Origin of the sequence: Pseudodesulfovibrio sp. lm2024 (assembly GCF_051175575.1) — a bacterium.
Classification (GTDB): domain Bacteria; phylum Desulfobacterota; class Desulfovibrionia; order Desulfovibrionales; family Desulfovibrionaceae; genus Pseudodesulfovibrio; species Pseudodesulfovibrio caledoniensis.
In genome coordinates, this window is the sequence record NZ_CP195092.1 from 3,169,492 (window position 1) to 3,283,611 (window position 114,120).

A 114,120-nucleotide genomic window follows, 5' to 3' on the forward strand; every position below is an offset into this window, starting at 1 on the left:
ACGGTTACGGCAGATGAAACTCTCTTTGCCTTCTCCACGGCACCCTCAACGTCGTCGGCAAGGGCCAAGGCAACGCCGAGACGCCGGACTCCGGCGCATTCGCCCTTCCCGAAGATCAAGACCTTGGTATCAGCCTCACGAAGCGCCGCATCAACGCCGCCAAAGGCGGGCTTGTCCGATGTGCCATTGGATAGAATCACACTCGAAGCGGCGGCCCCGTATTGGCGAATACCCGGAATCGGCAAGCCCAAAACGGCTCTCACATGCAGGGCGAATTCGCTCAGGTCCTGAGAGATGACGGTCACCAATCCTGTATCGTGAGGGCGGGGGGAAACTTCACTGAAGATAACGTCATCATCTTTGACAAAGAGTTCAACCCCGAAAAGGCCGCGCCCGCCCAAGGCATCGGAGATCTTGCGCGCATACTCCTGAGCTTTCGCAAGGGTCGCCTCACTCATGGGTTGCGGCTGCCAGGATTCGCGGTAATCCCCATTTTCCTGCCGGTGCCCAATCGGCTCGCAGAACGTCGTTCCATCAACGTGGCGCACGGTCAACAGGGTAATCTCATAGTCAAAAGGGACAAATTTTTCGATAATGACACGCCCTTCACCTGTACGGCCGCCAGACTGGGAATAATCCCAAGCCTTTTGGATATCAGCCTCACTCTTCACGGTGGACTGCCCTTTCCCGGAGGAACTCATGACGGGCTTGATCACACAGGGAATACCGAGTTCAGCCACTGCCGCCCGGTATTCTTCCTCCGTGTCGGCGAAGCGGTAGGGCGAAGTGGTCAGGCCAACCTCCTCGGCGGCCAGCCGCCGGATGCCTTCGCGATCCATCGTCAGCTTCGTCGCATTGGCGGTAGGGACGACATTGAATCCCTCTTTTTCAAGCTCGACCAAAGCAGACGTGGCGATAGCCTCGATCTCAGGCACGATATAGTCCGGCTTCTCGTCTGTGATAACCCGGCGAAGCGCGTCGCCATCCAACATGGACATGGTATAAGAGCGGTGCGCCACCTGCATGGCGGGGGTATCTTCATAGCGATCAACCACAACAACCTCAATGCCGAGACGCTGCGCTTCAATCACAACTTCCTTGCCAAGCTCGCCACCGCCAAGAAGCATCATCTTCTTTGCCGATGCGGTTTTTGCCGTCCCCAATATCGTCATATTGCATCCCTTTGAATTGATTAAGACCAAGCTCTACACAGGGGCCCTCTATGCCAAATTTCCCCCCAAATTGAAAGAATTTCCCTTTCCGATTTCAGGCTGAACACGACTCCCGTCGGGCCATGCGAGAAGAGATACAAGGACTATTCACCCAACAAAAGAAGAGGGCATCCAGATCACTGGACACCCTCTTGAAATTCATTGGTGGAGATGGAGGGGATTGAACCCATGACCTCTTGAAGGCCATCCTCGTTGGCGTTCTATTCTCAGCAAAGCATGTGGGCGAAAGACCATTGCATCGATGTCCATGCCCTCCGCCTGGCCGGCAGCCGAGTTCGATGAAGCGGACAGGTACGGAGGCCCGATCAGTTTGACGCAATTTTGAGGGCAATGAAGAGGGAACAATATCCCACTATCCGCATACCCCCAAGGCCTGGGCGGGGGTACACAGTGAAAATTCCCGAAATTCATTGATCAAATGCGCCTGGTCATAATACCCGCCGTCCTGCGCGAGGTTGGCATATGACAGCTCATCGTGCTTGCGCAGCAACCCGAAGCACCGTTGAAAACGCACAATACGGGAATAGAATTTCGGCGAGATGCCCACGGTTCGTGAGAACAGATTGCTGATATGGCGGACCGAGAAACCAGCCTCCTCGGCCAAGTCCGCGACCCTGATGTCGCCATGGGCCCTGTTGATCTTGTCGATCAGAGATAAGACCAGGGCGGAAACACCGGACCGCTCCCGGGATCGTTTTTCGTGGTATTTTTCAAACAACCGTATGCGCTCCCCAAACGATTCAGCCGTGCAGATGCACTCCACCAACTCCTCCGCGTTTCGATACACATCGCCAAGAGGAATGCGCTGGTCCGTGAATTGATTGAGGGGACACTGCAACAGCTCGTCCGCTGTCCCGGGGAAGAACCGAGCCCCGAAATACTGAAGCCCCGGCTCGAATTTCACCTGGGTCCCCTTCTTGACGGAACCGCACACCTGCGCCGCGGGCCGACTGCCTGAACACTGGATGACAATGTCCACGGTTCCGTCCGGGACGGCGACAATGCTCTTGTCGGTATCAGGAGCGACCACAAAGCTGTAGTACTGGGCCAAGCCCCTGTCACAAAGAGCCAATCGAGAAACGTACGCCTCCGTCGACAGTTCGAAAAAAGGCTGTTCCGGCATGTAGGCTTTCTCTACATTCACATTCCACCTCCTGGCTGAGCAACTTCTGCAACAACAACGCCAGGACCAAGCCCCCTGAATAGCCTTTCTCTCCCGCCACCGGGCAACCCCCCGAAAACACGTCAGTTAATTCAGCCTGGATTATGCGGGTCCTCGTCAAACGTTCACCACTTTTTTCTACACAAACGTTAAATACTGGCGTTAAAGTAGTCGATGATTGTAATACTTTGTATGGTTTTGTAAAAATTTTAATTTTCAGTACATCGGCACTGCCGAATCAACATCTTGAAATAACATAATAAAATACAAAACCACCCTTCGCCGCCCCACCTGCTGTGACAAAGCTGTTCCGTTTTTTCCAATATGGCCGTGCGGTTCTGCTCAACAGGAGTTGACCGCACAGTTCAGCTTGCAAGGAGACAGCATCATGCAACGTATCAATTATTCGTCCGGAGCACCGTTGGAAGACATCGCCGGATATTCCCGAATGGTGAAAGTCGGAGACCACGTCTACATCGGCGGCACCACCGCGGTGCTGCCGGACGGGACTGTGGCCGGCGAAACGGCCCGGGAACAGGCCGCATACATATTCACCAAATTCATCGATCTGCTGGCGCAGGCCGGGGCCAAGGCTTCGGATGTGATCAAGGTAAAGGCTTACGTGACGGACATGGCCCTGGCCCAGGAGGTGGGCGCTGCCTACAGCGAACGTTTCAAAACAATAAGGCCGCTCTTCACCATGGTTGAAACCCCCAAACTGAACCGCCCGACCCAGCTTGTCGAGATAGAGCTCGAAGCACACATCGGATGCGAACTCGTTTAACACTCTTATCCATTCGGGAGACAAGACAATGACGAATCCGAAGATAGATTTTCTGTACCTGAACGAAGACGACATGATCGAGGCGGGCGTGACCGACATGGCCGGCTGCGTGGACGCGATGGAAGAGATGTTCCGCCTGCTCAAGATGGGCGATTTTCGCATGGGCGGAGCGGGCAACAACTCCCATGGCGTCATGATGGTCTTCCCCGAAGAGTCTCCTTTTCCGAACATGCCGCTGGACGGCCCCGACCGGCGATTCATGGCCATGCCCGCATACCTGGGCGGCCAGTTCGATATGGTCGGCATGAAATGGTATGGATCGAACACCGCCAACAGGGAAAAGGAACTGCCGCGCTCCATTCTGATGCTGACGCTGAACGACAAGGACACGGGTGCGCCGCTGGCCTACATGTCGGCCAATATCCTCAGCGCCTATCGCACCGGCGCGATCCCCGGTGTGGGCGTGCGCTATCTCGCCCGCGAGGAAAGCCGGGTCGTGGGCATCGTCGGCCCCGGCGTCATGAGCAAAACGGCTTTCGCCGCCTTCATGGCGGTCCGTCCCGGTATCGAGTGCGTCAAGGTCAAAGGACGCGGCGAGAAATCCATCCGCAGTTTCATTGACTACGTCAAAGACAACTACCCGTCCGTAACGACGATCGAAGTCGTCGACAGCATTGCGGAAGCCGTCCGCGATGCCGACATCGTCTGCGTGGGCACCTCCTCCCCCACGGGCGACGTCAGCAAGTACCCCTACATCAAGGAAGAATGGATCAAGCCCGGCGCGGTCATCTGCTGCCCGGCGGCAGGACGTTTCGACGACGATTTCATCCTCAATCGCGCCCGCAACGTCGCGGATTACGTCGGGCTCTATGAGGCCTGGGCCGAAGAGATGCCGTATCCGGCCTATCACACCGTCCCCATCCCGGCCGTGCATTGCATGGACCTCATCGCGGATGGACGGATGAACAAGCAACAGCTCCAGGATCTGGGCGACATCATTACGGGGAAACTGCCGGCGCGCGAAAGCGATGACGAAACCATCATCTATTCGGTCGGAGGCATGCCCATCGAGGATGTGGCCTGGGGAACCACTGTTTACCGCAACGCATTGAAAAAGGGCATAGGCACGACGCTCAACCTCTGGGAAAAGCCCTATCTGGCCTGATGCCGCTCCGGGAAAGGCATGGAGGGCGGACTCATTGAAAGAGCCCTCTGCGCCGAAGGAATCCGCCCCCTACCCGGCGTAGCGAATAAACCGCGTGGCCCGATTAAGCCCGAGGCTCGAATCGTCATAACAAACTGGTAAGACTTATAATCTTGGAGTGCAGCATGAAAACGGAATTACGGAAGACACTCGGCTTTTTCTCCTGCTTTTCCGTAGCGGTGGGACTGGTGGTCGCTTCCAGCACCCTGGTATCGCTCGGCCAGGGCATGGGATTGGCCGGCGGCGGCTTTGTCTTCGCCATGGCCACCGCCTGGATCCTGCAACTCTTCTCGGCCCAGAGCTATTCAGAGCTTTCCTGCATGATGCCCCATGCGGGAGGGCTCCGTTCCTACACCAAAGTCGCGATGGGGGCCCTGCCCGCCATGGCGGCGGTCATCCTGGCGTACGTCATTCCCAACATGGTCGCCGCGCCCGCGGAGTTGGCCGTGGCCGGCGCGGTCATCACCGAAACCTTTGCCCCGGGAATCCCCCCCATCGTATGGGGCGGCCTGCTTCTGATCGTACTGACCGTGACAAACGTCGTCGGTGTGGACATCTTCGCCAGGCTGCAAATCGTGTTCACACTGACCATGATGATATCCATGGCGTTGCTCGGAATCATCGGCCTTACCGGCATAGGCACCCTCCCGCCACCGGTGCTGCCGGAGCAGCCCTTCAACCCCATGGGCATGAGCGTCTTTGGCCTGACCGCCCTGGCCATCTGGCTGTATATCGGCATCGAGTTCGTCACCCCCATGGCGCAGGAAACCAAAAATCCGCAAAAGAACATTCCCAAAGCCATGTTCTACGGTCTGCTGGCCATCTTCTGCGTCAACCTCGTCTACGGATATGCCTCGCTCAAGTACGTGCCCGCTGAACAGCTCGCCAACTCCAACCACCCCCACATCGACATGGCGCTGGCCATGCTCGGCAGACCCGGCATGATCTGGATCGCCATAGTATCCATCTTCGCCAGCGCGAGCACGATCAATACGGTCATCGGCGTGGTCCCGCGCATGCTCTACGGCATGGCCGTCAGCCGCGAACTGCCCAAGGTGTTTCGCTCCATTCACCCGCGCTTCCATACCCCGTGGATCGGCATCCTGTTCATGGCCGGAGCCATGGGGCTCTTCTTCTTCGGCGGCATCCACAAGGCCCCGAACCTGATCATATACATCCTGGCGGCCTGCTGTTCCTGGCTCTTCGCCTACATCATCGCCCACATCGACGTCATCCTCCTCCGCCGCCGCTACCCGAACTTCAAACGCCCCTACAAAACCCCGTTCCATCCGATGCCGCAGATTCTCGGCTCTCTGGGCATGGGCTACGCCGTCATCAACATCGCGCCTCCGGAAATGGAAAGCACCATATTCCGCCTGGTCGCGATCATGGTCACCGGCACCCTCCTCTACGTCGTCTTCTGGCTCCGTTTCGTCGTCAAGGAACCCATGTTCCGCCCGATGGACATCCAGGCGGCCCAGGAGGAATGGGGCCTGGTGGAAAAAGAGCTCTATAAGAACGGCATACCGGCCACCTTTGTCATCAATCCCGGCTGCGGCCCGAACTGCGGCGCGGCCAACACCAAGCCGGCTGTCGTCTCAACCAACGAATAGTCACGAACAAAAGGAGACATCATGTACCTCATACAGTCCATCATCCGTCCCGAGAAAATAGGTGAAGTCACTGATGCGCTTGCCGAAATCGGCGTGTACGGCATGACGAAATTCCCGGTCATCGGCCGGGGAAAACAGAGCGGTCTGAAAGTCGGCAACACCATGTACAAGGAACTGCCCAAGGAAATGATACAGACCTTTGTCGATGACGAGCAGAAAGACGCCGCCGTGAACACCATCATGAAGGCGGCGCGGACAGGGGATGGCAACCACGGTGACGGCAGGGTGTTCGTCCTTCCGGTCGTCGAGGCCTATACCATCCGTTCAGGCGACCAGAACATCTAGACTGCCAAGCGGAGGCCACCATGTTCCGATCGAGAAGAAAACGGGTCAATGCCGCCAACGAGGCAATCCTCCACACCTCGCGCCTTTTTGCCGGGCTGTGGGGCGATGCGGAGCTGACGGAAGACGGCGATGTGCGTTTCTCCAACCTTCCCAATACGCTGCAAGGCCTGATGGCGGTCCAGACGTGGCAGCGCCAGTTGTTGGGCGGGACGATGTCCGTCAACCTCCGCCTGGAACGGGAAGTGGAGTCAACGCAACACTGCGTACTGCATTTCAGCAACGGGAGATTCCGTTGCAAGGGAAGAAGCGACAAGGCCCAATCCTTGTTGGACCGGTTGCACGCCGACACCTTGCTCATGACGGAGCTTCGGCAGTTGGACCTGGGAGGGCTGACCATTTCGATCTCCGGCGGGAAGGCGACCGTCGCGCTCACCCCCTATGGCGGCGGGCTGGCCTTTCTCGCCCTGCCCCCCCTCCAGTACCATGTCGCCTATCCTCCGGATCAGGTGGGCATGACAGCCCGGGCTCTTGAACGGTTGGAGCGGATCATCAACAGCGAAAGCGAAACCCTCGGCGTCGCCCACTAGGCGGCCATGTGCGCGGACACGGTGTTCGGGCTGGCAGGATCCTCCGCCGGGCGACATCCTCGTCATCAACTGCTTAATTCCAAGAGAATAGCTGTAACCTACTATGAAAATTCAACAGTCCGTCATCCGTCAGGCAGCCAGGTCAACGGGCATCAACGAAAAGGACCTGAACCTCTTGCTCGCTGAGGGCGAGGAACGGATATACCCGCCAAACGAATGGGTATTCCATGAATCCAGTCCGCGCCGATGGGCGGGGATCATCCTTGAGGGCGAGCTCGAGCTGATGCGCGGCCTCCACGGCGCTTGCCGGAAGGTCGGCACGATAGTGTCCGGATCCATGGTCAGCGAAGGCGCGTTCCTCGAGAACAATTCGCATTCGAACGGTGCGTTCACACGAACCGGAGTCAGAATCTGGCAAATCGCCGAGGAGAACATCCAATCACTCAAGGAAAACAACCCGGAGTTGTTTTACCGCGCGGTTGCCCAGATCGCGGTGGGAATCAACCGCCGCATGCGCATGCTTGCCGACTGCGTCCATGAGAGAAAGGACAGTCAGAGCCTGTTGATCAGCGGGTTGCGTCAGGAGAAGGACTCTCTCGGGACAAGGGATATCTTCAACCACGTCTACTATGGCGTCCAGACCCAGCGGGCCATGGAGAACTTCGCCATTTCCGGGATTCACCTGAACAACTTCGACCATATGATCGACGCCCTGGCCATGGTGAAAAAAGCGGCATCCCTGACGAACCATGCGTTGGGCGTCCTCGACGACGCCAGGATGAACGCCATCTGCCAGGCCTGCGATGAAATCCTGAATGGCCAGCTGCACGAACATTTCACCGTCGACATGTTCCAGGGGGGCGCGGGGACCTCGACCAACATGAACGCCAATGAGGTCATTGCGAACCGTGGTCTGGAGATCATGGGGCACAACAAGGGAGAGTACCAATACCTGCACCCCAATGATCATGTGAACTGCTCTCAATCGACCAACGATGTGTATCCGACGGCCATCAAGCTGGCGGTCCTGCTTTCCAACTGCGACCTCATTCGTTCCCTGCGGATTCTGCGCAACGCGCTGGCGAGCAAGGGGGAGAGCTTCAAGGATGTGCTCAAGATGGGACGTACGGAAAATCAGGATGCCGTTCCCATGACCCTTGGCCAGGAATTCAGCGCCTACGCGGTGATGATAGACAGCTCAATCGACGCCCTGGAACAAACCGCCGAAGCATTTCTCGACATCAACCTGGGAGCGACGGCCATCGGCACCGGCATCAACAGCCCTCCCGGGTATGCCGACCTGGTGGCCAGAAAGCTCGCGGCGATAAGCGGTTTTCCGGTCCGCAGAGCCAAGAACCTGGTGGAAGCGACGCAGAATGCGGGAATCTTCGTACGGATGTCGGCCAGCCTGAAGCTGGTGGCCGTACAGATCTCCAAAATATGCAATGATCTCCGTTCGCTCTCTTCCGGTCCGCGATGCGGCCTGAACGAGATCAATCTGCCGCCGATGCAGCCCGGCTCCTCGATCATGCCCGGCAAGGTCAATCCGGTACTCCCCGAAGTGATGAACCAGATATGCTACCAGGTCATGGGATATGACACGGTGGTTTCCATGGCCGCCGAATCCAGCGAGCTGGAACTCTGCATGGCTGAACCGATCATCGCATACGACCTGCTCCACGGCATGATGATCCTGAAAAACGGCTGCATATCCCTGGTGGAACGCTGCATAAGCGGTATCGAGGCCAACAGGGATGTCTGCAGGAGCTATGTCCAAAGCAGCATCGGCCTGGTGACCGCATTGGTGCCGGTCATCGGGTATGAGCAGTCTGCGGCAATCGCCAAGGAAGCCCTTGGAAGCGGCGCCAGCGTGTATGACATCGTACTGGCCAAGGGGACGCTTACCAAGGAACAGCTGGACGAAATCCTGCTTCCCGAAAACATGACCGATCCGCGAAAAATCTAACCAGCTGCCGGGAAACGGGATGTAAACTGTTGGATTTCAGATCGACACGCCACACCCCACCGAGACAAGCCACACAAGGTACGCACTGACCATCAGGAGTTCCAGATGCTTAAAAGATTACATGAAAACAGGCCCGGAGTAGAACGGGTGAACATCATTTTCGAGGGGGAACGATTGGAGGTTCCTGCGACGGAAACCGTTATAGCCGCTGTCATGGCGGCCGGAGCGGGCTTCAACCGGACCTCGCCGATCAGCGGCGCGCATCGAGCGGCATACTGCCACATGGGCGTCTGCTATGAATGTCTCATGGAGATCAACGGCGTTCCCAATCAACAGGCCTGCAAAATCCAAGTGCAGGAGGGCATGGTCGTCAACCGGCAGCGCGGCGCAAAGGATTTGACCAATGAATAAGCTCTACGATCTGATTATTGTCGGTGCCGGGCCCGGCGGGCTTGCGGCGGCGGTCACTGCCGACCAATTGGGCCTTTCGGCGCTGCTGGTGGATGAACAGCCGGAACCGGGCGGGCAGATATACCGTTCAATCGAGAGAAGCCTTCCGGAAAACGCGCATGTTCTCGGTGAGGACTACTTTGCCGGCAGCCGACTTGTGAAGGATTTTCGTGCATCCGGCGTCACCTATCTGCCGAACGCAACCGTCTGGAACATAGAGAACGGTTTCAGTGTTGATATATTGTCCGCTAATACATTGCGGCGGGTGCGCGGGAGCCGGATCCTGTTCAGCGTCGGGGCCGTGGAGCGGCCGGTGCCGATCCCGAACTGGACGCTCCCCGGCGTGATGGGCGCCGCAGCGGCGGACATCCTGTTCAAGTCCTCGGACATGACGCCGCAAGGACCGGTCGTGCTTGCGGGTAGCGGCCCGTTGCTGCTGCTGGCCGCCTGCCACCTCGTGGACAACGGAGTCGACGTTGCCGCAATGGTCGAGACGGCCGGTATGGGGGATTACTTGAAGGCAGTCCCCTTCCTGCCCGGGGCGTTGCGCCGAAGCGATTATCTGCTCAAAGGCCTGCGGATGAGACTGAAGTTGAAACGCGCCCGTGTTCCCCTGTACCTAGGCTGCCGCGATCTGGCTGTAATCGGCAACGGGCAGGCCGAAGGGTTGCGCTTTACCTGCCGCGGCAGGAAGCGGGAAGTCGCCGCGGCAACGGTCCTGCTGCACGAAGGGGTCGTCCCGAACCTGCGCCTCACCCAACTGCTCAACTGTGAACACGAATGGTACGCCCCACAGCGTTACTGGCGGCCGCTGCTCGACCAATGGGGACGAACGAGCGTTCCGGGAGTTTCTGTGGCGGGTGATTCCGGCGGCATCGACGGAGGCAAGGCGGCGGCAATCGCCGGGCATCTCGCCGCCATCAATACCGCCTGCGATCTGGAGGTGATCACCGACTCGGAGCGCAACCGGTTGGCGCAACCCCACCTCAAGGATATGCGGCGGGAAAGGCTGATTCGCCCCTTTCTCGACCATGTCTTTCCGCCAAGCCGCCAGGCGCTGGTTCCCCCTGACGATTCGACTGTCGTCTGCCGCTGCGAGGAGTTGACCGCGGGCCGGATACGCGAATCGGTAGCCCAGGGAGCGCGTCACCCCGCTCAGATCAAGGGACAGACGCGAGCCGGAATGGGCCCCTGCCAGGGACGGATGTGCGCATCGACAATCGCCGAAATCATCGCGGATAGTGGTTCACTGGATATCGCGACCATAGGCCTGTCCCGGGTCAGATCTCCTCTGCAGCCGTTGACCATTGAACAGCTAGCGAATCTGGAATTCGAGGAAGCGAGCTGAAACCCGGCCGCTCCAACCATTCGTAACTGGAAGTAAAGCCACTACAAATCAGAGAAGACTGCTATGCGGTGACCGAGTGCGAGCCACCTGCCTATCTGCAGAAACCGAGGGAACATGAAGACTAGCGCGGATGTAATCATCATAGGTGGTGGGATCATAGGTTGTTCGACCGCATACTATCTGGCGAAAAAGGGCAAAACGGTCATTGTCCTCGAAAAGGGAAAGGGGATCGGATATGGCGGATCAGGCCGCAATGGCGGGGGGGTGCGCCAGTCCGGCAGGGACAAGAGAGAATTGCCACTGGCCATGTACGGAGTGCGGAACCTTTGGCCGCATCTTTCCGAAGAGCTTGGGACGGATGTCGAGTACTACCGGCAGGGCAACCTCCGGCTGGGCAAAACCGATGAGCATCTTGAAATTTTGCGCGGACTTACCGACGTTGCCGAGTCCTTGGGCCTCGATGTGAGAATGGTGACCGGGGAGGAAGTCAGGGAAATCTGCCCGTATCTTTCCGATGAAGTGATAGGGGCCAGCTGGTGCCCGAGCGACGGGCACGCGAACCCCCTGCTGACGACGACGGCATTCTACGCCAAGGCACGCCAGCTTGGAGTGACCTTTCTTTTTGAACAAAGCGTGCTTTCCATAAAAACGGTCGCGGGCCGGGCGAGAAAGGTCGTGACCACCCGCAGGGGATACGAGGCGGACAAAATCATCCTGGCCGCAGGCTACGAAAGCCGCGCCATCTCCAACACCGTGGGCGTGGACGTACCCATGACGAGGATCGCGCTGGACACCCTGGTCACCGACGCGCAGCCCCCCATGTTCTACCAGATGCTCGGAACCGCCATGGCCGACTTTTACGGTCATCAAACGACCCATGGCTCCTTTGTCTTTGGCGGAGGATCCCCCCTGGATGCCGACCGCATCAAGGGGCTTGCGAGCCATCCCCCGGCCACGGCCACCGCAGCGACCTGCAAGGGCATCTTGAGCTACATCCCTGCCTTGAAACACGCAAGGGTGGTCAGGACCTGGGTCGGTTTGGTTGATGTGTGCGAGGACAAGGTCCCGGTTCTCGACCATGTCGAAGAGGTCCCCGGATTGATTCTGGCATGCGGCTTCTCCGGCCATGGGTTCGGGATCGCTCCCTCCGTGGGCACTGTCTTGTCCGAAATGGCCTGCGATGAAACGCCCTCCATCGATATCAGCGAACTGAACCATGCACGTTTCGCCGACAAGAAATAGGCACGCTTGCGGCCGGGAATTCCATGAAAGCAGTTTCCTCATAGCTGATTTTACTTATTGTAAAAAAACGGCCTGCTCCCCTTTCATGTTCCAACCTTATGCCAATACACGCACTTCCCGCCGAAGGGGGCGACCTCGCAGCCTAGCACCCAAGAGAAGGGATTCCCCCTGGCTTTGGTTACGCTTGATCCATCTCCATCGGCTTCAAGCCGTCCAACATCATGAAAATCATAAACGCCCTCATGAGACTTGAGGCCAAATCCATCCGCCCTGAATTAACTTGTATATTTTGGGTCTAACCCACGAAAAAGGCCTAGAAGAAAAACCTTCTAAGCCTTTATAATCATTGGTGGAGCTGGAGGGAATCGAACCCACGACCTCTTGAATGCCATTTTTGAGGGCGTTCAACGGGAATTGCACCACAACACACTAAAAAAGAGGGATTTATTCGCCGCCAAGCCTCTTCAAGCTCCCTGTCGCATGATGTGCGGAAGGCGCGGAATGTCGGTGTTTTCGCATGGTGTCTTGGAATAAGCGGACATATAGCGGACACTGGCTAATAATGTTGTCGCTACAATCCCAAAAGCCAAGGCCCTTTAGTAGTCACGTAGCCCCACGGCAGGTCTGTTCCAGTCAGGCCTTTTTCCCAATATGAACGAATATCGTCCCAGGTCCGTCTGACCCACGCATCGGTCTCCGCAGCGTCCTGTCCAACTTCATCATCCGCCAGAGCCCGTAAAGCAAACTTCAACTCAGCAAACGTATTGGCAAAATCTCCCGGGCGACAGTCTTCAGGGACTGGGGTTAGATGGATCTCCCCAGAAATGTCTCCCCACGTCAGGTGCAATCTGATCGTGCTATCACCTGATGCTGGTGATGCCCCCGTTTTAGGTCCGGGCTTGTGTGGGTTCCCGGCGCCTTTCCAGCCCATCCATTCCGGGCAATTGCCCGGAATGGATGGCGAACTCAATGGGCGTCAGGTTGCCCAGGGACGAGTGAGGACGACTCTCATTATAGTCTAGTCGCCACGCCTCGACCTTACGCTGGGCATCCTCCAGAGACAAGAACCAGTTCACATTGAGGCATTCGTCTCTGAAACGACCGTTGAATGATTCGATATATCCGTTGTCCGTAGGCTTTCCCGGCCTGGAAAAGTCCAGTTCAACATGGTGTTCATAGGCCCATTTGTCCAAGGCCTTTGACGTGAATTCCGGTCCATTATCGCACTTGATACGAGCTGGCAGCGAGCGATCACAGGCTATCTTTTCCAGTACCTCGGTCACTTGCTCACCGGTAATACTTTGGCCGGCTTCGATGGCCAGACTTTCCCGCGTATAGTTGTCGACTACGGTCATCAGCTTGAGCCTACGATCGAAAAGAGCATCGCTCATGAAGTCCATAGACCACACTTCGTCGGGCCGTGTTGCGCTTTCTGCCTTTTCACGATGCATAGCACTTACGATGCGTTTAGGCCGCTTGCTGCGGAGCAACAGTCCTTCCTCCTTGTAGAGGCGGTATACGCGCTTGTGGTTGATTTCCCAGCCCTCTCGACAAAGCAAAACGTGGATGCGCCGATAACCATATCGAACTCGGGTTGCGGCAATTTCACAAATTCTCATGCGGAGCTCGGCCTGATCGTCGCTTTTTCGCCGGTAAGTATACAGCGACCGGGATATGAGTGCGATGCGGCATGCACGACGGATGCTCACGTCGTAATCGACCCGGAGGTCGTCCACCAACTCCCGACGACGACCAGGCCTCAGAGCTTTTTTGACAGCACGTCCTGCAGCATGACTTTGTCGAGACTCAGATCTGCCACCATCTGCTTGAGCTTGCGGTTTTCTTCTTCGAGCATCTTCAGACGGCGAAGTTCACTGGTGCCGCGACCGCCGTATTTCTTTTTCCAACGATAGAAGGTCTGCTCGCTGATCCCCATTTTACGGATCACCTCCTTCACGGGAGTCCCATGCTCGGCCTGGCGCAAGGCAAAGGCAATTTGTTCTTCAGTGTACCTTGATTTCTTCACGACGAAATCCTCCTACTTTCTGATAGTCGATTTCGCCGAAGAACTCACATTGTCGGTGGACCTATTTCACGGGTGTAGGTCACCCTGACCACTCTCCGGTCAGGGCTTTTCTTTTATCCGGGCAATGCATGGACAAAGGCAAGATATGTAACGACACCCAACACTTTTGTCGGAAATACTTACAAGACATGAGCACGTCATCATGCGTCAAGATTCTATAGCTTATTGTTTTTATGGACGACTATAGATAGGGAACGATTGTTGCTCAGATCTCCCCGTCACCAAAACAGGAGGAGTTATGAAGCCTGCGTTCCGTGTTCTTTTCGCGTTCATTCTGACGCTGGCGCTCTGTGCCCCGGCAATGGCCGAAGTTATTACTTTTTACGGAGACGACCAAGGGGCCACGCTGACCCCGGCCGGAGCCGAAGCCCAATTCCAGTCTAACCTATCCAGTGTCTTCATCGAGGATTTCTCTTCGGGCACCACCATCGATTTCGGCAACGGCATTACCGCCACCGCGAACACCGGCTCTGTAGCAAATGAGAGGTGGCACCTTTACAACAGACCTTTGACTCTGACGTTCAGCCAAGCCATCAACGCCTTTGGAACTTACATCATCGACGTGGATCAGGGATCCGATCTTTCCTTTTTCTACAACGATTCCGAGTTGGACATCCCGCATCAGGTGGTGGCAGGAGGCCTCAATAATGACGTTCATTTCTGGGGCATTATCGATACGGAAGCATTGTTCACCCAAATAACCTTCACCGGTATCACCTGGTATATTGACTGGGACAACATGCAGATCGGCACTCCCGACGTGCAGCATTCCAGCCCGGTCGCAACCCCCGAGCCGTCCACTTTCCTGCTGCTGGCGGCGGGCCTTGGCGGCATCGCCTTCCTGCGTCGCAAGCGCGCCTAGCATCAGCTTTCTAGCAAATGAAAAGGCCCGTAGGATTGTCCTCCGGGCCTTTCTTATGCGGCTTCATGTCAAGGACTCCCGCTTTTCTTTGTTTCATCATTTCATAGGGCGCACTCGTCCGTCACCCAACGGTGTAATTATCAAGTATTCCTTTTCTTATTCGTGCTCTGCGGCACCAAGTCCAGAAGTAGGTCCACTTTGTCGGCCCACTGAGCAGTGTTTATAAGGTGGATAGTTTATCGGAAGGCTAAGCCGAGGCCCCCCATATCCACCCGATTTCATTTGTATATTTTTTGTATATTCCACGAAAAAAGGCTTAGAAGGAAAACCTTCTAAGCCTTTAAATTCATTGGTGGAGCTGGAGGGAATCGAACCCACGACCTCTTGAATGCCATTCAATGGCACACTATGTAGTTGTTTGGAATACTTATCGTTTTGAGCGGGGAATATACATCGGGAGTATATCTGCGGGTAAAAGGTATATCTTTTGTATATTCTTGGGAGGTATAGAAATGGTATATCCGACCTCCCAGTCGCCCTACTCTACAGGGCCATTTTGTTCTCGGACCGGAGACAATCGGATATCCAGACCTTGACCAAAGCCTGTCTGGAAACACCGAGCCTCCGGGCCTTCTCGTCCATCTCCTTAACCATCCATACCGGGAAATCAACGTTCACTCGCTTGATTTCACGGTCAAAGGTTTCGGATTCGGCACTTCTGTCGAAGTTGTCCTTGGACTTCATAACCCACCTCACTAGTTTTCATAGAACGGACGGACATAGACCAACCATGTCCTCACCGGAATTCCTATGACGGTACCCTCTGGGTTGGACGATGGCCAGGACTTTGTCCGTAGACACTGATATTCTTGATGAAATGGTATACTTTTTATATCAAAAGTACACCAATATTGAATCCACCCTTTCAGACATCCGAGGTTGCCGAAATCCAGTCATCAATGATATAGGCAACAATAATTATGAGGACACCTACATCTGTAATTTGACCACCACACAATCCATCGATAACTGATAATTATATGGCTTTGTACGAGCGACAAAATTACTTATTTTCCCTGATGCACCACGTTCTGTGGAGTTTTCTAGTACCGTTGGCGTACGGGGGTGTCGCGAGTACCATCATCTGGTTTACCGAGTCAGCAAAGGTGTTTTCTCGATTTGTAGAAGCGTATTTCGTCTCATTCAACTGTGTCATATCAGCAGGTCTGATTCTGGGAGCTGTGTCTTTTGTCTACTTCACACAAGGGCACGTGGTTGAATTGATTGAGAAATCTTTTTTTGACAAAGATTTACGGCGAGACTCAGGTTATCAAGAGAGCAAGCGAAGGTTTCTAAGTGTCCAAAGGTCTATATCCTTTTCAGCACAGTTCATACTTGTGGCATTTCTGATTTTTTATACATGCCAATTCCCGTTTGAGGGATTTGCGCAATACGCGATGATTGGCATTGGATGTGCTCAATATGGAATGGGCGTTTATGTCGGGAGAAAACTCTTTTATTTTTCCAAGATGCTCAACGATGTCGAAAAGTTGCACACAAAAGAAGATGTATTTACAGACGGCAATCTCGGGCTCATCTCTTCCTATGTAAACATTCTATCAACTTTGACAGTTGTTTTTGTCTACGTTCATGTGAAGAGCTTTTATGGAGCTCCATTCGAATTCAATACTATTCTTGGGGCTTCCGCCAAACATTTCCTACTACTTCCTGGGATTATCGCCATACCGGTGCTGATAATATTCAACTTTTATCCCCGAAGCGTACTTCGTACTCTTTATTCGCGTTCGATTAACGTAAGGCTAGAGGAACTCACGAAAAGTCTTGAGGGCCGTGAATTAAGTCAATTCGAACAATTGAGCTATGTCGCTGAACGAGAAAAGATGTCGAGGGATGAGTTGAAATACCGATTGCAACTTTCATTGAGTGACATTCCGATTGGTATCACTATCGTCGCTCTTATTATTTCTCTCATCAAGGATGGGTTAGGCTAAAAAAGCCAAGCCGAACAGCATTTGGATTTTCATGAGCATAATACTCGGATGTTGCCATTTAGGTTTCTGCCAGAGCAGCATGAAAAACGTGCTCATAGCTATCAAAGCCATCAAGATCCCTGTTTTCATGGCACTTGAAATAGCGAGTGGCACTAGGACGACAAAAGAAATGATCTGAAGTCCAAATCCAATGCCCCTGATGCGTTTTGTCCCAAAAGCAATTGCCAGATTGTCACAATCGCCCTCGGCATCATGCACATCCATCAACAGTTCTCTTCCCATCATGAACAAAGCCAGAGAAAGGGCTACAAGGTAATAACCATATCCTAGGCCACTTGAGTTTATAGCGATGAGGATTGGGAGCATGGTAACAACGACAACATAAAAATTCTTCAATCTCGGGAAATGGTTAACGACTAGATTGTAGTTTGTCATACCCAGACAAAAGGCCACATAGTAAAAGACTGATGCTCCTGAGATATACAGCCGGATGAGAACGAGAGAAATTGCCAGAAGAGCAAAATAGAAGATGACGGCAGACGTGACGCGAATTTCCCTTCGTGGCAAAGGGCGTTCGGGATGATTGATGACGTCTTTTTCGATGTCATTGATGTCGTTGACGACAAAGCCACACATGGCAATAGGAAATACTGGGAGGGCCTGTGTAACCCCCAATAGAATATCTTGAGAATGGTAAGCCACAGGCGCCATGATTGCCAAAAAGGTGAGCAAACATGAATCAATTCGTGACAGTTTCAAGAATGTCACAGCGGAATTGAACGCCTTTGGGCGGCGGATTAAGCCCATATAATTATCAGTTATCGACGACTCTCACCTTGCTCTACCCACAGCGCGAGTGCTATAGACTGCCTTATTTTATAGACTCTACCTCCACGCTTAACCCATCGATAATTGGAAATTATGTACCATATAGATATTGCCCAAATTGTAGCCAATATTATCACAGAAGAATTGCCGGTAGACGGACAGGCAAACCTTTGCCTGTTTATGGGGGCGGGAGCGTCGCTGACTTCAGGTGCTGATTCATTCCAACAACTCAAGGAAAGAATTCTGAACAGCTATGCTTTCAGCGTGGAGGATGGTGCGGACTCAATTAACTCACTTAAAGAGTCTGATAACATTGAAGCATTCTTTCAACTCCTATTCAGCCAGGTGAAGAACGCGCGGACCAGAAGCATCCTACTGAAAGAGGCATTTCCGCATAGCGCCATTCCTACGGATGGTTATATTTGTACGGCTCTCTTATGCTCGGCAGGGGCAATCAAAAATATTATTACTACCAACTTCGACCAATATCTGGAGTATGCAGCGAAAGTCGTCGGTGTGCATGACCGTTTGCACGTTATATACGCGCATTCAAAAAGTGACCTGTCGGAGTTACATGAGATTTCTAGGAAAAAGGTGTTAACCTTTAAAATCCATGGGGACGTAGACGCGGGCATCCACTACTTGACTGAATCGGAATTGAATGAGGGGGCCTACCCTGATCACATATCAGACATTGCAAAGTACCTGATTCAGGGGAACCGAATGTTGTTTTGCGGGTATTCTGGTTTTGAACAACGATTAGCTGAATTCTTTCACAAACACATTAATTGCGATCCAATCTCTAGAAACTTGGACATATACTGGATCAATCCCAGTGCAATTCACCCAGAAGCTCCATTATCCAGAGCCATTGAGAACCGTTTGGTACAAGGGGCTGGGGGCCATGACATGGGCTTCGACAATTTTATGAAGCGCCTTGTACGCAATTTGGACCCCGATCTATTTGAAGGGAAGACCAGATTGTACAGGCCGTTTAGTCTATATGGTCCCGAAATTTGGGACAGGACGTATGAAGTCTTGGAGAGCCAGGATTATCTTACTCTGGATGGGCCTCTATATGTCAAACGACCCGAATTAGTTCAAAGGGTATGTGATACCCTTATTGCGACCGATAATATGGCGATGCTGGTTGGGCCGTCAGGTTATGGAAAAAGCTCTTTAATGCCAGAGTTAGTCGAGACACTCAAGCTGTCAAATGGTTTTAACAACACTGTTGCCCTCACCTTAGGTGAAGAGTTGAAGCCGAACCGCTCCTTAGAGGATATACTAGCTGATATCCTTGGCCTTGATCACATAACCATCCCATCTTTGACATTGATTCAATCTGATCTCGTCAACAGGCAAGCGCAGCTCATAGTGGTTGTTGATGGACTTGATCAAAGTCGGGCATCAATTGACGAAATAAAATTGCTATACAGGGATATTGCAAGATTTCACCGTTCTCTACTGCGGGAAGGAGTGACGCGCATCCGTTTTGTTTTAAGCTGCAGAACGGAAGTATGGCACCGAATCAGCAGTCGAAGTGCCAGGGTTAAAGCCGACATCTCACATGTGACACAAACTCTGGTAACAGCCTTTGACAACAGAGAAACCAAACAGGCATTCACGACCTACACTCACCACTTCAACGTTAAGGGGGAATTCGATGGTTTGTCTCCCAAGACCCGTGCTTTGCTGAGCGAACCAATCCTTTTGCAACTTATCTGTAAGGCGTATGAAAACTCCAAGCTCCCCATCAGCCTGCGGTTACATGATATTTTTGAAGACTTTGTAAAATCGCGCCTCGAAAGCCATAACGATTATGATGTGCTCCCGTTTCTTGAACGATTGGCCGTCAAATGGCTTGATCCACGGCTGGCTAGGGATGGATGTAGTTTTGGGGATCTCCCACGGATGACAAGTATGGGGAGCTTACTTGACATAGCTGTCCGTACAGGAATCATCAGAGTCTCCGAAACAGAAACAAGTGAGTACTATTCATTTTTCCATGAAAGGATATTGGAATTATTTATCGCGAGACACCTAATGCAAGTCCTCGAAGACCCAATGGGGGTAATACGATTCGACCATGATCAACTACTTGATTTCATGGAGCAACACAATGAGAGCAAGCATGCAGCGAATGTCATCAAGTTGTTTTTAACCGACCCGAGAACCCGCCGGGGGTTCACGCATTGCCTAAAAGAGGCAACAAATGCCACCAGCTTATTGCTTAAGGAATGTATTCTGACAATAGCTCAATCTGACCCCGAAGATTACGCGGATAGATTTCTTGAGTGGTATTACACGACAACTAGTGGTCGTTTAAAACGAGCTCTCATTCAGGCGGCTGCGACAACGCTTGGTGCCGCTTCCAAACTCTGGGATATTATCAACGTCGGGGGAGCGACATCTTCCCTGATGGTCCCGGCCATTCACTTCCTTGTCGACTCTTATCGAAAGAGCATCGAATCTTGCTCAGAGCATCCCAGCACCCAGGTGGCCCAGATGGGGGCTCGTTTTCAAGGTGGAAACAGCCATGCAAAAATTTTTCTCAACCTGCTTCTTGTAGCCCGAGTACGAATAGAGATTCTGCCAACCAACGTGCAAGATGAATTTTACAAATCTATTTGGCAATCTTTAGGTGAAGGAGTGCGGGCTGCGAACATGCCCAATGAAGCAGAAATTGAAGAGGCGATGAATCTCTTTGGCCCAAAGTATCTTTTCAATGCAACAGCAAGAGATTTCACGCTCTTTTTTTCAAGAACTCAGAAAGAAAAAGATCGTTTTGAGCATATACTCAAACTAATGCTCAACCCTGAATTAGCGTCTGATAAATCTCTTCGAAAAGACGTGCTCACGTGTATTCGGGATGGCGCGGACAAAATAGAGCGAATTTTACTTCAGCCTGTTTTCATCCAGGTTGCCCGCCAGGATTTCCCCCTCTACAAAAAAACAATAATGGCGATGCTTCATGAAAGTAGAGATGCCCGCGAAGCGGATTTTTGTAGTGGGAACGTAGCCTACCAGTTGGCAGCAAATGATTTTTTTGACCACTCCTTGTCATATACAGTGAATGAGTATTCGCTCAAGGAACGGCCAGATTTTTTTCTGCGTGAAAAGGCCTATGACACACTTTTTAACCCAATTGGAACATATGGCTTTACCTACCCTCTTCGGAACCCTAACGAGCCGATTGATTTGTATGCCACCTACATCGCCCGATACTGTGAAAACGAAGAAGTGGCCCCTTTGCTCAGGATGTTGCATGCAATCAGACAGACACTAACTTTGACTCCAACCGAAGGACTCCAGACCTTGAGGCCAATTCTGACCTGCAAGCATCCAGATGTCAGAGACAGGCTAGTGAGAGTGCTCGCAGAAGGGTATGCAATCAACCCGACATTAATTTCAAATTACGTTTATCGAAACGAGAACCTATTTACGACTTCGGAAATAGTGGAAATCCTGTGCGACAGGGATCACGATATCCACATGCACCCCATTACGATTCTTGAGTGGGGACGGGTCTATCGCTTTCTGTTGTCACAGAATGATGCCACCCAAAATTGGCACAACTTGCTTTTCAACATTAATAGGGCCACCTCGCTTCAGGAGATTTACAAACTTTTTTCGATGGCGGTTTCTGGAAGCCATACCAGATAGCCCTGAAGATAGAGATAGTCCAAGCCAAGTCTTAAAAAGCAATCAATGGCGTGCTCTGGAGTTTCCACAATCGGCTCTCCTGGGCCATTGAAGGAAGTATTACAAATTACCGGGCACCCAGTCAGCGAATCAAACTGTTCGATCGTCTTGAATAATAGAGGATTAAATGATTCATAGAGGACTTGGACTCGTGCCGAGCCATCGACGTGTGTGACGGCTGGAATTGGCGGTGAGGCATCCATTTTCACACGAGCCGTGTTGATCATGTAGTAGCTATCTGGAGAACCCTCGAAATATCGAGCGTACTCATGCTCAAGGATAATGGGGGCTATGGGCCGGAAAGGCTCGCGTCCTTTGATGTCACGGTTAAGACGCTCCCGTATTCTGGGGAGTGTCGGATTTGCAAGAATACTCCTGTTGCCCAAAGCACGTGGACCGAATTCAGAACCGTCAGTATAAAAGCCTATTATTTCTCCCCTTGCCAGCAGTTGCGCTAAAGTATGGCTGGGTGACGACTGGAGGGCAAACTCAATGCGAGGATAAGCATCATTCAATGCGGCGAGAATATCCTGATTCGTGTAGTGTTTCCCTGGACAGACTATAGTTGTCGATGGGGTGGAATTTTTGGGAGCAAGGAGCTCTCCTTCGTTCAGTTCCCACGCTTTCCACGACACAGCGCCATAGGCTTGACCTGCGTCATTCACAAAAGGCAGCAAGTGCAAGGAAGCACCATGGGCAGCCAACCTATCTTTGAGGATGCCGTTGGCAACTGCATTAAGTGCACACCCTCCAGCGAGGCCCAGATGTGTGCTGCCAGTAGTCTCCATCAGTAACTCCGCGCAGTGAATGAGAACATCTTCAAATACAACTTGCACACTGGCTGCGAGATCTGCTCTGACCGTGAAGCCATCATTCCTTCTAGAAAGGGCCTCGACCAATTCCCCAATCAGCTCATCTGCTGGCTGCTGGATTTCCATTACCTTGTCGAATGACTTTGTCAGTCGTATGTGTTGCTTTATTGTATCGGAATAGACGGGCTTCCCATACCCGGCCAACCCCATGGTTTTCCCTTCCTGCCTCTTTCCAAAACCGATGATGTGGCTGACCATGTTGTACAAATATCCGAGTGAATTGCTTACACTTCGAGAAAAGGCATCTGTTTCACGTAGACTCTCCCCCAGCGTCCTGCCGAGAAGAGTAATTCCTCCGGGGCTGGCATTAAAAAACGAAATAGTCTCGCGGGAGTCGGGCATCCCTACCTCGGTAGCTCTGCGAGTGTAAGCTCCTCCTCCATCAATAACCAGAACAGCCATTTCATCCGGCCACGAGTAGTGATAGATGGAAGCCGCATGAAGCAGGTGATGATTGACCACTTCAATATCAGGATATGCGCTTATGGTTCGGTGAGGAAGGATATCACCTGCGACAATGTAATCAATCTGCTCCAGTCTCATGCCTGCCGCATTAAGACAGTACTCTACCGAAGGTCTGCAAGGGATTTCAAACCACCAACCAAGCCCATGTTTGCGACGAGTAATTCTTTCGTCTTCAATGCCAACAACAATTTTACCGTTAATGGACAAAACGGCTGAATAATCGTGAGAAGAACCACCAAGTCCAAGTATTACTGACATATTGATAATTTCCAATTATCGATGGGTCTCCTCCAGCTTCAATCCCCTCCTCGGATGCTTTTTCCCCAATGCCTCCCTCTGTGCCGACAGGCTCACATGCGTATAAATCTCCGTCACCGCCAACGAACTGTGGCCGAGCAACGTCTGGATGTTGCGGATGTCCACTCCGTTCTCCAGCAAGAGCGTAGCTATGGTGTGCCGGAACATATGCGGGGTGGCGTCTTCCGGTATGCTGGCCAGCTTCTGGTATTTCTTGATGAGCTGGCGCACGGATTGGTCGGACAACGGATGCTTGTCTCTGTTGCGGAAGAACGCCGACTCGGGCTCTAGGAACTCCGTGTAGAGCCTCTGGTAGCTTTTCAAGGCCTGCACGGTCGCCTTGTCGCATAGGGGGATGACCCGTTCTCGTTTGCCCTTTCCCATTACGAGAATGTGGCGGTGGTTAAGATCAACGTCCGCCGCCCTCAACTGGCAAAGCTCCGAGACCCTGACGCCTGTCGAGAACAGGGTTTCCAGCACGGCTATATCCCTTGTGGCCTCCTGATAGGCCCTGGAGGCAACCGGAGCCTCGTACCTAAAGGCATATGCACACTGGAGGAGCTTGGTCACGGACGAAACGGACAGGGTTCGGGGGAGGCTCTTGGCCCGTTCAAGGCGGAGGCGAAGCTTCCTAAACGGTGAAGCCTCAATGTACTCCTCCTGCTCTAGGAACGTGAAAAAGGATTTCAGGGTGGCGAGCTTCCGCTTTATGCTCCGGGGCTTGTATTGCTCATCGAGCCAGCCCAGGTATTCCCGGATGAGGTTCTTATCGATGGCGGCGACCACAAGGTCATTTGACTGTTTTTGTCGGAATTGCCTCAAGTCGAGTTGGTAGGCAGTCATGGTCAGCTTGGAAAGGCCTCTTTCAAGGCGGCAGTGACGAAGGAATACGTCAGCAGCATCGGACAATTTCATTGAAACCCTCTCTTCTGTTGTGGATAGAACAGGAGGGTTTTGTCCGAAAAAGCCTACGATGTCACACAGCTAGGATAAGGTGAACAGATATAGAACGCGGGACGCACCTAAGTGATCAGGCGCGGCTTGCGCTGAATGGCGTTGCGCTTCTCCCCTTCGATTTCGTGGTAGTAGGTGCCCATGATCATTCGGAGGGATGTGTGGCCCAGGAGGTTCGCCATGGCCTTGGCGTCGGCACCGTTGGTGAGGGCTTCGGACGCGAACAGGTGCCTGATGGTGTACATGCACACGGACGCATCCAGGCCAGCGCGTTTCTTGGCGCTGTTGAAGGCCGTTTTCACGCTCTTGACGCGCTTTCCCTTGTACTCGATCAGGTAGTCCGTCTGGGCCTCGTCGCGCTTGGATTTCAGGCGCTCCTTGAACTCGTCCGTGATGGGGATGATCCTGTCGCTCGACCTCGTTTTGGTGCCGCGCACGCGGATCGTGTTGCGGGCCCAGTCGATGTCCTTCCACTTCAGGCCGAACAGCTCGCTCGGGCCGGGACGCGCGCCCAGCTCCCACATGATGTCGAGGGTCCACTTCAGGTGCGGCGGAGAGACCTCGTAGAGCTTGCGGAAGTCCTCTAGCCTGAAGTGATCCAGGTTCCTCGGTTGTTCCGGCTGCTTCATCTCGGCCCACCACGTTTTCATGGGATTCTTGTCGATGTACTCCATCCTCACACCGAAGTTGAAGATGATGTTCAAGTAGTCCATATAGCGGTTTTGGGTCGCCACGGAGTTGTCGGCGTACAGCGCGTGGACCGCGAGGAAGTCCTTGGCCTTCAGTTGGGAGATCGGCTTGCCGTCGAGGATCGGGTGCCAGTCGTTGTTGACCTTGGCGGCGATGAAACGGAGGTAGTCGAGGGAACGGCCCTTGGCCTTCTCCTGCGCCACATACTCCTTGGCAAGGTCGGTGAGGGTCATCTCGTCACGATGGACGGCCCTCTTCTCCACCTTGCTCTTTTTGACGTCGAGATCGCGGAGCTTGGCGGCCTTCTTGCCCTCCTCACCTTTGCCGAAATATTCCTTAACGGGGCTTTTCCTGCCCGCAACCCTGTATTGACAATACCAGACGCCCGTCTTCTTCATCTGCCCGACACTCATACCGTCACCGGGGAGTAGTCCGATCTCTTGCGCGGCTTCACAGCCACGAACTCCGTGGGCGACTCCATGAACTCATCGAGGACGGACTTCTTGTACATGTTCCTGCGCGGGCCGTACTTGGGCAAGTCGTAGTCGCTGATGAGCTTGGAGAAACTCCTCGCGTTCGAGTAGCCGCAGTAGTAGGCGGCGTTCTTGAGATTGAGGTATTCCGGTTCAACCATGGGGCGCTTCGCTGGACTTTCGTGGTGCTCGCTACCGGGCCTTCCGGCAGCCGTGTTCGGGGTTGCATTGGGTCATTTCGGGTTTGCTCCTGTTGAAAATATCCTTATTTTCCATGACGATATTTATATTGCTCGATTCCATCTGTACACCGAAGGGTTGGTCAGTTCCTTCGATGAACATGGGAAGCGGTCAACGTTCCCGAGTGTCAGGCGTTGCCGGGTAACAGAAAACGACACCGGGGCAGCCTGGGGTTGAGGTTCAGGCGTGAATGCGGCTAATGCCCGCACATCATGCTGGAGACAGCCATAAATCCGTTCGCGACCGGATTCGGCCCATCGAAGAGAACACGGAACTCAAGCGGCGGTTCTTCGTTCAGAATTCGGCGGAATTTGTCGTTCAGAACGGGAATCCACTGCTCATTCTTGAAGACGGCGGCCTTGTTCAGGAGGGACAGCACTTCGACGCATCCCGAGTCCATGTACAGGTAGGAGGAGGGTTTGGTCTTCAAACTCATCTTCATCTTGGAACGGCTGTCGAGGTCGAACTGCCAACCGCGCTCGCCGTCCATAAGCCACTTCTCGAAAAAGGCGGCTCTGAGGTCCGCGTGCAGTTCCTGGAGTTGTTCGGTCCAGTCCGTGCTCGGGGTGATGGAGGGTTCATGAGGAAGAGACAACAACGTGTCCGTGGTCACGATCGCCCTGTCCATCTGGAACAAGGCGTGCCCGACATAGAGGGGGCCGCCGGGGGGGTAGTCGAAGTGCCTATCGGCAAAGAAGCCTTCCTCGTCGATACCGTCCAGGATGTAGCCATGGTAATGGGTGCCTCTGATAGACTGCGTTTTGGTGCAGGCCATTCCGGTAAACTTGCCGCTGCCGCATGGAGCGGTGGCAATGTCCTTGTCGGCCAACATGAGATGGCTGACCTTACAATTCTGATTTCCAAATTTAACTTTCATGTTTTTTCCTTGTGTTTGAAGTTTCGAGGCCGCATTCGGTTTCGACCTCACCCAATGGGGTTGCCGATTCTCGGACAAACCGCCGTTACATTCCATAAAGTCCACGGTTCCGTTTCAGCTTCTTCTCAAAGCTTGGGAGCCAGGCATAGGTGTGAGGGATGCCGTACTTGTCGAACAGGCCCCGCAACCTCGGCCAGTGCTGATCCAGGTATTCGAAGTAGGGCAGGCGGTGAGCCGTGTCCTTCTCCAGGGCATCGAGCTTCTCAAGGTCAAAATGGAGGTAGCCGGTCTTGTTGAACGTGGACCACGTCACCTGGAGGTCGTACAGGGTATTCCAGTGAATGCACCGCCACTCCTCGAGCCAGGCCTTGCTGTACGCACCGGCCATGTCGTATTCCGTCCCAGTGGCTGCGAGCCGCAAGGTCATGGTCTTGCAGTCGTCTGTGCTCAACAGGAGGGCCTCGTCATTGACGCAGAAGAAGGTCCCTTCAAACCCGCCGCCATCGATGCTCGTCAAAATGCTTCCGGCGAAGAAGCCGCCGTTCCCGCCGGGAACGCGGACGTATCCGACCCCGCCGAAGTAGTCGAAATCGGACGGGTCCTTGGTGATGTTGGCGTCCACCAGCATCACGTGCTGGATGTCATCGAAATTGTCAAAATCAGTTACATTGAACATGCTAAATTCCTTGTTTTTTTGCCTGCCCGAAGGCAGAGAGTTGTTGTTTGATGCCGGGTAACGGAACGACACCGGCAGGTACTGTTTTACCGCGTCACGGCTTTATTGGAGGCGGGCTTCGGCAAGGTCCACATCGATAGCCGCGTCCAGTCGCTTGGCAACGTTGGGCAGCCATTCAGTCCAAAACGGGATTCCTGCATCCCAAAGCGCCTCGGAGAAGTCGAACCAACTGTCGTCATTCAGGAAGAGCTTGTGGCCGACACCTTCCGTTTCCTCCCAATCCATGAGGGGCAGCATGTTGAGGTTGAAAGCTCCCAAAACCCCTTCCCGATGTGGAACCAACCAGTCCGTATAAATGGACTTTGCAAGAATCTTGTGCAGGACTTTCTGACCAACCGAAAAGTGCAGGTTATAGTCAATCCCCGCATCATCTTGCAGCCACTTTTGATGCCCTTCAAAACTCGGATCAGCGGATTCCATCATACCGTGGCAGTGGCCATAAAGAAGCGGTTCTCCAGGTTTCAGGTAAAAAACCATTTCCGGATGGAATCCCTCGCCAAGATTGGCGATCATGTATCCGTGGTAAGTCAACACTTCCTCTTCAAGAAGCGGCTCAAATGCCACGACTGCAAAGTTCGACGGATTCCAAGGTTCATTAACGACCTGAAGATCAGCGATTACAAAGTTACCGACATTGTACATAAGTACTCCTTTTTTTTAGTTGTCTAGCGAGCCTTCCGACGATCGGTTGGCTACATTTAATTTTCTTAACGCAGGGCCTTACTCGGAAACCCGGTCCGGGAATCGAGCGATAAGGCTCGCCTCGCAGGGCCAGTATTCGTCGGTGGCGATCACCAGTTCGACACTGCCTTCGAGTTCCGGCAGGCCCAGCTCGCCTTGTACGGTGATCATGCAGCCTGTTCGGGTGGCATCCTTGCGCCTCAACTTGCGGGCAAACGGGGCTCCCGCCTCACATTTCGAGAAGCCGAAAGCTTCCTGGTCCTGGTCGTAAGCGAGCCAGATGTAGTCGCCGCATTCCCAGCCCTGCTCTCGCATGGTTCGCCTGGAGAACAGGAATCGATATTGGCACGATCCGTTTCCGAGCTGCTTGCAGCGGTATTTCAGGCCGTAATTTCCAGGTACTTTTTTGTGTGCAACGGGGTAAAACCCTTCCAGATTAAGCATCGAATGCTCCTTTTAGTATGAGGACCGGCACACCGGGCACCGGCCCCCGGTTCATGGTTACTGTCCGAGTACGGACTGTTCTTCGGTTGACGGCACGGATGCCTGGGCCGTTTCAGCCGGACAGGGGAATACGTCCTCGGGCAGCTTTGCCATGACCCATCCGCTACCGAGCACTTCCATCCTTTCCGGGGCGACCGTGAGTTCAACACCAAATGTTCCCTCCGTTATGGGATAACCGCGATCCTCACGGCATTTGCGGGTGAAGCGGCAGTTGGCCGACTCGACGTTGATATTCTGCAGGGTCCAGCCTTGCAGGTCCTTGCCGTCCTCAAACGCCTTGAAGCCGAAGCAGCCGGTCTCATCGTCGAAGCCGTAGGTCAGCTTCTGGCCGGACTCCCAGCCTTGTGCGTCCATCAGCTTTTTAGCGAAATGGAACGTGTACTCGCGCATTCCGCTATTAGGGAGCTGACGCCCCTTATACTTGATGCTGTATGAACTCTTTGAATTATCCATACCTTCATGGGTGAACATAGAATGTCCTCCTGCGTTAAATTGTTTCTCTTGCAGGACGCTCTGCTTGAGCATCCAACGCTCCGCTACATGCGAAACGGATTCAGCAGCCAATAAATTTTCAAAATCACCTTGACGAATTTTTATCTCAGTGGTAATCAAAGTGACACTGATACCAAAATCGATTTTCCGCCCGGCCTCCTTCGACCATGTTAAATAGAATAGAGACCTGAACTGCAAAACTAAACAAACGTGCAGCAAGTTTTTTTGTACCTCAACAGCTTGTAAAAACTCACTTTTCCGACTCACACCCATCTCTGGCTCAATTTTTTTTTGCCCTTATTCAGCTCCCAAAACCATTTCTCAGCCCACTTTTGACCTCTCAGGCCAGCCAACCAAACCGATGAAATAACAATTGGCTCAGCCCCGAAAATGGAGCTGAGCCAATCTGAGAGGCCCGGACGACCGTCGAGGCCTAGATTTCGTGCATCATGATGCTCGTGACCTCTTCAGGCTGGACACCGATGTAGCGCATGGTCACGGACGGATTGGAATGGTTGTACCGTTTGCAGAGGATCTCGAAGCCCACGCCGAAATGGACGCGCTGGATGTAGCCGAACGTCTTTCTCAGCGTCCGGCCTCCGTAGTTGCCGGGGAGATTGATGGCGGCTGCCCAGGATTTCACCAGCCGGTTGACGGTGCTCAAGGTCAAAGGCTTGCCGCCCTTGCGTGAGCCGAACAGGTAGGCTTCGGGCGAATGAAGGCCGGATTGAAGGTGCAGGTTCAGGGCCTTGCCTATTTCCTTATTAAGAAGAAGGAAATTCCGCTTGCCGGTTTTGGACTCCCTGATCTCCAACATGCCGCCCACCTTGAGGCCCTCCACCTGACCGACCTTGAGCCGCAGCAAGTCTCCGACGCGGAGACCGCTGTTGATGCCCATGACGAAAAGCAGGTGATCCCTCGGCCTGGAGACGAGCAGCCGCTTGATTGCCCGGATGTCCTCAATCCGCTTGATGGGATCGACGACCATTGATCGGGGCATCCTACTCCCCTCCCCGCTCGGCTGATTGCTTCTCTCGGAGCGTGCCGCCACCGGCGAACGCCAGCTCCGCTTTGAGGTATCTCCCGATCAATCCGGTTCCGTCGAAAACGACCAGCACCATCCCGTCCGAAAAATCGATCACCGTCCCCGAATTTCCGGGGTCACCCCTCTCCTCCGTCCTGACGAACACCTTGTCGTTTATCTCCATCCCCTGCTCCCTGAATGAAAAGTTTTGTTATTTCAGATATATAAACTTGCCATTCACTCGTAAACGGTTTCTTTCAGTCAATCCAAGTGGTTATCGTGATTACCAAAGCCGGAAGCACGTCAACTCCTGGCTATGAGTTGACATTGGGCCGGGGCGGGGACCGTGGGCCTCGACCGGGGTAAGGCTCCTGGGAGGGGTTGGGCCTTTATAGGAAGTAATGGTTGTCGGAGGTAAGCTGAGCAGCGGCCCGCTGCTCAGCGACAGGGCTCGGATGAAGGTGGACGGGGGAAAGAAGGCGACTCCGGAAGGAGGCGGCTTCTTTTCCCTTTTTTATATATTTCTTAGAAATATATTAAAAATTTAAAGGGCGTTAAAAAAAGAAGTAGGAGGATGACGGATGGAATGTTGATTGTAATTTTTGATCTACAAGTGTTTGGTATTTTTTGATCCAAGTTGGAAAAATCATTTTTGTGGCAATTTTTCCTGTTCATTTTGTTTCAGAATCGATTCCGATGGTGTATGATCGGTAATTATTATTTTGCTTGGTTGCAAAATTATAAATATGGCTAAGGATATTTTGTTCAACACCTTTAACAACGGAGATTTTATGTATCGCGAGAAGATGAATTACAAGTCGATTGGAATCGAGGCTGATCTTCACATAGGGATGAAACTGGAAGCATTAACGGAACGGAGTAACGCTGAGAGAACTGTACAACAAGGTGATAGCGGAGTTCCTAGAGGAGCGAGGCTGCATCGGCCTCAACGTCCACACGGACATCAAGCACAAGGAGAACTAGTTTATGGAATTCAACTCTGAACAGGATAAGCTCGCGGCCATGATCCTGGGCCGCTGTGAACAGGACGCTGACCATGCGGCCATCGTCTTTGACAACTTCAAGCCTGCCCACTTCCCCTATGAAGCCGAAATCGTCTTCAGGGCATACTTGAAATACTACCGTGAAACCGGGGACCTTCCCAACCGTGAAGTCATGTCCCTGACCGAGATCAAGGCCGACGACGTTCAGGACATCGAGAACTTCCTCGACCTCGTTGACGAGTTCCAGAACAGCGAGCTTCCGGCATCGTATGTAAAGGAAAAGACGGCATTGTATCACCGACGCATGGAGTTCGAGCAGACTCTCATGGATGTGGCCGATGTCGTGGACGCGGGCGAAACCTTTGACGCCGCCACGCTGGAGGAAGCGGAAGGCATTCTGAAAAAGAGCGTCGAGAACTACAAACCGCTCGTGTGCACGAAACCCAAATCCGTAGCCGATGAAATGAGCGAATTTGTGGAGTTCATCCAGAAGCCCGATGAGCGCAAGGTCGTCCCCACCGGCTTTCCGAGACTGGATGAATACCTCAACGACGGCCTGGTCGAGAAGACCCTCACAGTCCTGCTCGCCACCACCCACCGGAGGCAAGACAGCGACCATGCAGAACATGGCGTACCGCCAAGCCCTCAAAGGGTACAACGTCCTCTTCGTCACCCTTGAGGACAGCAAGGAAGCGTGCATGTTCAAGCAGCTCGCGCTCATGAGCGATATCATCCTGTTGAATCTCCAGTCGGTTCACAGGGAAAGAAAGCAGGAGCAGCTTGAAAGCGGCATGCCCAAGTTGAAAAAGCAGCTTGCGAACATGGGCCAGTTGTGGATCGTGGACCGAAGCGAACGAGAGTTCCGCGTCAGCGATTTGCGAGCGATCATCCTTGAGGTCGGCGCTGAGAATATCGACGTCGTTTACGTGGACTACATAGGCAAGATCATGCCGCCGATCGGCATGAGAACGACCACCATGTATGAAGGCCCCAAGGAAGTGGCGGCCAGCCTGAGAAGGCTCGCCATGGAAACCGCGATCCCCACCGTCACCGCAGCCCAGATCAACCGAGGCGGCATGAACAAAAAGCTCGACGAGCTGGGCATGGATTCCGTCAGCGAATCGATCGCCATCATGCACTCGACGGACGTGGCGATCATCCTTGCCAACTACGAAGACCAGGAGCGCACGTACCTGAACGAGCGCCGATACAAGATCGTGAAGAATCGCATCGCCGGAAAGCATGGCCTGGGCGGCAGTTTCTACTGGGACCTCGGCACATTGAAGATATTCGACGAGTCCGAACTCGATAAATGGCTCAAATACGCCAGGATCACCGGCGACAACCGAGACGTCCTCCAGCCCGACAATGCCGAGGACCAAGGTACGACAAAAGGAACGACGGTCGAAGGCACCGTCACGATTGAAACCATTAACAAGGAGTTGCAGTAATGCTGACTGAAAAAGATCGAGAAGAACAAAGAAAGATGTACCGGACTGCCCACCCCGGCGGCACCGGGCGGCAAAGGTCCGAATAAGCCAAAGGCCCAAGCGCTGAAAGATTCCGAGCCGAAGAGAAAGAAGAACCCCAAGTATACCTACACGGTCTTCTACAACCGCATCTACGATGCCTTCATGGCGCAAAAGCCCAACGGCTCCGAATGGGCCGTGTTCATGTACACCTATAGGGAAACCGTGGGATACCAGGGGCGCACCATCGACTTCAAGTCGGTCAATGTCGCGCACATGACCGGCCATGATCCAAGAACCGTTGATAAAGCCTACAAGGCTCTCCATGACGCCAACATCATCGAGAGCACACGGACGAAAAACCGGCGTCCGAGTCAACTTCAGCACGAGTAAATGGGGCCAGTTAAGATAACAGCCTCCAACCCGAAAGCCAGAGCCCGAAGGAAGCACAATCCTTCGGGCTTTTTCATGCCCTACTCCAGCCCCTTCAGCTTGGCAGCCAGCACCACATACGAGTTGAATTCTTTCTGTCGATGCTCCCCAACAAAAGGCACACCAGGGCCATTACGTGGTTCAATCGCTGAACATCAGTTTCGGCCTGGCCGATATCCCTGGACGATCTTTCGAGCCTTGACCAGCACAGCCTGGGAGGACGTTTCGCCCTTGTCGGCCAACAAGTCCGAAATCTCCACTCCGTCCACTTCGGGCAGTTCGTTTTCACCATCCAGATATTTCAGCACAATCTCATCGGGCATGATCTCTCCTCGCTCCAAGGTTGAAAGTACTCCTTGGCAGCCGATCTATTTATACGGACGGGGATGCACGGGAGAGCACGAGGGCCACATGAGCCACTTTTCATCAACCGAGAGAACAAGAACAAGCAACTGACGAGACCGCACGAGAGATCATGCGGCCTCGACCTTGATTTCATTTCGGGGGATTAACGAAGGCAGGAATATACAACCCGAAAAAGCTGTATACTTTTAATAACGAAGGACAGTTAGCGGCTATCTCAGCACATCCGACACGAGCCGATGGACAAGACGGATCTCGTCATCGTCGGCTTCATCCAGCATCCCGCCTATATCCTTAATCAAATAGGCCCGGTCTTCCATATGGGCATTGTCGAGAAGGCTACCGATAGGGACCTCAAGGGCCTCGGCTATCTTTTCGAGTTTTTCGATTGAAACATTACACTCAGCCCGTTCAACCTCGCCCAGATACTTGCCGCTTGAGCCAAAACGCTCGGCAACACTGTCCTGAGACAAGTTTCGAGCAATCCGTAGCTCACGAATTCGATTTCCCAACCTGACTTTAAGTTCCGACATGCCTACCTCCAATACATAAGTATAGGTGGCAAACAAGCGAACTAAACCCTCTATACGTGTTTACTTTCTCGAATTTACCACTTATAAAGGGTCAACGCAGCCATTTAGCCACCTGGAGGTTGTGAGGAGCAAAACCTCGACCTCAGACTGAAAAAGGAGAAAGCATGTCCGCCACCAAGGAAGAGTTCGTCAAGATCATGGAACAACGCATTGAAGCCGATCCCAACCAACTCGATATTCCCAATGCCCGGTTGGTAAAATTCGTCAACGACTTCGTTGATACCGAAGGCAGTAAATATCTGGACTACGGCCTCATCAATTGGGGCATCGGCATCCTCTTCTGGGGAATCCCGCTTGCCTTCCGGCAGATTACTCCCAAAGCCATTGTCCATGAACTCGACCACGGCAAGGCCATCGACCTCGACAAGCTCTATGCGGCCAATTCCGAGTGGATCAACATGGACATCAACCGAGAGATGCCCCTCCTCTTCCACAAGATCGGCGCGATGAGTCCAAGCTGCGTCCTGCTCACCAACACGACTCTCTACTACAACATGCCGAGGTCGAAGAAATCCGGTGACGCCAAGCAGCAGACCATGGGCAAGATCGACATTGCGGACATCACCCAGTTTGATACCAAGCCACATTCCATCATGGATATGATTACCCTGATCGTGAACAACAACGAGATCGGTGCATTCAACTGCAAGAAAGCGCACGGCAAGTCGGCCAACAATCTCCGCAAGCTGTTCCAATCCATCATCATGAAGAAAAACAGCCTCCTCGGATAGGTCGCCATGAGAATGACAGCAATCCTCCTTGTCTGCCTGTGCCTACTTGGATGCGCGGGCGGGCAGGAGGACGCCCCACGGCTGGCATACTTCAATGATGTAAGGTGGAGTTGGCCGCCGGAAACAACGGTTTTCGAACTGGACAAACGAGGGTACTGCACGGCCTATCCTGACCACACTCACGGAACTCGTTTGCAGGTCGTCAATGCCTTTGTTGATCAATTCAAGTCGGATGGTTGCGGCAAAGTCCAAGGACTGACTTGGAATCCCCTCCCCTTTTTCTCCTATGAAGAATGGGCAAACGACCAACTCATGTCGAAGTACCAGGAACTATACTGGCAGATCATCGAGAGATACCGACCGGCCAACACGGACAAGGCCATTCGAAGCTATGAGGCCATCCGGCAACTCTGGAGCGATTTCGTTTCGAGTTCCAGCACCCTCCAAAAGTGCAATCGGAACATCATTGTCTTCGACAAGGTGTACGCCGTCCCCAAGGCCGAAAGTCCGATCCTGAAGCGGGAGTTCTTCTACTCGCCGTTTTACGAGAAGACATACGACAAGGACGATACCCTTGTTGCCCACTGTGCCACCATCGACATTCATCTGTGGCCCAAAGTCCGCGCCGAAATTCAAGCCCAATACGGTGAAAGGAAATCAAACACGGGGATAGACGGTGAAAACTATCTGATCGCTTCAGCGGGATCGGAAGTCCAGCTATGGAACATTAATCTGAAACGGTTGGAACGGTATCTCGAACAACTCCAATCGAAGCTCAAATAGACAACAAATTTATATGGTTCGATCAAGCTGCTCAACGTGAACGAGACATCATTCGAAAACGAAAACCCACAGGAAAAGGAATCGACATGAGAACGAAAAGCTTCATACCGGTATTTCTGGGCATCCTCTTGATGGCCGTTATTTTCTACGGCTGCTCAAGCAAAACCCCCGCCTTCGATCCTAGCACTATCTGCTCCCAACAGGCAGCGCCCCTCGAACCCAAAGCGGCGCACATGATGAATGCGGGAGAACACAGGCTGTACGCCGAGCTTGACTGCAACATCGGCCAACTGAAAGGAGGCAGGGAATTCCTGCTGACCATCCAGGAGGAGGTCGAAGCCCGCACCGAAGTACCCACCGAGGACATGACCGAATTCTACGACCTCAACAAACTGATCGTGGAAGCGAACGGCAAGTTCGACGGCGTGCTGGCCCAGGTCAATCCCGAATGGATGCGGGCCATGAAGGCCAATTACAAGAACTAAGACCAAACGTTGGAAGCTTGGGAATTGAGAACTCCCCAAGCAACCTCTCCAAAGCCCATCCCCTGTGGATGGGCTTTTCTCGTTCAGAAAACAGTGTACTTTCGCCGACCCGCTGTATATTGACAGAATTGAGCAGCTTATCATCTGAAATCATTGAATAACAAGGAGCATAAATATGGATTGCATGGAACAGGCAATGAAGATGGTCGAGGCACAGGCCGGTGTTCGTGAAATGACCGCCGAAGGCATGATCTCGATGGTCAAGGAAGTGAACATGGGTCTCGCCGGAATTGCCACCGGCGAGATCGGAGACAAGGCGCAGGAACCGACGGTCGATCCCAGGAAGGCCATCAGGAAGAAAACAATCACCTGCGTCGAATGCGGCAAGACCTTCAAGACCATCACCAAGCGGCATCTGGAAAGCCACGGCCTGACGCCCGCCGAATACAAGGCGAAGTGGGGATACCCCAAGGGCCAGCCGCTCTCCTGCCGGGATACGGCCAAGGCACGTTCCGAGCGCATGAAGAACATGGAGCTATGGAAGAAGACCAAACCCAAGAAGGCCCCGGCCAAGAACCCTGAAACCAAGTAGATCATTTCACCATGATCGTAGAGGCCCGTCCGCAAGGATGGGCCTTTCATCTTTCAGCGAGAGTTCAGGGCTACACCTTCATAGAGGCCCCGCGAGGCCACGCAACTACGAGACTGATAAACCATATGGATTTTCAACAAGAATCTCCGACAAGCCACACGAGAGGTCGAAACGATGACATCCGGCTACAAGGACGAGAGACATGGCAGGATTCCCCGCTTATACGAGACAGAGAACATCCCGAGAGAAGAGAAGCTTATCTACCACCACTTCTTCATAGGCGACTCCCACTGGTACGCAGCCGAGTTCGACGGAGAGGACATCTTCTTTGGCTATGCCGTCCTCAACGGAGACACGCAGAATGCCGAGTGGGGTTACTTCTCTTTACAGGAGCTGAAAAGCGTGAAGATCGGGCCTCTACGGGTGGAAGTTGATTGTTCGTGGGAGGTGAAACGGTTTGGGGGAATTGAAGTCCGCTGAAGTCAACAAACGGTTGTCAACCGCGCCATTGCAGAGTAGGATTAAATCACACCCAACCAACGGAGGTGCTTATGCGCTCAACTAAACAAATGAGTATCACGCTTCCTAACGACATGGCGAAGATGGTCAAGGCGAAGGTCTCGACCGGCGAGTACGCGACTGAAAGTGAAGTGATCCGTGATGGCTTGCGCGCGCTACTCGCCCGTGACCGCGCCATTGACAGCTGGCTACAAAACCAGGTCGCCCCCGTATATGACGCCATGCGGGAGAATACCTCGCGCGGCGTGAGCATTGAACAAGTTCATAACAGACTGGCCGCCGAGCACAAAGAGACCCTAAAGCGGTAATGCCATACTCCCTCATCTTTGCACCGGAAGCAGAAGAACAGCTTCTCGGCTTGTACCACCATTTGGCCGATCTTGCTTCTCCTGAGATCGCACTGGAGTACACGAACGCCGTCATCGTCCACTGCGAGGAAATGAAGACTTTTCCGCACAGAGGTAACAAACGAGATGACATCCGGGCGGGCTTGCGGATAACACACTACAAAAAAAAGACGATAATAGCGTTCGCGGTCTTTGATGAGATTATTTCAATTCTTGGTATCTACCACGGTGGACAGAATTACGAGGCCATCTTGACGGAGTCAAATGACGACACACAGTAAGCATTTGTCAGCCTCTTCTCACCACAGGAGATGCAAAGCATGACAATTAAAATTGCTAGCGTCTCCCAACGGTCATAAAGCTCAAGGGATTGTACGGAAAGTTGTAACGCCACTAATGGGTTGCAAAACGCCGAACACCCCCGCTTCTGATAGATTCAGGAGAGAAATGATATGCAAAAAAAGACGAAAGACTTTTCGCAAGACATCGACAACGCCATGAAGCGTGCCGCGTTGCGAGCCAGAGAGATCGCCGTGCAGACCAACACCCCTATTGTCATCGAAGTGGATGGCAAGGTCAAAGCCGTACGAGTTACCCCCAGCGATGTCGAGCAATACAGGGAACTGATCAAAGACGCTTTATAGTTATCTTACACTGGGCTGGCTCTACGCCCAATATGGGAGCCCCCCCAAATACGACAAAGGGCAGTCATCAAAATAGCCATATGCGGGGAGACGAACAGGCGTGAATGATTATATACCACCGGCAGTTGCTTCGCTGTGCGAAAAAATAGCACCTTTCAACATCATTTCTTCCAAGCTCACTAAATTTGCTGAAGTAGGTCAGTCTGTTCAACCACTAATTGCCGAGAGTAACTCCCTTCAACCATTCGCGGGGTCGTTGGTTGAAGTAGGTCGGGCACTCGCACCTCTTGGACAGATTGCAGCATCTCTGGCGATAGGCAAAACAGTACATCCTATCGGAGAATCTTTACAAACCTCAGGGGCAATACGTCTTGCAGGGCAAATGCAAATTGCCGGGAGTGCTATCGCGGCCCATACTTTTTTTGATGGCCTGACCGTCGGCAGGGTCGCATCACTTAGCAAGGCCATCAGACAGGTTGACTGGAGTAAATTTGTTGCAGCCTCTATCGAAGATGAAAAGGCTGACGGCCTTAGCGAGGAGTCACAGGCGGCTGTCCGTTTTCTAGAGGACGGAGTAAACGCCGTATTAGACAAAACCGAACAATCCCCACAAAATATTCTTGAAGGCCTCTCCTCCCTCTACAGGAAAGCGGTCGATTCATCTCTTGGCAAAGCCGCCAAATGGATCGTGTGCTCTTTACTACGAGTGATGATTGAAGGGATAGTCTTCAGTCTGATCTGTTCCGCTAGTGGATTTACCCCTCAGTCAATTATACCCAACCATCGAGATAAACTGAACGCTACCAAGCAGTATGTGCGTAAAGAAGTTGGCGCTTTTCCGCAGCTTCGAATCGTGTCAGTTCAGTCCAGACTAAATGTTAGATATAAGCCCAATAGGAAGTCCCTAGTGGTCGGGGAACTCTATCCCTACTCAATTATTGTAATTATCGATAAATCGAATAAATGGACGAAGGTACACTTCAACGGCTACAATACTGGAGAGGACATCGAGGGATGGGTTTTTAACAAATATCTCAGCAAGATATTTTGACAATTTAAAAATAGCTCATCCTCAACTAATATCATCCATTTCAAAATACGCGAGGTCATATGAAAAAACACTCCCTTCTGCTACTTTTTGCTGCCATCTTTCTAGTTTGTTCCCTTGGAGAAAGCACGGCCAAAACCGTCAAAGGTACAGGAGTTGACGTCACGGGCGTTTCCTTTACTGACAAGGGCAGTCTTACCTTTACCCTCAAAAACCAGTTGAGTGTCGAAGTGTCAAACGTACAGGCAGTGCTGATCTCTTCTGATAACTCCGGAGAAGAAAATGCTGGTTTACTCCAGTCACAGCAGGGGCATAAAATTGCCCCAAAAGAGAGCCTCCAAATTACCTTAGCCGATGCCGACATATTGAAAGAGCTGCTCGACAAAAAGCAGGGTTCATATAAAATCATAGGTTGTGGCACATCAAACAAACCGCCGTCTACAGGTAAAGCTCAGACCTACACTAGAGCCTTTCCCCTCCCATTATCCTGGGGCTACTCTACCCCGTCCAACAAAAGAACAGAGACACTCTCAGCCGTCTATATCTATTTAGACCTGCTCCAGTAGCTGACTATCGAAGAAGCCCCGTCTACAAACGGGGCTCTTCTTTTCAATCAGAGTCGTCCAAAACTACTTAGTTGCCCCACCTAGGCCTTGGGGATTACCCACCCATTCTCTTCATTTCCTTATACGAACTGTTGAAATTTTGCTCTTTCGGCCTATACAGCGACACTTTATTTAAGCGACAAGAGGTGGTATCTATCAATAGGTATTAACTATTATGGAGAATAGGCATGAGAAAGGCCTCCGGTTGGCATCGGTTGTTTTTGTGTTTGGCTATTGCGTGGCTGATAGCCATTTCCTTTTTCGCTGTACCTAAATTCAAAAAATTCAGAGGGTGGGGAGTCGCCGCTGGCTGTTACGAACTCGCAGAGGGCCAAATGCTAGACAGAGTGCAAGAAAACTTCCCAAGATTTAACCGTAAAGCCTACGCCAAGCATGCTGCATATCCGAAGGGGGAATATGTCAACAACCCCTATTTTGGAAGCATGCCCGCCACCCCATTTGAGATTTGGCCACAAATCATACATGATTATAGCTCGATAGACTTTAAAGACATACTTAGCGAAATGACATTATGCGCTGAAAAAAAAGTGTCTCAAGCAAAGTCTGCGTCTCTCAAACGAAATCTCAGTGTAGTGCTGCATTATTATGGCGTACTAGGAGTGCTCCCGTTGTTCGGATTATACTTGATAGGACGATTCGTCGCCCCTTGGGTCATAGATGGGTTTAAAAACGAATCGTAACTTCGTTTATCCTGAGGTATGAGCAAACAACCAGTCTCCTGAGGAGTGGCACCATGAAAATAATCCTGATTGGTGGAGTTCATGAATTTTTCTCATGCAGAGACGAATTGGTTTCAGTTCTGACAGAGCTCTCTGAGCGTATGGGATCACCAGAGTTTGTAGCCGTTGAATACGGCGAAGCTTTCTACAACGAACACATCGCTCCACAGCGCTCGGCTGATGCCTTAAAAAAACGACCAGGAAGTTACCAAGCCGCCATCGAATCTGTTCTTTCAAGAAAAGAGATGGAGATCGGGGCTGAATATATCGCCTATGATTGTGTTACCCACAAAAATTTCTTTCCAGATGTGCCAACCGTTTGGCTAGATAATAATAGGTCGGTCGAGGATTGGCACATACAGGTAGCAAACAGCATGCTCTACAACAGGCTTTCCACAATCGCCGCATTCAAAAAGGCTCTCCCCAGCCATACAAAACTCAGTTGCTCGGCACTTATGGCTGCTCTAAAAAAGACCGAACCTGGAACCGAGAAATCATTGCCTCACAACCCCAAACGGGAGTTGTTGTGGCTTAAGGAACTCGAACCGTATTTGGTTGAAGATGCACAGAAGTATGGAATTGCCATTGTTGGCGCCGACCATACCAAGGATGAAGAAGGCTTTCTCCACAATCTCCTAAAAAAGTATGGACACAAGGTCGAGGTTAAGCTGACATGCTAGCCATCATTCTTTAACCAGACTTCTCCATCCACAGGAGCCATTGATGGCAGCGGACGGCATAACGACAGGAATTGCGATCACCCTGGGAGGTGCCCTTTTTCAGGAGGCAATGAGCAGGGGGCTCGACACCATACTGAAATCCAAAGAAAGAAAAGCCGCTGAAAAACAAGTCCAAACATCGATTGAATTCGCCTTAAAACAATTCTCCATGACTCACCCCGAGTTGGCAGCGTCTCTATTCGATTCCACATTTATTGAAACTGCAAAGCCTGAACTCCTGATCCTATTCAAAACCCGTAGCGAGCGCCCCAGGGCTAATGAGTTGGCTCGGCTGTACCGCGAACAATTCTCTTCTGACGTAACCCCAGAAGGGCTTGAAGAAGCCTGTGAAGATTTCATCCGGCACATAGAGAATGCCATCGAGAATGAGCCGCTATTTCAACAACTCATGGACAGCCGAGAAATCAGTCAGGGCAAGGAGAAGCTTGAAACCATTCAAGAAGAATTGCGGCGAGGCTTTCAATCCATCACACACACTCTTTCCCCTGCCACCAGCGAGATAAGGGCCTCTGCTTCAGAACTAGATAAAAACGAGATTCTTGAAAAGTTCGGACGAAGAGCTGCCGACCTACTGACATGGCCCCAGACACTCCCATCTGGTGACTGGATAGAACGCCCCGAACTTGACGAACTTTTTGAATTCGCAACCAATCCCATACGTAAGACAAAAGGTGAAAACATCGCTGTACTCTTAGGGGCTCCAGGCTGTGGTAAATCAGCTCTACTGGCAAGACTGGGCAATCAGCTACAAGCACAAGAGACACCACTCCTAGCATTAAAGGCGGACTGTCTTCCAGACAGAATCGACACAGCCACATCGCTTGAACAATATCTAGATATTCCCGAGCCAATTGAGACGTGTCTCAATAGCTTAACCGCCAAGGGAAATGCAGTCGTACTGATTGACCAACTAGATGCCCTCAGCAGCCTCCTCATCAGCAACCCAGGACGTTTAAACGCACTGATCGACTTAATATGGACCATCAAAAACAACCCCAAAGTCCGCATTATTTTATCGTGTCGGACGTTTGAATATCAATACGATGCACGTTTTTCCCAACTGGAGGCAAATGAAGTACGACTCGCAGGACTTTCATGGTCTGACGTTGATGACATATTAAAAAAACACGACATTTCATCAGCAAACTGGACAAAAGACTTCCGAGACATCCTACTTACCCCACAGCATCTCAACGTCTTCCTGGAGTACTCTGCAAAGCAAGCCGATAAAATAGTTTATGCGAGCTATCGTGGGATGTTGCAAGACATATGGGAGCGCCATGTAGCCGCCAAGGGGACAGGGAAAGCCGCCTGTGCCATTGCGGAAATGATGGCTCAGAGAGAAGAACTGTGGGTACCAATTGTCCTTTTCGAAGATACATATTTGCAAGAGATAAAAGCACTCGAACAAAGCGGCATTATCGTCCGCCAAGGCATAGAAAAAATCGGCTTCCGCCACCAAACGGTTTTCGACTTTGCTCGCGCCAAAAGCCACATCAAGCAGGCGGATTCTCTTTCAAGCTACATACTGGAACGGCAAAACTCATTGTTTATCAGGTCCACCTTATGGAGCGCCTTGGACTACCTCCGTGAGCTTGACCGCACTGCGTACTCAAACGAACTGACTAAAATTTGGTCTAGATCAGACCTACGCAAACATCTCAGGTACCGCATCATAGAATTTATGGGAAGGTTCGACATCCCTCTGGCTTGCGAGATACAAATCATACTCCCAAGGCTTAAAGACGAGGAGGACCGTCCAAAGATTCTCAGCTCGATCGCCTCTAGCACTGGCTGGTTCAAGGCAATCGAAGCGGATGACCTCCCTCGAATCATGGCGCTGGACATGTCTGAAGCGTGGGCCGCAATCCCAGTCATTGCAAATGGCCTTAAGCATTCCCCCGAAAGATGCATTTCGCTCATCAAAAAACACTGGCTTAACGCCTCTGACTACAAGGGGAATATCTACTGGATATTAACCTCTAATTACTCCCCGATAGAAGCCATCGACGACTTGTTGTTTTCGCTGGCGGACGATCTTGAACTTGAAACCATGAGCATCGAGAGAACAATAGGAATATTCGTCCAACACAATCCCCCAAAAGCTGCTCTTTTCCTGTCAAAACATCTCGACAAAAGCCTTGAACGAGCCAAAGCCACTGTAAGAGAGAACCAAAAGGACGCAGTGTATGACGATGAAAATGAAATGGTTAATTACATCCGAAGAAACGCAGACAACCATCGTCCGTTTACTGAACTGATCAGCAATCAAGATTGGCATGATCTGGAAAAAACTGTGGTCACAGCTCCTAAGGAACTGATCCCTCCGCTTTTCTCGTGGTTCGCAAAAGTATTAAGTTTTGTTGCGCACGAAAGGCCATTTTATGCCAATTGCTATACTGAAGACCATTGTCTAGATTCGTACGATAGGGAAAGTCCCTCTTCTTTCATGGTTGCACTTCGCAAGGGCGTAGAAGAGCTAACGACTGCCGAACCAGATGCATTTATAGCCCTAGCAGATGAATGGCTAGGCAATGAATTGATGGGCGTCCATAGGATTTTAATAAGAGGGCTGGTGGCCCTAGCTCCCCATCGACCAGACTACTGTCTCAACTACCTGCGGGGAGACAAACGTAGGTTGGCAATAGGCGACATATCCACTCGGCTCTGGCATAGCACCAAGTTGATTGAGGCCCTTGTACCACACCTTTCATCTCAACAGGCATGCCAGCTCGAAGAATCTATAATCAACTGGTCCTTCAACCGCAGAATGCCCGACGACGGCCCCAAAGAGCTGCGCATGCGGATGCAATGGGATCAGGAAAAGCGCTTAACGCTCTTAAACGCATTCCCGACAGACAAACTTACAAGTATTGGGCAAAAACTCCTCCGAGAGGGGAAACATGCTGGTCTACACTATGTGGAACACCCACAAAGCACAAATATGTGCTGGATTGGCCCAACCATGTCCGCTGACAAAATGGAGAAAGCCAAGGACTCTCACATCCTCAACTTGTTTGCCGTGCTGCACGATGGAGTTGAAGATCACCCCAAAAACTGGAAACTGGGCGGGAGCAGACAAACATCAAGGGCATTTGAAGAGTTTGCAAAGAATAACCCCCATAGGGCTCTCCGCATAATGAAACAGTTCACCCCTGGGGCACAAGACAACCCGGCGGGAGCTGGCTTCAAGGGGGTGGCAGAATCAGGAAAGTTCTCGCGAGCAGAAATTGAGAGCATTTTTTTAGAACTCGCAGAACGCGGTTTCTCATCAGAGAGCTTCAAAGCCAACTGCGCTATAGTATTCAGCAACATAGCCTATAAAAAGAAAGGGCTTTCGAAAGCAGTCTGCGATATCCTCAAAAGCTGGATATCAGATTGGGAGCCCCACCCAGTAGAACCAGACGACGTTGAGAAAGAAAGCTCCATCTTGTGGGGCTTTGGGGGAAGTCGCATCCTTCCGAGCGGGAATTACACAATACTAGATGCTTTAACCGGGGGTTATTTGTGCACTGAGCCTCCGCTCGTCGATGAATGGGTTGCCACCCTGACCAATCACTTGGAGATCCAAGAGAACCCCGCTGTCTGGCGGATGGTCATCTGCCAACAGCTTCAATGGCTCAAAATGGATGACAAAGAACGAGCGAACACTTTTGTCAGCCGACTGTTCTCCAAGTACCCAGAATTCCTCCATACGGAAGATTCTGTTTATTTCTTTGCATATGCGCATCGCTGGTTAGACGAAGTGGCCTTTCATTCATATCTTGAGAATCTCCAAGACGGCCATTGGTCCCGTGGAGCACAGGCCGTTGGTGAACTGATCACATTGAGGGCCGCGCTATACCCTGAGGATGAATGGTGTAAAAATCAACTAGACGAAATCATGTGCCCAGAAAAGGACCTAGAAGGCATTGAGAACCTTCGAATCGGTTGTGCTTGGTCTGCATCAGGGCTGTGGGGTGACACTGGCAATTACGACTCTTACGCAGAAGACATCCAAAGACGACTTGCGGCCTGCCCCTGTACCGAAAGGATCGCAAAGGCGCTGCTAGATATGTTTCGAGCAAAAGGACCTATGAGGTATACCACCTCGCTCCAGCGGATGTTAGAAACATTCCAAAAACAACCGGAAATAATGAGAGCGGCTTGCAGATCATTCATCAGTGACCGACTGATTGATATCGTCATTTCTGCACCCAACTTAGTTGCCGATGTTTCCGAACACATCATCGCTGCGGCATCTGAAAAAGAAAGGCGGAGTCGCGCTTTTCACCTTGACCATCTTGTCCAGATATCTCTGGCCCTGCATCGCATGCCTGAATATCAAGACCGAGCTCTCACTATGTTCGAAAACTTAATTTCATTGCAAGCGCATAGCGCAGTTGAAGCTCTTAGGGATTTAACCAGATATCCTGTTAACTAGCTCCGAGTGACAGCCATCGCAAATCAAGAAAACACCGTCGTCGCCCCCTAGCCCCATGAATTTGTACTGGCCTGATATCGCTCAAGGGCTTTTGAATACATTCGATGTAGGGTATGGCAATCCTTCCACCAACCCGATATTATTTGCATATTCTTTTTACATTCCACGAAAAGGCTTACACGGACAGCCTTCTAAGCCTACGCTATCATTATGGAGACAACTACATCTCCAACCTGACAGAAACCCATCTCACGACTTCTCGGCCCCATCTATCAACCGCAACATGTCCCTCTGAGCAAACACACAGCCATCAATGTCTTTGCCGCTATAGGGAGTTTCGTTGAGTAAACCCGTAATCCATTGAATCTCACTACGAGTCCTCGGTAAATGACCAAGACGATTTTTCAACATGTACTCCATGTTGAACTTCATGTCGTTCATCGTTCCAAGCACACTTCGGCTATGGGTCTTGCCATAAGAGAAAGGGCCGAGTAGCATCTTGGCTTGAGCTATTTGCGCTGATGTTGCTTCAATGCCCAGAAGAGCTATCTCGAAGTGCTCGATGAACACCTTGTCGAAGTTCATGAAGTTCTTCTTGACCAATCCGGGCATGAACACGGCAAACCGGGTTTCATCATTGACCAGAAGAACGGATTTTCTACGAAAGAATCTGAAGATATTGCTATGCCAGCCTTGTAGCCCACGTTGACTGGTAGGCTCTAGGATTTGTGCGGGCTTGATTTCAGCTAAAAGCTTCTGAGTACATCCATGTAGGGCATTGCTGATCTCATCTCGTTGAAGGGTGAGGGAGTCCTCAACCAGATAGCCACAATCGGACTCAGGATCAACTCAGATTGATCTTCTAGGATGATGTGGTGGGTTATTCATTAAATGGGTATGGTGTCCCCCAAATTCTGTGGTGTCCCCCTAATTCTGGACAATATTCAAAAAGTTCGAAGAAGCCACGTCTTCCGGAGCATAAGTGAGAAACAAGTCACTTTGTCGGACCGGTCAACTCCGACTTTTAGGTGGCCAACGGCTCTAGCACTCTAGCTAAACTTCAAAAGCTCCTTTCACAAAATTTAGAGAGTGAACAAGTGGTTCCACAGTATCACACGACAAGTCACGGAACTCCCATTTCTCGTTTGAATAATGCTTGAAGCAGCTCCAAAAGGATTGATATTGTTCATCATCAATGAAATCAATAGAATCGTGTTTCACAAGAGGAATAATAAATACGACTATTATTGACGTGAAGTAGAAATTACCAACAACGTATGGCAAATCACAGTTCAAGCTTTTTCTAATATTGAGGCTCATTGATGGAGTAAGAGAAAAGTGACGGGGGGAATTTGTAACTGCGACCTTGGGAAGATTCTTTAATGATTGGTTTCCATTAATCCAGCCAACAGTGTCACTAAATACCTCTGGATCATAATCATCCATAACGCTTAGAGCGAACTTACACAACGCCCTATACACATCCTGTCTAGCGATCCTTTGTCCGGTATCAAGCTGAATAGGAGCGATGCTTCCATCAGCATTCATAATCTTCTGGGTCGTTGCTAAAACGACCTTATTACTACCTTCAATCTTCCCGAATACACCAGTCTCGGTTTTTATTTTGGTGGATCCTTTTTTACCTTTCACCCCAAAAAGAACTCTATGAACACCAAAATATAACGCCGCACTATTTTCTATAGTCCGTCCAAACCGGCCATTACATTCATCACACTCTTCGTTTAATACTGTGTTTTTGTTGCCAAAAGCTTCGGAAATCGCGTGTGCTTTTTGCTTAAAAGTCACTTCCGGAAAACTTCTGCCACAGAAACGACATACCCTCTTCGACTTATCTTTCTCTCCAAAAGTTCTTACCCCGTTGATTACATCAGTATGGTAGTTTTCAAAAACGCATTGAAATGTTTCTTCAATTTTTTCAACAACTCCATTATCCTCTACTCCATTTATTTTTTCCAATTCATGCTGTACAATTATTCTCTGATGTGCGGAGAGCTCTACGTCAGGAGGCAGCATAAAAAAGTATTCATCCTCATTAATCTTTTTGAATTTTGCCCACAATCGATTCACTGGTGGGACCTGTGTCTTATACTTGTCTACAAAGAATTTTAATCTATTTGCGATCTGCGCAGAGTATTGAATGGCAATAGGTTTCGAAAATAATAAAAAATTATTTTCTACACTAATACCAAAGACAAACATGAATTCAGAGAAAATAGCATACAGACCAACATCACTTTCTGATTCAACCACCATTGTCTCAGAGAAACTCATTGTATAGAAGCGCACTGCAAACATAACTAAACCATCCACCTAGAACTAACGCCGATACAGCTTTGTTGACCAAGCAAATGTCATAAAAATTGCCACGAGAAGAAGCGCTCCAACAGAGCCTACGATCCAGCCATTGGCATAGAACGGTGTTTCTGCTGCGAACTCTACCTGAGCGAAAATATCATTTGTCCTGACTGCTTCTTCAATCCCAAGCTCTCGAATATCTCGAAGGTAGTTGCAAATTCCTGCCCATAAGAAAAAAGCAGAATAGACGAGTGAGGTCGGCAGAAACATCCGGCCAAGTTTACACATCAGGAAGGGAGCAACCACGGCCCAAACAACTGAAAAAGCCAAGGCAACTATCGGAATCGTTTCGATTGTGATTGCAATGGCAATAACGGTGGCCAGACCCCATAGCATAGACTGGAATCGACTCGGACGATTATCAGGGATATTATAATAGCACTGCATACCCTTCGCTTAAAGCAACCAATCGACCTGGTCAAGATCACTTATTGCGCCGATGTCAGAGGTGCTATATTGATTTGGTTAACAACCTATTATTTTAAGCACAGGTGCCTAGCATGAGCACCCAGGACGCAAACTACATATCTCCTTCAGACTTCATGAGAGCCCGTCAACCAGAACTTTTCTCTGACACCATATCATCCGAAGAAGAATATCTCGATAAAGGGCAACTCGAATACCACCTCAGCACGCTCACCCAACGTCAGGAGGAGTTTCAGTTTGAACACTTCTGTCGAAGACTGGCTGAAAGAGAACTCTGTCCAAACTTAGTCCCTCAAACTGGACCTATGGGCTGAGGCGACTCAAAAGTCGACACTGAAACCCATCTTGTATCAGAAATATGGTTCTTCGACGTTTCGTGTGGAATTCATGAAGTGATCACGAATTGAATTGGGGCGGCGATCAGGTAGACCATGGTGATGAAGTTGGTCACGTTCCGGTAGCCTCGGGCTCTGGCTCGGGCCGCCTGAATTAGGGGGACAGCAGACCTAATTCTCCCATCCCAAAATCCAAATTTCATCCACCCGATTTCATTTGTATATTCTTTTGTATATCCCACGAAAAAAGGCTTAGAAGGAAAACCTTCTAAGCCTTTAAATTCATTGGTGGAGCTGGAGGGAATCGAACCCACTACCTCTTGGATGCCATTCAAGGCGCGACTTCTGTATATCCTAAAATCATTGAATAATTCTCCTGATGGATAACATTTTTTGGCGAAAAGCGGCGATTTTGTGCTGCGGGAGGTTATCCAACACTTCACACTGCAAATCGCATATCGACAACCTTATCTACCTCTTGTCATTTCCCGGGTGAGTGATAGATTGCTTCAAAATTTGGAGCAGATATGAACGTCTTTTATGCAACCTCACCTCAGGTAATCAATAATCTTAATCTTTCCCAAATTGCAGTTGTATTCGTACCAGACACATACCAGTCAAAATATTCAAGTAGCTGGGACGACTTCGGCTACAAAACAACCTGTCAGGTTTTTGTCGTTGATGGAGAGGATTCCTCTAGCCTTGGTTATGCAAAAATGCTGCTAAAGGATGTAGATCACACACATAATAAAATGCGAGAGATTATTGGTGAGCGTAAATACGTTGCTCTTGAAAAAATCGGGATTGACTACTTAACCTTGGGCGAAGACCGCGAGTTCTATTTAAAACTCAGCAAGATGATATCCCCTCCCAAAATTGACGACTATTTCATAGCTGCTAGAGATGCCGGATATGTCAAGCTCTATGGTGAAAGCGACTTGTTTGAATCAAAAGGGTTCGAGGACTCTCTTTTGCGCGAAATGGGAGCCAGAAAAGCGTTAGAATACGCCCGAAAAGTACATGGATATGCCGCATGCAATGATGTTGAATTCGATATCCGTTACAATCTTGATTCTTACGATGTAGAGCACATCATCACCTTTGACTTCACTGAAGGATTTTACCCTGCAAACATTAACTTGCTGATTGGAGCAAACGGAACAGGGAAAACGCAGGGCTTATTCACTCTAATGCAGGACATGCTTGATGTCGGCGAGAGCAGGAGGAGAAGAAAGGAATCAGCAGATAGTTCTTTGAAGCCATTTTTTAGCAATATAGTTTGTTTTTCTTATTCGCCATTTGAAGATATTAGCACAGCTGCGGGGAAAAAAGATGTTAGAAATTCATCCATCTTCAAACCATTTGGGTTCTACAGAAATGGAGAATTCAACAAAGATAGTCCTTTAATTTCTGCTGTAGAATCCCTTTTTGAAATAATCAAGAAAGATCATGATGATGATGAATTTAATCTTCGGCCCAGTCGGATAAGCTCATTGTTAGACATTATGCGTATCGGAATACCTGATTTTGATGACATTGGAGTTGTGGTCCCGACGAAGAAAGGAAGGGAGCGAGTTATCCCTTCAGAAGGTAGCTATGACAAACTTTTGAGATTCGAAAGCAGGGTCAAACAAGAAGCCGGTGTCATCTACCTTAAAGATGGAGAGCGGCTCAAGTTAAGCTCGGGGCAATCTATGTTTTCAACCTTAGTGGTCGGTGCACTGAGTCATATAAAAGAGGAGACATTGTTAGTCTTTGATGAGCCAGAGCTATATCTTCACCCTAGCTTAGAAATAGTTTTACTTCGGATGCTAAGGACGTTACTTGAAAAATACGATTCATATGCAGTCATTTCAACCCACTCATTGGTATTGGCACGCGAAGTGCCGCAAAGGTGTACTTCAGTCTTAAAAAGACGAGACGGCATGCCTGTAATTAGCAGGCCTCCGTTTGAAACTTTTGGGGCTAGCATGGATCGAATAAATTCATATGTATTTGATGATGCAAAAGGTCATAAAACATATCACGATTTCTTAGATCAAACGTATGCAAGATTTGGCGATTTCGAAACGACAATCAACTCTATAAAATCCGAGCTAAATGAAGAAAGTATCCTCTACCTGATGGGGAAAGAATAGTCATGGTTTGCAAGGTTAATTCATTAAACCATGACGATGTCGCGTTGGTGGAAGAGCATATTAGCGACAGAGAAGGCGGACACAATTTCCTTCTGTTCAACTGTTTTAGAGATGAATGGACTCAAGCTGTTCAAAATTATGTTGAACATAAAGGGAACCCTGAGCATGTGCAACCAGTTGGCATTGGGAAAGGACGATTAAAGACTGCTCTACACAATCTATGGGACCATCCTAAGGGGATGTCAAAAATCATTAAAAATGAACTTCAATCTCACAAATTAAGCTACTGCCCATTTTGCGGAGAAATGGGGCACCCAGAAACACATGACCATTATCTACCTAAAGCCATTTTTGCAGAGTTCTCCATTGCACATCTGAACCTAGTTCCAATGTGTGACGCTTGTCAGAAGAAAAAAGGGACCGATTACCTTATTGATGGGCGAAAGGGATTCTTACACCCATACTTTGATGCAGATGAAGTCACTGTCAATCTTTCGATTGATAGCGATTTCGAGCCGGTTCCGATATTCGATTTCGAACTTGATTGCCCGGATGAACTACGAGGGATTTTAGAAACGCATATTGATCACCTAGACATTAAAAAGCGCTTTTTTAAGCATTTATCTGTTTTTTATACAGGAATCGTCGATGGGATAACAACTGGATGCGCTCACGCCGACGACATTCGACAGAGTATCCAACTACTCCTGACTATGAATAAGGCTACCTACGAAGCTCTAAACCGAAACCATTGGGATGCTGTCATTTACAGGTCACTACTAAACTCTGATGAATGGCTAGATCATATGGTTGAAAAATGTATAGCAGCTCGTTTGTAATAGTTTATCGACACTCATGGATAAGAGCCTTGGAACGTAGATGTTTCCAAACACAACAGCCGTAACTTAACTATTCAGTAAGAGATAGGCACCCGGATGCGCTCCTCACAAACTCGCATTGCAATCAATAGTAACAGAGCGTATCATGCTGATAAACTTTTAAAATCAGTGGGTCATGTCGAAATAACCCATTCAAGAAGCTAGCATATGACTGACCCTACCGCTCCAGCGACAGGTGGCACCCCATTAGGTGAGAAGTGGGTCCACTTTGTTGGACCACCGGGAAGCGTTTGTTTGGTGGACATATCCGGATACTCAGCCGAGTCTCTCAAGTACCCAACCGATTTTATTTGTATATTCTTTTGTATATCCCACGAAAAAAGGCTTAGAAGGAAAACCTTCTAAGCCTTTAATATTCTTGGTGGAGCTGGAGGGAATTGAACCCACGACCTCTTGAATGCCATTCAAGCGCTCTCCCAACTGAGCTACAGCCCCACGTCGTTGGGTGGAGGGTAATTATCCAAGGGGCGTTCGGATGTCAACCGAAAAAATGGGCGGGTGGCCTTGTTGATTGATTCGGGGGCGGTCTTGCAGTAAGAAATGAGGACGGTTGGAATCATTAGGAGAATCAATGGGCCAGGTCCTCAAGAAAATTCTGATAAAGCTGTTGTGGGTGGGCGTGGTCTTTCTGGGGATCACGGTCATCAGCTTCTGGGTCATCCATCTGGCCCCGGGGTCGCCCACGGACCTGCAGACCACGCTCAATCCCGAGGCCGGGGTGGAGGCGCGCCTTCAGCTCGAAAAGCTCTACGGCCTGGACCAGCCCCTGCACGTGCAGTACGTGAGCTGGCTGAAGAGGCTGGTGCGCCTTGATTTCGGCCAGTCCATGTCCGGCGACCATCGGCCGGTCTGGGACAAGATCCGGGAGCGGCTGCCACTGACCTTCGGCATGAACGTGGCCTCCATGCTCCTGACCCTGCTCATCGCCGTGCCCATCGGCGTGGCCGCCGCATGGTGGCGCGGCGGGGCCTTCGACAAGATATCCACGGTCATCGTGTTCATCGGATTCGCCATGCCCGGTTTCTGGCTGGCCCTGCTGCTCATGCTCTGGCTGGGCATAGCCTGGCCCATCCTGCCCATCTCGGGCCTGACCTCCATGGGCTTCGAGTCCATGTCCGGGCCCGAGCAGTGGTGGGACGTGACCAAGCACCTGATCCTGCCCATATTCATCTACACCTCGGGCTCCTGGGCGGGCATGTCGCGGTTCATGCGCTCGAGCATGCTCGAAGTCCTGCGCCAGGACTACATCATGACCGCGCGGGCCAAGGGATTGTCCAGCCGGGTGGTCCTGTTCAAGCACGCCCTGCGCAACGCGCTCATGCCGGTCATCACCATCCTCGGCCTGTCGGTCCCGGCGCTCATCGGCGGATCGGTGATCATCGAGTCCATCTTCGCCCTGCCCGGCCTGGGCCAGCTCTTCTACCAGGCGGTCATGGCCCGCGACTACCCGCTGATCATGGGTTCGCTGGTGCTCGGCGCGGTGCTGACCCTGGCGGGCAACCTGCTGGCCGACGTGGGCTACGGCCTGGCCGATCCGCGCATCCGCGTGGGCCAGGGGAGGAGCCGATGAAGCGCCGTCCGCTCAAACGCGTCTCCCCGTGGGCGCGGCACGCCCTGCTCGTGCTCGGCGCGCTCATCGTCGGGGTCATGTCCTTCGGGGCCGTGTTCGCCCCGCTCATCGCCCCGTACGATCCGAATTTCATCAACGTGGACGCCCTGCTCCTGCCACCGAGCGCGGCCCACCTCATGGGCACGGACGCGCTGGGGCGCGACGTGTTCTCACGCGTCCTCTTCGGCGGGCGCGTGTCCCTGTGGGTCGGGTTCGTGGCCGTGGGCATCGCCACCTCCATCGGCGTGGTCCTGGGGCTCGTGTCCGGCTACTTCGGCCGCATCGTGGACGAGATCATCATGCGCGGGGTGGACATCATGCTCTGCTTCCCGTCGTTCTTTCTGATCCTGGCGGTCATCGCCTTCCTGGAACCGAGCCTGACCAACATCATGATCGTCATCGGCCTGACCGGCTGGATGGGCGTGGCCCGCCTGGTGCGCGCCGAGACCCTGTCCATCCGCGAGCGGGACTATGTTCTGTCGGCCCGGGCCACCGGGGCCGGGGCAAGGCGGATCATCTTCCGGCACATCATGCCCAACGCCATGGGCCCGGTGCTGGTGTCCGCCACGCTCGGCGTGGCCGGGGCCATCCTGACCGAGTCCTCGCTCTCCTTCCTGGGCCTGGGCGTGCAGCCGCCCGACGCCTCCTGGGGCAACATCCTGATGGAGGGCAAAGAGGTCCTGGGCATCGCCTGGTGGCTGTCCGTGTTCCCCGGGCTGGCCATCCTGCTGACCGTGCTCGGCTACAACCTGCTCGGCGAATCCCTGCGCGACCTGCTCGACCCGAGGCTCAAACAATGATCCGCATCCGCCCGGCCACGGCCGAAGACGAAGCGTGCGTCGCGGAGATCATCCGCGCCTCCATGCTCGCCAGCTACGCGCACTTCCTGCCCGCGCACCAGTTTCAGAAGATCCTCGACCTGGACCGCCCCGCCCAGGTGGCCCGCGACAACGCGCCGCGCTTCAGCCTGGCCGAGGTCGACGGCGTACCCGCGGGCGCCATGCTCCTCAACGAAGACTACGTGGACCACCTGTGGGTCCGCCCGGAGTTCATGGGGCAGGGAGTGGGCTCGGCCCTGCTCGACCACGCCGTGGACCGCGCCCGCGCGGCCGGTTTCGCCAAGCTGACCCTGGACTGCTTCCAACTGAACGAAAAGGCCCTGGCCTTCTACCGGGCCAGGGGGTTCTTCGTGGAGCGGGCCTACGTGGCCACCAACTATATGGTGGGCGAGGACGTCTGCCTCTTGGCCCGTATCCTTTAGACGGCTCCGCCTCCCGCCCTCGGCCCGGCCGTGAGCCGGTTCATGACCGAGGCCAGCCGGCCCAGGTCCACGGGCTTGGGCAGATAGTCGTCGGCCCCGGCCTCCATGAACGTCGCCCGGTCCCCGGACATGGCAAAGGCGGTCAGGACCACGATGGGAATGTCCGCGTTCCGCGCCCCGGCCTCCCCGGCCCGGATGGCCCGGATGGCCGCGAGCCCATCCATGACCGGCATCTGGATGTCCATGAGCACCAGCCCGAAATCCCCATGATCGAGGGCGCGCAGGGCCTCGGCCCCGTCCGCCACCCCCTCGGCCTGATAACCGATCTTCTCCAGGTACGCCTTGATGGCCATGCGGTTGACCGGCTCGTCCTCGGCCAGGAGCACGGCGCACCCGGCCTCGGGGCGGCAGACCGGCACAGGCCGGGCTAGGGCCTCTTCCGCGTCGCGGCCCATCAGCCCGAAGGGCAGGCAGAAATGGAAGGCCGTGCCCAGGCCGGGTCGGCTGGCCGCGTCCACGCTTCCGCCCATGAGGTCCACCAGACGGCGGACGATGGACAGCCCCAGGCCCGCGCCCTGAAACCGCCTGCCGTAGCCGATGTCCGCCTGCATGAACGGCTCGAACAGTTCGTCCATGTCCGCCTCGTCCATGCCGATGCCCGTATCGGACACGGCAAAGAGCACCCGGCAGCCGTCCGGGCCTCCGCCCGGCAGCGGGTACGCCTCCACTTCAACGCTCCCGGCGTCCGTAAACTTGACCGCGTTACCCACCAGGTTGTTGACCACCTGCTGGAAGCGCACCGCGTCGCCAACCAGCAAGTCGGGCACGGCCGGGTCCACGTGGATGTCCAGGGTGATGCCCTTGTCCTGGCAGGAAGGAGCGAAGAGCTGGCTGACGAAGCCCAAAATCTCCCGCAGGTGGAACGGCCCCTCGCTCAGGGACAGCTTGCCGGACTCGATGCGGGTCAGGTCCAGGATGTCACCGAGCAGGTCGGTCAGCCTGGATACGGACTGTACGGCCAGGTCCACGTATTCGGCCTGCTCCTCGTCCAGGTTCGTGGCCTGGAGCAGCCGGTGCATGCCCACGATGCCGTTGAGCGGCGTGCGCAGCTCATGGCTCATGTTGGCCAGGAAAAACGTCTTGGCCACGCTGGCCGCTTCGGCCTTCTCCTTCTGCCGGGCCAGCTCGGCCTTCTGGCGCAAGAGGTCTGTCCGGGCCAGGTTGAGTTTCTCGACCATGTGGTTGTACGCCTCGCCCAGCTCCAGCAGCTCCGGAGGCAACGCTTCCACGCCCACCGAGGAATCCGGCCGCCCCAGCCCCAGGTTGTCGAAGGCGTTCCTGAACTGCTCCTTGGCCGTGTCCAGGAGGTCGTCCCGGCACAGGACCGTGATGCACAGCCAGTCCATGCAGTGCAGGTCCACCCAGCAGACGTGGAAGTCGTCGTCCTCGGCACCCACGGTCCGGCACCCCTGGCGCAGCTTGAGCATCTCCCCGAGGTCGAGTCCGGCAAAGGCGGGGTGCAGCTCGTTGAAAGGCATCACCGACTTCTCGCCCTTGGCCATGTCGTCCGCCACCCCCCCCCGGTTGGCGGCGATGACCATGCCGTCGGCCCCCACCACGCAGGTCAGCTGCGAGGGGTAGGCCGGAGCCAGGACCGAGGCCCGGACCAGACTGCCCACGCGCAGGTCGATGGACCACAGGCCGATGAACTCGTCGTTCTCGTAAACGGGGATGGAGGCGGCGATGATCAGCCCCTGCCCGGCGTAGTCGACGTGCGGCGGCGACCAGCGGGCCAGCCGCTCGGGATTGGCCTCGGGGCATACCGAGGCGCAGGTGTGGTACTCGGACCACTGGAAATCCGGTGTGATGGCCGTGATCTGGTCGATGTAGGGATACTGCAGGGCCGTGTTGGTCGCGTCCTGGTAATAGACCCACACCGTGCCGGGCAGCCGCTCCTGCAGGGTGCGCAGCAGATCGCCCATGTTCCGGTGGCAGAAGAGCCGGTAGCGCGCGTCCGGGTCGTCGATCCTGTCCGGCGGCCAGGAATAGCTCATCACGCCCGCGGGCAGCCGCCCTTCGCGGAAGGCCGCAAGGTCGGGCAGGCTCAGGAAGAACCCGTCCTCGCCCACGGCGAATCCCTCGCGCTCGAGCCAGGCGTCGATCAGGGCCTTGTCGCGCGGCGTGATCTTGAACAGCTCCAGGGTGTGGCACGCAAGGTAGTGCAGGGCGTCCTTGACCCTGTCCAACTCGCAGGCGATGACCCGGGCCACGATCTCCAGCCGCGTCCGTATGCGTTGCAGTTCGAGCATGAACGATCCTCCGCGCAGCATACGCCCGCCCGAAGGGGGCACGACTCCACGCTCCCACCAAACTACGCCCGGAGCGTCTCCTGGAACATTATTATTGTTCCCCGCCGCTAAACCGCCCCTTTCCCCCGCAGGCGCGGTGAGGTATACGGGATCGACGCCCACCGCCCGCTCCACGGGCCGGGCCACACGAGGCAACGCCATGACCCGACACCCCTTCGCCCGCCGCGCACTGCTGCCGACCATGCTGCTGGCCACGCTGCTGGCCGCCTGCCTGGCCCCTCGAGCCCTGGCCGGACCCAACCTGCCGCAGACCATCGTGCTCTCGCCCGAGGTGCTCTATGAATCGCGCCGCAAGGTCATGGCCCGCGAAGGGGGCGTGCGCCCGGCCATGGCCGAGTTGAAGAAGGAGGCGGACGCGGCCATGAAGGTCCCGGTGGAGCCGGTCACGGCCAAGCCGCCCGCCGGTTCCGGCCTGCCCGCCCGCGAATACAGCTCCCTGGCCCCCTACTGGTGGCCGGACCCCGCATCGCGCACCAAGCTGCCCTACGTGCGGCGCGACGGCGAGCGCAACCCCGAGGCCGACTTGGACCGCTACGACCGGGGGCGGCTGACGCGCATGGCCAAGGCGGTGCGCACCCTGGCCCTGGCCTGGTATTTCACCGGCAACGAGCTGTACGCGGCCCGCGCCTCGGCCCACCTGCGGGCCTGGTTCTGCGATCCGGCCACGCGCATGGTCCCGAGCCTGGAGCACGCCCAGATGCGCCCCGGACATGATCAGGGCAACCGCACCGGGATCATCGAGACCGCCGCCCTCATTCCGGTCTGCGACGCGGTCCGTCTCCTGGAGCCGTCCCAGGCCTGGACCCGGGCCGACGACCGGAGAACGCGGGAGTGGTTTGGCCAGTATCTGGGCTGGCTGCTGCGCAGCGACAAGGGCCGCGCCGAGGCCGGAGCCCTGAACAACCACGGCACCTGGTTCGACGCCCAGGTGGCGGTCTTCGCCCTGTTTCACGGCGACCGCGAACTGGCCCGCGAGGTGGCCGGGCTGACCGGCAACCGGCGCATCGCCACCCAGATCCTGCCCGACGGGTCCATGCCCCGCGAACTCGAACGTACCCGGCCGCGCCACTACGTCTTCTTCAACCTGGAGGCGTTCATGGTGCTCGCCTCGGTGGGCGAGCGATGCGGCCTGGACCTGTGGCACTGGGCCTCGGCCACGGGCCAGTCCATCCGCCGGGCCCTGGACCGCGCCGGGCCGCACCTGAACCCGGCCGATCCCCTGCCCGGCACGTCGGCAGCCTCCTTCGACCCCCATGCCTATGTTCCCCTTTTCCGCCGGGCGGCTCTGGTGTATAACGACACACGTTATCTTGATTATCTGGACGCGCTGGACGAAAAGGTCCTCGCCCGCGAAACGTCCTTCATCGCGTACTGACCGTAACGATCGATCCCCGGCCCCGGAGGCACCACCACATGCTCGAACTGCTGCGCATCCGTAACCTGGCCCTCATCGAGGACGCCGAACTGGAGTTCTCGCCCGGTCTGAACGCCCTGACCGGCGAAACCGGCGCGGGCAAGTCCTTCATCATGCGGGCCGTGGACTTCCTCATGGGCGAGCGCATGGACAAGAAGCTCGTCCGGCCCGGCGCGGAAAAGGCCACGGTGGAGGCGCTCTTCGTCCTGCCCGAGGGCGAGGCCGTGATCCGGCGCGAGCTGTCCGCCGAGACCGGACGCAGCCGGGTGTTCGTCAACGACACCCTGTCCTCCCAGCCGACCATCCGCGACATGGCCGCCCGGCTGGTCATCCACACCTCGCAGCACGGGCAGCAGAAGCTGCTCTCCCCGGCCTTCCAGTCCGAAATCCTCGACTCCTTCCTGCCGGACCAGTCCCTGACCGCCGCGCGCAACGACCAGCTCGCCGCCCTGAACGACGTGCTCGACCGCAAGCGCCGCCTGTCCGAAAAATTCGAGGACCTGCAAAAACAGCGGGAATTCCTGGAATACCAGCGCAAGGAAATCGAGACCGTGGACCCGCAGCCGGACGAGGAAAACGAACTCGAGGAGCGCAAGAAGATCCTCAAGGACCGCGAGCGCGCGGGCGAATGCCTGCAGAACGCCCTGGACATCCTGCACGGCGAAGTCGGCCTGCTAGACGCCATGACCCTCCTGACCCGCGAGATGGAGATCGTCGCCCGGCTCTTCCCCGGCTTTGGCGAGGATCGCGAGGCCATCGAGGAGTTGCGCATGCGCCTGCACGACATGGACTCCCGGCTGCGGCGCGGCCCGTCGGATTTCGACGACGACGATCCCATGTCCCTGGACGACATCGAGGCGCGCCTGTTCGAGCTGGCCAAGCTCAAGCGAAAACTGCGCCGGGGCCTGGACGAAATCGTTGACATGAAGGCCGAAATCGACGAAAGCCTCTCCTTCCTCGACGCCTGCGCTCTGGACATGAAGAACCTCGCCCGCGAGGAGGACCAGGCCGCCGCCGCCCTCAAAGAGACCCTGACCAAGCTCAACAAGGCCCGCAAAAAGGCCGCCGGAGAGCTGGCCATCCGCATCGTGGACGAGCTGTCCGACCTCGGCTTCTCCGAGCACGTCAAGGTCCACTTCGAGTTCGACGCCCGCGAGCTCTACCCCGGCTGCGACGACATGCGCGGCAGGCTCATGTGGGTGCCCAACCCGGGCCAGCCCGCCCAGCCCCTGGACAAAATCGCCTCGGGCGGCGAGCTCTCCCGGTTCCTGCTCGCCCTAGTGACCATGCGCGGCCACGGCAACGCGGACGGCGAGGTGAACGACGCCCGGCCCTCGCTCATCTTCGACGAGGTGGACGCGGGCATCGGCGGGCTGACGCTCAACTCCGTGGGCAAGAAGCTGCGCGCCCTGGCCGACCGCCAGCAGATGCTGCTCATCACCCACTGGCCGCAACTCGCCCGCATGGCCGACCGCCACTTCCTGATCAAGAAGGAGGTCGTGGACAACGCCACCTACACCCGGTGCGAGCGGCTGGACGACGACGAGATCAAATGCGAACTGGCACGCATGGCCGGAGGCGGCGAACAGGGCGCGGCCCTGGCCGAGAAATTATGTAAGTAGGGGGGGATGATGCCTCCGGGCCTCAGCCGTTGGCGAGTCTTCGAGCCTTACGGATGAGGACAGCAGCGATCGGCTGAGGGAAGGGGAGGAAAACCCCTTTGAAAAGGGTTGTTTCCTCCCCTTCCCCCAGCCCCCTATCCCCTCCTTTTCCTAAACTTTTTGGATGCGCTTCGCGCGGGGTGGGCTGTGACCAACCTGTTTATTTCGCTCTACATAAAGTGGTTCTTCCTTTTGACGCCGTTTTTCGTGCTGTCCGTGTTCCTGTCCATGACCGAGGAAATGGAGAAGCCGGAGCAGCATCGGCTGGCCATTCGCACGACCATGGCCGTGCTGGTCATTTCGCTGGTGCTCTATTTCGCGGGCAATCCGATCTTTTCCACGCTGGGGATCACCCTGGACGGGTTCCGGGTAGGGTCCGGGGCGTTGCTGTTCCTGTCCGCCGTGTCCCTGGTCTCGGGCAAGAAACAGCGGCCCGAGCCGGACGATGATTCCGACGTGGCCGTGGTCCCGCTGGCCATGCCCATCACCGTGGGCCCGGCGACCATCGGTACCCTGCTCATCCTCGGCGCGGAGCTGCCCTCCACCGAGCAGAAGCTGACCGGCGCGGGCGCCCTGGTCTGCGCCTGCCTGTCCGTGGGCTTCATCCTCTTTTCCGCGTCCAGCCTGAAACGGGTCATCGGCCGCATGGGCCTCAACGTGCTGACCAAGATCACCGGCCTGGTCCTGTCGGCCATGGCCGCCCAGATCGCCTTTACCGGCGTGCGCAACTTCCTGTCCTGAGCCAGCGCCGGGGAGGCCGGTTCCTCATTTACCGGCCCCGCCCGATGCGGCCGCATGGACCTCAGCCCGGAATCGGGGTATGCTTACCCACCATGCGTATCCTCCTGCCGTTCATACTCGCCCTGCTCCTGGGGTCACCGGCCCTGGCCGGGGAAACTCTGGTTTTGGGCTACGGCGGCGGTTCCCTGTCCATGGAGTCGCTCCAGGTGCTCAAAGAGGCGTATAGCCGCATCGGCGTGAAGATCGAGGCCAGGCGGCTGCCCGCGGCCCGCTCCCTGGAGATGGCCGAGAACGGCGAAGTGGACGGTGAGGTCAACCGCATCAAGGCCATCGACGAGCAGTACCCCCACCTGGTGCGCATCGACGTGCCGGTCAACCTGCTGGAAGGGGTCGTCCTGACCTGCGACACTCCTCTGGAACACGTCACCCTGGAGGCCATCGGCAAGCTCCACCTGGGCATCAAGATCGGCAACCGCTACGCCGAGATGCTCACCGAAGGCATGGCCGACGTGACCAGGCTGCCCCACGAAAAAAAGCTGATGAACCTCCTCCTGGAAGGAAGGCTGGACGCCCTGCTGGTGGACCGCGCCTGGGCCGAGGCCGAAAAGGCCAAGCCGGGCATGGAGTGCCTGCGTGTCAACGAGCCGCCCCTGATTGTCGTGCCGCTCTACCACTACCTGAACCGCCGCCACGCCGATCTCGCCCCCCTGATCACCGGCGAACTCCGGGCCATGCGCGAATCCGGCGAGATAGACCGCATCCTGCACACGGCCAGACGCCGCTGACACCGTCCTTTACACCGGGGACGAACTGCCCTAAAAATCGGTTGCTATGACAACCGAATCCCCCCTGACCTTCGAACACGGCTACGACATCCGCTCCTACGAACCGCGTCCGGACGGTCGCGTGTCCGTGACCGCCATCTGCAACCAGCTGCAGGACATCGCCTCGCGCCACGCGGACACCCTCGGCTTCGGCCACCGCGACCTGGAGCAGAGCGGCCACTTCTGGATCCTGGCCCGGCTGCACCTCATGGTCGACCGGCTGCCCGGCTTCGGCGGGCGGACCGACATCCTGACCTGGCCCTCGGGCAACGAGCGGCTGGTGGCCCTGCGCGACTTCCTGGTCCTGGACCAGGACGGCCCCATGGGCCGGGCGACCACCTCCTGGGTGACCATGAACACCAGGACCCACCGCCCGGACCCGCCCCAGACCGTGCTCCACGAGCGTTTCATCCCGGACCGCGAACACGCCCTGACCTTCCCGACCAAGGCCGTGACCCGGCTCAAACAGGGCGAGTTCCAGACCCGGCTCACGGCCCGGCGCTCGGACATGGACATCAACGGCCACGTGAACAACGTGAAATACCTGGAATACTGCTTCGAGGCCGTGCCCGTCGAGTGGATCGCGGACAACCGCTGCCACGGGGTGGACATCCAGTTCCGCAGCGAGGCCTTCCCCGGCGACAAATTGGTCTCGGAGTGCGCCAAGGGCGAACCGGACCAGGGAATGGACACCTTCCTGCACGGCCTGACCCGTGTCTCGGACAACAAGGAGATCGTGCGCATGCGCTCCTGGTGGAGGCGGCCGTGAGCAAGGACATCACCCTGACTTTTGATATCGAGGGCATCGACTGGGCGGAGGCGGCGTCCATCTTCGAGCGCGCCCCGCTGGGCACTCGCGAGCCGGACGTTCTGCGCCGGACCTTCGAGAACAGCGACCTGACCTGCTTCGCCTGGGAAGGACGGACCATGGTGGGCATCGCCCGCGCCCTGAGCGACCATACGGTGCACTCGGTCATCTACGACCTGTGCATGCTCCCCGAATGCCAGGGCAAGGGATTGGGCACGCGGATGATGGAGGCCATGCTGGAACGGTTGGGCACGCCCAGCGTGGTCCTGTGGTCCGTGCCGGGCAAGGAGCCGTTCTACGCGCGTTTCGGGTTCAAGCCCATGCGCACGGCCATGGCCCGGTTCGGGGACCCGGAGCGGGCCGCGGCGGGCGGCTACATCATTCTGTGACGCGCTCGTCCATGACCTTGGCCAGCAGCGAGGTCAGGGCCGGATCGTAGCGCTTGCCGTCGCCGATGAGCAGACGCACGGCGTCCGCCGTGTCACGGGCCGAGTGGTAGGGGCGGTCGCCGACGATGGCCGAAAACGAATCGGCCACGGCGCAGAGCTTGCCCATGGTCGAGATATCCTTGTCGAACCGGCGCGCCGGATAGCCTGAGCCGTCCAGCCGCTCGTGGTGCTGGTCCATGCATTCCAGAATCACCGGATCCTGCACATTGAGCCGCCGGACCATGTTCCGCCCGGCCTCGATGTGCCGCTCGATGGACTCCCGGTCGCGGCGGACCAGGAACTGCTCCTTGTCACGGATGAACTTCGGAACCATGACCATGCCCAGATCGTGGAGCAGCAGCCCGAGGATCAGGCTGATGAGCACGGTCTTCTCCATCTTGCCCCCGGTCATGCGCAGGTACAGGGCCAACCCGATGAGCATGGTGTTCACCGAGTGCACGGCCAGGTCGTAGTCCCGCTCCAGAGTGTGGGTCAGGAAGGCCACACGGCTCGGGTCGATCCAGACGTACTCGGCCAGGATGGAGACGTCCTTGCGCAGCGCCTCGAAGGTGTCCTCGCGCGGCTGGTTCAGAAAATCCTCCATGCGGTTGCGTAGGGCGATGAAAAAGATCTCGGCCACTTCCTGGGGCAGAAACCCCTCCTCCACCAGCAGCAGACCGAGCTTTTTGCTCAGATGCTCGGCGTAGACGCGGTAGTCCTCGCGCAACAGGAAGAGCCGCCCCTCCTCGGCGAACCGGGCCACCTCGGCCTGGCCGTCGCGCGACAGCCGTTCCCCGCCGCGCAGGTAGCGGCCGGTACGGCCCACCTCCGGGTCGAAGACGTACAGGTCCACAGGGGGCCGGAACTTGGGAAAACTGGCCAGGATGTTGGGGCTGATCTGCAGGTAGGTCTCGGAGAGGGAGCCGGGATCGGTGTTTGGAACCATGCGTTCACCTTGTTTTGGTCTGTCGTCACGGGTTCCATACCCTGAATTCATCCTGTTTTGAAGTGCGCGGGCGGTTCGCGCAGCCGAAAAAAGGCGGGCCCCGGTATCGGGACCCGCCGTCATGCTTCGATTTGGCTCGTTGCGGGAGGCTACTTGCTCTTGCCCTTGCCGCCCCCGTTGGAATTGCCGGAGTTGCCCTTGCCGTTGCCCTTGCCGCCCCCGTTGGAATTGCCGGAGTTGCCACGGCCGGACGAATCCTTGCCCTTGGAGGAGTCGGAATTCTTGGCGCCGCTCTTGGCCTTGTCCGAGGCACGGCTCAAACCCACGGCCTTGGAGCCCTTGCCGCCGCTCACGCCCGGCGTCTTGGACACGCCGGTCTTGACGTTGCGGCCGGTGGCCTTGCCCGCCTGGGCGGATACGGAGGCCATGGCCTTGCCCACGCCCCGGCTCTTGGTCTCGGCGCGGGTCCGGTGCTGGTTCCTGTGCCCGATGCCCAGGGTGCTCGGGTGCACGCCCAGCTCCTGGGCGATGACGCCCCAGCCCATATCCGCGGCGCGCATGGAGGCGATGGTGTCCACGGACACGGAGGCGGCGTCGGCCACGGCCTGCTCCGCATCGGCCTGGGCCGCTTCCAGGCTGGCCTGGGCGGCGTCGAGCTGGGCCTGGGCCGCGGCCTCGGCTTCCGCGTCCTGAGCGGCCTGGGCGTCGGCAACGGCCTGTTCCGCGTCGGCTACGGCCTGTTCGGCGTCGGCCACGGCCTGCTCGGCGTCGGCCACGGCCTCGGCGGAGGCGGCAGCGGCGGCAGCGGCCAGGGCGTCGGCCTTGGCGGCCTGGGCCGGGTTGGAGAAGGCGGGCGCGTCCGCATCCTCTTCGCCGGTAGCTTCGGTGTCCCCGGTATCACCGGTGTCGCCGGTCACTTCACCGGTATCGCCGGTTGGGGTGTCCGTCTGGGCCATGACGCGGGGAGCCGCGACCACCATGGCCAGGACCAGGATGGCAAACAAAAGACTCAATTTATTCAGCACGGTAAACATATCATCATTCTCCATTTGATTACCGAACGTCGGTAATGAAGCTCACCGACTGGTCCAGGGCGAATCGCTTGTCGCCCACCTGGACGTCTTCGGCTGTTCCAAACCAGCTCAGAGGCAGCCTGCTCCGACTCACGTCCGGGTTGCTGTTGAGCATGTAGTCGCGGACGGCGTTCGCTCGGGCCTTGGCCAGGGGAGCGCTCCCCTTGACGTAGGCGACGATGTTCACCGCCAGCTCCTTGTTGACCTGCATCATCGCGCCAAGCACTTCCAATGAGGCCCTGCCGTCGGCATCCAGGACGCTGGTTCCGGGTTTGAACGTCAGGCTCTTCAGCGTGACGTTGCGTTTCCCGATTATGTGATTGCGGTAGGTGAAGTCCCCATGCAGATTGAGTTGCTCCGTGGCCGTCATGGCCATGCTCCCGTCGGGATAGTACTCAAGGAACCGCTTCCATGCCGCGATCTCATCGCTCGTTCTGTCAAGTCCCCTCAAGGCCCGCGCCCTGTTGTACAGCGCTTCCGGGTTGTACGGGTCCAGCTTGAGGACCGCGTCGTACTGCTTGAGAGCCAGCGCCCACTCTCCCCGGTCCGTGTAGCCGTGTCCCAGGTAGAGGTGGGCGGAAATATGGTTCGGGTCCAGGCTGAGGGCCTTCTCGTAGGCCGCCTTTTCCCGGTCGAAATCCATCATGGCCCAGTAGGCCACCCCGGTCCAGAATACGTAGTCCGCGTTTTCCGGGGACAGCCGCACGGCCTTCTGCAGATAGGGAAGGCCCTGCTTGGGCTTGTTCAGGGCCAGATAGTACCGGCCCACATAATACGCCGAAGAGGCGTCGTCGGGATTCTCCTTGAGCTGCTCGCTCATGACCTTGATCCCTTCCTCGTACTGTTCCTGCTCCAGGTAGTACGGTCCCATCACCGTGGCGCATCCGGCGGCGAACAGGACGGACGCGAGCAACAGCATTACAATGAACTTCTTCACGCAAAGGCTCCCATGGGTTTCCGGGCCTCTCGACCCCTCAGTGAAATATACCGGGAATACGAGCCCAGGGTCACATAAAACAAAAGAAATGTTAATTAGAGATGGTCCGGCCGGTGAGACTGCGGCTGGTGAAGCCGAGGCGGATGGAAAGGTCGCCCAGGGACCCGTGATCGGCCAGCACGGCGGCCGCGCCTTCGGCTATTTCGCGGTCCTTGAGCCCCCGCTGCCGGGCGATGAGAGCCAGGCGGATGAAGTAGCGCCACTCCGGGGTCAGGGAGCCCGCGTCGAACCCGGCCTTGAGCACGGTCCGGGTCAGCGCGTAATCGAACCGGGCCTGGCCCAGCAGGGAGACCATCTCCGCGCCGGTCAGAAAGGACTCGGCGGGCTGGCCGGAAAATTCGGTGACGTAGGCCTCGACGTCCTCGCGCGGGGTTCCCTTGGCCACGCCCTCGCCCAGGGCGACCAGCACGTTCGGGTCGACTCCATCGCGCGGTCCGGGCAACAATTCGGCCACGAACAGGTAGTCGCCGATGCGGGTCTGCAGGGCGCGGACGATGAGCGGCGGCCGGACGCGCTTGGACAGCCCTTCCTCGAGCTTGTCCTCCAGCGGGGCCAGGGGGAGTTTGAGGTCGCAGGCCTCGATGAGGGGGGTGAGCAGGGACGCCCCGTCCGCCTCGGACAGATCGCCCGAAGCCACGGCGGAGCGGACGCGGTCAACGGTTTCGGGAAAGACGCCGCACTCGATCGCGCGGTCAACCTGTGAGGAGAGTCCGGCATCCCCGGCCCCTGCCGGGTGCGCCAGGAGGGACAGGCACAGCGCCAGCAGGAGCGTCAGGGCATGGAGGCTATAGCGTCTGTTCATGTTCCCCATTCACAAAAACTATCGAATTCCGGTTGCCGAACCCGTCGTCGCTGGTCATAGGCGCGTTGGGATCGGGCACGAGCTGCTTTCCGTTCACCAGGAACAGATACTCGTGGTCGCCCGGGGGGAGCTGGGCCTCGAGTACCCAGGCCTGCGCGTCCGGACTGTACCACATGACCGAGCGGTCCGCCCGCCAATTGTTGAAGGACCCGATGACCGAGACCTTGCGGGCGTTCATGTTGGTATCGTGCAGGATGAAGCGCACGGTGGCAAGCCTTGGAGCGCCGTCATCCAGGGGCCGGTTGTTGGTCACCACGACCAGGGCCAGCAGGGCCACGGCCACGGCCATGGCCGGGATGGCGGTCAGGGGCCGGACGGTCAGGACCCTGGGGCGCACCAGCCAGAGGTACAGCCGGGTCAACAGAGGCGGGCGCTTGGGCGTGAGCCGGGACATGATCCTGTTGGTCAGGTCCGCGGGCGGCTCGGCCTCGGGGCCGGTCTGCACGGCGTGGATGATGATATCTTCCATTCGCGTTTTATTTTGATCTTCCGTCATGGGTTGTCCCCCCGTCGAATTGCTGCCGGACCATGTCCAGCCCTCTGCTCAGGCGCATCTTGGCGGCGCTCACGCTGATCCCCAGGGTCTGCGCGACTTCCTGTATGGTGAAGTCGTGGCGGTAGCGAAGAATGAGCGCCTCGCGGTATTTTGCATCCAGGGCCATGACGGCCTCGAAGGCCTTGGCCCCGTCGAGCCGGTCATTCATGACCCTGGGCTCGTCCCGCCTGTCCTGTTCGCGGACCATGACCGCTGCGTCCTCGACGAACACGTGCCGGTCCCGGCCCTCCTTGCGGAGCCAATCCCGAGCCACGTTCAGGGCCAGCGTATACAGCCATGGGAAAAACCGCCTGCGCTGGTTGAAGGTCTCGAGTTTCTCGTAGGCGCGGACAAAGGCGTCCTGGGCGAGGTCGGCCGAGATGTCCTCGTCGCCGGTCATGCGCAGCATGAGATTGTACACGGGCCGCTGGTACTCGCGTACCAGGGTGCCGTACAGCTGGACGTCGCCCAGCAGTATATTCCGTACAATTTCCGCTTCGCGTTTATCTTTCATTACCCTTCCGGCGGGCCCGGAATGGGACCGCAACTCATCTGCACCCTACTATACGCGCCCAGGCCGATCCGGGTCACAGGCTCTTGCCCGGAGTTTCTTACTAGGCTATCAACATACACGCATAAACAAGGAGAAAACAACCATGGATCCCCGCGACAATCCTGTGCTCCAGGCCATCCGCGACCGCCGCTCCATCCGCAAGTTCACCGCCGACCCCGTCGACAGGCAGAGCCTGACCGCCATTCTCGAAGCCGGGCAATGGGCCCCCAGCGGCATGAACAACCAGCCCTGGCGGTTCCTGGTCGTGACCCGCGACGACCCGCGCATGGAGAAACTGGCCGCCTGCACCAAATATGCGACCATCGTCCGCTCCTCTGCGGCCTGCATCTGCGTGTTCCTGGACAAGCGGACCATGTACAGCGAGATGAAGGACCACCAAGGGGCCGGGGCGTGCATCCAGAACATGCTCCTGGCCATCCACACGCGGGGCCTGGGCGCGGTCTGGCTGGGCCAGATCGTCAACGACCAGACGGCCGCCCTGTCCGCCCTGGGGCTGTCCGAGGCCGAGCTGGAGCTCCAGGCCGTCCTGGCCCTGGGCCACCCGGACCAGAAAGGCGGCTCCCAACGAAAACCCCTGTCCGAACTCATGCTGGAGGACTTTTGATGGATATAGCGACCTTTCCGCTGGGCGCGCTGCAGACCAACTGCTTCGTCCTGAGCAACGGCGCGGAGGCCGTGGCCGTGGACCCGGGCGGCGACCCGGCGCCCGTGCTCGAACACCTCAAGGCCGGGGGGCTGACCCTGACCGCCATCCTGAACACGCACCTGCACTTCGACCACACCGGAGGCAACCAGGCTCTTTCCAGGGCCACGGGCGCGCCGATTCTGGCCAACGACGCGGACGGCTACCTCCTGGACACCTGGCTGGGCAAGGGCGGCGACATGGGGCTGCCGCCCATCGACATATATGAATGGAAGAACATCGGGCCGGGCGAGACCGTCTTTGCCGGTGCGCCGTGTTCGGTGTTCCACACCCCGGGCCATTCGCCGGGCAGCCTGACCTTCTATTTCCCGGACGCCGGGGCCGCCTTCGTGGGCGACCTGATCTTCTACCGCTCCATCGGGCGTACGGACTTTCCCGGCGGCGACCTCGACGTGCTCAAGCGCTCGGTCCGGGAGCACATCTTCACCCTGCCGCCCGAGACCCGGCTGCTGTCCGGCCACGGCCCGGAGACCTCGGTCGCGGACGAGCGGAACCACAACCCGTTCGTCGGAGGATTCTGACCATGAGCGAGCCCGTTCGCATCGACATCCGCGACAAGTGTTGAGGGGTGGGACTGGAGGTAGGTTGGTACCTCCGTTTCGCCCGGACGGACCGCGTCGAGGCCCTGGTCTCCCTGAAGGGAGCGGCCCAGGTGCGCCACCAGGAGCACATCTTCCCGGACTGGGCCTTTGCGATCGAGGAGTTTGAGGACCACGCCCGGGCGGTCATGAAACGCAAGCAACCCGTGTACGACAAGGAGCCCTGAATGGACCACGCCGCCGTCTTCGCCTGTTCCCACCGCCGTGGCGGCAATTCCGACCACGCCGCCGAGCTGCTGGCCAGGGGGGTGCGCGAGGCGGGCGGCCGGGCCGAGGTGCTCCATGTCCGCGACTTCAAGATCATGCCCTGCCTGGCCTGCGGCTACTGCGATTCCCCGGAGCGGACCGGGCGGGAGCGCTGCGTGCTCGGGACCACGGACCAGGCCTGGGACCTGTTCGCCCACTGTCTGTCCGCCCGGACCATCCTGTTCGCCTCGCCCATCTACTTCTACCACCTGCCCTCGCGGCTGAAGACCTGGATCGACCGGGGCCAGCAGTTCTGGCGGGCGCGACTCGACAACGAGCCGTGGATCGCGGCCCTGCCGGAGCGCACGGCCCACGCGGTGCTGCTGGCGGGCCAGCCCTCGGGCGAGAAGCTCTTTGACGGGTCGCGGCTGACGCTCAAATACTTTACGCAGAATTTCAAGATGGATATGTCCGATCCCCTGGTCTTCCGGGGGGTGGACACGCGCAACGACCTGCGGTCCAAGGCCGAGTTCGAGGCGCGCATCATGGCGCTGGGGGCCACGGCCTGGAAGACCGGGCCGGAACGGGCGGGCTGAGCACGTGTACCGGCCGGTCCTGAACCTTGCCCGACGGCTGGGGTTGCGCGCCGGACGGTGCGCCGTCTGCTCCGCGATCCTGCCGGACGGCGGCTCCCTGTGCCCGGCCTGCGCCCTGGACCTACCCCTGCGCACCGGCGGCCTGTGCCCGGCCTGCGGGGAGATGTCCGGCCGCAAGGAGGACCCGCCCACCCTGTGCCCCGAGTGCCGGGCCGATCCGCCGCCATGGGACGAGCTCTTCTTTTACGGGCCGTACGCCGGGATTCTGCGCAGACTGATCCTCGGCTACAAGTTCCACAACCGATTCGAGCGCAACCGGCTGCTGGCCGAGCTGGCCGTGACCGCCTTCACCGCCCGGCGCGGGCGCGTGCCGGACGCGGTGGTCCCGGTGCCCCTGCACGAGCGTCGGCTGGTCTGGCGAGGCTTCAACCAGAGCCTGGAAATGGCCCGGGGCCTAGCCCGGCGGACGGACCGCCCCCTGCTGGTCCACGGGCTGCGGCGCACGCGCAACACCCCGCCCCAGAGCCGGTTCGGGCTCAAGGAACGGCGGGCCAACATCAAGGGGGCCTTTGCGGCGGACCCGGCCCTGGTCAGGGGCAGGCGGCTGCTGTTGGTGGACGACGTGTACACCACGGGCTCGACCCTGCGCGAATGCGCCCTGACCCTGGAGCGGGCCGGCTGCGCCGGGGTGGACGTCCTGGTCCTGGCCCGGACCGTGCTGGGGTAGCCGGACCGGCAGACACCTGGGCTAGAACTTATACTTCAGGCGCCATACGAATTCCACGGAATCAAACGGCTTTCCCGCCTTGAACTTGTTGTAGTAGTAAACCTTTTTAGTGACCTTGGTGGTCCTGACCTGAAGAGGAACGGTGGCGACCACCTCATTGTCGCTGACCAGGCAGAGCTTCATCCGGGCATCCCTGATCCGGCCCACTCCCTGGAAGAGCGCGTTTCCCTGGATGACGTAGGCGTCGGCGGTCTTGTGCTCCAGGCGATACCTGAACCGCACCGACGTGCCGTCTCTGGATCGCTCATCCCGGGTGCGAATGTCCGGCCCGGTCAACTCGCGGATCGGCACTCTCCTTGCCCTGCACCCGGCCAACAAAGAACGCCCTGCCAGGAGCAAGGCGCTTCGCAATTTACCCATATATACAACCCTATGCTTTTCTTATACCAAACCGGCGGCAGTCTATACGCGTCGGCTCAGCGAGACAAGTCAAAAAGCCAACCATTTGATTTTAAATGATTATGACGTTATGAATGATGAGAACTACGGAACCCGCCTCGCCCCGGGACAGGCTTGCGGTCCCTCTTATAAAGAATGTGTTGTCCGGCTTCGAAAGAAAACGGCAAAAAAAAGCGAAAAAACCGGGATCGGGGCTTGACTTCCACAGGGGGTTGCGGCTAGGTTGCCTCCTCTTACGAATTGGAGGTTCTAACTATGTTCGCTATCATCGAGACCGGCGGGAAACAGTACCGCGTTGAAGAAGGTCTTGAACTCAATGTAGATTTGCTGAAGGCTGATGCCGGCGATTCGCTGAGCATCGATTCCGTTCTCCTGGTCGACAACGACGGCGACACCAAAATCGGTGCTCCCTACGTTGTCGGCGCCAAGGTCGAGTGCGAAGTCATGGGCCATCTCCGCGGCGACAAGATCGTGGTCTTCCACAAGCTGTCCAAGAAGGACGCTCGCAAGACCCAGGGTCACCGTCAGGATTACACCAAACTTAAAGTCAATTCCATCACGGCCTAGCGCCTGGAAGGGAGGATAACATGGCTCATAAGAAAGCTGGTGGTAGCTCCAGAAACGGTCGCGACAGCGCCGGTCAGCGGCGTGGCGTGAAGCGCTTCGGTGGTCAGGAAGTTCTTGCCGGCAATATCCTTGTTCGGCAGCTCGGTACCAAATTTCACCCCGGCGACGGCGTCGGCATGGGCAAGGACTACACCCTGTTCGCCCTGGTCGACGGCGTGGTCAAATTCGAGAAGTTCACCCGCAAGAAGGTCGTCAAGACCCGTGTGAGTGTGACGCCCGCCGAGGCCTAGTTCTCGATTACGCAAGCATAGTTGCCGGGCAGGGAGACTTCATGCTCCCTGCCCGTTTTTTGCGTTGGAGAGGCGACGGCCGAATCGGAAAAAGGTTGAGGGAACGATATGAAATTCGTGGATGAAGCGACCATCAAGGTGGCGTCCGGCAAGGGCGGCAACGGCTGCGCCAGCCTGCGGCGCGAGGCCAACGTCCCCAAGGGCGGCCCGGACGGCGGCGACGGCGGCAAGGGCGGCGACGTGATCTTTCGCGGCTCCGGCCGGTTGATTTCGCTCTACGACTTCCGCCTCAAGCGCCACTACACGGCCAAAAACGGCCAGGGCGGCATGGGCCGCGACCGCTACGGCAAGGCCGCAGACGATCTGATTGTCGACCTGCCCGTGGGCACGCTCATCTACGAGATCATCGAGGAAGAGGACGGGACCGTCCGCGAGGAGTTCATCGCCGACCTGGTGAAGGACGGCACCGAGATCGTCATCTGCAAGGGCGGCGACGGCGGACGCGGCAACCTGCACTTCAAGTCCTCGGTCAACCGCACCCCGCGCTACGCCGAACCCGGTTTTCCGGGCGAGGAGAAGCAGCTCCGCCTCGAGCTCAAGATCCTGGCAGACGTGGGGCTGCTCGGCCTGCCGTCGGCGGGCAAGTCCACCTTCATCTCCAAGGTCTCGGCCGCCCGGCCCAAGATCGCGGCCTACCCGTTCACCACGCTGGTGCCCAACCTCGGGGTCATCGAGAACGATGACTTCAAGCGTATGGTCATCGCCGACATACCCGGCCTGATAGAAGGGGCGAGCGAAGGGCGCGGCCTGGGCATCACCTTCCTCAAGCACGTGGAACGGACCCGTTTCCTGGTCCACATCCTGGCCGCCGAGGACGTCAACCGCGACGACCCGACCGACGGCTACGCCATGCTCAACCAGGAGCTGCGCGAATACAACGCCGAGATCGCCGAGAAGCCGCAGATCCAGGTCATCAACAAAATCGACACCCTGTCCGAGGACGAGCTGGCCGACATGAAGGCCAAGGTCGCGGCTTCCGGGGAAACGGTCTACTTCATCTCCGCCCTGACCGGCGAGGGCGTGGACGAGCTGCTGGACGCCATGTGGCGGCAGCTCGCCCAGCTCGACAGGGAGTAGCCCCCTACCCACGCTCGGCGAAGACCGCCTTGGCCGCGAAGATCGCGTTCAGGGCCGCCGGGAATCCCGCGTATACCGCCACCTGCATGAAGGTCTCGACGATCTCCTCATGCGTCCAGCCCACGTTCAATGCGCCGTGGATGTGCACCTTGAGCTGCGGCTCGCACGCCCCCTTGGCGGCCAAGGCCGAGATGGTGATCAGTTCCCGGTCCTTGAGGGACAGACCCGGCCGGGAGTAGATGTCCCCGAAGCCGAATTCGAGCATGAGCCGCCCGAAATCCGGGGCGATGTCCGCCAACGCCTCCACCACCCTGTCTCCCTGCTCCCCGTCCACGCGGGCGAGCATCTCCAGACCTCGTTCATATCGTTCGTTGTCCATGACAACCTCCTTTTTTTCCACCATGGCCTTGAGGCTGTGACACGTCCAATATCGCTTTTCACGCGCTGTGATATGCTGTAAATATCACTCATGACCGACCGACAGATGCGCTATTTCCTGGCTGTGGCCGAGACCCTGCACTTCCGCCGGGCGGCGGAGCGGCTGCACATGACCCAGCCGCCGCTATCAATGCAGATCGCGGCCTTCGAGGAGGAACTGGGCGTGGCCCTGTTCGCCCGCGACCGGCGGTCCGTGGCCCTGACCGAGGCGGGCGAGAGTCTGCTTGCGGACGTGCGCCGCATCCTGACGGACATGGACGCAGCGCAACGGCGCGCGGTCGATACCGGGCTGGGGCGCGTGGGCCGGTTGCGGGTGGGGTTCATCGGCCCGGCCATCGACGGCCCGCTGGGGCCGGACCTGAAGGCGTTTAGCGAGGGACATCCGGGCATCACCCTGGAATTGTCGGAGAAATCCACGCCCGAACTGGTGGAGCTGGTCCGGGACAAGAGGCTGGACGCGGCCGTGGTCCGGCTGTCCGGGCCGGGACCGGACGGGTTGGAGCACCACGTCTACCACCGCGAGACCTATGTCCTGGCCGTGCCCGCCGGGCACCGACTGGCAGAGAGGACGGCCGTTGAGCCGGAGATGCTCGACGACGAGCCCCTGATCATGTTCCCGCGCTCCCTGAACCCGGTGCTCCACGACCAGTGGACCGCCCTGCTCTCCGGGCCCGGGGCGCGGCTGCGCGTGGCCCAGGAGGTCCTGACCAAACACGCCACCGTGGCCCTGGTGGCGGCTGGCCTGGGCGTTTCGCCCGTGCCCCGCTCCACGGCGGACACCGGACGCAGGGACGTGGCCTTCGTGCCCTTCGCCGCAGCGACGCCCGAGCTGACTTTCCACCTCGTCACCCGGCCCGCCCCCCACGGCCCGGCCCTGACGATCTTCCTCAAGCACCTTTTGGGATTATCCAGCGCCGAAGACGCCTAACCGGGGCGCAGGGGTGCGAATCCCTGCCCGCCGAAGGCGAAATCACCTGATAAACGCCGCGAAGCGGCATCCTCATCTATATTCTGGAATACACTCCGGCCTAATCAAACCCCTTGAACCGGAACGGGCTTTCCTTGGCGCCCAGATTCCCCTGCCCACGCACATCGCGGTACATCTCGTAGACGCCCTCCATGACCAGGTCGAGTTCCGCGCCAAAGCCGCGCAAGGCGGCGTTCGGGTCCGGGTCCGCCACATTGATGCCGCCCTCGTAGACCACATTGACGCCCTCTTCGACATCGTCGCTGTTGACGCCGTTGTCGTCGTTCTGCTTCTGGCGGTCGTAACCGGCCAGGGTCATGAGCGTGTCCGGGCCGTCCTCGTCGGGCTGGAGGAACTCGCGGGTTTCCTGGGATTCCCGGGACACGACCTCGCCGTCTTCAAAAATCTCGGTGGTGTGCGAGGAGCGTTGCAGAATTGCCGGATGGTCGCCGTCTGTCAGCCCGGCAACAGTGCGGAAGTTCAGCCCGTCGTCAACCTTGCGGTGCGGCGCGTTCCGGGCATGATGACTGTCCTGCTTGCGCATGACCATATCGCCGTCCTCGTAGAGTTCGGTGGTCCAGTCCACGTCAAAGGGTTGTCCGAGGCGGCCGTATTCGGCCATGGCCCCGGCCGCGCCGTATTGGCCCTTGGCCGCGGCCCGGCCCAATCCTTCCATGAAAAATTCGGGCGAGGACGAGCTTTCCTGCAACTTGGAGCCCAGCAGTTCGTCCGACTCCTTGGCCTCGGGGGAGCTATACTCCTCGGCGGCGAGTCCCAGGAGATCGAGAATGCCGGGCCGATCCATGAGGCCATACCCGTCAAACTCCTCCAGGTTGAAGGAGCCGTTGCCGTGCTTGACCAGTTCGCCGTCCTTGTACCAGCTGACGTCCACGGTCTGGTACTGCTTGCCGTCCTCTGAGCCGGTCCCGTCCTCCTGGGAGTCGGTAACCGTGGCCTCGCGCAGGAGGTTGCCATCCCGGTCGAACTCCTCGCTGACCACGGACAGCCGGGTATCGTGGAAAAGCTCGCGCGTGGACTGGGCGCCCATGCCATTCACTTCCTCGTCGCTGCGATTGGTTTCCTGGGCGTATTCGCCCGACTGATCTATAATGAGATTCTTGGCAAGCTGCTTGTTGTCGTAAAACTCCTGGATGTCCGCGTGGTAGCTCAGACTGTGGTTCTCATGGGTCAGCTTGAGAAGCAAGGAGTCCGAATCGCCGTCCATCGCATCGGTCATACGCGAAAAATCCTTGCCGGACATGGCGGCGGCGTCCTTGCCGAGATTGCGGGTGCGCAGGAACATCTCGTCGCCCAAGGTGCGCTCGATCTGCCCGTCCTTGTACCAGGTGACCGAGCGGTTCATGACCGCGCCGGACCAGCCGTTCTTGTCCTCCAGCCGGTACATCTCGGCATGGATGGTCTGCGAGACCTTGCCCTGCTCATCGAAGTAGGTGGTGTCGAGCACGGCCCGGCCGTTGACCATGGTCCCGTCCACGGACTTGACCAGCTTGTCTCCGTTGTACTCGCGCACGGTCAGCGTCTCGCCGTCGACGTCGACGACCTCGACGTGGCCGTTCTTGAGGGTGCGCTCGAGATGCTTCTGGCCGAAGAGGGGCCGCCAGGCAGAGTCCGCCGCCTGGGCGGGATCCTGCCCGTCCTTGTTCACCTCTTTTTCAATCTGCTCGGCGGTGAACTTCGACACGGCCTCCTCGCTGATGGAGACCCTGTCTCCTCGCACGGACGGACCCGCCTGCCCGGTGGAATCGTCGCGTGACCGGTTGACGGAATAAGCCAATGAAGTGGAGGCGCTGCTGATGGGATCGACCATGTTGGCTCCTTGTTCCGTGCCGGGCGGGAATCGGCCCGGCTCACCAGCACATATCGACATGTCTTCACACATCTTTATATCAACTTTATATTTTCATTATATTTTTATTTTGAATAATACCAGCGCTCGGGTGGCGGCTCCCTCCGGGCAAGTCCCTGGTTGCAGGCCGGAACCAGTTGGAGTACCGTGCGCCCCATGACGAAATCGCGCATCACCAGAGACACCCTGCTCGACAATGTCCGGCGGGTGGTGGTCAAGGTCGGCTCGGCCGTGCTGGCCACCCGCGACGGCCTGAACGGCGAGGCCATCAACCGGCTGGCCGACCAGTTGGCCGAGCTGTCGGACCGGGGACTGGACGTGGTCCTGGTCTCCTCGGGCGCCGTGGCCGCGGGCAGGCAGCGCATCTTTGAGCGGACCCGCAAAAAGCACCGCAACGGCAAGGACATGGTCTCCAGGCAGGCGGCGTCGGCCGTGGGCCAGGGACGGCTCATGCACGACTACGACGAGGCCTTCGCCCGGCACGGCAAGGTCACGGCCCAGGTCCTGCTGACCCGCAGCGGGCTCAAACTCCGCGACCGCTTCCTGAACGCCCGCAACACCCTGGAACGGCTGCTGGAATGGGGCGTCATCCCGATCATCAACGAGAACGACACCGTGTCCACACGGGAGCTGGAATTCGGGGACAACGACACCCTGGCGGCCATGTGCCTGGGGCTGATCGGCGCGGACCTGTTCGTCAATCTGACCTCGGCCGACGGAGTGTTCGACAAGAACCCGGACGGCAACCCGGATGCCCGGCCCATCCCGCTCATCGAGGACATCGCCGCCCTGGACCTGGAGGGCATGTGCGACGGCAAGACCAACGTGGGCACCGGCGGCATGTACTCCAAGCTGCGCGCGGCCCGGCGGGCGGCCCAGCTGGGCGTGCCCACCCTGATCGCCTCGGGCAAGGGCGCGTTCGACATCCCCTCGGCACTGCAGGGCGGCGATACGGGCACGCTCATCCTGCCCGACGACCGCGTGGTCTCGAGCAAAAAATTCTGGCTGGCCTACCACGACGACCCGTCCGGGACCATTCTGGTGGACGGCGGCGCGGCCAACGCCCTGCTCACCAAAGGGACGTCGCTTTTACCCATCGGCATCACCGGGGTGGAGGGGTGTTTCGAGCGCGGGGCGCTCATCTTCATCAAGACCGCGGACGGGGACGAGCTCGGCGTGGGGCAGACCAATTACTCCGCCGACGAGTTGACCCGCATCAAGGGCAAGCGCACGGACGAGCTGGCGGCCATCGTCGGCCCCACGGTCTCGGATGAGGCCGTCCACCGCGACAACATGCTCCTGGACGCGGCCATCTGATGCGCAGGCTCTACCAGGATCGCAATCTCCAGTACGTTTTCGGCGTGACGCTCATGGCCGTGCTCGGCGTGTCGTCCATCATCCCGGCCCTGCCGGACATCATGAAGGGGCTGCACCTGGGCCCGGTGCAGATCGGGCTGGTCATCTCGGCCTTCACCCTGCCGGGCGTGCTCTTCTCGCCCCTGGTCGGGATCATGGCCGACCGCATGGGCCGCAAGGTGGTCCTGGTGCCGTCGCTGTTCGTGTTCAGCGGTTTCGGCTTCGCCTGCTTCTTCGCCCGGACCATGGACCAGCTTCTGATCCTGCGTTTTTTCCAGGGCGTGGGCGCGGCCCCGCTGGGCGTGCTCTACTCGACCATGATCGGCGACCTGTACCACGGTGCGGAACGCGGCCAGGCCATGGGCTACAACGCCTCGGTCCTGGCCATGGGCACGGCGGGCTACCCGGCCGTGGGCGGCGTCCTGGCCCTGCTGGGCTGGAACTATCCCTTTCTGCTCCCCCTGCTGGCCGTCCCCCTGGGACTGGCCATCCTCCTTTTCATGGACACCCCGGAGCCCAAGAAATCCGGCAGCCTCAAGGAGTATTTCGCGGAAGCTCTCCGACGAATGAAAACACGCGAGGCCATGGCCCTGTTCGCCACCACCCTGCTCACCTTCATTATTCTATACGGCCCGCTGATCACCTATCTGCCGCTGCTGCTCAGCCACCGGTTCTCGGCCTCGCCCGCGACCATCGGGCTGGTCTTCCTGGCCGCCTCGGGCTTTACCGGGCTGGTCTCGTTCCAACTCGGCAGGCTGACCCAACGCTTCGGGCAGCGCACCCTGCTCACGGCGGCGGCCGTGTTCTACGGGCTGTGCATGATCTTCACCCCGCAAGCCCCGACCCTGCTGATGACCATCCCGCCGGTCATCTGCTTCGGCCTGGCCCAGGGGCTGAACATCCCCACGGTCATGACCATGCTGACGACCATCGCCCCCATGGAGCAGCGCGGCGCGTTCATGGCCGCCAACGGACTGCTCCTGCGCCTGGCCCAGACCGTGGCCCCGATGATCATGGGCGGGCTCTACGCCCTGGGCGGCATGGACGCCGTGTTCTGGGGAGGTTTCGTCTGCGCCGGAGCCATCCTGATCCTGGCGCGCTTTTTCATCGTCAACATTAGCCCCGCGCCCTAATAGCCCACCCCGCGCAGACCGATAAGACAGTATGACCGATATCCGTTCCCGCCTGCAACACAGGCTCAATCCTCTGCATGTCTATTGCAGACTCCGCTCCCTGGGCATGGCCCATCGGACCGCCGTCATGGTCTCCAGCTGCTGGGAACGCGCCCTGTACCGGCACATCCTCTCCTGATCCGGCGCCCCGTCCCCGGGGCCGCCCACGCTACGATTCCCGATACCGCCGGATGAAGCCGTCCAGCCGGTCGCGCTGCTTTTCCATGTGCAGAATCCACGCCTCAAGGACCTCGAGCCCCTCGTTGGTGACCGAATAGACCCGCTTGGCCGGGCCGTCGCCCTCGCTGTCCCAGGAGGACACGACCAGCCCCTCCTCGTCCATCTGGCGCAGATGGCGGTAGATCATGCCCGGAGGCGCGTCGCCGCTCAGAAACCCGTAGTCCCCGATGGTCTGGATGAGCTGGTATCCGTAGGAAGGCCCTCCCTTGAGGGCCATGAGCAGGGAAGGCTGTACGTACCGTTGCGGCTTTGCGCCGCCCACTTTTTTCGACATTTGTGAAAAGTCCTTCTTGACTATATGTGCTTAGAGGATATATATGCAGTATAGACAATTATCCATTGAGGCACAACCCAAGGAGGCAGTCATGAAGATTTTCGTACGTGAACGCATGCGTTCCGAAGAAGGGACCAAAAAGCCGAGATTCCGCGTTGTCGGCGTGCAGGGCGGCGATCTGAAGATCTACGCCAAGCGCATCCGCAAGTGCGAGCTCAACGAGCTGGTCAAGCACACCGGGGCCGAAGTCGTCTATCTGGAGCGCGACGGCCAAGGGGCCGAAGGCAAGAAGGAATAGGGCGGCTTTCGATAGCGGGCCATCTGCACATTTTTCCCCGGGGGCTTTCGTCCTCACGTAGAAGGCTACGCTGCGGCGAAAGCCCCCGGGAAGAAAATGCACATCTGACCCACTCTCGAAAGCCTTGCGCAGGCGCGAGAGGACGGCGAAGAAAAAAGAGCCGCTGTCGGGTGCCTGTGCCACCCGAATCGCTCCAGTTTTAGGAAAGAAAGGGCCTCCGACTCATCTCGAGTCGGAGGCCCTTTTTTCGTGTTCGCTCCCCGCGAAGCGGCGACAAGAAGTTTAGGAAAGGATGGGGATGGGGGTCCGGGGGAAGGGGAAGGAAAAGCCCTTTCCAAAGGGTTTTCCTTCTCCTTCCCCCGGCCGCCGGAGGCTAATCCTTGTAAATGATCGTGCCCACGTGTTCGCCGTCCAGGGCGGCGTGCAGGTGTTCGGGGTGCCGCAGGACGTCGATGATCTGGAACGACTTGAGGGTCTTGGCGTTCTTGAGGAAGGTCAGGACCGGGCGCTCGACGATCAGGTCGTCGAGGTCGAGCGCAAGCAGTTCGTCCACGTGGATCTTGTCGTAGAATTTGAGAGCGTCGCGGCTCTTGGCCTTTTTGGGGTCGCTCTCGAACATGCCCTTCTCGTCCTTGAGGAAGATAAGCGAACGCGCGCCGATGTTCTCGGCCAGGAGGAACGCCCCGGAATCAGTCCGGTGGGGCGGGATGGAGCCGTGCTCGGCCGGGTGCTCGAAGAACCCGTAGGGCGGGATGCCGGTGGTGATGGGCAGGTAGCCGAGCTGGCAGTACATGTGCAGCTGCTCCAGGTGCGCGCCGTGGCCGATCATGGCCCCGCCGTGCTTGGCCAGCAGGACCGAGAGCATCTCGGCGTTCTGGGCCGAGACCTTGTCGCCGAGCTTGGACAGGACGCCGGTGGGCATGCCCAGGTCCACGCCGATGGAGTAGACGTGGCGGGCGCGGGTGCCGCCGCCGCACATGAGCAGGATCTTGTGCTTTTCCTTGGCCTTGACCAGTTCATCCAGGATGGGGAACAGCGCCTTGGCGCCCCGGTCCATGATGGACTGGCCGCCGATCTTGAGCACGTTGACGTCCGGCTGCATGCGGAAATATTCGCCCGCCTCGGTGCTCTTGAGCAGGGTGCGGTCCACCAGGGACTCGCCCATGAGCGGGGTGTCGATATGCAGTCTGCCCTTTGCGTCCTTTTCCTTTATCAGCTTGCCCATGCGCGGTGCCCTCCAAGATATGTTTTCGGATTTTCATACATAATACCTGCCGGGGGAAAAATGGCAAGCCGTTTGGAATCACGTCCGTTTGAGCATCATGCCTAGATGGATATCCTGCCCCGGGTGATGATCCAGTTCATGCACAGGCCCACGCCGAAGGCCCAGGCCAGGTTGGAGGCCATGGTGATGCCGAGCATGATCATCATGACGAACAGGCCGGAGCGCGTCTGGATGTCCTGGATGGTCAGGGCGAGCTGCGCCCCGGCGAAGAAGAGGAGCATGCCGAGCACGCCCATGGGCAGGAGGTGCAGGACGTTGATGGCCTGGGAGCCCAGGAGCACGGCCAGGGCCACGAAGAGCACGCCGATGATCACGTTGGAGCCGGCGGTGCGCGCCCCGAAGGTATAGTGCGCCGCCAGGCCGCCCGCCCCGTGGCAGACCGGCATGCCGCCCACCAGGGCGGCGAACACGTTGGCCAGTCCCATGGAGATGCACAGGGCGCGGTCCGTGACCCTGCGGCTCTCGTTGCCAAAATATTCAAAACTCAGGTCCCGGCTGGCGATGACCGCGTTGCCCATGGTCATGGGAATCTGCGGCGCCACAAGGGCGAGCAGCGCGAAACTGAAATCAGGCAGGGCCGGGATGCCGAAAGGCAGGATCTCCGGAAGATGAAACCCGATTTGAACGTCGGCCAACTCCCGCCAGGCCCCGAACAGGGTGCCGAATATTCCGCCTGCGACAACAACCACCAACCCTGCCGGGAAGCGGTTGCTGCGCAACAGCAACAGGGCGACGAGACCGAAGACCACGCCGGAGATGATGGACATGGACACCGGTCCGATGGACTGGATGACCAGAAACGGCTCCGGGACCCCGGTCATGAGCTGGAGCGGATTCTTGCCCACGATGAGGAAGACGCCCTTGGACAGGAGCAGGATGCCGGTGGACAGCTGCACGCCCCGGATGACCGCTTTGGGCACCAGGCGCGCCACCCGGTCGACCAGGCCGGTGGTCCCGAGGAACAGGAGAATCACGGCCAGCAGGATGCCCGAGGCGGTGATCATCTGGGGCGAAAGGGCCAGGCCGATGGCGTAGGCCGAGATGACCTTCATGGGCTGCACCGCGATGGGCACCCGGTAGTAGAACCCGGCCACGAGGTACATGAGCCCCACGGTCAGGAACAGCCCGGTGGCGGACATCCCGTTGATCATGATCATGCCGAAGGCCAGCGGCAGCAGGGTCCCCAGGTCGCCCACGGAGCCCGCCCATTCCATCCTGTTGAAGCTCAATCGCATGTGCTTATCCTCTGGTTATTTTCCCCGGACTTTATGAGGAGTTAACAGACTCGACTCAATGCCCGCAACCGCGATCTGCTGACTTCGCGACAACTTTTTTGTCGGCCTTTCCATAGACGGCATTCAGACCGGTGACAGTCCATCGCACCCGCGCCCCTGCGAGGTCCCATGAAATCCGGTCTCATCCCGCTCCGTCGGATGCGTCCATTGACGCCTACCGGTACCACAAGACAGACCATTCAAGGCCGCAATTGACTTCCCGCCGTGTTTCCACGACAATTCGGCCTGATTCCGGTACTTTTCCGGCAACCAGGAGCCATGCATGAAACACGAGTCCATCAGCAAGCGGGACATGAAGCGGTATCAGCTTCAGGCCAAGTCCATCATAGAGACCCTGCCGTTCATCACCGAATTCTTCGGCAAGACCATCGTCATCAAGTACGGCGGCAACGCCATGATCGACGAGGACCTGAAACGCGCCTTCGCCCTGAACATCATCCTGCTCAAATATATCGGCATCAACCCGGTGGTCGTGCACGGCGGCGGGCCGCAGATCGGCAAGATGCTCAAGGCGCTGAACATCGAGTCCCATTTCCGCGAAGGGTACCGGGTCACGGACCAGGCCACCATGGACGTGGTCGAGATGGTTCTGGTGGGCAAGGTCAACAAGGAGATCGTCAACCTGATCAACCTGCACGGCGGCGAGGCCGTGGGACTGTCCGGCAAGGACGGGCGACTGATCACGGCCGAGCCCAAGGAGCTGGCCGTGGAGAAGAAGGACGCCCCGCCCGAGATCATCGACCTGGGCAAGGTGGGCGAGGTCACCTCGGTCAACACCAAGCTCATCCACTCGCTGCTGAACGACGGGTTCATCCCGGTCATCGCGCCCGTGGGCGTGGACGAGACCGGCGCGACCTACAACATCAACGCCGACTCCGTGGCCGGGGCCGTGGCCACCGCGCTGGGGGCCAAGCGGCTGTATCTTTTGACCGACGTGCCCGGCCTGCTCGACGCCGAGGGCGAACTGATCACCTCCCTGACCGCCAAGGAGGCGTTCGAGGCCATCCGCTCGGGCGTGGTCACCGGCGGCATGATCCCCAAGATCACCTGCTGCCTGGAGGCCGTGGCCGGGGTGGAGAAATCGGCCATCATCGACGGCCGGGTGGAAAACTGCATCCTGCTCGAACTGTTCACCAAATCCGGTATCGGCACCGAGATCATCTACTAGGCCGGGCGCATGGAACACGGATTTTTCACGATCATCTCCCGGACCGAATTCGAGGCCCTGCTGCGCGGATTTCAACCGCTCGGCTCCGAGACCGTGGACCTGACCCAAGCGGCCGGGCGCGTCCTGGCGAGCGGCCTGGTCGCGCCGCACGACTGGCCCCTGCTGGACCGTTCCTGCATGGACGGATTCGCGGTCAGCGCCCGCGACGTGTTCGGGGCCGGGGAGTCCAACCCCGGCTACCTGGAGTGCGTGGCCGCCCTGCCCATCGACAAGTTGCCGGAAACCGTCCTCATGCCGGGCGAGTGCGCGCGCATCGCCACCGGCGGCGTGCTGCCCGAGGGCGCGGACGCCGTGGTCATGGTCGAGCACACCCAGGCCATGCAGGACGAGACCGTGGGCGGGACCATCGAGATACGCAAGTCCGTGGCACCGGGCGAGAACGTCATGCAGCGCGGCGAGGACGCCAGACAGGACGCCGAGGCCCTGCCCGCAGGCACGGTCCTGCGGCCCCAGGAGATCGGCTTGGCCGCGGCCCTGGGCTTCGAGGAACTCTCCCTGCGCAAACGGCCCCGGGTGGGCATCCTGTCCACGGGCGACGAACTCATCAAAGTCGGGCAAACCCCGAAGCCGGGCCAGGTGCGCGACGTGAACACCCACACCGTCGCCGCTCTGGTGGAACAGGCGGGCGGCGACCCCGTGCCCTACGGCATCATCAAGGACGATCTCCAGAGCCTGAGCAAGGCGCTCGAAAGGGCCATCGCCGAAAACGACGCGGTCCTGCTGTCCGGGGGCAGCTCCATCGGTGTGCGCGACCTCACGGTCCAGGCCATCGAAGCCATGGACGAGGCCGAGATTCTGGCGCACGGGGTGGCCATCAGCCCCGGCAAGCCGACCATCCTCGGCCGCGTGGGCGGCAAACCGGTCATCGGCCTGCCCGGCCAGGTGACCTCGGCCCTGGTGGTCATGCACGTCCTGATCCTGCCGCTTCTCCGCCACCTCATGGGCGACGCCGAAGCCTTCTCCCCGAACCGCCGCTGCCTGCGCAAGGCCGAGCTGGCCCGCAACGTGGCCTCCAAGCCGGGACGCGAGGACTACGTGCGCATCCGTCTGGAGGATCGCGACGGACAGCCGCCCCTGGCCCATCCGGTGCTCGGCAAGTCCGGCCTGCTGCGGACCATTGTCCAGGCCCATGGCCTGGCCGTGATCCCGGCCGAGTCCGAAGGGCTCTACGCCTCGGAGCTGATTGATACATGGATTGTCTAACAGCTTGATTTAGCTGTTATTCGATTAGAAATCTTCTTCCTGGCCGTCGAGCTCCAGAATCTTCCAGCCCTCAACGCCCTTCATGAGCACGAAGACGGAATCGTCCTCCAGGTTCTTGTCCAGCTTGCCCACCTGTACGCGGTAGCTCCCGAACACGCGGACCTCGGCCACGTCCTTGTCCAGATAGACCAACTCGAAGCCGAGTCCGGACGGGTCCACCTTGGCCGTGCGCAGCAGCTTGAAGGTCCCGCGCTGGCGCTGGATCTCCTTGAAGACCTCGAACTGGAAGTCGAACCGGTCGCGCACGTGGGGCGCGAACAGCATGTAGAAGTCGTCGTCCAGGGAGGTCTGCCTGACGTAGAAATCCCGGAGCAGGGCCTGTATCTCCTCGGGCACGGGATTGACCGTGTCCGCGGGAGGCACCTGGGGCTTGAACTCCTCGCCCGCTGTATCCTTGCCGTCCACCCCGCTCTCGGGCGCGGGCATCAGCGTCAGGTACAGCTTGACCTCGGACACGGCCAGCTTCATCCGCGCCAGGGCCACGCCCTCGGGAAAGACGGAGTCGACCACGATACGCAGCGACTTGAACGGCTTTCCGGGACATTTGATGATCTGCTCGCCCTTTTCGTCGCGCAGCCAGAAGGGAAACTCCGAACCGTCGGGATAGACCACCCGGCCGGACCGGATGCGCCGAAACTTCTCGAACTGCCCTTCGCCCTGGTGCCCGTTATAAAGGCCCAACCCCGTGACGCGCACCGGCATGTCGAAGGAAAACTCCATCCACTGCCCTTCTCCCGAAGAGATGCTCCCCCCGGCCCAGGCCGTGGACGGATCGCCGTCCAACAGGTTTTCCGGGCCGTATTCGAGCCCCAGGTTCATCTTGAAGCTGGACACCCGGACGTTCACATCCATAGCCAGGGCCGGAGCGGCCCAGAGCAGGACGGCGAGCAAAAGCGGCAAAAGCGGCGAAATTCCATACCGGTGGGCGTTGACCATGTCGGCATACCTATCACAACGGACCGCGCCCGTCCGCATAAATCATGAAGGGGAAATAAATGCGACATTCATGTGTATTGGCGACAGGTTACAGGGTCATCACACAGCCAATGGGGCGGACGCTAGCCGTCGCTGATCCGAAAGACGCCCAACCGTCCGAACTGCGCCACCTTGTCATACCGCTCGCGCATGGCGGCGTTGATCAGGTCCCCCTCCGGAGTGCCTTCCCGAATATACCGGTTGTTGATCTCTCGGACTATGAAGTACGGCCTTTGCGCAAAAACCTTCTCGATAACCCCGAGCGAGGTCTCCGTGTGGCCGGAGTCGATGGCGATTTCGTCCCCCAGGGAGATCTTGTCGGGATGCATCAGATACTTGGCGGGCGGCTCCATGGACAGAAACCAATAGATGATGTGGTTGTCCATGACCCAGACGTTCCGGTCCTCCGGCAGATGCGCCGCGATATACCTGGCCGTCCGGGAATCGTCGCTTGCGAGGACATGGTACTCGCTGTCCATGTCCCGAGCGATCCTGCCGAGCCTTTGCAGCGTGAAGGACAAAGGTAAGGACGGGAGCAAAAGGATGTAAAAGGCCAGGACATAGCAGAACGGGCGCATCCGGCCACAATTCTCATGAAGACGGCAGAGGAGATACCCGCCGAACAGCGCCAGAACGGGGATCAACTGCATGACGTAGTGCGCATACATCGTCTTCCCGCCCGAAAAGGATATTGTCGTCGCCACCAGGATCGAAAACAAAAAAAACAGATGTCTGATTTGCGACGGGGGACGCTGTCTTATGCGCGACAGGCAGAGAGACACTCCGCACAAGGCCAGGAGCAGCGGGAGATTCCAGCCGTCGTTCCACGACCAGACGAGGCCTCTGAGCCCGGCGATGCTCATGGCGCCGTTCGCTCCCCCCAAGGGGGTCAGGACGACCGCCCTGTACAGGTCGTCGAGAGCATGGCGGGCATAGAACGGATACAGGGCCAGGAGCAGGACGCAGCCCCCCCCGAGGGCATAGAGTGCAGCCCGGCCGAGAAGCCGCCTCTTGTCCTCATACAATATGTACAGGACGCCCGGTGCCGACAGGAGGCAGGTATACGCCAGATTGCTGCGGACCAGCACGGCGGCCCCCATGCACGCTCCGGCCAGAAACATGGCCCAGCCGCGCCGGTTCTCGGCGATCACCAGATATATGCAGCCCATCAACGGGGCCATGGCTACGGTTTCGGACAACACGGCCATCCCGTTTCCCACGGACATTCCGGCTATACAAAGGATTCCGGCAAAAAGGGCGGCCGCCCCGCCCCACATATGCCTGGCGAGAAAATAGCAGGCGCTCGCCGTGATGAAGACGCACAGGGTGCCCGCCACGCGCATGGCCGGTATCGTGGCCCCGAAGACCTTGATCGCGCCGGCGAAGAAATAAAACAGGAGTGGGGGCTTGATGTCGAAGAAGTCGACATACGGCAGGCCGCCGTTGAGGATATGCTGCCCGAACAGGATAAAGGTGGACTCGTCCCAGCCGATGGTCGGCGTGTAAAACCAGGAGAACCTGACCGCGAACGACAGGACGAGCAGCAGCGGCACCGCCGCATAGTGATTCCCCAAGAAGCGCAAATTGTTCTCTGTCATCGTCCTGTAGTCATGACGGCCTGAACGGCGATAATCCCGCCCTCCAGACTACCTGTCTGCGGGAAACGCCTTGTCCTTCTTTCCGGCGCCCCATGTGATACGCGAATTCACCATATAGTTCACTACCGTTCCGCCGACAATGCCGACGCAGTTGGCGAGTATGTCGTACATGCCGACTCCGTGCACGAGCGACATGAATATTGAATAGTTCACCACCCCGGCAAGACCGGCCGCCATGTGGAAATACAAGAAACGCCGCTTCAGGCTGTTCCCGGACCCGCGCGTCTTGAACGTGTAGAGGTTGTTCAAGGTGAAATTGGAAATGATGGAGGCTTCGATGGCGATGGGGGCGGCGACCGCCAGTCCGATGGAAAGCAGCCGGGTCAGGATGTAATACAGCCCCAGGTTGACGACGACCCCCGAGGCGCCGACAAACAGGAATCGCAAAAATTCACTGGAGTTGCGGAACCGTATCCTGACCAGATTGAACAGGAACTCGATCTGGTCGGCCATCCCCAGCTTGGAATCGCCCCTGACCCGATCCGGGAAGGTGATGGGGACCTCGATGATGTTGGCCCCGTTCCGGGCCAGCTCGAAGAGGAGCGACGACTGGAAGGAATATCCCTTGGTGGACAGTCCCGTCAGATCGCAACGCTTCAAAAGCTCCGCCTTGATGCAGCGGAACCCGGACGTGCAGTCCTTTATGGCGGGCAGGCCGCCCATGTTCCGCAGCAGCCAGCTCCCGACCAGGCTCAGCGTCCTTCGCTTGAAGGAAAAGTTCGGCGTGCTTCCGCCGAGAACGAACCGGGAACCGATGACAAAGCTGAACCCGTATTGCTCCAGGCCGATCATCAACGGCAGCAGCTCGGGCGAGTGTTGCAGGTCCGCGTCCATCTGCAGGATCAGGTCCGGATCGAGCTCCCTGATCGCGTGCGCGAAACCGCGCTTGTACGCCTCGCCCAGCCCCCGCTTTTGTCCGGTGATGATGTGGAGGTGCGGAAACCGCGCCTGCAGCCCCCTGACGACATTTGCCGTTCCGTCCGGGGAGTTGTCGTCGACGACCAGCACATGAAGTTCATGGCTGGAAATCCTGTCGGCCTGTTCGAATATCCGGGGCAGCAGGACCGCGACGTTTTCCGACTCGTTGTAGGTGGGCAGGACGATACAGGCGATTTTCATGCGGGCTCCCTCCAAAACCGGGCGCAGGCCCCGATATGGAGCGGTATATTCTATACTTTTCAATAATGAACCAGCGGGCTTCACAAATCAAGCACTTATGAATCACCTGCTGTCCACCGCCGCACGCCCTGCACCGCGCCCCCATCCGGCTGCCATAAACAAAAAGAGGAGAGCCCGGACGGACTCTCCTCTTTACTTTCTTGCTCTGTCTTACGACTAGTAGCGGTAGTGATCGGGCTTGAACGGGCCTTCCACGTCCACGCCGATGTAATCGGCCTGCGCCTTGGTCAGCTTCTCGAGCCTGACGCCGAGGCGGGCCAGGTGGAGGCGGGCCACTTCCTCGTCCAGCTTCTTGGGCAGGATCATGACCTTGGGCTCATAGTCGTTCTGGGCCAGATCGATCTGGGCCAGGGCCTGGTTGGTGAAGGAATTGGACATGACGAAGCTCGGGTGGCCGGTGGCGCAGCCGAGGTTGACCAGGCGGCCTTCGGCCAGGACGATGATGGACTTGCCGGAAGGCATGGTCCACTTGTCCACCTGGGGCTTGACCTCCTTGCGCACGCAGCCCGGGGTCTTCTCCAGGTAGACCATCTCGATCTCGGAGTCGAAGTGGCCGATGTTGCACAGGATGGCCTCGTCCTTCATGGCCTCCATGTGCTTGCCGGTGACCACGTGGTAGTTGCCGGTGCAGGTGACGAAGATGTCGCCGCGGGAGGCGGCGTCGTCCATGGTGGTCACCTCATAGCCCTCCATGGCGGCCTGCAGGGCGCAGATCGGGTCGATCTCGGTGACAAGCACACGCGCGCCGAAACCGCGCATGGACTGGGCGCAGCCCTTGCCCACGTCGCCGTAGCCGACCACGACAACGACCTTGCCCGCGACCATGACGTCGGTGGCGCGCTTGATGCCGTCGGCCAGGGACTCGCGGCAGCCGTACAGGTTGTCGAACTTGGACTTGGTCACCGAGTCGTTGACGTTGATGGCCGGGAAGAGCAGTTCGCCCGCGCGCTGCATCTCGTAGAGGCGATGCACGCCGGTGGTGGTCTCCTCGGACACGCCGCGCACCTTCTTGGAGATCTCGGTCCACTTGGTCGGGTTGGCCTTCACCGAGGCGGCCAGGCGGTCCATGATGATCCGGAATTCATGGACGTCGTATTCCTTGTCGCACAGGGTGGGGTCGGCCTCGACCTTGACGCCCTGGTGGATCAGCAGGGTGGCGTCGCCGCCGTCATCCACGATCAGGTCCGGGCCGGAGCCGTCGGGCCAGGTCAGGGCCTGCTCGGTGCACCACCAGTAGTCCTCCAGGGTCTCGCCCTTCCAGGCGAAGACCTTGGCCATGCCGGAGTCCGCGATAGCCGCGGCGGCATGATCCTGGGTGGAAAAGATGTTGCAGGACGCCCAGCGGATGTCCGCGCCCAGCGCGTGCAGGCACTTGATCAGCATGGCGGTCTGAATGGTCATGTGCAGGGAGCCCGTGACCTTCAGCCCCTTGAGCGGTTTTTCCTGGCCGTACTTCTCGATGATGGCCATCAGGCCGGGCATCTCGCGTTCGGACAGCTGCATTTCGGTGTGGCCCCATTCGGCCAGGGACATGTCGGCCACCTTGTTTTCGCAAGCGGGATCGACGGGCATGACGTTCTTGGACATAAATACCTCCAAATAAGGGATTGTTATCGTTTTTCGGCCTCGTACAGGACCACGACCAGGCCCATGTTGACCTTGAATTCCGTAACCGAACGGATATCGAAACGGGCTTCCTCAAGCCAGTTGCACATGCTCTCGCGGGGGATGCCCAGGCGGCGGTCGCCGTACTCCGAGCGCATGAGCTCGTTGTCGTGCTGGTCGAACTCGGCGATGATCAGCCGTCCGCCGATCTTGAGCACGCGCCCGGCCTCGCGGATGGCGTCTAGCGGCATGGCCAGGTGGTGCAGGACCAGGGACATGACCGTGCAGTCCGCCTCCCAGTCACGCAGGGGCAGGTGGGTCATCTCGCCGATGCGCAGGCTCATGTGGCCGTCGCCGGAGAACCGCTCCTCGGCCAGTTCGAGCATCTTGGGCGAGTTGTCCACGCCGATGACCGACCGCGACGACCGGGCCAGTATCTCGAGCATGTCGCCCGTGCCGCAGCCGATGTCCGCGGCGCAGTCGCACTCGGGCAGCCGGGTCTGGATCTCGCGCCCCAGGTCCAGGTCGCCCAGAACCTCGGCGGTCATGCGGTCCCACTCGGGCGCGATGTCGTCGAAGAACTGGCGGGTGGCCGCCGTGCGCTCCAGGATGACCTTCTCCGCCCGGTTGCGGTCCCGCTTGAGTTCGGGCTCGCCGGACATGAGATCGCGCACGCCGTTGAGAAAACTCCGTCCCGGACCTTCCTCGCTGACCCGGTAAAAGGCCCACAGCCCTTCCCGGCGCACGCCCACCAGCCCGGACTCGGACAAAATCTTGAGGTGCCGCGAAATCCGCGACTGCCCCATCTCCATGACCTGGACGATTTCACCCACGTTGAGTTCGTATTCCAGCAGGACATTGACCAGACGCACTCGGGTCTCATCCGACAACGCTTTGCAATACTTTATTATTTCCATTCAATTTGCTCTATATCAGGATATCTTGATATACGGAACAACCCTTACCTACATAAGATGGGCCGACCGGTCAAGGCGCTTTTCAGTTCGACATGTTGACATTTATTTGCGAATTGGCAATAGATTTAGACATAGTCATTACAAGATACATCTTTGCGCAACCGACAACGAGGGGAGTTTGTCATGCAAGAGAAGATGTCCAAGCCCGAGGAGACCGCCGTGTCCTCCGAGGGAACGAACGGCCATGCCCGGAAGACTGATGAGCCGGATGCGCGCGCATCCGAAGGAAAGCGTTCCGCCTGCGGGATAGACGAAGACGATTTCGACTACATGGTCACACCCTTTCCGGAGTTCATCGGCAAACACCTTTTCTTCAATAGGCTGTATCTGCCCTGGGTCGCGTTCAGCCTGGCGCTCGCGGCCATACGTGTTTCCGCCATGGCCATCTGCGGCGAGGAAAGCGGCCGGTTCGCCCTCAATATCGTCTACGCCCTGCTCCCCGGTCTCCTGGCCATTCTCATCATCGCCTATTCAAAACAGACCGAAAGGGCGACCATCGTCTTCTGCAACATGGCCGCCGACAACCAACGAGACAAGGTCATCGAGGCCTACGAAAAGCTCGTACGCCGGGCCTTCGACAACCGAGGCATGGTGGTCATGGGGGTGATCTTCGTCGCGCTGTTCTGGCCGGGCATTGAAGACCGGCAGATATACCCGACGCCGTCGCACAACATCCTCCACCGGGAGATACTGCGCGACCGCACCCTGGTCACGGTGGGCAAAACCTGGGAGCGCACTCCGCAGGCCGACAACTCCGGGCCGACAACGCCTGCGGAGTCGGGCAGGGTCTCCACTTGGGGCTGGGTGGAATTGCCTCTCGGCAAGGTCCTCCGCCTGGCCAGGGATGAGAACCTGGCGGAACAGGATAGTCGCAAGCAAAGGCCCGGCAACTACGCCGAGATCACCCTGCCGCCCCAGGACATCTATGATCCGCTTCCCCCGGACCCGACCTTCGACGAAAACATTGACGACGCGACATACAAGAAAAAGCAGCGCATCGATCCCGAATGGAGCAATCACTCGCCCAGATTGAAACGGATGTCCGAATACAAGGATAAGGGCAGACCTCCCATAGTGCGGGACACCTCGCCCGAGGGCCTTCGCAGGGAGCGGGAAAAAACGGAACGCGAGGAAAAGGACGAATGGGAGAAGCGGCGGGCTGACCAACTCCCCGGCCCCTTGCGCTTCGTGTACCAGCGGAAGAGCCCGGCGCAACGCTGGCTCCTGTCCCAGAAGACCTACAAGATGGTCATGCTGCCGCTCCTGTTCATGTCCGGCGCCATGCTCTGGTGCCTGGGCGGCATCACCTGGCTCACCTGGTCCCTGGGGCGCAAGCAAAAAAGGGGGGAGAAGAACATCTGGCAGACCATCGAGATCGGCATCCACCCTCGCCTGTCCAGAAGCGTGCGTGACGTGGGTAAAAACCTGTGGCTCGTAGCCGTTATCACCGGGGCCATATACACGGTCATAGTCATATGCATGTTCTTCGCCCGCGCGGACGCGCTGAGCCTGACCATCTCCAGCATATTCAGCCTGGTGGTCGTGACCATATTCATCGTGCCGCAACTCAACATGCACAGGCTCATGGTCCGGTCAAAATACCGTAAGATGTGCGATCTGAACTTCCAGCTGGACAACGCCCTCAATGAACTGAAAGACAATCAGGACGCGGAGAGCATCGAGAAGGCCAACGCGATCCTGGAGCTGCAGAAGGGGCTGGGCGACTGCTGCGAATGGCCCTACGACTTCAGCTCCCTGGCCATGGTCGTCGGCAGCGTGATCATCCCGGTGCTCATGGCCATATTCACGCTCTACGAACATTTCAAATAACCGCCCCCTCGACTCCGGCGACATTCCTCCAGGCAAGCCGTTGCCGGAGGCGAGGAATCATCCCCGTCCTTGAACACACTTTTTTCAATATCTAATTGTACAACGCATAGACCTTCCGTATAGGCAGAGGAAACCACATCAGGAGTTTCCATGAAGCCGTTGTACCCGCTTATCTTTTTGGCCTGTTTCGTCCTTTCCGCATGCTCCGCGGCCACCCAGAACATTCCGGTCAGCTCCAATCCGGACGGGGCGCAGGTCCTGGCCGACGGACAGGCCGTGGGCACCACGCCGTGCAACGTCACCCTGGAAAAGACCCAGCCGCATATCCTGACCGTGAAGAAGGACGGCTACAGGCAGGTGGACGTGCAGATCACCCGCAAGTACGACACTGCGGGCGTGACCCGCGACGCCGCCCAGTCCGGGCTGTGGCAGAGCTCCAACGGGGCCGACGCCGAAGGGGCCGTGGCCAACGCCCTCATGAGCGTCGGGGCCGAAGAGGAATCCGGCGACGCCTACGTCCTCTCCCCGGCTTCCGTGGTCATCAAGCTCCAACCCGTAAATGCGCCCCCTTCCCGGTCCGTGGCTCAGGCCGACGAAGCCGGAAACGACGCGCCGGTCGTCATCTCCAGCGACCAGCTCGACCCCGCCGACCAGAAGCGGCTGGAGCAACAGGGCCAGGTCAGCACCACCGAGCCCGCCACCCTGGGCGACGCCGTGGCCGACGATCCGGCCAAAGAGGCCGAAGCCGTGCTTGAAGGCGCGGCCGTGGCCGCCCCCACCGTGGGCACGGAAAAGGAATGGGGCAGCAGCCACTCCTCCACCAGGCACGAGAGCGACGGCTCGTACACCAAGACCACCACCAGCACCTCGGCCAGCGTCGGCGTGCACGTCAACCCCGTGGAAGCCGGGCTCGAGGCCGTCAAACTCCTCGAAGGGGCCGAAGAATCCGACAGCGGGTCCTCGGAATAACGGTTCGGACTCCATTCACGAAAAAGGGCTCGCCTGCGCGGGCCCTTTTTTCGTGGGAGCCTTTGGCGGCGCCTCGCCGGCGGGCGTCTCCGACGGCTTAAGAACTTTTTGAAAAAGGTTCTTAAGGATCTCCAAAACTTTTGGGGCTGACATAGATCTCTCGTCGTATTAGGGGGGACTATGAGGCTAAAAAGATCGCGTTTGTCGGCTCATATATCCGGTCGTCTGATTGAGCATTTCGTTGCTGGCACCCCAGCCCGCACAGCCAGTGAACTGGTAGGTGTAAACCGCAACACCGCGATCACTTTTTATCAGAGATTACGGAAGATTATCGCAGAGCAGATGCCTTCCGTTGAGATGTTTGCCGGAGAGGTAGAAGTTGATGAGAGTTATTTTGGCGGCTATCGCCGTGGCATTCGAGGGCGGGGGGCTGCTGGTAAAGTCCCAGTATTTGGCATTCTTAAGCGCAATGGGATGGTGTACGCTGAAATAATCCCCGACACTAAAACCAAGACCTTGAAAGGGATAATCGACTTGCAGGTTCAGCCTGACAGCGTGGTGTATACGGATGGTTTGTCATCCTACAAGGTGCTCGATGTGTCTGAATTTAAACACTATCGTATTAATCATCTCAAACGCTATGTTGATGGGCATAACCATATCAACGGCATTGAGAACTTCTGGAACCAAAGTAAGCGCCATCTGAGGAAGTACAACGGTATTCCTCGCAAGTATTTTTGGCTGTATTTGAAAGAGTGCGAATTCAGGTTTAATTACGGCTCCCCAAAAGAGCAGTTATCTATCCTGAAAAAATGGATAAAAAGGCACAACGCGGCATAGTTATCTATGTCAGCCCCAAACTTTTTGTCGCCGCTGCGCGGGGTGCGTAAACATTACGCCGCCCCCCTTCCCACACGTTGCCTCGACCGCACACTTACCCGCTGAGAAATACGGCCATCCACACCCTGCCGAACGCGCGCATGCGCATACATTAAAGTTTAGGAGGGAAAGGGGGATGGGGGTCCGGGGGAAGGGGGAAAGGGGGTACAGCCCGGGTACATAGGTAACACATTAGCCCGGGAACAGGGGTAACACTTTGGGCATGAGAGCCTGGAGGTGCCCATGCCCTGGAATGAGGTCAAACCTATGGATCAACGATGGCTGTTTGTGATGGAGGCGCAGCTTGGCGCCGAGGCCCTGGCGGCATTGTGCCGCAAGTACGGCATCAGTCGAAAAACAGGATACAAGTGGCTGAAACGATACCATGAACTCGGCAAGTTCGGATTCATGGAGCTGACCAGGAGGCCGCGCGGTTGTCCGCATAGGACGCCTGTTGAAATGCGGGAGGCCGTCGTGGCCCTGCGCAAGGCGTGGCCGGGCATCGGGCCGCGCAAGATCGCCGGTGAGCTGCGCAATCGGGGGCTCCGGCCCCCCTCCCACAGCACCATCGCCCTCATCCTCAAGGACGCGGGGCTGGTCAAGGCGCGCAGGCGGCGCAACGCCCGGTTTCGGCAATGGCCAGGCACGCTGACGGAGCCCGAGCATCCCAACCACGTCTGGAGCGTCGACTACAAGGGCTGGTTCAGGATGCTTTGCGGAAGCACCTGCTATCCATTAACGATTATGGATAGTTACAGCCGATTTCTCGTGGGGTGCGAGGCCCTGTCCCGGCCCGCCTTCGCGCCCACGCGGGAGGCCTTCGACCGGACTTTCGCCCGATTCGGCCTGCCCGAAATAATCCGCGTGGATAACGGAACGCCGTTCGCGGGGGCGGGAGCGGGCGGCCTGTCCCGGCTGAGTGCTCTTTGGCTGCGGTTGGGGATCGACGTGGAGTTTATCGAGCCGGGCAAGCCGCAACAAAACGGGGCGCACGAGCGGATGCACCGCAGCCTCAAGCGGGAAATCCGCCTGGGCAGAGGGCTGCGGCAACAGCAGCGCCGCTTCCGCGCCTGGCGTCGGCACTACAACCACAACAGGCCCCATGAAGCGTTGGGCATGGCCGTCCCAGCCCAGGTCTACGTCCGATCGGAGAGAAGATATCCAGCTGAAATACCGGACTTTCAATACGCCGCACAGCACACTGTCCGGCGGGTCAAAAACACCGGGGAAATCAAGTGGAGGGGCCGCAGGCGGTACATCAGCCAGGGCCTGGCCGGCAGTCTGATCGGCCTTCTGGAAAACCGCGCCGGCGACTTGAACATCTACGCCGGATCAGTCCTGCTCGGCATCTTGCCCGCCTCCGGTTCCGGGGGCCTGATCAGGCCCCCGGAACCGGTAGACGAACAATAAAAGTGTTACCCATGTACCCGGGCAGAAGTGTTACCCATGTTTCCGGTTGCACAGGGAACCCTTTTCTCAAAGGGTTCCCTTTCCCCCTTCCCCCGGCCGCCGGAGGCGCCCACCCAACATCTTTTGCAAAAAATGCGCGGCTGGGTTTATGCTTGCGGAGGCTGGAGGATTTTTGCGATAGTATGCTAGGGCATTCGCCAAGCCGGCTGGCGAAGGGCGGCGTGGACTCCACAGGCCGGACAAGGAGCAGGACATGTTCAAGAAGATTTTGTTGGCGGCGACCCCGCAGATCGACACGCAGACCGCGCCCAGGGCGGCCTTTGAGCTGGCCCGTTCCCGCAATGCGGAGGTGGTCTTGTTCCACTCCCTGCCCCTGGAGCGGGACGAATGGTGCTGCTTCGACGACCAGGCGGACCGCGACCGGCTGCTGGCCGCGACCGAAGCCAAGATAGCGGCCTTCTACAAGGAAGATCTCAAGGACATCCCCCATTCCATCCGGGTGTCCACGGGCAACGCGCACGAGCAGATGCTCAAGATCATCCATGCCGAAGGCATCGACCTCATCGTCATGGGCCACCACACCCAGCCGCCGCACCGTGCGGACCGCATGTGGGGCGTGGTGGACACGACCATCCGCAAGGTCTGCGCCAACGTGTTCTGCCCGGTCATGGTGGTCACCAACCCCATGCCCGCCGGGACGAAGATCAAGCGCATCGTCATGGCCACGGACTTTTCCACGCCGTCGGATTCGGCCCTGTGCTACGCGGTGCAGATGGCCTCGACCTTCGGCGCGCACCTGGACATCTTCCACGTCCTGGACGTGGGCCAGATCACGCCCAATCCAGCGTACTACATGCAGTCCATGGAGGTCTTCATCGACAAGGCCATAGGCCGCATGCAGAGCCGGTACGCCCGGGCGCTGCAGGGCGTCAGCCATGAATTCCACTGCTGGGAAGGCGTGCCGTATGTGGAGATACTCAAGCAGGCCCGCTGGCAGGAGGCGGACCTGGTCATCATGGCCCAATACTCGTCCAGCGAGGACCACGCCAAGCCCTCGGTGGGCTCCACCACCATCCAGGTGGCGCTCTCGCCGGGCTGCCCGTCCGTGCTGGTCAACTACCGCGCCCGCACGTGCATTTAGGAGTATCTATGGTCCGGATCAAAGCCGTTCTCGCCTGTCTCGCCTGCCTGCTGCTGGTCGGCGCATGCGGCGTGCCCAAGCAGAAGATTCCGGTGTCCACCGACCCGCTGGGCGCGACCGTGTATGCGGACGGCGAAAAGGCGTGCTCGGCCACGCCCTGCTCGGTCAGCCTGGACCGCAAATCCGACCACCTGCTGACCATCGTCAAGGACGGATACGAGCAGGAGGAGGTCTTGGTGCGCCGCGAGTTCAAGCCGGACAAGGCCATCCGCGACGGGGTCATCTCCGGAATGATCCTGGGCGACGGACCGGAAGGCGTGGCCTCCCGGACGGCCAAGGAAGTGGACGAGCAGGAGCGCAGCGGCGAGGCCTACGTGCTCGAGCCGTCCATCGTGACCATCAAACTGACGCCCAAGGGCGCGGGGATCTGATCCATGGCATATCGACGCACAACGGACCGGCCGGGCAGACGGCGCAAGGCCGAACGCGTGGGCGCGGCCCTGCCCGACCTGCTGAGAGGGCTGGACAGGGCGGGCGGGCGCGACCTGGTCCGGCTGTGGCGGGCCTGGGACGAGCTGCTGGGTGACGTGGCCGGCATGGCCCGGCCCCTGGGGCATCGCGGCGGACGATTGGTCCTGGCCGCGGACGATCCCATCGTCATGCAGGAGGCCCAGTTCCTGGGGCCGATGATCCTGGAGCGGGTCAATGGATTTTTAGGTAAGGAAGTCTTTGACAAAGTAGTATTCGAACTGCTAAACGGCAGAGTTCCTTTGGACGGAGAGATCCGGCCGGAGGCTCCTAAGCCTCCGAGGAAACTTAAAAAACCTGAGAAGTTAGGCAGCTTGAATGAAAAGCTGGACCCGGATTCGCCGGTTGGCAGATGTTACCGGGCGTACCAGCGCATGTTTGACGACTCATAAACGAATTCCGCCTCAGGGCATTTTTTTAAGGAGTACACCATGAGTGAAGAAGTGAAAGAAATTTCCTTTGACGAGCTTGGCCTGACCAAGCCGCTGGAAAAGATGACCGCCAAGGAGCTGCGTGCCCTGTGCATGGAGAAGCTCCCCATGGTCACCGGCGCTTCCGGCAAGGAAAAGGACGAGCTGGTCGCCGAGATCAAAGAAGTCTTCGGCATCGTCGACGAGGAGCAGATCTCTCCGTACAAGAAGCAGATCCACGAGATCAAGCGGCAGATCCGCGCCCTGCGCGTGCAGAAGAGCGAGACCGAAGGCCGCGCCCAGCGCGATCGCCTGCGCCGTCAGATCACCAAACTGAAGAAGCGCACCCGCCGGCTCGCCCGCGCCGTGTAATTTCTGCAAAAAAGAAGTTGACATAAAGAGGCCCAACCCTTAAATCAACTTCTCGCTGCTGGGCTGTCGTTCAATTGGCAGGACGACGGGTTCTGGCTCCGTTAATCAAGGTTCGAGTCCTTGCAGCCCAGCCAACTTATTGCGTCCCCATCGTCTAGCCTGGTCCAGGACGGCGGCCTTTCACGCCGTTAACAGGGGTTCAAATCCCCTTGGGGACGCCAAGGAAGCCAAAGGCCTTATGCACACAGCATAAGGCCTTTTTCTTTGCCCGGCGGCCAGCCCATGTGCGCACCCCGTCGGGCGCTCCATGCTCCCCATCGACACACCAACCTTCCCGCCTTCACGGTTCCGGCGGATCACCAGCCCATCCCCCCGCTTCCATTATGTCTGTTTTGACATAATTGTGCGGAATCATTGTATTGTTTTGTTTCTTTGCGTCGTCCACAGCCTGCGCCTAGGTTGATAATGGCGCGTAAGCCCGGCCGGTCGGCAAAAAGCCTCTGCGCCCCAGTGAGGGGGCGCGAAGGTTTGCCCGACCGGGTCGCATCGGGAATGTCTTCCGAGGGAGCGCGTCCAGAGGAACGCATGCACGCAATAGGAACCATATATCCCGTCGGGCCCGGACTGCCGGTCCGGCGATACTGAAGGGGGCCCCATGGGTGCCAGGTCCGGTTCCCTTCGACACACGCTCCCGGGAGCGCCTTCTAGCCGCACACGCCCTGTTCCGCCGGTTACCCGGGCCGGCGCTCTTCCTCATTCCTTCTCACGTCCCCCCTTCCACCGTCCTGCCCGGCGCATCGCGCCGGTTCCGAGAGCAACCCGCATTTGCGGGATTCGCCATACCGTCAATGGAGGATTCTATGTCCGTATCAACGCGTAACGCGCCGCCATCCGACCCTGCGGCCTCCTGCGTCCCGTTCTCGGGGCTCGGGCAGGCCATGCGGGCGATCGAGGCCGTAGCCATGTCCTATCGCCCCCGCTGGGAGGAAGGGCCCGCCGCCGTGCGGCCGGTCCCCACGTGCCCTGCCGGGGCTTACGGCTACGCCCTGCAATGCCGCCTGTGCCGGGAAACGCGGGCCGGATGACCATCTAACCAAAGGAGTGGATATGAGCGTCAACAGAAGAAGCTTTCTCAAACTGGCCGCAGTGACCGCCGTGTCGTCGGCGTTCGGCGGGCTGGGATTCGCCGCCGAGGCCAAGGCCGCGGACCGGATCGCCATGCTGCAGCCCAAATGGAGCAAGCAGACCACCTCGGTATGTTGCTACTGCGCCGTGGGGTGCGGCCTGATCGTCAACACCGACCTCAAGACCAAGCGGGCCGTCAACGTCGAGGGCGACCCGGACCATCCCATCAACGAGGGCGCGACCTGCGCCAAGGGCGCGTCCATCTGGCAGCTGGCCGAGAACAAGGAGCGCCCGCCCCGCCCGCTGTACCGCGCACCCTATTCCTCTGAGTGGAAGGAAGTCTCCTGGGACTGGGCGCTGGGCGAGATCGCGAAAAGGGTCAAGAAGACCCGCGACGAGAGTTTCACCGAAAAGAACGCCAAGGGGCAGGTGGTCAACCGCTGCAACGGGCTGGCCTCGGTCGGTTCGGCGGCCATCGACAACGAGGAGTGCTGGACCTACCAGGCCATGCTCCGCGCCCTCGGCCTGGTCTGGATCGAGCACCAGGCGCGCATCTGCCACAGCTCCACCGTGGCGGCCCTGGCCGAGACCTTCGGCCGCGGGGCCATGACCAACCACTGGAACGACATCGCCAACAGCGATTGCGTCCTGGTCATGGGCAGCAACGCCGCAGAGAACCATCCCATCTCCTTCAAGTGGGTGACCAAGGCCATGACCAGGGGCGCCAAGCTCATCCACGTGGACCCGCGCTTCACCCGCACCTCGGCCAAGGCCGACCTGTACTGCCAGCTGCGCGCCGGTTCGGACATCGCCGTGCTCGGCGGGCTGATCAAGTACATCCTGGACAACGACCTGATCCAGCGCGACTACGTGGTCAGCCACACCAACGCGACCTTCATCGTGGGCGACAAGTTCACCTTCGACGACGGCCTGTTCAGCGGCTACACCAAGAACGGCGACGACGCGGACTACGCCGGCAAGTACGACAAGTCCCAGTGGGCCTTTGAAACGGACGCGCAGGGGCTGCCCAAGAAGGACCCGACCCTCAAGCACCCCCGCTGCGTCTACAACCTGCTCAAGAAGCACTACGCCCGCTACGATGTGGACAAGGTGGTCAGCACCTCGGGCATCGACAAGGACAGCCTGCTTGAATTCTACAAGCTCTACTCGGCCACGGGCAAGCCGGACAAGGCGGGCACGATCATGTACGCCATGGGCTGGACCCAGCACACCGTGGGCGTGCAGTACATCCGGACCATGGCCATGGTCCAGCTGCTGCTCGGCAACATCGGCGTGGCCGGCGGCGGGGTCAACGCCCTGCGCGGCGAATCCAACGTCCAGGGGTCCACGGACCACTGTCTGCTGTGGCACATCCTGCCCGGCTACCTGGCCACCCCCAACGCGGCCCTCGACTCGTACGAGAAATACGTGACGACCAAGGCCAAGCCGCACCTGGAAGGGGCCAAGGATCCCAAGAGCGCGGCCTGGTGGCAGTACTATCCCAAGTACATGGCCAGTTTCCTCAAGGCCATGTATCCCGAGGCCTCGCTGGACGACGGCTACAAGTGGCTGCCCAAGGCCGAGGACGGGACCACCTACACCTGGCTCCAGCTGTTCGAGCACATGGACAAGAAGGCGTTCACCGGCTTCTTCGCCTGGGGCATGAACCCGGCCTGCGGCGGGGCCAACGCGGGCAAGAACCGCAGGGCCATGGCCAACCTGGACTGGATGGTCAACGTCAACATCTTCGACAACGAGACCGGCTCCTTCTGGCGCGGGCCGGGCATGGACCCGAAAAAGGTCAAGACCGAGGTCTTCTTCCTGCCCTGTGCCGTGTCCATCGAAAAGGAAGGCTCCATCACCAACTCCGGCCGCTGGATGCAGTGGCGCTACCAAGGGCCGACCCCCAGGGGCGAGTCCAAGACCGACGGCCACATCATGACCGAGCTGTTCGAGGCGATCAAGAAACTGTACGCCAAGGACGGCGGGGCGTTCCCCGAGCCCATCAAGAACCTCTCGGTGGACATGTGGCAGGCCCACGGCGAGTACGACGCCCACAGCGTGGCCAAGCTGATCAACGGCTACTTCCTCAAGGACGTGACCATCAAGGGCAAGACCTACAAGAAGGGCACCCTGGTGCCGAGCTTCGCGTTCCTCCAGGACGACGGCTCCACCGCCTCGGGCAACTGGCTGTACTGCAACTCCTACACCGAGGACGGCAACAAGGCTGCGCGCCGGAGCACGGAGCAGACCCCGGAACAGGCCAGGATCGGGCTGTTCTCCAACTGGTCGTGGTGCTGGCCGGTCAACCGGCGGATCATCTACAACCGCGCCTCCTGCGACAACACGGGCAAGCCCTACGCCCCGCAGAAGCCGGTGGTGGCCTGGAACGGCGAGAAGTGGATCGGCGACGTGCCCGACGGCGGCTGGGCCCCGGGCACCAAGTACGCCTTCATCATGAAGCCGCACGGACACGGCCACGTCTTCGGACCGGGCCGGGCGGACGGCCCCTTCCCCGAGCACTACGAGCCCATGGAGACCCCGTTCAAGACGCACCAGTTCTCCGGGCAGTTGAACAACCCCACGGCCCTGCGCTTCGCGCACGAGACCATGGCCGTGGCCGATCCCAAGTACCCGTACGTGGCCACGACCTACCGCGTGACCGAGCACTGGCAGACCGGTTTGATGACCCGCCACACTCCGTGGCTGCTCGAGACCATGCCGCAGCTGTTCGTGGAGATGAGCGAGGAGCTGGCCAAGGAAAAGGGCATCGAAAACGGCGAAAAGGTCATGGTCGAGTCCATAAGGGGCAACGTCTGGGCCATCGCCATGGTCACCAAGCGGATGCACCCGCTCAAGATCATGGGCAAGACCGTGTACCAGATCGGCATGCCGTGGTGCTTCGGCTGGCAGATGCCCCACGACGGCAGCGGCGGCGATTCCGCCAACCTGCTGACCCCGTCGGTGGGCGACCCCAACACCGGCATCCCCGAGACCAAGGTCTTCGTGGCCAACGTCCGCAAGATGTAAGGAGAACGATATGAACGGTAAATCATTCCTGGTCGACCTGACCCGCTGCACCGCGTGCCGGGGCTGCCAGATAGCCTGCAAGCAATGGAAGAAGCTCCCGGCGGAGAAGACCACCAACTGGGGCTCGTACCAGAACCCCAAGGATCTGTCCTCCAAGACCATCCGGCTCGTCCGCTTCTCCGAGGTGGTGGACAACGGGACCCTGCGCTGGCTGTTCTTCCCGGAACAGTGCCGCCACTGTCTGGACGCCCCCTGCTCCACGGTGCCCGACAACCCCGAGGCCATCATCCACGACAAGGAGACCGGGGCCGTGGTCTACACCGAACTGACGGCCAAGGAGGACGGCGAGTCCATCCGCATGGCCTGCCCCTACGACATCCCCAGGGTGGACCCCGAGACCAAGGTCGTGAACAAGTGCGACATGTGCATCGACCGGGTGCGGGCGGGCAAGCTCCCGGCCTGCGTCCAGGCCTGCCCCACCGGGACCATGAACTTCGGCGACCGCGAGGACATGCTCAAGCTGGCCGAGGAACGGCTGGCCGCGGCACAGGAGAAGTTCCCGGACGCCATGCTGGTGGACCCGGAGGCAACCCGAGTCATCTACTTGGCCGCGATCGATCCGGCGAGCTACTACGACTACCTTGAGGCCGACGCCTCGGACGTCATGCCCGACTCCCTGTCCAGGAAGCAGTTCCTGGCCAAGCTCGGCAAGCAGATCCGGACCATGCGCTCCTAGAGAACCCCCGCGCCCCCAATGCGGGGGCGCGGACCCTCAGTACCGTCGGCCCGGCCTCACCCGCCGGGCCGACACTTTTTTTGAGGAGGGGATGGGGAGTGGCCTGGCCGCCCTACTCCCCGGCCAGGAGGTGGCGGGCTATTTCCTTTTCAGCCGGGGTCATGACCGGGTTCCGGTCGAGTAGCTTCAGCCATGTTGCGGCCTGTTGCTCGGGTGATACTTTCCGAAACCGCAGAGAGCGGTCCGCCCCGTGATCGAGCAGGAGACGGACCGACTCGAGATTCCCCTGCTCGCAGGCATAGACAAGCGGGCTTCTCACGCTGGAGACGCTGTAGGGGACGAGACGCCAGAATGGATTCGGCTCACCGTACGACTTCAGAGGGACCGTGACCCTATTCACATCCGCGCCGTGGTCGAGCAGGACCCTGGCCGACTCCGTGTAGCCGAACTGGACTGCATACATCAGGGCGGTCTTGCCGAAGGGATTGGCGTGCTCGACGTCCGCGCCCAGCGAAAGAACGCCCTCGAGATAGTCAGGATCGTCCACAGCCAGGATCGCCTCATTCTCAAAGGCGTCCCGCAGGGTCGCGCCCGCCTCCCGCAGGGCGCGGATCTCGTTGAGCGGGCGGTGGTTCAGAACGCTGACCTGAAGCATGTAGTTCAACTCCGTTTGCGAGTCCGGCATGATCGCTTCCAGACCGCTCCCGGACGGTTCCCCGGACACGGCATACCGGTACCAGGGGCTTTGGGCGGTGTTCAGCAACGCCTTGGGGTATCGTCCCAATACGCGGGTAGTCATGACATCGGCGATCCTCCCGGCATACTCGGCGGAGTCCTCGGGGGACAGAGCGTTGTGGGCGGCGAGCCACTTGGCGAGCACAGCCACGGTCTTCGTTCGCTGTGCCTCGTATCCCCGGGTAAGCAACTTCTCCCATATGCCCTGGTTCGACCACAGGGACAGGAACGTGCCTATGGACGGATCAGGGCTTCCCACCCGGCGGACGTCGAGGCACACCGAGATCTCCCACCGGTAGTAGCCCATCCCATACCACCGTTCCAAGGTCCCCCGGTATGCACCCGAAGGGGAATCCATGCTCTCCAGCCAGCTTTTGAACTTATTAACCTCCGGCAGATGAAAGGGGTCCTGGTCGTCGGGCACGCGACAGATGTACACCTGCCGGGAGGAGACCAAATATCCTGTCCACTTCGTTTCGGCCCAGGTCGCCTCCATGGCCTCGGGATGCCTGCGGAAGAGCCATAACGGCGCGCAGGGCCGAGAATAGACGTCCACGTTGATATACGCTGCCATGACATACTCGAGCACGTCCTTGAGCGAGCGGATCGCTTTGGGCAGATACGGATACTTCGGGTGATCGATCTCGCCGACCAACCGGGCGGCCATTTCGTCCAGCAGCTTGTCGCGCTCCGGCGATTCGGGGCGGGTGGTGAAGACGATATACATGCGCCAGGCGATGGCGAGGTTGTCTTCGAACTCGGCAAGGGCGGCTTCCGCTGCCCGGGGGTCGGTGGGGATGAGGTCGGCGGCCCGGCCGATGGCCTTGAGGTGCTCGGCGGGGGCGGGGTCCTGGGCTCCGGCCACGAGGCAGAGGCCAAGCACCAGGGCGACGGTCATGCACAGTTTCCGCATGGTTCGTTCCTTGTTGCGAGGTTTGCCGGAGCAGCCGCTAGAACTATGTCCGAGACGGCGCGATCGGTCAACCCGGAGCGGCGGAACGTCACGAAAGAATAAAAAAAGATCCCGGGCTCATCGCACAGGACCTTTTGCGGTCTTCATACCTCAGGATGGATGTCATCCGCCGAGAGCCCGCCGCAGGGCGGCGATATCGCCCATCAGCAGGTCCAGGTCGCGCTTGATGCGCTCCTCGGGCCAGTCCCACCACCGGATTTCCTCCAGCAACGCGATATCCTCGTCCGGGAAACGCTTGCGGATCAGCCGGGCCGGGGCCCCGGCCACCACGGCGTAGGCCGGAACGTCGCGGGTGACGATGGCCCGGGAGCCGATCCTGGCCCCGTCGCCGATGGTCACGCCGGCCATGACCAGCGCCTCGAAGCCGATCCAGACGTCATTGCCGATGACGATGTCGCCCTTGTTGTCCCAACTGTCGGCGATGTGCCGCTCGTGTTCCCACTGCTCGCCGAAAATGGCGAAGGGGTAGTTGGCGCAGGCGGCCTGCTTGTGGTTGCCGCCGTTGAACAGAAACCTGGCGCCGTGGGCTATGGAGCAGAACTTCCCGATGACCAGTTTGTCGTTATTCACGGGGTAGTGATAGAGGACGTTTTTGTCCTCAAAGCGCAGCGGGTCGTCGAAATCGTGGTAGTAGGTGTATTCGCCCACCTCGATATTCGGCTTGGTGACCGCTTCACGCAGGTTGCATGTATTCTTGTCCCCGGACCGGGGAAACAGTGGATGGCTCATGTCGTTATTCCCTCTAAGCTCGGCAGGCCGGAAGACTCGTCCGCCCTGCCCGGATCAATGAAAAGCCGCTTGTCCGAGGGGATATAGGCCGTCAAAGAGGACGCTGTCAAAATATGAATAGACATGGGCCGCGTTCTTTGCCCGAAGCGGGAGCCCATGGCGGGAAACGCTAGTGCGTCTTGAGGAACATCAGACCGATGAGCGCGGCCAGGAGCACGGTCCAGATGAGGGCCGCGCGCAGGGTGGCCTTCTTGGCGCGCTCCTTCTCGTACCAGGACAGGGGGCGGATGCCCTGGACCAGGAAGGTGCCCACCCCGGCCAGGTTGAGGCAGATGATGTTGGCCGCGAAGAGCAGGGCCGCGCCGCCCGACTCCGGGAACATCCCCGCGCCCAGGAACAGGCCGCAGGCGATGAGCGGCGGGAGCAGGGACAGGGCGACCATGACCCCGACCAGGGAGGTGGGCACGCCCAGGGTGACGGTGATGATCCCGGCCGCGCCCGAGACCATGGCCAGGATGATGTCCGAATAGGAGGTCATGCTGCGCACGGACAGCTCATGGGTCATCTCGGGCACGCCCAGGGCCAGCCCGGCCCCGGCGGACAGGGCGAGGCACAACCCCACGCCCACGGCCAGCGTCTTGAGTGATTCGCGGGTGAGCCTGGCGTCGCCGAGCGTGGTGGCCAGGGACAATCCCACGTTGGGCCCGAGCAGCGGGGCCAGAACCATGGCCCCGATGATGATGGCCACGTTGTCGCGCATGAGCCCGATGATGCCCACCAGGGAGGCGAACAGGACGAGCATGACGTAATGCTTGGAGAGCAGGGTCGTGTCCAGGACGTCGGCGTAAAGCTCCTCGCGGCTGATGGCCGCCTGGCCGCCATTTCCCTCCTCCTGAGAGGGGTCGGACTCCTGCTCCTCTTCCTTGGCCAGCTTGTCCAGCCTGGGCAGGGTCGCCTCGGCGGGATAGACCACGATGCGGTACTTGTCGGTCCAGGCGAACCGTTCCTCCAGTTCATCCATGACGTTGGCGGTCTCGGCCACGTCCAGGACCACGCGGAAGGTCAGGGATTCGCCGTCGTCGAGCGGCGAGGCCCAGAACACGTAGCCCGCGTCGGATTGACGCTCCTCAAGGGATTTCTTGACCTCGTCCTTGTCCGAACGGGGCGTGACGATTTCGATAACTCGCAATGCCATGGTGCCGACCTCGTATGGTTCCGATACCACAGGCAATACCACAGCGCGCCCCCGGAGTACATGCGCAACTCCCCTCTCCCCCGCCGCTCCGATACGCCCGCAAGTTCCCAGGCTACAAGCACGCCAAACCGCCATCACGCCCCGCGAAGCGGCGATAAAAAATTTGGGAAAAGGAGGGGATGGGGGTCCGGGGGAAGGGGAGGAAAGAACCCTTTTCAAAGGGTTTTTCCTCCCCTTCCCCCGGCCGCCGGAGGCACCGCCTAGGCGGAACCGAGTTCGTTGATGAGGCCGTCGAGCTCCTTGGCGATGGCGGTCAGCTCGCTGCACGCCTGGGCCGACTGGGTCATGGCCTTGCTGGTGTTCTGGGAGATGCGGTGCATGTCCTCGGTGGCCTGGGTGATCTGTTCCGAGGTGGCGGACTGCTCCTCGGCCGCGGCGGCGATGCCCTGGACCTGGCGCACGGAATCGCGCGAGAAGTCGACGATCTCGGCCAGGGATTTGCCCGCTTCCTCGGCCAATGAGGTGCAGGTCTCGACCACGCGGGCCACCTTGTCGGTCTCGTTGACATTGCGCTGGGCCATGGACTGGATGGCCCCGATGGCGCTGCCCACCTCGGTGGTGGCCACCATGGTCTTCTCGGCCAGCTTGCGGACCTCGTCGGCGACCACGGCGAACCCGCGCCCGGCGTCGCCCGCGCGGGCGGCCTCGATGGCCGCATTGAGCGCCAGCAGGTTGGTCTGGTCCGCGATGTCGTTGATCACGGTCATGACCCGGCCGATGTCGTCGGCCTGGCCGCCGAGTTCATCCATGTTGTCGCGCAGCAGGGAGGCGAGCTCCTGGACCTCGTTGACCGAGGCGACCACCTTGCCCACCACGTCGCGCCCGGCCCGGGCCTGGCCCTCGGCCTGTTCGGCGTTCAGGGCGGCCTCGTTGGCGTTTCGGGCTACTTCGAGCACGGTGGCGTTCATCTCCTCCATGGCCGTGGCCGTCTCGGTGGCGCGGGCGCTCTGCTCCTCGGCCCCGCCCCGGGACTCCTCCACGCGCTCGAAGAGCTGCTGCGAGGCGGAGGTCATGCGCTCGGACAGCCTGCCCGCCTGGTCGGCGACGTGCTGCATCTTGCGCTGGGAGTCGAGGATGTCGGTCTGGTCCACGATGACCTCGAGCGCGCCGACGACGCGGTTCTTCTCGTCGAGCAGCGGGCTGGCGTAGCCCTTGATGTCCACCTCGGCCGCCTCGAGCCTGCCCCGGGTGGAGCCCACGGCCCGGTCCAGGGTCTGCATGGCCTGGGTGCAGACGCAGTCCCCGGTCTTGCAGATGTCGGTGTTGAAGACGCTGCTGCACTGCTTTCCCAGAAGCTCCCCGCCGCTGCGCCCGGCGATCTCCTCGGCGTTCTTGTTGACGAAGAGCAGGTTGTGGTCGCGGTCTATGGTGAAAATCGGGAACGGGAAGGAATCGAATGTAGCGGTGTAGGTGTCGGCCACCCGGTTCATGCTCTGGATGAGCTGGGCATAGGCCCCTTCGTAGCGGTCGGCGTCGCCGCGAGCGCGGACCACGCCGCGCGCGACCTCGCGGGCCGTGGCCTCGCAGTCGTCGATGAGCGCGGAGAGGTTGACCGGAATGCGGCTGACGGACCGGTGGATGGCCCCGATCTCGTCGCGGCTGGTCGCGGGCTCGCCCTGGGCCAGATTGCCGCGCGAGACCTGTTCGGCCAGGTCGCGGATGCGGTTCAGGGGCCGGAACACGGCGTAGCGCATGACCCCGAGCAGGGTCAGAATGGGCACGAGCACGGCCAGGCCGAAGAGGATCAGGACCAGGACCACGGCGCTGTCCAGGATGGCGTTCTGGACCGAGATATCGCGGGCCAGGGTGATCACGCCGATGGGCTTGCCCTGGTAGTCCTTCACCGGCAGGTAGGCCACGGCGTAGTCGCCCTCGATGGCCACGTACTGACCTTCGGCGGCCTTGCGCAGCTGGTCGGGCGAAACCATCGCGTCCAGCTCGGCGTTTTCCTTGCCCGCCACGCGGACGTAGGCGTCGCCGACCAGCGGATACTTGGCGGGGTCCTGGAGATTGGTGGTGGTCGGGAGCAGGGAGGCGTCCATGTACAGGGTATAGAAACTGCCCTCCTCGTCCTTGAACAGCTTGAAGACGTCGCCGTAGCTCTTGAGCACCTCCACGGAGCCGAGCTGATTGCCCGCGGCGTCCTTGACCGCAACCAGTCCCCGGATGGCGAAGCCGCCGCGGCCGGGCTCGATGCCCCGGCGGGGCTTGCCGTCGCGGTTCACGTCCAAGACGGTCTTGCGGAAGCTGGAAATGTCATCGGACACATCCACCCACTTGCCGTTGCGCTTGGCCTGTTTGTCGCGCCACATGCGCGCCAGGCTGCGCCCGTTGGGCAGGTGAAAATGGAGCCTGAGCTTTTCGCCCATGGCGTCCTTGTATCCGTCCAGGGCGGGCGCGAGGTCGCTGCGCAGGGCCTCGCGGGCGCTCTGCACCAACGGATCGGCCTCGTCGTCGATCTCGCCCTGGTGGGCCAGGGAGAAGGCCCGGATGACCGAGGGCAGGCGGCTGAACAGGGCCGCTTCCTCCTCGGCCCGCACAGCGGCTTCCTCGGTGTTCTGCTCCAGGGTCTTGGCCGCGTTGCCGACCAGCATCTCTGCGAACGAGGTGCGCAACTCGCCGAACTGGCCGGTCAAAAGGAAGTAGCCCACACACCCGATCAGCAACACCAGCGGGATGGTCGGCAACAGGATCTTGTATTTGATGCTCATATCATATCCTCTCCAGATAATTGAACAGTCCCCCCTCCAGGACATGTCCGTCCACTCTCGATAAAGAAAAGCGTCGTCTGCAGGCACAACACAGCGACCCCGTAATGTAACATATCATGGGTATGCTCTGCCAGGAAACGGCATCGTACAGCCCTCGTTCATAATTTCACATTATTTTTCCCAGGATTGCCCGGCCAACAGAAAATACTCCGAATCCGCTTGTGAAAAATCGACATAAATCCCGTTACGCGTTATCCGGGCCCATCCGAAAAGGCTTGCCCCGGACGTTTTTTTGTGCCAGAAGGCCGTTTCCGCGATCGAAGCGAGCCGGCCTCAACGGGCACCCGCCCTGCCGAACCGCCCCATCGCATCCTGCGTCCCCATCGTCTAGCCTGGTCCAGGACGGCGGCCTTTCACGCCGTTAACAGGGGTTCAAATCCCCTTGGGGACGCCACGAAGCCACAAGGCCTTGCGCACCATGCGCAAGGCCTTTTCGTTTTTGGATTCCGGGCCCACCGGTCAGCCCAGGGCGGCCATGACCGCGCCGGTGACGATGATGTTGACCAGGGCCAGCGGCATGAGGATCTTCCAGCAGAAGTGCATGAGCTGGTCGTAGCGCAGCCTGGGCAGGGTGCCGCGCGTCCAGATGAGCAGGAAGGGGACGATCATGATCTTGAGCAGCAGCCAGACCGGGCCGGGCAGCAGCGGGCCGCGCCAGCCGCCAAGGAAGAAGACGGCCATAAGCGCGCCGAGCAGGATCATGTTCACGTACTCGCCCAGGAAGAACAGGGCGAAGCGCATGCCGCTGTACTCGGTGTGGAACCCGGCCTGGAGCTCGTTCTCGCCCTCGGGGATGTCGAACGGGATGCGCTTGGACTCGGCCAGGCCGCAGACGAAGAAAATCAGTGCGGCCACCGGCTGGACCACGATGAAGGGATAGTTCGCCTGGGCGTCGACGATGTCGGTCAGACTGAGCGACCCGGCGAGCATGAACACCGGGACCAGGGACAGGGACAGGGGCAGTTCGTAGCTGATCATCTGGGCCACGCCGCGCACGGACCCGATGAGCGAGAACTTGTTGTTGGAGGCCCAGCCGCCCAGGGCCACGCTGTACACGCCAATGGACGACAGGGCCAGGAAGACCAGGACCCCGATGTCCGTGTCGCCTATGACCAGCGGCACGGCATGGCCGAAGAGGTGGATGGTCCCGCCGAAGGGGACCAGGGCGAACACGGCCAGGGTGGTGAAGGTCAGGATGCCGGGAGCCAGGAAGAAGAGCACCCGATCCGCCCCGTCCGGGACCAGGTCCTCCTTGAGCAGCAGCTTCACGCCGTCGGCCAGCAGTTGCAGGGAGCCGTAGGGGCCCACGCGATTGGGGCCGTAGCGCAGCTGCATGCGCCCGAGCAGCTTGCGCTCGAACAGGACCATGTACGCGGCCAGGGTCAGGACCACCAGGAGCACCACCGCGCTCTTGATGACCAGCACCGTCAATCCGAGCAGAAATTCCTCGCCCATCACAGGTTCCCTCCGGGGCAGCTATCGTCCGTGTCGGCCCGCGCCATGGCCGCCCGGACCTCGTCGCCCTGCTCACGCCACAGCCGGTTCATGGAGACGGTCGCGGCCATGCCCCCGACAAACTGCCAGCCCGAGCCGGGCGTCTTGGGTAGAACCACCGTGTTCCGGGCCATGTCCGCGCGGCAACGCAGCACGGTCCGGGCCACGCCCTGAGCCAGCGGGATCAGGATGGTCTGGCCGTCCTCGAAACGCAGGGCCGCCGCGTCCTCCACGTGCATGTAGGCGCACGGTTCGGGCAGCAGAGTCTCGCCCGGCTCGCCGAGGTTGGCCAGCCGGTCCGCGCCGAATGTGGAGCCCGTGACCAGCACGTCGCACCGCCCTTCCCCATGCCCGGCCTCAATGAACGGGACCAGCCAGTCCAGGGAACCGAAGCGCACGGCGGCTTCGGACGGCAGGACCGGGATACCATGCTCTGCCGTGGCCTCGACCATGGCCGCCCGCAACCGCTCTTCGGGCGAAGAGGGATCGGCATGGTCCCCGGCGTCGGGAATGAGCAGGTCCACCCAACCGGCCACGGAATACGGATCATTACCAGGGATTCCCGCGCCGAGCTTGCGCGGCGGGTGCGAACCGTGGCCGTCCTGGATAACCGGGAGGCCACCGGCAAAGACCGGCAAGGCGCGTTGCAACAACCCGTGGTTGTCCACCAGGCAGCCGCCGGTCTCGAAAATCGTGTTCATGGGCAGGGCCACCTGCGCCTTGCTCCAGGTGACGGACGGCGCGCAGTCCATGCAGACCAGCAGGTCGAGCCCGCCCACCGCCTCTTCAACGGCCTGTGCGCCGGGATATTCGCCCAGTGGATCGGCCCCGACGCAGACCAATGCCTTGACGCCCTGCCCGTCGCCGCCGGGCATCAGCCGGTCTTCCAAGCTGGCCCCGTCCCCGCCCGCGAGCAGGGCCGCGCCCAGGGAGTCGGCGCGCGGCAGCAGGCAGAACAACCCGGAGCGGACCTCGGCCTGTTCCTCCGTGCCCTCGCGACGCAACAGCCGAGCCACACCGGCGGCCAGGGTCGTCCACTGCGGGGGCATGGCCGTGGTGGAACAGACCACCACCGGACGTTCGGCGCGGGCCAGGGCATGGGCGACGGCGTCCAGTTCGGCGCTCAATTCGGTGAACGCTTCGGTCCGCCCTTTCGTTATGGATTGCAGTTCCCGCCAGAAGGCAAGCGACTCGCCCTGGAAATCCGCCTCGGTGAAGGCGCGGCCGATGAGCGCGGCCAGGGCTGAGGGCATGAGCGACCGGCGCACTGGCAGTTTGACCGCTTCGCTGGGCAGATCCACGGGCCTGGGGTCGAGCACGGCCACCGTGGCCCCGGCCCTCGCCGCCTGGCGGATGGCCAGGGCGGCCATGGGCGTTTCATTCAGCGGGTCGGCCCCCAGGACCAGGACCATGTCTGCCCGGCGAACCTGTTCCAGATTCCAGGCCAGGTCCGCGTCCAGGCTTGCGGCCGCGTTCAGGCACCCGTTCCGCTCGTCTTCGGTCAGGAAAAAACTCGGTGCGGACACGCCCAGAGCACTCGTTAGCCGCCGGGCCGCCAGCATGTCCTCCAGGGTGCACCGGGAGGACGCGTGCACGGCCACGGATTCAGGGCCGTAGGCGGCGATGACCGCTTTCAGACGGTCCATTGCGGCAGTCGCCCCTTCTTCGGAAGAAACAGGCTGTCCGTCCACCAGCGCGGTGCGCGGGCGTCCGTCCATGGAGGCGTAGCCGAAGCCGTACCGGCCCCGGTCGCACAGGAAATCGCCGTTGACCGCTTCGTTGAAGCGACTCTCCACACGCAGGACCTCGCGGTAGCGCACACCGGGCAGGGTGTTGCAGCCCAGCGAGCAGTGCGTGCAGATGGACGGCTTGCGCTCCAGGTCCCAGCGCCGGGCGCGGTACCGGGACGGCTTGTCGGTCAGGGTGCCGGTGGGGCATATCTCGCCCAGGTTGCCGGAGAATGGCGATTCCAGCCTGCCCGGCTCGAACCGCTGGTAGGTCACCCGCCCGGCGATGCCGAAGGTGCCGAAGTCCGCTCCTCCGGCGTATTCGCGGTAGAAGCGCACGCAGCGGTAGCAATGGATGCAGCGGTTCATCTCGTGCTCGATGAGTGGGCCGAGATACTGGTTCTCGTAGGTCCGCTTGGGCCCCCGGTAGTTGCGCAGGGAGTGGCCGCCGGACACGGTGGTGTCCTGGAGCAGGCAGTGCCCACCCTCGTCGCAGACGGGGCAGTCGTGAGGGTGGTCGAGCATGAGCCACTCGATGACCTGGGCCCGGAAGGCCACGGCGTGCGGGTGGTCGGTGGACACGACCATGCCGTCGCGCGCGTCGACCATGCAGCTCATGTCCAGGTCCTTCTTGTGCCCTTCCAGGAATTTGACCGCGCACATGCGGCAGGCCCCCACCGCGCCCAGGGACTTGAGGTAGCAGAACCGGGGGATCATGATGCCCAGTTGTTCGGCGGCGTCGATGACCTTGGTGCCCTTGGGCACTTCCACTGTTCGCCCGTCAATGATCAGCCTGGGCATCAGCCGTCCCTCCCCTGCGCGTCCGCGTCACCGGGAGTCGACTCGTCACGGTCCAGGGAGGTCCACAGGCCGGGCTTGGCCACGCCTTCGCCCGTGAACGGGCAGCCACGCCCGTCCAGGTGTTCGCGGACCTCGTCGCGGAAATGCTTGAGCAGCCCGTGGACCGGCATGGCCGCGCCCGGAGCGAAGCCGCAGTAGGCGTGCTCCATGCCGTCGGCCACCCGTTGCAGGAGCTCCATGTCCCGCTCCCCGGCGTCGCCCGCCTCGATGCGCTCCAAAATGTGCTTCATGTAGGGGATGCCCTCGCGGCACGGGGTGCACCAGCCGCAGGACTCGCGG

At 58.3% G+C, this 114,120-nt stretch carries 111 protein-coding genes and 4 tRNA genes (2 of these 115 cut by a window edge); 68 read left to right on the top strand and 47 right to left on the bottom strand.

Annotated features, from left to right (window positions below):
- Together purT and ACR42D_RS14805 are read right to left on the bottom strand one after the other, a co-directional pair.
- Positions 1-1,172, bottom strand: partial view of a formate-dependent phosphoribosylglycinamide formyltransferase gene (gene purT / locus ACR42D_RS14800; RefSeq protein WP_484567564.1) — the 5' portion only. It extends 10 nt beyond the left edge of the window; 1,172 of the gene's 1,182 nt are visible here — the first part of the coding sequence; the start codon lies at positions 1,170-1,172; its stop codon lies off the left edge, out of view.
- A gap of 412 nt (positions 1,173-1,584) precedes the next feature.
- Positions 1,585-2,376, bottom strand: a complete 792-nt coding sequence (locus tag ACR42D_RS14805) for a helix-turn-helix domain-containing protein (protein WP_484567565.1) — start codon at positions 2,374-2,376, stop codon at positions 1,585-1,587.
- Between the two features lie 406 nt (positions 2,377-2,782).
- Between ACR42D_RS14805 and ACR42D_RS14810 the strand changes: the two genes are divergently transcribed.
- From ACR42D_RS14810 to ACR42D_RS14850, 9 genes are all read left to right on the top strand, one after another.
- A complete protein-coding gene (locus ACR42D_RS14810) occupies positions 2,783-3,178 on the top strand; it encodes a Rid family hydrolase (RefSeq protein WP_484567566.1) in 396 nt (131 codons plus the stop codon).
- A 28-nt stretch (positions 3,179-3,206) separates the two neighbouring features.
- Complete coding sequence (locus ACR42D_RS14815) at positions 3,207-4,343, top strand: ornithine cyclodeaminase family protein (RefSeq protein ID WP_484567567.1); 1,137 nt, start codon at positions 3,207-3,209, stop codon at positions 4,341-4,343.
- A gap of 164 nt (positions 4,344-4,507) precedes the next feature.
- Positions 4,508-5,995 carry an APC family permease gene (locus tag ACR42D_RS14820; protein WP_484567568.1) on the top strand — a complete coding sequence of 496 codons (1,488 nt, stop codon included), beginning with the start codon at positions 4,508-4,510 and terminating at the stop codon, positions 5,993-5,995.
- Positions 5,996-6,016: 21 nt separating this feature from the next.
- On the top strand, positions 6,017-6,340 hold the full coding sequence (locus ACR42D_RS14825) for a P-II family nitrogen regulator (protein ID WP_484567569.1): 324 nt from the start codon (positions 6,017-6,019) through the stop codon (positions 6,338-6,340).
- Between the two features lie 20 nt (positions 6,341-6,360).
- On the top strand, positions 6,361-6,927 hold the full coding sequence (locus ACR42D_RS14830) for a DUF3156 family protein (protein ID WP_484567570.1): 567 nt from the start codon (positions 6,361-6,363) through the stop codon (positions 6,925-6,927).
- 103 nt (positions 6,928-7,030) lie between these two features.
- A complete protein-coding gene (locus tag ACR42D_RS14835) occupies positions 7,031-8,893 on the top strand; it encodes an aspartate ammonia-lyase (RefSeq protein WP_484567571.1) in 1,863 nt (620 codons plus the stop codon).
- 105 nt (positions 8,894-8,998) lie between these two features.
- Positions 8,999-9,304: a (2Fe-2S)-binding protein gene (locus tag ACR42D_RS14840; RefSeq protein WP_484567572.1), complete on the top strand. Its 306-nt coding sequence runs from the start codon at positions 8,999-9,001 to the stop codon at positions 9,302-9,304.
- Positions 9,297-10,691: an FAD/NAD(P)-dependent oxidoreductase gene (locus ACR42D_RS14845; RefSeq protein WP_484567573.1), complete on the top strand. Its 1,395-nt coding sequence runs from the start codon at positions 9,297-9,299 to the stop codon at positions 10,689-10,691. Before ACR42D_RS14840 ends, ACR42D_RS14845 begins: the two co-directional genes overlap by 8 nt.
- 114 nt (positions 10,692-10,805) lie before the next feature.
- A complete protein-coding gene (locus ACR42D_RS14850; protein ID WP_484567574.1) occupies positions 10,806-11,933 on the top strand; it encodes an NAD(P)/FAD-dependent oxidoreductase in 1,128 nt (375 codons plus the stop codon).
- Between the two features lie 887 nt (positions 11,934-12,820).
- Here ACR42D_RS14850 and ACR42D_RS14855 read toward each other — a convergent pair.
- Positions 12,821-13,959, bottom strand: a protein-coding gene (locus ACR42D_RS14855; RefSeq protein WP_484567575.1) for an IS3 family transposase whose coding sequence is annotated in 2 segments (ribosomal slippage) — positions 12,821-13,695 and positions 13,695-13,959 — 1,140 coding nt in all. Because the reading frame shifts where the segments join, the coding sequence is not laid out codon by codon here.
- Between the two features lie 298 nt (positions 13,960-14,257).
- Between ACR42D_RS14855 and ACR42D_RS14860 the strand changes: the two genes are divergently transcribed.
- A complete protein-coding gene (locus ACR42D_RS14860; protein ID WP_484567576.1) occupies positions 14,258-14,881 on the top strand; it encodes a PEP-CTERM sorting domain-containing protein in 624 nt (207 codons plus the stop codon).
- 543 nt (positions 14,882-15,424) lie between these two features.
- Here the strand turns inward: ACR42D_RS14860 and brnA are convergent.
- The gene (gene brnA / locus ACR42D_RS14865; protein WP_484567577.1) at positions 15,425-15,625 is read right to left on the bottom strand and encodes a type II toxin-antitoxin system BrnA family antitoxin; all 201 of its coding nucleotides are present in this window, start codon (positions 15,623-15,625) and stop codon (positions 15,425-15,427) included.
- Positions 15,626-15,921: 296 nt separating this feature from the next.
- On the opposite strand from brnA, the gene ACR42D_RS14870 reads away from it, so the two are divergent.
- Positions 15,922-16,893, top strand: a complete 972-nt coding sequence (locus tag ACR42D_RS14870) for a hypothetical protein (RefSeq protein WP_484567578.1) — start codon at positions 15,922-15,924, stop codon at positions 16,891-16,893.
- Here the strand turns inward: ACR42D_RS14870 and ACR42D_RS14875 are convergent.
- Positions 16,885-17,652 carry a UbiA family prenyltransferase gene (locus tag ACR42D_RS14875; RefSeq protein WP_484567579.1) on the bottom strand — a complete coding sequence of 256 codons (768 nt, stop codon included), beginning with the start codon at positions 17,650-17,652 and terminating at the stop codon, positions 16,885-16,887. The genes ACR42D_RS14870 and ACR42D_RS14875 overlap by 9 nt on opposite strands.
- Before the next feature lie 162 nt (positions 17,653-17,814).
- Here ACR42D_RS14875 and ACR42D_RS14880 point away from each other — a divergent pair, with 162 nt between their 5' ends.
- Positions 17,815-21,387 carry an SIR2 family protein gene (locus tag ACR42D_RS14880; RefSeq protein WP_484567580.1) on the top strand — a complete coding sequence of 1,191 codons (3,573 nt, stop codon included), beginning with the start codon at positions 17,815-17,817 and terminating at the stop codon, positions 21,385-21,387.
- Here ACR42D_RS14880 and ACR42D_RS14885 read toward each other — a convergent pair.
- The 11 genes from ACR42D_RS14885 to ACR42D_RS14935 form a co-directional block, all read right to left on the bottom strand.
- The gene (locus tag ACR42D_RS14885; RefSeq protein ID WP_484567581.1) at positions 21,342-23,036 is read right to left on the bottom strand and encodes a carbamoyltransferase C-terminal domain-containing protein; all 1,695 of its coding nucleotides are present in this window, start codon (positions 23,034-23,036) and stop codon (positions 21,342-21,344) included. The genes ACR42D_RS14880 and ACR42D_RS14885 overlap by 46 nt on opposite strands.
- Positions 23,037-23,975 carry a tyrosine-type recombinase/integrase gene (locus tag ACR42D_RS14890; protein ID WP_484567582.1) on the bottom strand — a complete coding sequence of 313 codons (939 nt, stop codon included), beginning with the start codon at positions 23,973-23,975 and terminating at the stop codon, positions 23,037-23,039.
- Between the two features lie 107 nt (positions 23,976-24,082).
- Positions 24,083-25,117, bottom strand: a complete 1,035-nt coding sequence (locus tag ACR42D_RS14895) for a tyrosine-type recombinase/integrase (RefSeq protein ID WP_484567583.1) — start codon at positions 25,115-25,117, stop codon at positions 24,083-24,085.
- A complete protein-coding gene (locus ACR42D_RS14900) occupies positions 25,114-25,338 on the bottom strand; it encodes a DNA-binding protein (RefSeq protein ID WP_484567584.1) in 225 nt (74 codons plus the stop codon). Before ACR42D_RS14900 ends, ACR42D_RS14895 begins: the two co-directional genes overlap by 4 nt.
- A gap of 275 nt (positions 25,339-25,613) precedes the next feature.
- Positions 25,614-26,294 carry a hypothetical protein gene (locus ACR42D_RS14905; protein ID WP_484567585.1) on the bottom strand — a complete coding sequence of 227 codons (681 nt, stop codon included), beginning with the start codon at positions 26,292-26,294 and terminating at the stop codon, positions 25,614-25,616.
- Between the two features lie 85 nt (positions 26,295-26,379).
- Entirely contained in the window at positions 26,380-26,970 is a 591-nt protein-coding gene (locus ACR42D_RS14910; RefSeq protein ID WP_484567586.1) for a hypothetical protein, read from the bottom strand.
- A gap of 102 nt (positions 26,971-27,072) precedes the next feature.
- A complete protein-coding gene (locus tag ACR42D_RS14915; RefSeq protein ID WP_484567587.1) occupies positions 27,073-27,672 on the bottom strand; it encodes a hypothetical protein in 600 nt (199 codons plus the stop codon).
- Between the two features lie 78 nt (positions 27,673-27,750).
- Complete coding sequence (locus ACR42D_RS14920; protein WP_484567588.1) at positions 27,751-28,155, bottom strand: hypothetical protein; 405 nt, start codon at positions 28,153-28,155, stop codon at positions 27,751-27,753.
- 57 nt (positions 28,156-28,212) lie between these two features.
- Positions 28,213-28,974 (bottom strand): hypothetical protein, encoded by a 762-nt coding sequence (locus ACR42D_RS14925; RefSeq protein ID WP_484567589.1) that lies wholly within the window; start codon positions 28,972-28,974, stop codon positions 28,213-28,215.
- Between the two features lie 166 nt (positions 28,975-29,140).
- Entirely contained in the window at positions 29,141-29,707 is a 567-nt protein-coding gene (locus ACR42D_RS14930) for a tyrosine-type recombinase/integrase (protein ID WP_484567590.1), read from the bottom strand.
- Between the two features lies 1 nt (position 29,708).
- On the bottom strand, positions 29,709-29,915 hold the full coding sequence (locus tag ACR42D_RS14935) for a hypothetical protein (RefSeq protein ID WP_484567591.1): 207 nt from the start codon (positions 29,913-29,915) through the stop codon (positions 29,709-29,711).
- A gap of 803 nt (positions 29,916-30,718) precedes the next feature.
- Between ACR42D_RS14935 and ACR42D_RS14940 the strand changes: the two genes are divergently transcribed.
- From ACR42D_RS14940 to ACR42D_RS14950, 3 genes are all read left to right on the top strand, one after another.
- A complete protein-coding gene (locus ACR42D_RS14940) occupies positions 30,719-31,414 on the top strand; it encodes a hypothetical protein (protein WP_484567592.1) in 696 nt (231 codons plus the stop codon).
- The gene (locus ACR42D_RS14945) at positions 31,353-32,186 is read left to right on the top strand and encodes a DnaB-like helicase C-terminal domain-containing protein (RefSeq protein ID WP_484567593.1); all 834 of its coding nucleotides are present in this window, start codon (positions 31,353-31,355) and stop codon (positions 32,184-32,186) included. Before ACR42D_RS14940 ends, ACR42D_RS14945 begins: the two co-directional genes overlap by 62 nt.
- Positions 32,187-32,288: 102 nt before the next feature.
- Complete coding sequence (locus tag ACR42D_RS14950; RefSeq protein ID WP_278248081.1) at positions 32,289-32,597, top strand: replication protein; 309 nt, start codon at positions 32,289-32,291, stop codon at positions 32,595-32,597.
- A 194-nt stretch (positions 32,598-32,791) separates the two neighbouring features.
- Here the strand turns inward: ACR42D_RS14950 and ACR42D_RS14955 are convergent, their stop codons facing one another.
- A complete protein-coding gene (locus tag ACR42D_RS14955) occupies positions 32,792-32,959 on the bottom strand; it encodes a hypothetical protein (RefSeq protein WP_484567594.1) in 168 nt (55 codons plus the stop codon).
- 252 nt (positions 32,960-33,211) lie between these two features.
- Positions 33,212-33,532 (bottom strand): helix-turn-helix domain-containing protein, encoded by a 321-nt coding sequence (locus tag ACR42D_RS14960; protein ID WP_484567595.1) that lies wholly within the window; start codon positions 33,530-33,532, stop codon positions 33,212-33,214.
- Between the two features lie 164 nt (positions 33,533-33,696).
- On the opposite strand from ACR42D_RS14960, the gene ACR42D_RS14965 reads away from it, so the two are divergent.
- From ACR42D_RS14965 to ACR42D_RS15025, 13 genes are all read left to right on the top strand, one after another.
- Complete coding sequence (locus tag ACR42D_RS14965) at positions 33,697-34,323, top strand: hypothetical protein (protein ID WP_484567596.1); 627 nt, start codon at positions 33,697-33,699, stop codon at positions 34,321-34,323.
- A gap of 6 nt (positions 34,324-34,329) precedes the next feature.
- On the top strand, positions 34,330-35,106 hold the full coding sequence (locus tag ACR42D_RS14970) for a hypothetical protein (protein ID WP_484567597.1): 777 nt from the start codon (positions 34,330-34,332) through the stop codon (positions 35,104-35,106).
- Positions 35,107-35,192: 86 nt separating this feature from the next.
- A complete protein-coding gene (locus tag ACR42D_RS14975; protein WP_484567598.1) occupies positions 35,193-35,591 on the top strand; it encodes a hypothetical protein in 399 nt (132 codons plus the stop codon).
- A gap of 175 nt (positions 35,592-35,766) precedes the next feature.
- Positions 35,767-36,183, top strand: a complete 417-nt coding sequence (locus ACR42D_RS14980; protein ID WP_484567599.1) for a Ros/MucR family transcriptional regulator — start codon at positions 35,767-35,769, stop codon at positions 36,181-36,183.
- A gap of 174 nt (positions 36,184-36,357) precedes the next feature.
- Positions 36,358-36,663, top strand: a complete 306-nt coding sequence (locus ACR42D_RS14985) for a DUF2958 domain-containing protein (protein ID WP_484567600.1) — start codon at positions 36,358-36,360, stop codon at positions 36,661-36,663.
- 71 nt (positions 36,664-36,734) lie between these two features.
- Positions 36,735-37,010, top strand: coding sequence for a ribbon-helix-helix domain-containing protein (locus tag ACR42D_RS14990; protein ID WP_484567601.1), 276 nt, complete (start codon positions 36,735-36,737; stop codon positions 37,008-37,010).
- On the top strand, positions 37,010-37,330 hold the full coding sequence (locus tag ACR42D_RS14995) for a type II toxin-antitoxin system RelE/ParE family toxin (RefSeq protein WP_484567602.1): 321 nt from the start codon (positions 37,010-37,012) through the stop codon (positions 37,328-37,330). The genes ACR42D_RS14990 and ACR42D_RS14995 overlap by 1 nt, the downstream gene beginning before the upstream one ends.
- Before the next feature lie 171 nt (positions 37,331-37,501).
- Positions 37,502-37,693, top strand: coding sequence for a hypothetical protein (locus ACR42D_RS15000; RefSeq protein ID WP_484567603.1), 192 nt, complete (start codon positions 37,502-37,504; stop codon positions 37,691-37,693).
- 100 nt (positions 37,694-37,793) lie between these two features.
- On the top strand, positions 37,794-38,744 hold the full coding sequence (locus ACR42D_RS15005; RefSeq protein ID WP_484567604.1) for an SH3 domain-containing protein: 951 nt from the start codon (positions 37,794-37,796) through the stop codon (positions 38,742-38,744).
- Between the two features lie 59 nt (positions 38,745-38,803).
- A complete protein-coding gene (locus ACR42D_RS15010; RefSeq protein WP_484567605.1) occupies positions 38,804-39,307 on the top strand; it encodes a hypothetical protein in 504 nt (167 codons plus the stop codon).
- Positions 39,308-39,534: 227 nt separating this feature from the next.
- A complete protein-coding gene (locus tag ACR42D_RS15015; protein ID WP_484567606.1) occupies positions 39,535-40,047 on the top strand; it encodes a hypothetical protein in 513 nt (170 codons plus the stop codon).
- Between the two features lie 53 nt (positions 40,048-40,100).
- Positions 40,101-40,766: a hypothetical protein gene (locus tag ACR42D_RS15020; protein WP_484567607.1), complete on the top strand. Its 666-nt coding sequence runs from the start codon at positions 40,101-40,103 to the stop codon at positions 40,764-40,766.
- 43 nt (positions 40,767-40,809) lie between these two features.
- Positions 40,810-45,249 (top strand): NACHT domain-containing protein, encoded by a 4,440-nt coding sequence (locus tag ACR42D_RS15025; protein WP_484567608.1) that lies wholly within the window; start codon positions 40,810-40,812, stop codon positions 45,247-45,249.
- 249 nt (positions 45,250-45,498) lie between these two features.
- Here the strand turns inward: ACR42D_RS15025 and ACR42D_RS15030 are convergent, their stop codons facing one another.
- From ACR42D_RS15030 to ACR42D_RS15040, 3 genes are all read right to left on the bottom strand, one after another.
- A complete protein-coding gene (locus ACR42D_RS15030; RefSeq protein ID WP_484568469.1) occupies positions 45,499-46,071 on the bottom strand; it encodes a DUF6933 domain-containing protein in 573 nt (190 codons plus the stop codon).
- A 231-nt stretch (positions 46,072-46,302) separates the two neighbouring features.
- Entirely contained in the window at positions 46,303-47,565 is a 1,263-nt protein-coding gene (locus ACR42D_RS15035) for an HNH endonuclease (protein WP_484567609.1), read from the bottom strand.
- Between the two features lie 21 nt (positions 47,566-47,586).
- Positions 47,587-48,012: a hypothetical protein gene (locus ACR42D_RS15040; RefSeq protein ID WP_484567610.1), complete on the bottom strand. Its 426-nt coding sequence runs from the start codon at positions 48,010-48,012 to the stop codon at positions 47,587-47,589.
- A gap of 901 nt (positions 48,013-48,913) precedes the next feature.
- Between ACR42D_RS15040 and ACR42D_RS15045 the strand changes: the two genes are divergently transcribed.
- The gene (locus tag ACR42D_RS15045; RefSeq protein ID WP_484567611.1) at positions 48,914-50,524 is read left to right on the top strand and encodes an AAA family ATPase; all 1,611 of its coding nucleotides are present in this window, start codon (positions 48,914-48,916) and stop codon (positions 50,522-50,524) included.
- Positions 50,525-50,526: 2 nt separating this feature from the next.
- Positions 50,527-51,363 (top strand): hypothetical protein, encoded by an 837-nt coding sequence (locus ACR42D_RS15050; protein ID WP_484567612.1) that lies wholly within the window; start codon positions 50,527-50,529, stop codon positions 51,361-51,363.
- Positions 51,364-51,782: 419 nt separating this feature from the next.
- Here the strand turns inward: ACR42D_RS15050 and ACR42D_RS15055 are convergent.
- Positions 51,783-51,858, bottom strand: a tRNA-Ala gene (locus ACR42D_RS15055).
- A gap of 136 nt (positions 51,859-51,994) precedes the next feature.
- Between ACR42D_RS15055 and ACR42D_RS15060 the strand changes: the two genes are divergently transcribed.
- Genes ACR42D_RS15060 through ACR42D_RS15070 form a run of 3 tightly spaced genes read left to right on the top strand, consistent with a single transcriptional unit; the run spans position 51,995 to position 54,293 of the window.
- A complete protein-coding gene (locus ACR42D_RS15060) occupies positions 51,995-52,993 on the top strand; it encodes an ABC transporter permease (RefSeq protein WP_484567613.1) in 999 nt (332 codons plus the stop codon).
- Positions 52,990-53,832 carry an ABC transporter permease gene (locus ACR42D_RS15065; protein WP_484567614.1) on the top strand — a complete coding sequence of 281 codons (843 nt, stop codon included), beginning with the start codon at positions 52,990-52,992 and terminating at the stop codon, positions 53,830-53,832. The genes ACR42D_RS15060 and ACR42D_RS15065 overlap by 4 nt, the downstream gene beginning before the upstream one ends.
- Positions 53,829-54,293, top strand: coding sequence for an N-acetyltransferase family protein (locus ACR42D_RS15070; RefSeq protein WP_484567616.1), 465 nt, complete (start codon positions 53,829-53,831; stop codon positions 54,291-54,293). The genes ACR42D_RS15065 and ACR42D_RS15070 overlap by 4 nt, the downstream gene beginning before the upstream one ends.
- On the opposite strand, the gene ACR42D_RS15075 is transcribed toward ACR42D_RS15070, so the two are convergent.
- Positions 54,290-56,602, bottom strand: a complete 2,313-nt coding sequence (locus tag ACR42D_RS15075) for an ATP-binding protein (protein WP_484567617.1) — start codon at positions 56,600-56,602, stop codon at positions 54,290-54,292. The two genes, ACR42D_RS15070 and ACR42D_RS15075, sit on opposite strands and share 4 nt — an antisense overlap.
- Before the next feature lie 199 nt (positions 56,603-56,801).
- On the opposite strand from ACR42D_RS15075, the gene ACR42D_RS15080 reads away from it, so the two are divergent.
- From ACR42D_RS15080 to ACR42D_RS15105, 6 genes are all read left to right on the top strand, one after another.
- A complete protein-coding gene (locus tag ACR42D_RS15080) occupies positions 56,802-58,037 on the top strand; it encodes an alginate lyase family protein (RefSeq protein ID WP_484567618.1) in 1,236 nt (411 codons plus the stop codon).
- Positions 58,038-58,075: 38 nt separating this feature from the next.
- Positions 58,076-59,698, top strand: coding sequence for a DNA repair protein RecN (locus ACR42D_RS15085; RefSeq protein WP_484567619.1), 1,623 nt, complete (start codon positions 58,076-58,078; stop codon positions 59,696-59,698).
- 186 nt (positions 59,699-59,884) lie between these two features.
- Positions 59,885-60,478, top strand: coding sequence for a MarC family protein (locus tag ACR42D_RS15090; protein ID WP_484567620.1), 594 nt, complete (start codon positions 59,885-59,887; stop codon positions 60,476-60,478).
- 92 nt (positions 60,479-60,570) lie between these two features.
- Entirely contained in the window at positions 60,571-61,263 is a 693-nt protein-coding gene (locus ACR42D_RS15095) for a substrate-binding periplasmic protein (protein WP_484567621.1), read from the top strand.
- Between the two features lie 46 nt (positions 61,264-61,309).
- The gene (locus ACR42D_RS15100; RefSeq protein ID WP_484567622.1) at positions 61,310-62,071 is read left to right on the top strand and encodes an acyl-[acyl-carrier-protein] thioesterase; all 762 of its coding nucleotides are present in this window, start codon (positions 61,310-61,312) and stop codon (positions 62,069-62,071) included.
- Complete coding sequence (locus tag ACR42D_RS15105; protein ID WP_484567623.1) at positions 62,068-62,499, top strand: GNAT family N-acetyltransferase; 432 nt, start codon at positions 62,068-62,070, stop codon at positions 62,497-62,499. The genes ACR42D_RS15100 and ACR42D_RS15105 overlap by 4 nt, the downstream gene beginning before the upstream one ends.
- Here the strand turns inward: ACR42D_RS15105 and ACR42D_RS15110 are convergent.
- The 6 genes from ACR42D_RS15110 to ACR42D_RS15135 form a co-directional block, all read right to left on the bottom strand.
- Positions 62,489-63,484 (bottom strand): HD-GYP domain-containing protein, encoded by a 996-nt coding sequence (locus ACR42D_RS15110; RefSeq protein WP_484567624.1) that lies wholly within the window; start codon positions 63,482-63,484, stop codon positions 62,489-62,491. The two genes, ACR42D_RS15105 and ACR42D_RS15110, sit on opposite strands and share 11 nt — an antisense overlap.
- Before the next feature lie 149 nt (positions 63,485-63,633).
- Positions 63,634-64,518, bottom strand: coding sequence for a hypothetical protein (locus tag ACR42D_RS15115; RefSeq protein ID WP_484567625.1), 885 nt, complete (start codon positions 64,516-64,518; stop codon positions 63,634-63,636).
- A 19-nt stretch (positions 64,519-64,537) separates the two neighbouring features.
- Positions 64,538-65,494 (bottom strand): tetratricopeptide repeat protein, encoded by a 957-nt coding sequence (locus ACR42D_RS15120; protein ID WP_484567626.1) that lies wholly within the window; start codon positions 65,492-65,494, stop codon positions 64,538-64,540.
- 91 nt (positions 65,495-65,585) lie between these two features.
- Positions 65,586-66,356: a hypothetical protein gene (locus ACR42D_RS15125; RefSeq protein WP_484567627.1), complete on the bottom strand. Its 771-nt coding sequence runs from the start codon at positions 66,354-66,356 to the stop codon at positions 65,586-65,588.
- Entirely contained in the window at positions 66,340-66,885 is a 546-nt protein-coding gene (locus ACR42D_RS15130) for a glycogen-binding domain-containing protein (protein WP_484567628.1), read from the bottom strand. Before ACR42D_RS15130 ends, ACR42D_RS15125 begins: the two co-directional genes overlap by 17 nt.
- Positions 66,886-66,892: 7 nt before the next feature.
- Entirely contained in the window at positions 66,893-67,465 is a 573-nt protein-coding gene (locus ACR42D_RS15135) for an RNA polymerase sigma factor (RefSeq protein WP_484567629.1), read from the bottom strand.
- A 142-nt stretch (positions 67,466-67,607) separates the two neighbouring features.
- Here ACR42D_RS15135 and ACR42D_RS15140 point away from each other — a divergent pair, with 142 nt between their 5' ends.
- From ACR42D_RS15140 to ACR42D_RS15160, 5 genes are read left to right on the top strand one after another with little or no spacing between them, the layout of a single operon-like run.
- Complete coding sequence (locus ACR42D_RS15140; RefSeq protein ID WP_484567630.1) at positions 67,608-68,129, top strand: nitroreductase family protein; 522 nt, start codon at positions 67,608-67,610, stop codon at positions 68,127-68,129.
- Positions 68,129-68,749, top strand: coding sequence for an MBL fold metallo-hydrolase (locus ACR42D_RS15145; RefSeq protein WP_484567631.1), 621 nt, complete (start codon positions 68,129-68,131; stop codon positions 68,747-68,749). Before ACR42D_RS15140 ends, ACR42D_RS15145 begins: the two co-directional genes overlap by 1 nt.
- A gap of 47 nt (positions 68,750-68,796) precedes the next feature.
- A complete protein-coding gene (locus tag ACR42D_RS15150) occupies positions 68,797-68,994 on the top strand; it encodes a hypothetical protein (protein WP_484567632.1) in 198 nt (65 codons plus the stop codon).
- Entirely contained in the window at positions 68,995-69,609 is a 615-nt protein-coding gene (locus tag ACR42D_RS15155) for a flavodoxin family protein (RefSeq protein WP_484567633.1), read from the top strand. It begins immediately after the preceding gene.
- Between the two features lie 4 nt (positions 69,610-69,613).
- Positions 69,614-70,336, top strand: coding sequence for a phosphoribosyltransferase family protein (locus tag ACR42D_RS15160; RefSeq protein WP_484567634.1), 723 nt, complete (start codon positions 69,614-69,616; stop codon positions 70,334-70,336).
- A 21-nt stretch (positions 70,337-70,357) separates the two neighbouring features.
- Here ACR42D_RS15160 and ACR42D_RS15165 read toward each other — a convergent pair whose 3' ends face one another.
- The gene (locus ACR42D_RS15165; protein WP_484567635.1) at positions 70,358-70,618 is read right to left on the bottom strand and encodes a hypothetical protein; all 261 of its coding nucleotides are present in this window, start codon (positions 70,616-70,618) and stop codon (positions 70,358-70,360) included.
- 432 nt (positions 70,619-71,050) lie between these two features.
- On the opposite strand from ACR42D_RS15165, the gene rplU reads away from it, so the two are divergent.
- The 3 genes from rplU (at position 71,051) to obgE (ending at position 72,789) form a co-directional block, all read left to right on the top strand.
- Positions 71,051-71,362 carry a 50S ribosomal protein L21 gene (gene rplU / locus ACR42D_RS15170; protein WP_484567636.1) on the top strand — a complete coding sequence of 104 codons (312 nt, stop codon included), beginning with the start codon at positions 71,051-71,053 and terminating at the stop codon, positions 71,360-71,362.
- 20 nt (positions 71,363-71,382) lie between these two features.
- Positions 71,383-71,652, top strand: a complete 270-nt coding sequence (rpmA, locus tag ACR42D_RS15175; RefSeq protein WP_428590575.1) for a 50S ribosomal protein L27 — start codon at positions 71,383-71,385, stop codon at positions 71,650-71,652.
- Between the two features lie 108 nt (positions 71,653-71,760).
- Positions 71,761-72,789 carry a GTPase ObgE gene (gene obgE / locus ACR42D_RS15180; protein WP_484567637.1) on the top strand — a complete coding sequence of 343 codons (1,029 nt, stop codon included), beginning with the start codon at positions 71,761-71,763 and terminating at the stop codon, positions 72,787-72,789.
- Between the two features lie 4 nt (positions 72,790-72,793).
- On the opposite strand, the gene ACR42D_RS15185 is transcribed toward obgE, so the two are convergent.
- Positions 72,794-73,168, bottom strand: coding sequence for a carboxymuconolactone decarboxylase family protein (locus tag ACR42D_RS15185; protein WP_484567638.1), 375 nt, complete (start codon positions 73,166-73,168; stop codon positions 72,794-72,796).
- 90 nt (positions 73,169-73,258) lie between these two features.
- On the opposite strand from ACR42D_RS15185, the gene ACR42D_RS15190 reads away from it, so the two are divergent.
- On the top strand, positions 73,259-74,155 hold the full coding sequence (locus ACR42D_RS15190) for a LysR family transcriptional regulator (RefSeq protein WP_484567639.1): 897 nt from the start codon (positions 73,259-73,261) through the stop codon (positions 74,153-74,155).
- Between the two features lie 100 nt (positions 74,156-74,255).
- Here ACR42D_RS15190 and ACR42D_RS15195 read toward each other — a convergent pair whose 3' ends face one another.
- Positions 74,256-76,022, bottom strand: coding sequence for a hypothetical protein (locus ACR42D_RS15195; protein ID WP_484567640.1), 1,767 nt, complete (start codon positions 76,020-76,022; stop codon positions 74,256-74,258).
- 195 nt (positions 76,023-76,217) lie between these two features.
- Between ACR42D_RS15195 and proB the strand changes: the two genes are divergently transcribed.
- From proB to ACR42D_RS15210, 3 genes are read left to right on the top strand one after another with little or no spacing between them, the layout of a single operon-like run.
- Positions 76,218-77,378 (top strand): glutamate 5-kinase, encoded by a 1,161-nt coding sequence (gene proB / locus ACR42D_RS15200; protein WP_484567641.1) that lies wholly within the window; start codon positions 76,218-76,220, stop codon positions 77,376-77,378.
- Entirely contained in the window at positions 77,378-78,550 is a 1,173-nt protein-coding gene (locus ACR42D_RS15205; protein WP_484567642.1) for an MFS transporter, read from the top strand. Before proB ends, ACR42D_RS15205 begins: the two co-directional genes overlap by 1 nt.
- A 31-nt stretch (positions 78,551-78,581) precedes the next feature.
- The gene (locus ACR42D_RS15210) at positions 78,582-78,728 is read left to right on the top strand and encodes a hypothetical protein (protein WP_484567643.1); all 147 of its coding nucleotides are present in this window, start codon (positions 78,582-78,584) and stop codon (positions 78,726-78,728) included.
- A gap of 30 nt (positions 78,729-78,758) precedes the next feature.
- On the opposite strand, the gene ACR42D_RS15215 is transcribed toward ACR42D_RS15210, so the two are convergent.
- Positions 78,759-79,103: a helix-turn-helix transcriptional regulator gene (locus tag ACR42D_RS15215; protein ID WP_484567644.1), complete on the bottom strand. Its 345-nt coding sequence runs from the start codon at positions 79,101-79,103 to the stop codon at positions 78,759-78,761.
- Positions 79,104-79,194: 91 nt separating this feature from the next.
- Here ACR42D_RS15215 and ACR42D_RS15220 point away from each other — a divergent pair, with 91 nt between their 5' ends.
- On the top strand, positions 79,195-79,401 hold the full coding sequence (locus tag ACR42D_RS15220; RefSeq protein WP_484567645.1) for a hypothetical protein: 207 nt from the start codon (positions 79,195-79,197) through the stop codon (positions 79,399-79,401).
- A 373-nt stretch (positions 79,402-79,774) separates the two neighbouring features.
- Here ACR42D_RS15220 and ACR42D_RS15225 read toward each other — a convergent pair whose 3' ends face one another.
- Complete coding sequence (locus tag ACR42D_RS15225; RefSeq protein ID WP_484567646.1) at positions 79,775-80,626, bottom strand: amino acid kinase family protein; 852 nt, start codon at positions 80,624-80,626, stop codon at positions 79,775-79,777.
- 101 nt (positions 80,627-80,727) lie between these two features.
- Complete coding sequence (locus ACR42D_RS15230) at positions 80,728-81,921, bottom strand: putative sulfate/molybdate transporter (RefSeq protein WP_484567647.1); 1,194 nt, start codon at positions 81,919-81,921, stop codon at positions 80,728-80,730.
- A 352-nt stretch (positions 81,922-82,273) separates the two neighbouring features.
- Here ACR42D_RS15230 and argB point away from each other — a divergent pair, with 352 nt between their 5' ends.
- Together argB and ACR42D_RS15240 are read left to right on the top strand one after the other, a co-directional pair.
- Entirely contained in the window at positions 82,274-83,149 is an 876-nt protein-coding gene (gene argB / locus ACR42D_RS15235; protein WP_484568470.1) for an acetylglutamate kinase, read from the top strand.
- Between the two features lie 9 nt (positions 83,150-83,158).
- Positions 83,159-84,412: a molybdopterin molybdotransferase MoeA gene (locus tag ACR42D_RS15240; protein ID WP_484567648.1), complete on the top strand. Its 1,254-nt coding sequence runs from the start codon at positions 83,159-83,161 to the stop codon at positions 84,410-84,412.
- Between the two features lie 24 nt (positions 84,413-84,436).
- Here the strand turns inward: ACR42D_RS15240 and ACR42D_RS15245 are convergent, their stop codons facing one another.
- The 5 genes from ACR42D_RS15245 to ACR42D_RS15265 form a co-directional block, all read right to left on the bottom strand.
- Positions 84,437-85,408 (bottom strand): discoidin domain-containing protein, encoded by a 972-nt coding sequence (locus ACR42D_RS15245; protein ID WP_484567649.1) that lies wholly within the window; start codon positions 85,406-85,408, stop codon positions 84,437-84,439.
- Positions 85,409-85,530: 122 nt separating this feature from the next.
- Entirely contained in the window at positions 85,531-87,021 is a 1,491-nt protein-coding gene (locus tag ACR42D_RS15250) for an ArnT family glycosyltransferase (protein ID WP_484567650.1), read from the bottom strand.
- A gap of 72 nt (positions 87,022-87,093) precedes the next feature.
- Entirely contained in the window at positions 87,094-88,224 is a 1,131-nt protein-coding gene (locus ACR42D_RS15255; RefSeq protein ID WP_484567651.1) for a GtrA family protein, read from the bottom strand.
- Between the two features lie 216 nt (positions 88,225-88,440).
- Complete coding sequence (gene ahcY / locus ACR42D_RS15260) at positions 88,441-89,871, bottom strand: adenosylhomocysteinase (protein WP_484567652.1); 1,431 nt, start codon at positions 89,869-89,871, stop codon at positions 88,441-88,443.
- A gap of 23 nt (positions 89,872-89,894) precedes the next feature.
- On the bottom strand, positions 89,895-90,806 hold the full coding sequence (locus ACR42D_RS15265) for an ArsR/SmtB family transcription factor (RefSeq protein ID WP_484567653.1): 912 nt from the start codon (positions 90,804-90,806) through the stop codon (positions 89,895-89,897).
- Between the two features lie 183 nt (positions 90,807-90,989).
- Here ACR42D_RS15265 and ACR42D_RS15270 point away from each other — a divergent pair, with 183 nt between their 5' ends.
- The 13 genes from ACR42D_RS15270 to ACR42D_RS15330 all read left to right on the top strand — a co-directional run bounded on the left by ACR42D_RS15270 (position 90,990) and on the right by ACR42D_RS15330 (position 103,296).
- The gene (locus ACR42D_RS15270) at positions 90,990-92,696 is read left to right on the top strand and encodes a hypothetical protein (protein ID WP_484567654.1); all 1,707 of its coding nucleotides are present in this window, start codon (positions 90,990-90,992) and stop codon (positions 92,694-92,696) included.
- A gap of 150 nt (positions 92,697-92,846) precedes the next feature.
- Complete coding sequence (locus ACR42D_RS15275; RefSeq protein WP_484567655.1) at positions 92,847-93,665, top strand: PEGA domain-containing protein; 819 nt, start codon at positions 92,847-92,849, stop codon at positions 93,663-93,665.
- 180 nt (positions 93,666-93,845) lie between these two features.
- Positions 93,846-94,505, top strand: coding sequence for an IS1595 family transposase (locus tag ACR42D_RS15280; RefSeq protein WP_484566530.1), 660 nt, complete (start codon positions 93,846-93,848; stop codon positions 94,503-94,505).
- Between the two features lie 306 nt (positions 94,506-94,811).
- Positions 94,812-95,954, top strand: coding sequence for an IS481 family transposase (locus ACR42D_RS15285; protein WP_484565549.1), 1,143 nt, complete (start codon positions 94,812-94,814; stop codon positions 95,952-95,954).
- Between the two features lie 253 nt (positions 95,955-96,207).
- Complete coding sequence (locus ACR42D_RS15290) at positions 96,208-97,095, top strand: universal stress protein (RefSeq protein WP_484567656.1); 888 nt, start codon at positions 96,208-96,210, stop codon at positions 97,093-97,095.
- Between the two features lie 8 nt (positions 97,096-97,103).
- Positions 97,104-97,526, top strand: a complete 423-nt coding sequence (locus ACR42D_RS15295) for a PEGA domain-containing protein (protein ID WP_484567657.1) — start codon at positions 97,104-97,106, stop codon at positions 97,524-97,526.
- A 3-nt stretch (positions 97,527-97,529) separates the two neighbouring features.
- Entirely contained in the window at positions 97,530-98,015 is a 486-nt protein-coding gene (locus tag ACR42D_RS15300) for a DciA family protein (protein WP_484567658.1), read from the top strand.
- Between the two features lie 39 nt (positions 98,016-98,054).
- Complete coding sequence (locus tag ACR42D_RS15305) at positions 98,055-98,405, top strand: hypothetical protein (RefSeq protein WP_484567659.1); 351 nt, start codon at positions 98,055-98,057, stop codon at positions 98,403-98,405.
- 59 nt (positions 98,406-98,464) lie between these two features.
- Positions 98,465-98,539 (top strand) — tRNA-Gln (locus ACR42D_RS15310).
- Positions 98,540-98,548: 9 nt separating this feature from the next.
- A tRNA-Glu gene (locus ACR42D_RS15315) sits at positions 98,549-98,626 on the top strand.
- 639 nt (positions 98,627-99,265) lie between these two features.
- Positions 99,266-99,490: a hypothetical protein gene (locus tag ACR42D_RS15320; protein ID WP_484567660.1), complete on the top strand. Its 225-nt coding sequence runs from the start codon at positions 99,266-99,268 to the stop codon at positions 99,488-99,490.
- Between the two features lie 22 nt (positions 99,491-99,512).
- On the top strand, positions 99,513-102,560 hold the full coding sequence (gene fdnG, locus ACR42D_RS15325; protein WP_484567661.1) for a formate dehydrogenase-N subunit alpha: 3,048 nt from the start codon (positions 99,513-99,515) through the stop codon (positions 102,558-102,560).
- Between the two features lie 10 nt (positions 102,561-102,570).
- Positions 102,571-103,296 carry a 4Fe-4S dicluster domain-containing protein gene (locus ACR42D_RS15330; RefSeq protein ID WP_484567662.1) on the top strand — a complete coding sequence of 242 codons (726 nt, stop codon included), beginning with the start codon at positions 102,571-102,573 and terminating at the stop codon, positions 103,294-103,296.
- Positions 103,297-103,408: 112 nt separating this feature from the next.
- Here ACR42D_RS15330 and ACR42D_RS15335 read toward each other — a convergent pair whose 3' ends face one another.
- The 4 genes from ACR42D_RS15335 to ACR42D_RS15350 all read right to left on the bottom strand — a co-directional run bounded on the left by ACR42D_RS15335 (position 103,409) and on the right by ACR42D_RS15350 (position 109,699).
- A complete protein-coding gene (locus tag ACR42D_RS15335) occupies positions 103,409-104,944 on the bottom strand; it encodes an ankyrin repeat domain-containing protein (protein WP_484567663.1) in 1,536 nt (511 codons plus the stop codon).
- 162 nt (positions 104,945-105,106) lie between these two features.
- Positions 105,107-105,733: a CatB-related O-acetyltransferase gene (locus ACR42D_RS15340; protein ID WP_484567664.1), complete on the bottom strand. Its 627-nt coding sequence runs from the start codon at positions 105,731-105,733 to the stop codon at positions 105,107-105,109.
- 169 nt (positions 105,734-105,902) lie between these two features.
- Complete coding sequence (locus tag ACR42D_RS15345; protein ID WP_484567665.1) at positions 105,903-106,928, bottom strand: TIGR00341 family protein; 1,026 nt, start codon at positions 106,926-106,928, stop codon at positions 105,903-105,905.
- 260 nt (positions 106,929-107,188) lie between these two features.
- Positions 107,189-109,699 (bottom strand): methyl-accepting chemotaxis protein, encoded by a 2,511-nt coding sequence (locus tag ACR42D_RS15350; protein ID WP_484567666.1) that lies wholly within the window; start codon positions 109,697-109,699, stop codon positions 107,189-107,191.
- 376 nt (positions 109,700-110,075) lie between these two features.
- Here ACR42D_RS15350 and ACR42D_RS15355 point away from each other — a divergent pair.
- Positions 110,076-110,153: transfer RNA gene (locus ACR42D_RS15355), tRNA-Glu, on the top strand.
- A 65-nt stretch (positions 110,154-110,218) separates the two neighbouring features.
- Here the strand turns inward: ACR42D_RS15355 and nuoH are convergent.
- The 3 genes in view from nuoH to ACR42D_RS15370 are tightly spaced (each overlapping or abutting the next) and all read right to left on the bottom strand, a layout consistent with a single transcriptional unit that may run on beyond the window.
- Positions 110,219-111,214 (bottom strand): NADH-quinone oxidoreductase subunit NuoH, encoded by a 996-nt coding sequence (nuoH, locus tag ACR42D_RS15360; protein WP_484567667.1) that lies wholly within the window; start codon positions 111,212-111,214, stop codon positions 110,219-110,221.
- Positions 111,214-113,781, bottom strand: a complete 2,568-nt coding sequence (gene nuoG / locus ACR42D_RS15365; RefSeq protein WP_484567668.1) for an NADH-quinone oxidoreductase subunit NuoG — start codon at positions 113,779-113,781, stop codon at positions 111,214-111,216. Before nuoG ends, nuoH begins: the two co-directional genes overlap by 1 nt.
- A protein-coding gene (locus tag ACR42D_RS15370) for a complex I 51 kDa subunit family protein (protein ID WP_484567669.1) crosses the window boundary here: on the bottom strand, positions 113,781-114,120 show its 3' portion. Its footprint extends 1,016 nt past the window's final position; 340 of the gene's 1,356 nt are visible here — the last part of the coding sequence; the start codon falls outside the window, past its right edge; it ends in the stop codon at positions 113,781-113,783. The genes nuoG and ACR42D_RS15370 overlap by 1 nt, the downstream gene beginning before the upstream one ends.

Coding starts and splice junctions, on each gene's coding strand:
- ACR42D_RS14810 (WP_484567566.1), top strand. CDS start 2,783: ATGCAACGTATCAATTATTCGTCCGGAGCACCGTTGGAAGACATCGCC.
- ACR42D_RS14815 (WP_484567567.1), top strand. CDS start 3,207: ATGACGAATCCGAAGATAGATTTTCTGTACCTGAACGAAGACGACATG.
- ACR42D_RS14820 (WP_484567568.1), top strand. CDS start 4,508: ATGAAAACGGAATTACGGAAGACACTCGGCTTTTTCTCCTGCTTTTCC.
- ACR42D_RS14825 (WP_484567569.1), top strand. CDS start 6,017: ATGTACCTCATACAGTCCATCATCCGTCCCGAGAAAATAGGTGAAGTC.
- ACR42D_RS14830 (WP_484567570.1), top strand. CDS start 6,361: ATGTTCCGATCGAGAAGAAAACGGGTCAATGCCGCCAACGAGGCAATC.
- ACR42D_RS14835 (WP_484567571.1), top strand. CDS start 7,031: ATGAAAATTCAACAGTCCGTCATCCGTCAGGCAGCCAGGTCAACGGGC.
- ACR42D_RS14840 (WP_484567572.1), top strand. CDS start 8,999: ATGCTTAAAAGATTACATGAAAACAGGCCCGGAGTAGAACGGGTGAAC.
- ACR42D_RS14845 (WP_484567573.1), top strand. CDS start 9,297: ATGAATAAGCTCTACGATCTGATTATTGTCGGTGCCGGGCCCGGCGGG.
- ACR42D_RS14850 (WP_484567574.1), top strand. CDS start 10,806: ATGAAGACTAGCGCGGATGTAATCATCATAGGTGGTGGGATCATAGGT.
- ACR42D_RS14860 (WP_484567576.1), top strand. CDS start 14,258: ATGAAGCCTGCGTTCCGTGTTCTTTTCGCGTTCATTCTGACGCTGGCG.
- brnA (WP_484567577.1), bottom strand. CDS start 15,625: ATGAAGTCCAAGGACAACTTCGACAGAAGTGCCGAATCCGAAACCTTT.
- ACR42D_RS14870 (WP_484567578.1), top strand. CDS start 15,922: ATGGCTTTGTACGAGCGACAAAATTACTTATTTTCCCTGATGCACCAC.
- ACR42D_RS14880 (WP_484567580.1), top strand. CDS start 17,815: ATGTACCATATAGATATTGCCCAAATTGTAGCCAATATTATCACAGAA.
- ACR42D_RS14890 (WP_484567582.1), bottom strand. CDS start 23,975: ATGAAATTGTCCGATGCTGCTGACGTATTCCTTCGTCACTGCCGCCTT.
- ACR42D_RS14895 (WP_484567583.1), bottom strand. CDS start 25,117: ATGAGTGTCGGGCAGATGAAGAAGACGGGCGTCTGGTATTGTCAATAC.
- ACR42D_RS14900 (WP_484567584.1), bottom strand. CDS start 25,338: ATGGTTGAACCGGAATACCTCAATCTCAAGAACGCCGCCTACTACTGC.
- ACR42D_RS14905 (WP_484567585.1), bottom strand. CDS start 26,294: ATGAAAGTTAAATTTGGAAATCAGAATTGTAAGGTCAGCCATCTCATG.
- ACR42D_RS14910 (WP_484567586.1), bottom strand. CDS start 26,970: ATGTTCAATGTAACTGATTTTGACAATTTCGATGACATCCAGCACGTG.
- ACR42D_RS14915 (WP_484567587.1), bottom strand. CDS start 27,672: ATGTACAATGTCGGTAACTTTGTAATCGCTGATCTTCAGGTCGTTAAT.
- ACR42D_RS14920 (WP_484567588.1), bottom strand. CDS start 28,155: ATGCTTAATCTGGAAGGGTTTTACCCCGTTGCACACAAAAAAGTACCT.
- ACR42D_RS14930 (WP_484567590.1), bottom strand. CDS start 29,707: ATGCCCCGATCAATGGTCGTCGATCCCATCAAGCGGATTGAGGACATC.
- ACR42D_RS14935 (WP_484567591.1), bottom strand. CDS start 29,915: ATGGAGATAAACGACAAGGTGTTCGTCAGGACGGAGGAGAGGGGTGAC.
- ACR42D_RS14940 (WP_484567592.1), top strand. CDS start 30,719: ATGGAATTCAACTCTGAACAGGATAAGCTCGCGGCCATGATCCTGGGC.
- ACR42D_RS14945 (WP_484567593.1), top strand. CDS start 31,353: ATGCAGAACATGGCGTACCGCCAAGCCCTCAAAGGGTACAACGTCCTC.
- ACR42D_RS14955 (WP_484567594.1), bottom strand. CDS start 32,959: ATGCCCGATGAGATTGTGCTGAAATATCTGGATGGTGAAAACGAACTG.
- ACR42D_RS14960 (WP_484567595.1), bottom strand. CDS start 33,532: ATGTCGGAACTTAAAGTCAGGTTGGGAAATCGAATTCGTGAGCTACGG.
- ACR42D_RS14965 (WP_484567596.1), top strand. CDS start 33,697: ATGTCCGCCACCAAGGAAGAGTTCGTCAAGATCATGGAACAACGCATT.
- ACR42D_RS14970 (WP_484567597.1), top strand. CDS start 34,330: ATGAGAATGACAGCAATCCTCCTTGTCTGCCTGTGCCTACTTGGATGC.
- ACR42D_RS14975 (WP_484567598.1), top strand. CDS start 35,193: ATGAGAACGAAAAGCTTCATACCGGTATTTCTGGGCATCCTCTTGATG.
- ACR42D_RS14980 (WP_484567599.1), top strand. CDS start 35,767: ATGGATTGCATGGAACAGGCAATGAAGATGGTCGAGGCACAGGCCGGT.
- ACR42D_RS14985 (WP_484567600.1), top strand. CDS start 36,358: ATGACATCCGGCTACAAGGACGAGAGACATGGCAGGATTCCCCGCTTA.
- ACR42D_RS14990 (WP_484567601.1), top strand. CDS start 36,735: ATGCGCTCAACTAAACAAATGAGTATCACGCTTCCTAACGACATGGCG.
- ACR42D_RS14995 (WP_484567602.1), top strand. CDS start 37,010: ATGCCATACTCCCTCATCTTTGCACCGGAAGCAGAAGAACAGCTTCTC.
- ACR42D_RS15000 (WP_484567603.1), top strand. CDS start 37,502: ATGCAAAAAAAGACGAAAGACTTTTCGCAAGACATCGACAACGCCATG.
- ACR42D_RS15010 (WP_484567605.1), top strand. CDS start 38,804: ATGAAAAAACACTCCCTTCTGCTACTTTTTGCTGCCATCTTTCTAGTT.
- ACR42D_RS15015 (WP_484567606.1), top strand. CDS start 39,535: ATGAGAAAGGCCTCCGGTTGGCATCGGTTGTTTTTGTGTTTGGCTATT.
- ACR42D_RS15020 (WP_484567607.1), top strand. CDS start 40,101: ATGAAAATAATCCTGATTGGTGGAGTTCATGAATTTTTCTCATGCAGA.
- ACR42D_RS15025 (WP_484567608.1), top strand. CDS start 40,810: ATGGCAGCGGACGGCATAACGACAGGAATTGCGATCACCCTGGGAGGT.
- ACR42D_RS15035 (WP_484567609.1), bottom strand. CDS start 47,565: ATGTTTGCAGTGCGCTTCTATACAATGAGTTTCTCTGAGACAATGGTG.
- ACR42D_RS15040 (WP_484567610.1), bottom strand. CDS start 48,012: ATGCAGTGCTATTATAATATCCCTGATAATCGTCCGAGTCGATTCCAG.
- ACR42D_RS15045 (WP_484567611.1), top strand. CDS start 48,914: ATGAACGTCTTTTATGCAACCTCACCTCAGGTAATCAATAATCTTAAT.
- ACR42D_RS15050 (WP_484567612.1), top strand. CDS start 50,527: ATGGTTTGCAAGGTTAATTCATTAAACCATGACGATGTCGCGTTGGTG.
- ACR42D_RS15060 (WP_484567613.1), top strand. CDS start 51,995: ATGGGCCAGGTCCTCAAGAAAATTCTGATAAAGCTGTTGTGGGTGGGC.
- ACR42D_RS15065 (WP_484567614.1), top strand. CDS start 52,990: ATGAAGCGCCGTCCGCTCAAACGCGTCTCCCCGTGGGCGCGGCACGCC.
- ACR42D_RS15070 (WP_484567616.1), top strand. CDS start 53,829: ATGATCCGCATCCGCCCGGCCACGGCCGAAGACGAAGCGTGCGTCGCG.
- ACR42D_RS15075 (WP_484567617.1), bottom strand. CDS start 56,602: ATGCTCGAACTGCAACGCATACGGACGCGGCTGGAGATCGTGGCCCGG.
- ACR42D_RS15080 (WP_484567618.1), top strand. CDS start 56,802: ATGACCCGACACCCCTTCGCCCGCCGCGCACTGCTGCCGACCATGCTG.
- ACR42D_RS15085 (WP_484567619.1), top strand. CDS start 58,076: ATGCTCGAACTGCTGCGCATCCGTAACCTGGCCCTCATCGAGGACGCC.
- ACR42D_RS15095 (WP_484567621.1), top strand. CDS start 60,571: ATGCGTATCCTCCTGCCGTTCATACTCGCCCTGCTCCTGGGGTCACCG.
- ACR42D_RS15100 (WP_484567622.1), top strand. CDS start 61,310: ATGACAACCGAATCCCCCCTGACCTTCGAACACGGCTACGACATCCGC.
- ACR42D_RS15110 (WP_484567624.1), bottom strand. CDS start 63,484: ATGGTTCCAAACACCGATCCCGGCTCCCTCTCCGAGACCTACCTGCAG.
- ACR42D_RS15115 (WP_484567625.1), bottom strand. CDS start 64,518: ATGTTTACCGTGCTGAATAAATTGAGTCTTTTGTTTGCCATCCTGGTC.
- ACR42D_RS15125 (WP_484567627.1), bottom strand. CDS start 66,356: ATGAACAGACGCTATAGCCTCCATGCCCTGACGCTCCTGCTGGCGCTG.
- ACR42D_RS15130 (WP_484567628.1), bottom strand. CDS start 66,885: ATGGAAGATATCATCATCCACGCCGTGCAGACCGGCCCCGAGGCCGAG.
- ACR42D_RS15135 (WP_484567629.1), bottom strand. CDS start 67,465: ATGAAAGATAAACGCGAAGCGGAAATTGTACGGAATATACTGCTGGGC.
- ACR42D_RS15140 (WP_484567630.1), top strand. CDS start 67,608: ATGGATCCCCGCGACAATCCTGTGCTCCAGGCCATCCGCGACCGCCGC.
- ACR42D_RS15145 (WP_484567631.1), top strand. CDS start 68,129: ATGGATATAGCGACCTTTCCGCTGGGCGCGCTGCAGACCAACTGCTTC.
- ACR42D_RS15155 (WP_484567633.1), top strand. CDS start 68,995: ATGGACCACGCCGCCGTCTTCGCCTGTTCCCACCGCCGTGGCGGCAAT.
- rplU (WP_484567636.1), top strand. CDS start 71,051: ATGTTCGCTATCATCGAGACCGGCGGGAAACAGTACCGCGTTGAAGAA.
- rpmA (WP_428590575.1), top strand. CDS start 71,383: ATGGCTCATAAGAAAGCTGGTGGTAGCTCCAGAAACGGTCGCGACAGC.
- obgE (WP_484567637.1), top strand. CDS start 71,761: ATGAAATTCGTGGATGAAGCGACCATCAAGGTGGCGTCCGGCAAGGGC.
- ACR42D_RS15185 (WP_484567638.1), bottom strand. CDS start 73,168: ATGGACAACGAACGATATGAACGAGGTCTGGAGATGCTCGCCCGCGTG.
- ACR42D_RS15190 (WP_484567639.1), top strand. CDS start 73,259: ATGACCGACCGACAGATGCGCTATTTCCTGGCTGTGGCCGAGACCCTG.
- ACR42D_RS15195 (WP_484567640.1), bottom strand. CDS start 76,022: ATGGTCGATCCCATCAGCAGCGCCTCCACTTCATTGGCTTATTCCGTC.
- proB (WP_484567641.1), top strand. CDS start 76,218: ATGACGAAATCGCGCATCACCAGAGACACCCTGCTCGACAATGTCCGG.
- ACR42D_RS15205 (WP_484567642.1), top strand. CDS start 77,378: ATGCGCAGGCTCTACCAGGATCGCAATCTCCAGTACGTTTTCGGCGTG.
- ACR42D_RS15210 (WP_484567643.1), top strand. CDS start 78,582: ATGACCGATATCCGTTCCCGCCTGCAACACAGGCTCAATCCTCTGCAT.
- ACR42D_RS15215 (WP_484567644.1), bottom strand. CDS start 79,103: ATGTCGAAAAAAGTGGGCGGCGCAAAGCCGCAACGGTACGTACAGCCT.
- ACR42D_RS15220 (WP_484567645.1), top strand. CDS start 79,195: ATGAAGATTTTCGTACGTGAACGCATGCGTTCCGAAGAAGGGACCAAA.
- ACR42D_RS15225 (WP_484567646.1), bottom strand. CDS start 80,626: ATGGGCAAGCTGATAAAGGAAAAGGACGCAAAGGGCAGACTGCATATC.
- ACR42D_RS15230 (WP_484567647.1), bottom strand. CDS start 81,921: ATGCGATTGAGCTTCAACAGGATGGAATGGGCGGGCTCCGTGGGCGAC.
- argB (WP_484568470.1), top strand. CDS start 82,274: ATGAAGCGGTATCAGCTTCAGGCCAAGTCCATCATAGAGACCCTGCCG.
- ACR42D_RS15240 (WP_484567648.1), top strand. CDS start 83,159: ATGGAACACGGATTTTTCACGATCATCTCCCGGACCGAATTCGAGGCC.
- ACR42D_RS15245 (WP_484567649.1), bottom strand. CDS start 85,408: ATGGTCAACGCCCACCGGTATGGAATTTCGCCGCTTTTGCCGCTTTTG.
- ACR42D_RS15255 (WP_484567651.1), bottom strand. CDS start 88,224: ATGAAAATCGCCTGTATCGTCCTGCCCACCTACAACGAGTCGGAAAAC.
- ahcY (WP_484567652.1), bottom strand. CDS start 89,871: ATGTCCAAGAACGTCATGCCCGTCGATCCCGCTTGCGAAAACAAGGTG.
- ACR42D_RS15265 (WP_484567653.1), bottom strand. CDS start 90,806: ATGGAAATAATAAAGTATTGCAAAGCGTTGTCGGATGAGACCCGAGTG.
- ACR42D_RS15270 (WP_484567654.1), top strand. CDS start 90,990: ATGCAAGAGAAGATGTCCAAGCCCGAGGAGACCGCCGTGTCCTCCGAG.
- ACR42D_RS15275 (WP_484567655.1), top strand. CDS start 92,847: ATGAAGCCGTTGTACCCGCTTATCTTTTTGGCCTGTTTCGTCCTTTCC.
- ACR42D_RS15280 (WP_484566530.1), top strand. CDS start 93,846: ATGAGGCTAAAAAGATCGCGTTTGTCGGCTCATATATCCGGTCGTCTG.
- ACR42D_RS15285 (WP_484565549.1), top strand. CDS start 94,812: ATGGATCAACGATGGCTGTTTGTGATGGAGGCGCAGCTTGGCGCCGAG.
- ACR42D_RS15290 (WP_484567656.1), top strand. CDS start 96,208: ATGTTCAAGAAGATTTTGTTGGCGGCGACCCCGCAGATCGACACGCAG.
- ACR42D_RS15295 (WP_484567657.1), top strand. CDS start 97,104: ATGGTCCGGATCAAAGCCGTTCTCGCCTGTCTCGCCTGCCTGCTGCTG.
- ACR42D_RS15300 (WP_484567658.1), top strand. CDS start 97,530: ATGGCATATCGACGCACAACGGACCGGCCGGGCAGACGGCGCAAGGCC.
- ACR42D_RS15305 (WP_484567659.1), top strand. CDS start 98,055: ATGAGTGAAGAAGTGAAAGAAATTTCCTTTGACGAGCTTGGCCTGACC.
- ACR42D_RS15320 (WP_484567660.1), top strand. CDS start 99,266: ATGTCCGTATCAACGCGTAACGCGCCGCCATCCGACCCTGCGGCCTCC.
- fdnG (WP_484567661.1), top strand. CDS start 99,513: ATGAGCGTCAACAGAAGAAGCTTTCTCAAACTGGCCGCAGTGACCGCC.
- ACR42D_RS15330 (WP_484567662.1), top strand. CDS start 102,571: ATGAACGGTAAATCATTCCTGGTCGACCTGACCCGCTGCACCGCGTGC.
- ACR42D_RS15335 (WP_484567663.1), bottom strand. CDS start 104,944: ATGCGGAAACTGTGCATGACCGTCGCCCTGGTGCTTGGCCTCTGCCTC.
- ACR42D_RS15340 (WP_484567664.1), bottom strand. CDS start 105,733: ATGAGCCATCCACTGTTTCCCCGGTCCGGGGACAAGAATACATGCAAC.
- ACR42D_RS15345 (WP_484567665.1), bottom strand. CDS start 106,928: ATGGCATTGCGAGTTATCGAAATCGTCACGCCCCGTTCGGACAAGGAC.
- ACR42D_RS15350 (WP_484567666.1), bottom strand. CDS start 109,699: ATGAGCATCAAATACAAGATCCTGTTGCCGACCATCCCGCTGGTGTTG.
- nuoH (WP_484567667.1), bottom strand. CDS start 111,214: ATGGGCGAGGAATTTCTGCTCGGATTGACGGTGCTGGTCATCAAGAGC.
- nuoG (WP_484567668.1), bottom strand. CDS start 113,781: ATGCCCAGGCTGATCATTGACGGGCGAACAGTGGAAGTGCCCAAGGGC.